Genomic DNA, 115,343 nt, shown 5'->3' on the forward strand with positions numbered 1-115,343 from the left:
GCTCAACTAGTCGTTCGCGATATCCGTGGGTTGCAATTAGGTAAACTAACATTTGACTTTGTTGACGAACAACTTGAAAAAGAAACAGAACAGTAATAAAACTGTCATACTCACCTTAAATCGTGAGTATGACAGTTTTTCTTTTAGGAATACGTCATCTTGCCGATAAATGATATAGAGCGAGAAAAAAAGATAAATATTTTTGAATGGATTCGGAGCTTTGCGTTATACGTGGGAATTGATTGTAGTGAAGGCTTGCGCTTTGTGCTGTCGCTGCGCTTTCGCAAAAGAGCAAAGACTCCTGGGGGCGTCCGATAAGCCGCTTTACTTGCGCTGCTCGCTGCAGGGGCTCGGGCCAACGCGTGAAAGTGAAGCGGCACCGGTGAAGGCGTATCGCAGGATGTGATAGTTTTAGCCCTTGTTCCTCAATTGCTGATGCTTAAGGAGTCGCCCGACCTCCACTACAATCAAGTAATATACCCGTAATACCATTAAATGTAATACGATTCCAAACCTGTTCTTTCTAAAAAAGTATTGTTAGTATAAAAGCATGGGCGGGGAGACTCAGGCTGCAAATGTGCGGAAGAAAGAGTGCTGTGCATTCAAGTACATATTACAAAAAAGGATATATTATGAAGAACGCCAAAACGTTAGGGTGAATCCTTAGCCTATTAAAAAGTAAAATTAACGAATAACTGTTAAGAACCAATAGGGAGTAAATATATGAAAACAATTAAAGAAATTACTATAGCATTGAAAGAAGCGGAGGAATGGCAGGACTGGATGACAGGGGTAGCAACCGATGAACGTGCAGGTGTGCAAAAGGCTTGGCAAAGTTGGCAAAGGTCCCAAGAGAAAAAGCAACAGATACTGCAGGAACATCAAGCGAAAGTTGATTTCGATCGGAGTTACGGAGGAGAGAATACCTTAATTGCAGGGGTAGATGAAGCAGGGCGTGGACCGTTAGCAGGGCCAGTAGTAACAGCAGCTGTTATTTTACCTGCGAACTGTGAGGCTCTAGTCGGATTAAATGATTCAAAGCAATTATCAAAAGATAAACGCAATGCTTATGCTGCTTTAGTAAAAGAGCATGCATTATGTTACTTTATCCATTTCCAATCAACACAACAAATCGATGAATTAAATATTTACGAAGCGACGAAGCAATCGATGAAGACAAGTGTAGAATCGTTATCTATAAAACCTAATTATGTGCTAGTTGATGCTATGACGCTACCAATCTCTATTCCGCAGGATTCAATAATTAAAGGGGATGCGAAAAGCTTAGCTATTGCGGCTGCATCCATATTGGCAAAAACAGCTCGAGATGATTATATGGATCAATTGGACGAGCAATTCCCTATGTATGGTTTTGCTCAGCATGCAGGATATGGAACAAAACAGCATTTAATGGCCCTTGAAAAGTTTGGTCCAACTATTCATCATCGCAAATCATTTGAGCCGATAAAGTCAATGCTTTAACTTATTTCAGCGATGTTTTATGTAGCGAAAGCAAAGCGGCAGCTATAAATGTTTATTGTACAAACATCTGCTGAAATAAGTTAATGTTCTGGCGGGTGTCGTTTTTAAATAAAAGGTACATTCAAGCAGTTAGAAATGATATTTGTAAAAACGTGTATCTGTGAATAAGTTGCTTAGAGCTCCGACTCAGCCCTCTAGGAAAGCGCTTGGTCGGAGCAAAAAACGTTAAAAAAGGACGCCAATTACAAGGAGTAGTTGATGAAAGGAGTACGTATATGACAGCCACATCTTTTAATCCGATTCAAATGCAACAAAGTGCTTTAACCCTAAATAATCAGCCACTTACTTTAAAACAAGGGCAAGTATTTCAAGGAACAATCAAACAATTATATCCAGATCAAATGGCAGAAATACAGGTTGGCCATCAGAAGTTTATTGCTAAACTCGAAGTGCCGCTAAAAGCAGGTGATGCCCACTTCTTCCAAGTAACTGGTACAAGCCCACAAACAGAACTAAAAGTTGTTACGGGCCCTATGGGGCAAACGGCTTCTCAAAGTCAACAAATCAATCAGTTACTTGACTCAATGAATTTACCCAAAACCGCTGAGATGCAGCAACTTCTAGCTCATTTTATGAAAGCGCAGCTACCGATTTCAAAAGAGCAGCTAATGCAGGCAGAAGTGTGGTTAAAGGCATTACCAGAAGGTGTTACGAAGATGGATGCCCTACAAGCCATTCAAAAAATGGTAGAGCTTAAAATGCCGATGACCAATGATGTTTTTCAAGCTCTAATAAGTGGACAAAAAACTACTGGCATGGTTTCCGTAATGGAAAGCTTTACACAGCTTTTAACGAAAGAAATAGCTTTACCAGCAAACCTTAAGCAAACACTAATCCAACAAGTAAATGCTATTGCAAAGCCTTTTGAAGTAGAAACAGGTAGTTTAGTACTTGCCAAATCCATTCAAATATTATCAAATAATGCTACTGCTATGAGTGAAAAGATTCAAGCCATGAATATTTTAAAAGAGGCAGGGATTCTTCCTCAGCAGGCAACCTTGCAAAACTGGTCAAGCTTTAGTGATGTAAAGTCTGTTCAGTCAAATCAGTTTCAACAGGCTGGAGAAGTTATTCAAGCAATTTTAACGACAAAATCTGACAATATCAATCATCTAGTTGACCAGCTTAAATCTTGGACAGCAAATCAAAGCTTGCTAACCAACGAACAACAGCAGTCATTAAATCAACTTATCGATCGATTTAATCAGCTACCAGCAACTAAACAAACGCTAGAGATTTTCGCAAAACAAATGCAAGAACAATTTATAAAAGCGTTTGCAGAAAATTCTTCGGAGCGTTTATTTACACAAGACGCCAATGCTCTCTCGGTAAAGGACCATTTATTATCGCTTTTAAAGCATGAGGCTACTACTCCGCTACAAAATGAAGCATTCATGCGAAATCTTATGAAAAATAGTGTTGAATCCCCGCAAGCAATGATTCAGCAAATCGTGACGCAAGCAGATGCCCATGTACAAAACTCTATGGACAGTAAAGCAATGGAACATGCACTTAAAACAGTATTAAAAAATCTAGGAGTTAGCTATGAAGCGACACTTAGTAATAAGTCAGCAGATTTACAGCAGATTGCACATCAATTAAAACCGCAGCTACATACATTATTGCAGGAAACACATATTTCTCCGCAGCTGAAGGAAGCAGCAGAAATGTTAATGGCACGCATGAACGGCATGCAGCTCGCATCAGGAGAGAATGGCCATCAGCATCAGCTTATTATGCAAGTACCATTAGAATTCTTTGGTAAGAAAATGGATGCAACATTGCAGTGGAATGGGCGCATGAAGGAAGATGGTAAAATTGATGCCAATTATGCACGTATATTATTTTATTTACAAATGGCATCTATGAAAGAAACCGTTATTGATATGCAGGTTCAAAATCGTGTAGTTTCTGTGACAGTATTTAATGAAAATGATATTATTCCGCTTGCAGAACCACTGAAATCAGCGTTGAAAATTGGCCTAGCAGAAAAAGAATATCAACTTTCAGGCGTTTTTATTAAGCAATTTGAAAAAGCCCATCCTGTAAAAACACCTGTAGTAGGACAGCAGGAGGAACATAGTGGGGTGGATTTTCGCGTATGAGTGAAGAAAAATTTACTCGAAAAGAGGCTATCGCTCTCACGTATAAGTTAGGAAGTTTTGATAGTCCAACGGTAGTAGCAAAAGGAAAAGGCAAAATAGCAGAAAATATATTAGCACGCGCAAATGAGCACGATGTCCCTATTTATGAGGATCCTAACCTTGTTCATTTACTTGGACAATTAGATCTCAATGAGTCAATCCCAGAAGAATTGTTTGAAGCTGTCGCTGAGGTTTTTGCATTTATTTATCGATTAGACCAACAATATGCCGAAAAAATAGAAAAAATAGAGAATTCTGATTTTCATAAAACTCTGTTTTAGTACACGAAACAGAAAAAAGTGTCATATTAAAAGATAAAAAATGAATAAGAGACAAGGTATAGACTTTATCAGAATCTTTCGTTAGAATAGATTATGTTAGTAAAACAATTTTATGCAAATGTTTGATGGGAGGATGTATTATGAATATCCATGAATATCAAGGGAAAGAGATTCTTAGAAAATATGGTGTAGCTGTACCAAACGGAAAAGTAGCTTTTTCCCCTGATGAAGCAGTGAAAGTAGCGAAAGAACTTGGCTCTAATGTGACAGTAGTCAAGGCGCAAATTCATGCAGGTGGACGCGGTAAGGCGGGGGGCGTGAAAATCGCCAAAAACCTTGACGAGGTACGTGCATACGCAAAAGAATTACTAGGTAAAATTTTAGTAACTCATCAAACAGGTCCAGAGGGAAAAGAAGTAAAACGCTTATATATTGAAGAGGGTTCTGATATTCAAAAAGAATACTATTTAAGTCTAGTATTAGACCGCGCAACATCCCGTGTAACAATGATGGGGTCTGAAGAGGGTGGCATGGATATTGAAGAAGTAGCAGCATCAAATCCAGAAAAAATCTTCAAAGAAGTTGTGGATCCTGTTGTTGGTTTAACAGGTTTCCAGGCACGTCGCATGGCGTTTAATATGAATATTCCAGCCAACCTAGTAGGGAAAGCTGTTAAATTAATGTTAGGTTTGTATCAAGCATTTATCGACAAAGATGCTTCTATTGTAGAAATTAATCCACTTGTTATAACTGGACAAGGAGAAGTTTTGGCATTAGATGCTAAATTTAATTTCGATGCAAATGCGTTGTATCGTCATAAAGATATTGTCGAATTACGCGATTTTGATGAAGAAGATCCAAAGGAAATCGAAGCATCGAAATACGATCTTAGTTATATTTCTCTAGATGGCAACATTGGCTGTATGGTTAATGGAGCGGGTCTTGCAATGGCTACAATGGACACAATTAGCTATTATGGCGGAAGCCCTGCTAACTTCTTAGATGTAGGTGGCGGTGCAACGGCAGAAAAAGTAACAGAAGCTTTCAAAATTATTCTTTCTGATCCACATGTAAAAGGTATTTTCGTAAACATTTTTGGCGGAATTATGAAATGTAACATTATTGCCGAGGGTGTTGTGACAGCTGCCAAAGAAATTGGCTTAGCTGTGCCATTAGTTGTACGTTTAGAAGGTACGAATGTGGAACTTGGAAAAGAAATATTAAATGCATCTGGTTTAAACATCGTTGCAGCGGATTCAATGGCTGACGGTGCACAAAAAATTGTGGGACTAGTAGGCTAAGGAAGGCAGGGAGAACAATGGCTGTATTTATTGATAAAGATACGAAGGTAATTGTACAAGGGATTACGGGCGAAACAGCGCTTTTCCATACGAAGCAAATGCTTGATTATGGTACTAAAATTGTAGCTGGTGTAACACCAGGTAAAGGTGGTCTGGAAATCGAAGGAGTGCCTGTATTTAATACTGTAGTAGAAGCTGTAGCTGCAACAGGCGCAACAACTTCAGTTATTTATGTACCCGCGCCATTCGCGGCAGATGCTATTTTAGAGGCAGTTGATGCTGAATTAGAATTAACAATCTGTATTACTGAACATATTCCTGTCCTTGATATGGTTAAGGTTAAACGTTATATGGAAGGTAAAAAGACACGTCTAGTTGGTCCAAACTGTCCAGGTGTTATTACGGCAGATGAATGTAAGATTGGTATTATGCCAGGTTATATCCATACGAAAGGGCATGTAGGAGTTGTTTCTCGCTCTGGTACGTTAACATACGAAGCTGTACACCAATTGACACAAGCTGGTATTGGCCAAACTACAGCTGTAGGTATCGGTGGAGACCCTGTCAATGGTACGAACTTTATCGATGTTTTGGAAGCGTTTAACAACGATACGGAAACATATGCAGTTGTAATGATCGGGGAAATTGGGGGTACAGCTGAAGAAGAAGCCGCTGAGTGGATTAAAGCGAATATGACGAAACCTGTCGTTGGCTTTATCGGTGGCCAAACAGCACCTCCAGGAAAACGTATGGGTCACGCTGGTGCTATTATTTCAGGTGGTAAAGGAACAGCAGCAGAGAAAATTAAAGCAATGAATGCTGCTGGTATAGAAGTAGCAGAAACGCCATCTGTCATTGGTGAAACACTTATTAAAGTAATCAAAGAAAAAGGGCTATACGAAAAGTGTAAAACCCATTAAAATGGAAGATGTAGCACGTTGTTGCTACATCTTTTTCTTTATTTAGACACGGCTTTAAAAGATAAAATAGCTACTCCCTACTTACTGTCTATAAAAGCTATGTCATGAAAGATGCGGTCATTTAATTTCTTCTATTAAAAGGAGGTTTTTAAATGATTTTATCAGTCGATACACAGAGATTACTAGCTTTACATTATATATACCCATTGCCACTTCAAAAACTTCAGCAATTATTGTCCCCGGTGGATATACTAAGTTATTTTGAAGGAGCGTCCCCCAACGAGATTGCCAAAGCATTGCAAATATCATCCCAAAGAGCGGTGGAAATATCCAAGAGTTTTCGACAAATAATGACATTTTCGTTTCGGGAAGCTTATGAACGGGCTAATATTTCCCCTATCCCTTTTCATCATCCTTTATACCCGGTGCAATTATTTGAAATATCCAGCCCACCTACTGTATTGTATGTGAAAGGTCGGTATTCTTTATTAACGAAAGAAAAACGAGTAGCCATTATAGGCTCTAGAAAGGCTACAGCTTATACAAAGACTGCTTTGGACCTAATTGTCCCGCCTCTTGTTGAACACGAATATACTGTCGTAAGCGGGCTTGCAAGAGGGGCAGATACGATTGCTCATGAGACAACGATAAAAGTTGGCGGTTCCACAATTGCAGTGCTTGGACATGGGTTTAATTTTATATACCCTAAGGAAAACCAGTCTCTCGCTGAGCATATGGCGGAGCATCAGTTACTTGTCACAGAGTATCCCCCATATATGAAGCCTGAAAAATGGCATTTTCCAATGCGTAACCGAATAATTAGTGGATTGTCCAAAGCTTTAGTTGTAACCGAAGCAGCATTAAGAAGCGGCACACTTATTACAACAGAATATGCTTTAGAGCAAGGAAAAGATGTATTTGTTGTACCGGGTCCAATTAATGCGGAGCAATCAAAAGGCACAAATAAACTACTATTAGAAGGAGCTATTCCGGTGTGCGATGGTCACGAAATCGTTGAAACACTAACTCTCTTTTCTAACAAAAATTGAAAAAAAGTTGCATTATCTTAAAATCTGTTATACATTTTGCAACAGGTAACTTAAAAAATAGCAATAGACCTCTCTAAGGGGGAGAAAATAGATGGCGGATTATTTAGTGATTGTAGAATCACCAGCAAAAGCAAAAACAATTGAACGATATTTAGGGAAAAAATATAAAGTGAAAGCGTCAATCGGGCATGTTCGTGATCTACCACGCAGCCAAATGGGCGTTGGTCCTGAAAATGATTTTGAACCTAAATATATTACTATTCGTGGTAAAGGTCCTGTTTTACAGGAATTAAAGTCTGCGGCTAAAAAAGTGAAGAAAGTATTCCTAGCGGCCGATCCAGACCGCGAGGGAGAAGCGATTGCTTGGCACCTTGCGACTGCGTTAAATATTGATATTAATTCAGATTGTCGTGTTGTTTTTAATGAAATTACAAAGGATGCGATTGTAGAATCCTTTAAAAATCCTCGTCCTATTAACATGGATTTAGTAGATGCACAGCAAACACGCCGTATTTTGGATAGACTTGTTGGGTATAACATTAGTCCGATTCTTTGGAAAAAGGTTAAAAAGGGATTATCAGCAGGACGAGTACAATCTGTAGCACTACGCATGATTATTGATCGTGAAAATGAAATTAAAAATTTCCAACCGGAAGAATATTGGACAATTGAAGGTTCTTTTGAAAAAGGTAAGAAAACGTTCGATGCGCTTTATTATGGTGATGGTAAAGAAAAAATTAAATTAACAAATGAAGAACAAGTAAAAGCTATTTTAAAAAATGTTAAAGGTACAAGTTTTGAAGTTGTCAATGTATCTAAAAAAGAACGTAAACGAAATGCAGCACCTGCCTTTACAACATCTTCTTTACAGCAAGAAGCAGCACGTAAGTTAAATTTCCGTGCTAAGAAAACGATGATGCTTGCCCAACAATTATATGAAGGTATTGATATTGGTAAAAAAGAGGGGACAGTCGGTTTAATTACTTATATGCGTACCGATTCTACACGTATTTCGGACACAGCAAAAACGGAGGCAATTGCCTACATTGAATCCAAGTACGGGAAAGAATTCATCTCCACGGAGTCGAAGCAGACTAAAAAAGCATCTAATGCACAAGATGCCCATGAGGCTATTCGTCCAACTAGCACGATCCGAACTCCAGAGGAATTAAAAGCAGTGCTTAGTCGCGACCAATTGCGCTTATATCGTTTAATTTGGGAGCGCTTTATCGCTAGTCAGATGGCGCCGGCTGTCCTTGATACAGTTGCTGTTGATTTACAAAATGGGGATGTTTTATTCCGTGCAAACGGCTCACAAGTTAAATTTGCTGGCTTTATGAAGTTATATATTGAGGGTACAGATGATCAAACTGAAGAAACAACAAAGCTTCTGCCTGAAATGGAAGTTGGCGATCAAGTAAAATCTCTTGAAATTGAGCCAAAGCAACATTTTACACAGCCACCACCACGCTATTCAGAGGCGCGTCTTGTAAAGACAATGGAAGAGTTAGGTATAGGGCGCCCGTCCACATATGCACCGACCCTCGATACAATACAGCGCCGTGGCTATGTCGTTTTAGATGCAAAACGATTTATGCCAACTGAGCTGGGAGAAATCGTGCACCAACTCGTACTAGAGTTTTTCCCTGATGAAATAAATATCGAATTCACAGCACAAATGGAGCAAGATTTGGATGCTATTGAAGAAGGTAGTCGTCAGTGGAAAGAAATTGTCCGTGAGTTTTATAAGGATTTTGAGGTCCATGTAAAGCATGCAGATGAGGCTATGGAAAAGGTTGTTATAAAAGATGAACCCGCTGGTGAGGATTGTGAGCTTTGTGGATCTCCGATGGTCTTTAAGCTTGGACGATATGGGAAATTTATGGCTTGTTCAAACTTCCCAGATTGCCGCAATACAAAAGCTATTATGAAACCTATTGGCGTAAAATGTCCTTCCTGTGAAACTGGCGAAATTGTCGAACGAAAGAGTAAAACAAAGCGTTTATTCTACGGTTGCAATCAGTACCCTGAGTGTGAATTTGTTTCTTGGGACAAGCCAATTAGTAGACCATGCCCTAAATGTAGTGCATTATTAGTAGAGAAAAAAATTAAAAAAGGTGTGCAAATTCAGTGTACGAAATGTGACTATGAAGAGACACCTACTCAATGATAGAAAGATGGTAAGAACATGACTGAACAAGTAGTAAATGTAATAGGCGCAGGTCTCGCGGGCAGTGAGGCCGCTTGGCAAATTGCTCAACGCGGTGTGAAAGTTAAACTTTATGAAATGCGTCCGGTAAAGCAAACACCAGCTCACCATACTGATAAATTTGCAGAGCTTGTTTGTTCAAACTCATTACGTGCAAATGGCTTAACAAATGCCGTAGGTGTAATTAAAGAGGAAATGCGTATTTTAGATTCTGTTATTATGAAGGCAGCAGATGCATGTTCAGTACCGGCAGGCGGTGCCTTAGCAGTAGATCGTCATGAGTTTGCGGGCTATGTGACAGACTCTGTGAAAAATCATCCTCTTGTCGAAGTAATTCATGAAGAAGTCACTGAAATTCCAGAGGGCATTACTGTGATTGCCACAGGACCGCTAACATCGAAAGATTTAGCTGAAAAAATTCAGGGCTTAACAGGTTTAGATTATTTATATTTCTATGATGCAGCAGCACCAATTATTGAAAAAGACAGCATCGATATGGAAAAGGTTTATTTAAAATCGCGTTACGATAAAGGGGAAGCAGCTTATTTAAACTGTCCTATGACAAAGGAAGAATTTGATCGTTTCCGCCAAGCGTTAATCGAAGCAGAGGTTGTGCCATTAAAAGAATTTGAAAAGGAAATTTACTTTGAAGGCTGTATGCCTATCGAAGTAATGGCTGCTCGTGGGGAGAAAACAATGTTATTTGGACCGATGAAGCCAGTAGGTCTAGAAGATCCAAAAACAGGGAAACGACCTTATGCTGTTGTTCAATTACGTCAAGATGATGCAGCAGGAACTCTTTACAATATCGTTGGCTTCCAAACCCATTTAAAATGGGGACCACAGAAGGAAGTACTGCAATTAATTCCAGGATTAGAGAATGTTGAAATCGTTCGTTATGGAGTTATGCATAGAAATACGTTCATTAATTCACCAAAGGTTCTAGAGAAAACGTATCAGCTTCGCGAGCGAAAAAATATTTTCTTTGCTGGTCAAATGACAGGTGTCGAAGGATATGTTGAATCTGCTGGTAGTGGTTTAATTGCTGGTATTAATGCGGCTCGTTTAGCATTAGGACAAGAACAACTTATCTTCCCATTTGAAACGGCATTAGGAAGTATGGCGCGTTATATAACAGAAGCACAATCGAAAAACTTCCAGCCAATGAACGTTAACTTTGGAATTTTCCCTGAACTACCACCAGGACGTCGTTCAAAACCAGAGCGTGCAGAGATGCATGCTACACGAGCAATAAGCACAATTCGTAATTTTGTGAATTCACAAACAATTTGATTGCAAAAAGCCTCTAAAAGTTGATATACTCTTAGAGGCTTTTTCTTTTTTGTAGGTAAAATGCTAATTTACACGTATTTTATTATTTTGTATGGAGATTTTCTCAAAATATAAACATTTCCACTTGCTATATGATGAAGATAGGTATAGTGTCAATATGTATGTTTTCTACATTAACGATACCCAACATGACAAACTAAAGAGATACACGAAATTGTACATTTTTTAATAGCAAGGTGTAAGTATTTGGGTTCAACACCAAACGTTAGGGATGACGTTGAAACGTATGCTAAATATAGATATTGGATTCCGTTCCGACTGGACGCCCCCGGGAAAGCGACCAGCCCGAACAAAAAACCAATCCCACGTTATGGTAATGAGCCGTCATATACAGAAGGTTTATAATAATTCGTTGGTGGTGAATCTTTTAATGTTAGTTTCGTCCCAAGATGCACTTGAACAGTTTATGCTTTATATTCAAATTGAAAAAAACTTCTCTGTTCATACAGTGCGAGAGTATGAATCGGATCTACTAGATTTTTTAGCGTTTTTGCAGGCGGAGGGCGTAAATGATTTAGCTAGTGTTGAGTATATACATGCACGTCTTTATGTGACGAAGTTGTATGATGAAAAGAGAGCAAGATCATCGGTATCAAGGAAAATCTCCTCAATATGCTCCTTCTATCGCTTCCTAAATAGACAGTACGGATTAGATGATGGGGCATTTCGATCACTTTATCATCCAAAAAAAGAATCACGTTTACCTAGTTTTTTCTACGAAGAAGAGTTGAAGCAGCTATTTGATGCGAATGTTGGCGATGATTTGAAATCATTAAGAAATACAGCTATATTAGAGCTGTTATATGCGACAGGTATTCGTGTAAGTGAGCTTACCTCTATTCAAGTAAAAGATATTGATTTCCATTATTCAATTATTAGGGTAATGGGAAAAGGGCGAAAAGAACGTATCATTCCATTCGGGCAATTTGCGAGTTTAGCTATGCAGGATTACATAGAACAAGCTCGTCCTCGATTGATGAAAAACACAAGTCATCAGCAATTGTTTGTCAACATGCGCGGTGGGGAACTTACTCCTCGAGGTGTACGTCATATTTTAACTGAAATGATTGACAAGGCCTCGCTCCATACGAAAATATATCCACATATGCTTCGCCATACTTTTGCCACACATTTATTGAATAATGGCGCAGATTTACGTACGGTGCAGGAGTTATTGGGTCACGCTCATTTAACTTCTACACAAGTTTACACACATGTAACAAAAGAGCATCTTCGTCAGACATATATGAATGCTCATCCAAGGGCATAATAAGCTAAGGAGGAAGGCAAATGGGACAAATTCATGCGACAACGATATTTGCGGTTCATCATAATGGAGCTTGCGCAATGGCAGGTGATGGTCAAGTAACCCTAGGGAATGCGGTTGTGATGAAAGGTACAGCAAGGAAGGTCAGACGTCTGTTTAATGGGCAGGTACTTGCTGGATTTGCCGGATCGGTTGCCGATGCTTTTACACTTTTTGAAATGTTTGAAGGAAAGTTAAATGAATACAATGGCAACTTACAACGTGCAGCGGTTGAAGTAGCTAAGCAATGGCGCGGTGATAAAATGCTACGTCAATTAGAGGCGATGCTACTTGTAATGGATAAAAGTACGCTTCTTCTAGTTTCAGGTACTGGAGAAGTCATTGAACCGGATGATGGGGTGTTGGCAATTGGTTCTGGGGGTAATTATGCATTATCAGCAGGTCGTGCTTTGAAAAAATATGCGGGTGATACAATGTCTGCTCGCGAAATTGCCGAAGCGGCATTAGAAACCGCTGCTGAAATCTGTGTGTTTACGAATCATAATATTATCGTGGAGGCGCTTAACTAATGACAAAAAATAATTTAACGCCAAGACAAATTACTGAGCATTTGGATCGCTATATCGTTGGACAAAATGAAGCGAAGCGAGCGGTAGCTATTGCGTTACGTAATCGATATCGTCGCTCCTTGTTAAGTGATGAGATGAAGAATGAGGTAATTCCAAAAAATATTTTGATGATTGGACCTACAGGTGTCGGGAAAACAGAAATTGCACGAAGAATTGCAAAGCTAACGAATGCACCTTTTGTGAAGGTAGAAGCAACAAAGTTTACAGAAGTAGGGTACGTTGGACGTGACGTAGAGTCCATGGTACGTGATGTAGTAGAAGCTTCTCATCGTCTTGTAAAAGAAGAAATGATGGAGTCTGTAAAGGACCAAGCAGAGGAATTGGCAAACGAAGCCATCGTTAAGCTATTGGTTCCATCCTTACGAAAAAAACAGTCTATGCAAAACCCATTTGAAATGTTATTTGGTGGGAAAGAACCACAAGCCAATGACGATTCCTCTGAAGAAACTGAAGTACGCTCCAAACGTGCGCAAATCGCTATCGATTTACGTAATGGTAAATTAGAAAATGAATGGGTTACAGTTGAAGTAACGGAACAAAATCCTTCTATTTTCGATGCGTTACAAGGAACGGGCATGGATATGTCAGCTAACAGTGGCATGCAGGATATGTTATCTAATTTGATGCCTAAAAAGCAAAAGAAACGTCGTGTACAAGTAAAAGACGCGCGTCGTATTTTAACAATCGAGGAAGCGAATAAGCTCATAGATGCAGATGAAGTTGCTCAAGAAGCTATTTCAAGAGCTGAACAGTCAGGTATTATTTTTATTGATGAGATTGATAAAATCGCTAGTAAGGATAGTAACTCCTCTGCAAATGTATCACGTGAGGGTGTGCAACGTGATATTCTGCCAATCGTTGAAGGTTCTACTGTAACGACGAAGTACGGTGCTGTAAAAACAGACTTTATGCTGTTCATTGCTGCTGGAGCATTTCATATGTCAAAACCATCAGATCTAATTCCTGAGTTGCAAGGCCGATTCCCGATTCGAGTAGAGCTTGAAAAATTAACGAAACAAGATTTTGTACGTATTTTGAAAGAGCCTGACCAATCACTTATTTTGCAGTACAAGGCTTTGTTAGAAACAGAAGGTGTGGAAATAAACTTTACGGAAGACGCGATTGAACGAATTGCAGAAATTGCAACCGAGGTCAATCAAGCGACCGATAATATTGGAGCTCGACGTTTACACACAATTTTAGAGCGTTTATTGGAAGAATTATCGTTTGAAGCTGCAGAAATTGCGCCTGCAAATATTCCGATTAATGCTGCGTATGTAGATCAAAAACTTGCGGGTATAGTAAAAAACAAAGATTTGTCACAGTTTATATTGTAATATAAGGCTGAATAGTTTCATTCAGTTGTAAAAAACTTTAGAATATTAAGTAAATACTCTTCGGATTATTTATAGGAGGAACATATAATGAATTTATTAGAAAAAACGCGTAAAATTAACTCGATGCTCCAAGCATCTGCTGGTAAGCCAGTAAACTTTAAAGAAATGGCAGATACTTTAGGAGATATTATAGACAGTAATGTTTATATTGTAAGCCGTAAAGGGAAGCTATTAGGCATTTCAATTCATCAACAAATTGAAAACGAACGTATGAAAAAGATGTTCGAAGAGCGTCAATTCCCAGAAGCGTATACACATAGCTTGTTTACAATTTCTGAAACATCTTCAAACTTAGATATTAATGACGAACATACTGCTTTCCCTGTTGAAAACAAAGAGCTATTCCAAAATGCCTTAACAACGATTGTTCCGATTGTTGGTGGTGGTGAGCGTCTAGGTACATTAATTCTTGCTCGTTTATCTTCACAATTCGAGGATGATGATTTAATTTTAGCTGAGTATGGTGCAACAGTAGTTGGTATGGAAATTTTACGTGAAAAATCTGAGGAAATTGAAGAGGAAGCTCGTAGCAAAGCTGTTGTACAAATGGCCATTAATTCTCTTTCATACAGTGAGTTAGAAGCTATTGAACATATCTTTGAAGAGCTTGATGGCCATGAAGGCTTACTTGTTGCTTCAAAAATTGCAGACCGAGTTGGCATTACACGTTCAGTAATCGTAAACGCATTACGTAAACTAGAATCTGCAGGTGTAATCGAATCTCGCTCTCTAGGTATGAAAGGTACTTACATTAAAGTACTAAACGGTAAATTCTTAAACGCATTAGCTGAAATTAAAATGAAATAATAAAACGTTCTTTCGGAACGGTATCAGGCATCTGGAATGATTTCTAGATGCCTTTTAGTTTCCTTTCAACGAATGTTTTTTGTCACGTAAGTGAAACGGCAGTTACAGAAGTCTCCTACCTCTATAGATAGTGAGATAAATGCGGATTTAAATTACAGGGCCCAAATACCCGAACCTGTCGCTATGCTTCCTCTTTTGCGCAAATAAAAAAGTGGCAGTTCTGACGAGCGCTCGGCCGGGACGGAAAGTATCCCCTCGTTTGCAAAAAGATAAAAAAATTTATTAGTAACATGAAGGCATCAGGAATAATTACGTTCCGGATGCCTTTTTGAACTTTTTCGTAATTCGACAAAGATTCGACGGAATTTTCATCCGATTTACAATGCTCTAATTAAGTCGAACTGTGATATAGTACTAAATAGGGGGGAGAAATAATCTATGTTTTAATTCTTTTTCTCATTTTCTATAGGTAAGTTTTCGACCTTTATAGACGTAATTATCATTGCTTTCTCCCTAAATTAGATTTTTTGAGTGCGCATTACTATTTGCATAAATGAAAAAAATAGATGCTCCAATTGATACTTATAGGACAGTCTAGAATAACTATTCTGAATTTTTCGTAATCTAAATGACTTGGACTTGAATAGTAAAAAGGAACTCTAATTTAGACATTGTGTCTACTGATGTTTTGTAAGAAAATGGAAGAAAATCAATCCTAAAACCGTAAACACTGTCGAAGTAGTGTAAAATAACTAGATATGTGTTGTGTTCCATGAAGCCTGTAGTAGCAAGGAGTGCGGAAGTATTGTCCTGGTTATTCGTGAATAAAAATAGGTCTGATTTACTATCAAAAAGGGACAAAAGACAATAGACACTAGGTATCATCTTAATTACAATTGTGTTATTGGATAAAAAAAGAAATACATAAATGAGGTGAATGTTTTGGATTTGTTTGGAGGAACTATTAGTAGCCTGGAAAACGGACTTTCTTATGCAACTTTGAATCATAAAACAATCGCTAATAACATTGCGAATGTCGATACGCCGAACTATAAGGCGAAAAGTGTAAGTTTTAAAGATATGTTGGAGAAAGAACAACAAATGTCCTTGTCGGCATATCGTACTGATAGTAGACATTATGATTTCGAGATTCGACAATCAACACCTGGTGTGAATAATATTAATGGCTTACGTTATCGGAATAACGGTAATGCTGTAGATATGGATGCTGAACAGACGAAGCTAGCAGAAAATCAAATTTACTACAACGCATTAATTGAACGTATGAACGGCAAGTTAAACACATTAAATACTGTTATTAAAGGAGGTAAGTAATAGATGTCTATTTTTCATGGAATGAATACCACTGCCTCAGCTTTAACAGCACAGCGTTTACGAATGGATGTCATTTCTTCAAATATGGCAGGCATGGATACGACGCGAGCTAAACAAGTGAATGGACAGTGGGAGCCATACCGTCGAAAGACTGTGACATTTACAGCGCAAGAGGGACAGTTTTCAAAGTTCTTTAATGCTGCACTTGGTAAAAACGCAAAAAGTGGCGTTGGTAACGGCGTAAAAGTTACACAAATAAAAGAGGATACAGAAACTCCTTTCAAACTTGTGTATGATCCAACTCACCCGGATGCAAATGCAGATGGCTATGTAAATATGCCAAATGTAGATCCATTAAAAGAAATGGTAGATTTAATGTCAGCCACTCGTTCCTACGAAGCAAACGTAACTGTATTGAATGCAAATAAATCCATGCTGACAAAGGCTTTAGAGATTGGAAGATAAATAAGAAGAAAGGAAGATACATAATGACAATTTCGTCCGTTTCACAAATGACACCTACGCAGGTTGTAAATGAAACAAATAAACTTAAAACGACACCTTATGAAGCACAACAGAGCTTTGCGAACTCGTTAAAGGAAGCAATATCCAAAGTAAATGATCAACAAATTACTTCTGACAATCTTACTCAAAAGTTAATTAATGGAGGAGATGTAGAGTTGCACGAAGTGATGATTGCATCTCAAAAAGCGAGCATTACATTAAATGCAACAATTGAAGTTCGCAATAAGGTGATTGAAGCTTACCAAGAAATAATGCGAATGAGTGTCTAACTTTATTTGAACAAGTGATTACAATCACTATTAAGTAAAGAATATATCCCATAATTTATATTTATTTAAATGAATGTTTGATGTAGAGGGTTGATGACTCCTTCAGGATTACGTTACAAATAATACCCTGGAGACAGAAGTGATGAAGTTTAAAAGCATCAAATCTTGTGATAATGCCTTCGTGACCAAATCATGATTGCCAAAAGTGGCTCATCGGACGCTCCTAGGAAAAAGACTAATCGAAACGGAAATCAATCCGTTATGGTGATGATATTGATTGAATGTTATGGGATACCACTGTTTTCGCGAATTATTAGATGGATAGGTTATTCACTATAACCGGAGGATCATAATGAATGAACGATTGACGAAAATAAAAAACGACACCAGCAAATTTTGGACAAGTCGTAGTAAAAAACAAAAAATTGTAATGATCGGTTCTTTAGTAGGGGTTGTAGCACTTGCTATAGGTATTACAATTTTTGCTACAAAAACTACATATGTACCACTTTATAAAGATTTATCGACAAGAGAAATCGGACAAGTGAAAGAAGCGCTAGACGCCAAAGGTGTAAAGTATGAAATTGAACCTGGAGGTACATCGATTTCAGTACCTGAAGACCAAGTAGACTCATTATTAGTGTCGTTGGCATCGGAAGGATATCCACAAACAGGATCGATTGATTACTCTTTTGCAAATAGCTCTGGATTCGGTATGACAGATAATGAGTTTAATCTATTAAAAAAAGCAGCAACTGAAACAGAAATTGCAAAGCTCATTAAAAATCTAGATGGTGTAAAAGATGCGAAGGTAATGATTAACATTCCAGAAGAGGGCGTTTTCTTAAAAGATGTTAAAGAGGAAGCGACGGCATCTATTGTTTTAAATACAGACCCTGGCTATAAATTTACAGAGCAACAAATTGCCACTATGTATAATTTAGTAGCAAAAAGTGTGCCAAATTTAAAAACGGATAATATTGTTATTTCTAACCAATTTTCTGATTACTTTGATCTGAAAGCTGCGACTACTGATGGAGCTTCAACAACGACAGCAGAAGGTCAGTTACAAGCGAAGAAATTAGTTGAGCGTGACCTACAGCGTCAAGTTCAAAATATGCTAGGCACGCTTATGGGACAAGACAAAGTAGTAGTTTCTGTGACAACAGACATTGATTTCAAAAAAGAAAATCGTGAAGAAAAACTAGTTACACCTGTTGACGAAGAGAATATGGCAGGAATAGAAATTAGTGCTCAACGTATTACAGAGCAATATTCTGGAGGTGCTGCAGCTACTGGTACACCTGAAGCAGAAACGACGACAGATAATTTCACAACTTATAACGAAGGTGTAAATGGTAATGGAGAATCTGAACGTACTGAAGAAACAATTAATAGTGAAGTAAATCGTATACGTAAAGATATCCAAGAGGCACCATATAAAATTCAAGATATGGGGATCCAAGTAATTGTTGAACCTCCGACAGGGGCTGACGCGGGAACGTTACCAAATGGGGTTCAAGAGGATATCCAGAAAATTTTAAGTACTATTGTTCGTACAACGATTTCTAAAGATGTAGCAGCTGAACTTACTCAACAGCAAATCGATGAGAAAGTTGCTGTTTCAGTACAACCTTTAAATGGTAAAGCAACAGAAACAGCTAGTGAAAAATCTGTTATTCCATGGTGGGTTTGGGTAATCGGTGGCATATTGCTAGCAGTAATATTATTGCTTGCATTCTTCATTATCCGTTCACGTAAACGTGCGCAGGAAGAAGAAGAACTTAGTATCCTAGATGAACAAGAAGAATTAATGATTGAAGATATTAATGAAGAAATTGAAACGGAAGCTACAATGCGTCGTAAGCAGCTTGAAAAAATGGCAAAAGATAAGCCAGACGATTTTGCGAAGTTACTACGTAGTTGGATTGCGGAAGACTAACTAGGAGGTTAGGCTGTGTCCAAGAAAGATAAGGAATTAACCGGAAAACAAAAGGCCGCTCTCTTGTTAATTTCATTAGGGCCTGAGGTTTCAGCCTCTGTCTATAAACATTTAACAGAAGAAGAAATTGAACGTTTAACTTTAGAGATTTCAAGTGTTAAGAAAGTAGAAGCAAATGTTAAAGAGGAAATTATTGAAGAATTCCACAATATTGCACTTGCGCAAGACTATATTACACAGGGTGGTATTGGTTACGCGAAGACAGTATTGGAAAAAGCACTTGGTGTAGAACAGGCGCAAACAATTATTAATCGCCTAACATCTTCTTTACAAGTGCGTCCATTTGACTTTGCGCGTAGAGCTGATCCAGCACAGATTTTTAACTTTATTCAAAATGAACATCCACAAACAATTGCCCTTATTCTATCTTATTTAGAAGCAGGGCAAGCGGGTGTTATTTTATCTTCATTACCACAGGAAGTACAAGCTGATATTGCTAAACGTATAGCTGTAATGGAGTCAACTTCACCAGAAGTTATTAGTGAAATCGAATCTGTTTTAGAGCGTAAATTATCATCAACTGTTACACAGGATTACACAGAAACGGGTGGCATTGACGCAGTTGTTGAAGTGTTAAATGGTGTAGACCGACAAACAGAAAAAACGATTCTCGATGCACTCGAAATTCAAGATCCAGAGCTTGCTGAAGAAATCAAAAAACGTATGTTTGTATTCGAAGATATTGTTACACTTGACAACCGTTCGATTCAACGTGTTATCCGTGATTGTGAAAATGAAGACTTATTGCTTTCAATGAAAGTTTCAAGCGAAGAAGTAAAAGATATTATTTTCCGCAATATGTCACAACGTATGGCTGAGACATTTAAAGAAGAAATGGAAATTATGGGACCTGTACGTTTGCGTGATGTAGAGGAAGCGCAATCTCGAATTGTTGCTGTCATTCGTCGCTTAGAGGATGCTGGCGAGATTATTATTGCACGTGGTGGAGGAGATGACGTCATTGTCTAGAATCATCCGTTCTGTATACACACAGTCCAATGGCGATCATGTCAAAAAAATTCAAATTCGTGACATGTTTGAGATGCAAGAGGTAGATGAAGGAGAAAATTCACTTCAAAAACAAATGACTATAGAAGAAGTGCTAGAAGAGCGCGAACGTTTATTTGCAGAGGCCAGAGCTATTTTACAGGCTGAACGTGAAGCTTTTGAACAAGAAAAGCAAATGTTCTTTCAGGAAATTGAAGTTTTAAAGCAAGGTTGGGAAGAGGAACGACCTAATCGAGTGCAAGAAGCTTATGATGAAGGATTTGGTCAAGGCTATGAGGATGGAATAAACAAAGCTACTGAAGCGATGGCACAATCTCTCCAAACGGCTAATGAAGTAATCATTCATGCAAGGGAAAATGCTCGGAAATATATTGAAGATCAAGAATCGATTATTTTAGAGCTAGGCTTAACTGCAGCAGAGCGAATTATTGATGCATCTTTAGAGCGAGACAACGAATTGTTCGTTTCAATCGTTCACAGAGGACTTAAAGAAGCGAGAGAAATGAAGGAAATAAAAATTTACGTTTCGCCAACCTACTATGCGTTAATTACTGCTAATCGGGATGAACTAGCTGAAATGTTCCCAACTGACGTACCATTTATGATTTTTGTAAATGAGGAGTTAGAAAATGAAACAGATTGTTATATTGAAACAAATCATGGCCGTATTGTTGTAAGTATTGATGAGCAATTGAATGAACTAAGATTAAAGCTACATGAAATATTAGAAAGTAAGGAATGATCTAGATGAAAACGGCTCAATTAATCGAACAAATTCCTCAAATACCAACCTTTAAAAAATTTGGTAGAGTAACTAGAGTTGTCGGCTTGATGATTGAGTCACAAGGTCCAGATAGTTCCATTGGTGATGTCTGTAAAATTCATGTGGAAACTTCTAAAAATGGCCATCAAATCATCTTAGCAGAGGTTGTAGGCTTCAAAGATGAAATTGTCGTCTTAATGCCTTTTACTTCTCTTCGGGAAATATCAATTGGCTGCCTAGTCGAAGGTACAGGGGCGCCGCTTGAGGTAAAAGTGGGCCCTGAGCTAATCGGTAAGGTACTTGATTCTATGGGGAATCCGATAGATGGAACTGTATTACCGAAAGGATTAATGACAGTTCCGACAGAGCAAGATCCACCCAATCCGCTAACGCGCCCACCTATTAATGAAAGACTTGAAGTAGGTGTTAAAGCAATTGATGGCATGCTAACAGTGGGGAATGGACAACGTGTCGGTATTTTCGCTGGTTCAGGGGTCGGGAAAAGTACATTGCTCGGTATGATTGCGCGAAATACCCAAGCAGATTTAAATGTAATTGCGCTAATTGGGGAACGTGGTCGTGAGGTTCGTGAGTTTATAGAGCGTGATTTAGGGCCAGAGGGTTTAAGTCGATCTATAGTAGTAGCTGCTACCTCTGACCAGCCTGCACTAATGCGAATAAAAGGGGCCTTTACCGCAACAGCGATTGCCGAATATTTTAGAAATCGCGGCTTAAATGTTATGTTGATGATGGACTCTGTGACTCGTGTTGCTATGGCGCAGCGTGAAATCGGTCTTGCGACAGGTGAACCACCAGCTCAAAAAGGATATACACCATCTGTATTTGCCATTCTACCTAAACTATTAGAACGTACAGGTACTAATGAGAAAGGCTCTATTACTGCCTTTTATACAGTGTTAGTAGATGGTGATGATATGAATGAGCCGATAGCAGATACGGTGCGAGGGATTTTAGATGGTCATATAGTCCTGGATCGCAACCTTGCAAATAAAGGTCAATATCCAGCTATTAATGTATTAAAAAGTGTCAGCCGTTTGATGAATCATGTGGCAGAGCCAGAGCACAAAAAGGCTGCAGAACGATTAAGGGAGCTCTATTATACATATGACAAGTCAGAGGATTTAATTAATATCGGCGCCTATAAGACAGGAACATCGAAGGAAATCGATGAAGCTATTTACTATGAACCTCTCATTACCGCCTATTTAAAGCAGGGCTATTTAGATAAGGTGACCCTAGAGGAAAGCAAGAATGAGTTAATTTCATTATCGATCGGTGGTGGAAAATAGGGTGGTAAGCTATATATATCGTTTTGAAAAAGTGTTAACCATTCGAGAGCAAGAAAAAAATGAAACAGAAATTGCCTATAAAGAATCTGTACGTTCTTTTGAAGAAATTGCAACTAAGCTATATGAATTGTTAAAAAAGAAAGAAGATTTAATAGAGTTTCAGCAGGAGCGTTTAGCTGTAGGCTCATCAATAGAAGAAGTTCATCACTATGCACGGTTTATTGATAGCCTCGAAAAAACAATTGTTGATGTACAGCAAAAAGTTGTTCAAGCTCGTGCAAAAATGACTTGGCACGAAGAAAAATTATTAGAAAAAAACTTGGAAGTACGTAAATTTGAAAAAATGCGAGAGAAAGATTTTAAAGTGTTTCAGCAGGAACAGGATCGTATTGAAGGCATTTTTTTAGATGAGATTTCATCGCTGACGTATAACAAGAGAGAAATCAGGTGATTTCATGGCGAAAACAGACAATCGACTTAAAGCAGAATTAGTAGAACAACCGCCTAAACGTAAATCAGGAGGCTTGCGAAAGTTTTTTACGTGGTTTGTAATACCTATCATGTTTGTAGCGGCAGTTCTACTTGTTGTTGCAACCCTTATGAATACGAATGTCTTTGATCTAGGAAAGAAGGCAGTTCAAAGCTTACCATTCGTTCCTTCAGAAGAACAACAAGCAAAAGATGCTGTAGTTAATAATGATTCAAAGGTTGTAAAGTTACAGGCCGAAATACAAGAAAAAGAAGCAGAAATCGTACAGCTTCAAAAAAAGATGGATACGGCAACAACTGAAAAAGAAAAGTTAACGACAGAAAATGAACAGCTGAAATTTGAAATGGAGAAATTAAATAGGGAGCAAAGTGATGTAAAGCGTGATTTTACTGATATTTTAAAAACATTTGATAAAATGTCTCCTAAAGCAGCAGCGCCCGTTCTTATTAAAATGAGCGATACGGAAGCACTTCGTATTTTAACAAACTTAAAACCAGATAAATTAGCTGCGATTTTAGAAAAAATGGATCCACAAAATGCAGCGAAATATACAGAAATGATGGCTAAACAATAAGAAAATCTGAAAGGAGGTGAAAAAAATGGATGTAGCAATGATGCAAATGATGTCTAAGCCTATTTCAACTAAAACAGCAGCTACAAAACCTACAACATCAGTCGATTCCAATATGACTAATGGACCATCGAACAAGTTTGGATCTGTTTTTGGACAGATTATTTCTTCTTCAAATCAAATACAGCAGCCTACACAGTCAGTAGATACAAAAGATACCTCTGATTTGACAGCAGTTTTAAATGCTGAATCTATAGAAGACGTACTAGACTTACTAGAGATTCCACACGACGATGGTTTGTTAATGCTGCAAATTGGTGATGAAGGCAAAGCTGTTGCAATAGATGAAATGTTAAACCTGGATAACCTAATGGATGCATTGGGGATCGATGCTGAGCAGCTTCAAAAATTAGTACAACAGTTGCTAGGCGAAGATAAAGAAGCACAAGATGTTTGGGAGCTTTTAGCACTAGTAGACGCTCAGGCGCCAATGCTTCAAACGCAAATCGTAGCAGCTTTACAAGGTGAAGGACAAGTGACTCTAAAGGAAGCAGCGCCATTACTTCAAGTGTTAAAGTTAACACAATTAATGGGGCAAAAAACGGACTTAACAGCATCACAAGAAAACTTGCTAACTGACATAAAAAGTCTTTTGACAACGATTCAAACACAAGTAGAAACGACTCTATCTGAACAGCAAGTAACAACTAAAACAACAGTGACACTTCCGTTGCAGGGCTTCCAAAAAGTAGTGCAACAAGTTCAGGTTACAAAGCAGACAGATACAAGTGCTAATGAAATGGTGACTTCTAATACAGTCCAAACGAAAGCAGACACGTTCCAAGTGACACTGCCAGCAGCAAAGCCAGCACAGTCTGAGGCATTTTTGAAAGAGATGCAAGCAATCATTAATAGAGCCCAAATCTCTAATGCACAAGGTATTACACGTTTAACATTGAAATTGTATCCAGAAAATCTAGGAACAATACGTATCGAGCTTGTGCAAAATGACGGTGTCCTGACAGCAAGACTACTTGCTTCAACAGCTCAAGGACGTGAATTACTTGATAGTCAGGCACATCAATTAAAGCAAGCCTTTGTACAGCAAAACATTCAAGTTGATCGACTCGATATTGCTCAATCATTGCAAGACGCAGATCGCCAACAACGTGACCAAAGCTTCTTCAACAATTTCTTTAAGCAACAACAGCAAGAAGAGCAAGAGCAAAAAAACGACGATGATGATGAAGGTAAATCATTTAGTGACTATTTAATAAGTGAGGAGGTGTGAGCGTGGCAGATACAACGACTAATACAAAACCGGTAAATACAAAACCGGTAAATACAAACGTAACAGAGGACTTATATTATTCCAACTATAAGAAGCCAACGAAGCAAACGGGTAATAGTGAACTTGGCAAGGATGCGTTCCTACAATTATTAATTACGCAATTACAACACCAAGATCCAACAAATCCAATGGATGACCGAGAGTTTATTTCTCAAATGGCTCAGTTCTCTTCGCTAGAGCAAATGCAAAATATGACAAAAGCGATGGGATCATTACTTGCCTCACAGCAGCAAACACAGCTTATGAATTATACATCATTTGTTGGTAAGGAAGTAAAATGGCATGAGCTAACAGATAAGCTAGATGACAAAGGCAAACCGGTTATTAATGAGGGAACCGGCACAATTAAATCGGTGAAGTTTGTTGAGGGTAATGCAGTGTTTGAACTAGCTGATGGTAAAGAATTAACGCCTGGTAATATTTCAGCTATTTTAGGCGGTTCAAGTGAATCAGAATCTCCACTTGTACAAGCGAGCAAACTAATTGGTAAAAAAGTTACGTATATGGACGGCGAGCAAGAACTACAAGGACGTATCGTTTCTGTAACGAATAAAGATGGCGTCATTCAATATGTCTTAGACAATGACAAAAAATTAACAGCTAAAGAATTTACCGTAATTAGCGAATAAAGGTGGAGAACAATGATGGATAAATTTTCAATACATCGTGTACCATTGCATCCATCTATTCGCCAGACACAACCTAAGCCAATAAACGCACAGCAATCGTTTAAAGCGCATTTGCAAGAAGCTACCAATCAACAAGAGTTAAAAGTGAGCAAGCATGCCCATGAACGTATTATGGAGCGTAAAATAGCGATTTCTGAACAAGAATGGCAGGCTGTATCGGACAAGGTATTTGAAGCGCACTCAAAAGGTGTCAAACAACCATTAGTCTTGATGGATCAAGCAGCTCTAATTGTCAGTGCTAAAAACGCAACTGTCATTACAGCGATGGACCGCACGGAAGCAAAGCAGCAAATATTTACAAATATAGATGGCACGATCGTGCTATAAGGGCTGGACCTTTGAAAGGAAGCCTAGGTGTGCTGATTGATGGAGGCACACAATATAAATGAAGGGAGAACGACATTATGTTACGTTCTATGTATTCAGGTATTTCAGGTCTTAAAAACTTCCAAACAAAACTAGACGTTATTGGTAATAATATTGCTAACGTTAATACAGTTGGTTTTAAAAAGGGGCGTGTTAATTTTAAAGATTTAATGTCTCAAACACAAGCAGGCGCATCAGGGTCTACTGCAACGCGTGGAGGAGTAAACCCACAACAAGTAGGTTTAGGTTCACAACTAGCAGCTATCGATACTATCCACGGTGGCGGATCTTTACAGAGTACAGGGCGTGGACTGGATTTAGCTATTGAAGGCGATGGTTTCTTTATGGTGGCTGATGCGAATGGCGCTCCAGACGAAACTTCTGGCTTTATTGATGAAGATGGATTCAATAACACGTTATTCACACGTAATGGTATTTTCTACATGGACAACAATGGCTACTTAGTAAATGCAGATGGGAAATATTTAGTTGGAGTCACTGCGGGTAAAGATATTGTTACCGAGAAGGATGATAAAGGTATTTTACCGGATGATGCACCAAATGCATCTGGTGATGAAGGTGCTAATTTATTTGATGATGCAGGAGTGTTAACACCTGCTAATGGTACTGTAGGACCTATTCGGATCCCGACAACAGCTAAAGAAGTAAATATCGGACCTGATGGTAAAATTACTTATCAAGATTTAAACGGTGATCTACAGTGGGCTGGACAGCTGGTAATGGCTAAATTCCCGAACGCTGGTGGTCTTGCTAAAGCAGGCGGTAATTACTATCAACAAACTACAAACTCTGGTGTAGCATATGCACAAGTAGCAACTGTAGCAGGTATGGGTAAAGTTGTTGCGGGAGCGGTAGAAATGTCTAACGTCGATCTTTCTGAAGAATTTACTGAAATGATTGTGGCGCAACGTGGTTTCCAAGCCAATACACGTATTATCACAACTTCTGATGAAATTCTTCAAGAGCTTGTGAATTTAAAACGCTAAGTTTTATAAAGTAGATTTTAGTAAGAGATATATACTTCATATAGTCATACAGGTAAAGAAAATACTAGTTAGATTACAAAGTGCTCAAAACTAAAACATAATTTCATATGAGGGAGGGTCGGGCCGGCTCTCGTGCTAGACCCGGCCCTATTTCAATGATTGAATTAACACGTTTAAATGGCAAAGCATTTACATTGAATGCTTTATACATAGAAACGGTCGAATCTTTTCCGGATACGACCATTACATTAACGACTGGAACTAAAATCATTGTTTTACAGAGTGAAGATGAGGTGCGACAAAAGGTAACAGCCTTTTATAAAAATATACAAATACTATCAAACCCGCATCTACGAGGTGAAGAAGATGAAGAATAACAAAATGTTAACGATGATTATCATCGTACTAGTAGCAATCATACTTATCGGGGGTATTTGCTTTGCATTGTTTACCCAATTTAATAAGCCTGCAAAGTCTCTTGAGCCAACTATTGATGAAATCGTAGAAGCTTCTGTTGAAATTCCAGAAATTACTACAAATCTAGCGGATAACAAAGTTGTACGCTTTTCGTTAAAAATTCAAACATCAAGTAAAGATGCTGCTGCTGAATTAACGAAGCGTGATTTCCAAGTGAAAAATATTGTTATTCAAGAGCTTTCCGAGATGGAGCAAAAAGATTTAGAAGGTAAGCAAGGCAAACAAGTTTTCCAAAAATCATTAAAAACAAAAATTAATGAATTGATGCAAGAGGGAGAAGTTCAGGAAGTTTATTTTACCTCCTTCATCACCCAATAATTAAAGAAACTGCTTGAAATGGAGGTGGGCAAATGGCAGGAGATGTGTTATCTCAATCCGAGATAGATGCGCTGCTTTCCGCAATATCAACCGGGGAAATGTCAGCGGACGACATGAAAAAAGAGGACGAGGGGCGCAAGGTTAAAGTGTATGACTTTAAACGAGCACTTCGTTTCTCAAAAGATCAAATCCGAAGTTTGACCCGAATACATGAAAATTTTGCACGATTACTGACAACCTTCTTTTCTGCACAGCTAAGAAGCTATGTGCAGATTACTGTTGCATCAGTAGACCAAATACCATTTGAAGAGTTTGTACGTTCGATTCCGAATATGACACTCATTAATGTGTTTGAAGTGCCACCATTAGATGGTAATATATTGATGGAAATAAACCCGAACATCGCCTACTCGATGTTAGATCGTTTAATGGGCGGTAGTGGGGCGAGTCATAGTAATGTGGATAACTTAACAGAAATTGAAACTAAAATTATGACAAACCTTTTTGAACGTTCATTCGACAATTTACGCGAGGCATGGGAAAATGTTGCGGAAATTGATCCAATCTTAGTGGAACTTGAGGTCAACCCTCAATTTTTACAAATGATTTCACCAAATGAAACAGTTGTCGTTATTTCTTTAAATACGATTATTGGTGAGACAAGCGGTATGATTAATATTTGTATCCCGCATGTTGTATTGGAGCCAATTGTTCCAAATCTTTCTGTTCGTTACTGGATGCAGACTAATACAAAAGAGATGTCTCCAGAGCAAACAAAAATGCTTGAAACACGTGTGAAACAAGCAAAACTACCTGTTTCCGTTGAACTAGGTATTACAGACATTACCATTGAGGATTTCCTCACAATGCAAGTTGGAGATGTTATTCAATTAGAACAAAAAATTGAAGATCCACTACTGTTAAAAGTAGGCACATTACCGAAATTTACAGTTCAACCAGGAAAACAAGGCAAAAAATTAGCAATCCAGATTATCGACCCTTTGAAAGGAGGAGACGAAGATGAGTGATGAAATGCTCTCCCAAGAAGAAATTGAAGCGTTATTAAGGGGCGAAACGTTGGAAGATAAAAACAGCGGCACTGAAGCTTCTACAAATGAGGAAATTAATGATTTAAAAGTAGAGGATTACCTCGATTCGTTTGCCCAAGATGCATTAGGTGAGGTAGGAAATATATCTTTTGGTAGCTCTGCCACTGCACTTTCAGCGTTACTAGGTCAAAAAGTAGATATTACTACCCCAAGTATTTCAATGATTAACCGAAATAAATTAGAAGAGGAATTTCCTCATCCTTATGTAGCCGTACAGGTTGAATATACAATCGGGTTAACAGGTATGAATTTGCTTGTTATTAAGCAATCCGATGCAGCAATTATTGCTGATTTAATGTTAGGTGGAGATGGCTTAAATCCAAAACCAGATTTAGGTGAAATTCAGCTAAGTGCCGTGCAAGAAGCTATGAATCAAATGATGGGTTCTGCGGCTACTTCAATGTCGACAGTATTTAATAAAAAAGTGGATATTTCTCCACCTACTATTGATTTAATGAATATTTCTCAAAACGAAGGACGAGAAAATATTCCTGAAGATGATTTACTCGTAAAAGTATCGTTCAGATTGAAGATTGGTAATTTAATTGATTCGAATCTAATGCAATTATTGCCGCTGAAATTTAGCCAAAACATTGTAAAATCTCTGTTAGGAGAAACAGAATCAATCGGGGAACCTGTAGCTGCAACAATAGCACCTGAAGCGCCAGTAGCTCCTGCGCCTGTACAACAACAAGCGACTATGCAACCACAAGCGCCAGTAGCACCACAGCCTGCGCAGCCAGTATATCAACAGCAGACAGCTCCTGTGCAGCAACCAATGTATCAAGAGCAACAGCAGATTCCTCAAGCAACAAGACCTATGCAACCGGTCAATGTTCAACAAGCACAGTTTGCTAGTTTTGATCCAAATGTTATCTCGCAATCTGAAGCTAGAAATTTAAATATGCTACTTGATATTCCGTTGCAAGTTACTGTAGAGTTAGGACGTACAAAGCGTTCTGTAAAAGAGATATTAGAACTATCTAGTGGTTCGATTATTGAACTAGATAAATTGGCTGGTGAACCAGTTGATATTTTAGTAAATAGCCGTTTAATCGCTAAAGGTGAAGTCGTTGTTATTGATGAAAACTTCGGTGTCCGCATTACAGATGTTTTAAGTCAAGCAGAGCGTTTAAATAATTTAAGATAGTTTCAATTGGAGGAGTTAACCATGTCTAAAAGAATTTTGATTGTTGATGATGCCGCATTCATGCGCATGATGATCAAGGATATTTTATCGAAAAATGGATTTGAAGTTGTTGGAGAGGCTGCTGATGGTTTACAGGCAGTTGAAAAGTACAACGAATTAAAGCCAGATCTAGTAACAATGGATATTACGATGCCAGAAATGGACGGTATTGCAGCTCTTAAAGCAATTAAAGGTTCAGATCCAAATGCAACTGTAATTATGTGTTCGGCAATGGGACAACAAGCAATGGTAATCGATGCAATTCAAGCTGGTGCGAAAGACTTTATTGTGAAACCTTTCCAAGCTGATCGTGTAATTGAAGCGATTCAAAAAGCTCTAGGATGATTGAATGCAAATGTTAAAATCATTTCGTCTAACGATGATTTTCGCATTTCTTGTATCCTTCCTGTTTTTGTACCCTACAACGACTTCTGTATATGCAGAATCTAACACGACTTCTGTGAGCGACTGCATCAAAAACGGAGATTGTGAAGAAGATAGTACTCCAGCCGCTAAGAAAGATTCAGAGTCACAGGCGGCTGGAGATGTATCTACGTGGGAATACATAAAAATGGTGTTGGCGCTTATTTTTGTTGTAGCTTTATTTTATGGATTAATGAAGTTTTTAAATAGAAGAAATTTAAACTTTCAACGTAATCAATTAGTACAAAATTTAGGCGGTTTATCGTTAGGTGCCCAAAAGTCGGTACAACTATTACAAGTAGGTAAAACACTCTATTTAGTTGGGGTCGGTGAGGATGTCCAGCTATTACGTGAAATTACTGATCCGGATGAAGTGGCAACACTTTTAGCGCTATATAATGAACGACAAGAACTTGCAGCAACATCACCGTATATTGCAGAAGTATTATCTAAATTTAAGAAAAAAAATAATGAAAGTTCATCAGTACAGCAAAAACAAAACGCTTTTGGTGAGCTGTTCGAAAAAAAGATTTCCGAAATTAAACAGGAGCGCAGTGAAGAACTGGAGAAATGGAAGCAAAAGGAGAATGATGATAAATGAATGATGTAATCAGTGTTTTTTCCAACAGCGACCCGACAAATGTCTCTAGCGCAGTGAAGCTGCTCTTGATGTTAACAGTTCTTTCACTAGCACCTAGTATTTTAATTTTGATGACATCGTTCACACGAATAGTTATCGTATTATCGTTTGTTCGTACTGCGTTGGCGACACAGCAAATGCCACCGAACCAGGTCATTGTAGGACTTGCCTTGTTTTTAACTTTCTTTATCATGGCCCCAACATTTCAAGAGGTCAATAAAGAGGCATTACAGCCATTATTTTCTGAGGAAATTGGCATTGAAGAGGCGTATGATCGAGCCAGTGTACCGTTTAAAGAGTTTATGAGTAAGTATACAAGGCCAAAGGATCTGAATTTATTTTTAAAGTATAATCAAGCAGAAACACCAGCATCTGTAGAAGAAATTCCACTGACAATGCTAGTACCTGCTTTCGCATTGAGTGAGATTAAAACAGCATTTGAAATTGGCTTTATGATTTTTATTCCATTCCTAGTAATCGACATGATTGTCGCAAGTACGCTAATGTCGATGGGGATGATGATGTTACCACCGGTTATGATTTCATTGCCGTTTAAGATTTTATTATTTGTACTCGTTGACGGTTGGTATCTTGTGATGAAATCATTACTACAAAGTTTTTAGGGGATGATACAGTATGACAGGTGAATTGGTTATTTCCATTGCAGAGCGTGCCATTATGGTTATCCTTCTAACAAGCGGTCCGCTACTATTAGTTGCTTTAATCACTGGTTTAGCGGTAAGTATTTTTCAGGCAACAACATCGATTCAAGAGCAAACTTTAGCATTCGTGCCAAAAATCATCGCTGTATTAGCAGCCATCGTATTTTTCGGTCCTTGGATGTTATCACAAGTGACTAGCTATGCGAGAGACATTTTTGAGAATTTAACGCGTTATATAGGGTGAGTAGATGAATGAATTAATCCCGCATTTTACGGTTTTCTTATTAGTGCTTGTGCGCGTATCGGCATTTTTTGTCACGGTGCCTTTTTTCTCGTACAGAACGATTCCGCCACAAGTTAAAATAACGCTCGCATTAGTTTTAGCTTGGATGATGTATTACACAATTGACGTCGAACCATTTGTATTTAATGGTGATTACATACTTTTAGTGATGAAAGAGGCACTTATTGGACTGTTACTCGGTTTAGTAGGCTATATCATCATGTCGGCAATTCAAATTGCCGGAAGCTTTATAGATTTTCAAATGGGTTTTGCTATTGCCAATATTATTGACCCGCAAACAGGTGCACAAAGTCCATTGATAGGACAGTTTTTTAATACGCTAGCATTACTTTTTCTACTAGCTATAAATGGACATCACATGATTCTCGATGGAATTTATTATAGTTATCAATTTTTACCGATGGATCAAGGATTTCCTAATTTCGCAAATGATCATTATATAGAGTTTATCATCACAAAATTTACAGCTGTTTTTGCGATTGCCTTTCAAATGGCTGCTCCTGTTGTAGCTACTTTATTTTTAGTCGACTTAGCACTAGGAATCACGGCGAAAACTGTACCGCAATTAAATATTTTTGTTGTTGGTTTTCCTATTAAAATTGGGGTTAGTTTTCTAGTGTTATTTACCATGATGGCTGTAATGGTTCAAGTGATACAAAAGCTTATTACAATTATGATTTATGCGATGCGTGATGTAATGGCTATTTTAGGTGGTGGGTAAAATGTTGCTACTACTGGATTTAGATTTACAGTATTTTGCGGGAGAAAAAACGGAAAAGGCGACGCCCAAAAAACGACAAGATGCTCGAAAAAAAGGTCAGGTAATCAAGAGTCAGGATATTTCCAGTGCAATTGTCATGCTCATGGTATTTATCTTTTTATACTTCTTTGCAGGTTCACTGCTAGATGATCTTTTAGCTTTTTTTAAGCAAACTTTTATTCAGAACATACGCGTAGAAACACTAACAATTGATAGTGTGATGCGCTTATTTACAGAAACATTGGCGCAAATGGCTTTTGTTATTGGTCCAATTATGGGAATTGCATTTGTTGGAGCGTTAGCAGGTAACTTTCTACAGTTCGGTTTTCTATTTACATTAGAACCGATGAAGTTTGATTTGAAAAAAATGGACCCGATTAAAGGGCTGAAAAAAATATTTTCTGTTAAAGCCATTATAGAGCTTATAAAGTCAGTATTAAAGATTGGCTTCATCGGTGGCGTTACGACAATTATAGTTTGGACAAATTTACCGAAAGTTTTGGCGTTATCCTTTAAAAGCCCATGGATAACTCTTATTACCGTGGGTAAGCTTGTTGGTATTATGGGGATTGCTGCTTCGCTAGTCTTACTATGTGTATCCCTTTTAGACTGGATGTATCAAAAATTTGATTACGAAAAAAATCTTAAAATGTCTAAGCAAGATATTAAAGATGAATATAAAAATAGTGAGGGGGATCCGCTGATAAAATCGAAAATTAAGCAACGCCAACGCGAAATGGCGATGCGTCGAATGATGTCAGAGATTCCAAACGCCGATGTAGTCATCACTAACCCAACTCACTATGCGATTGCCCTCAAATATGATGAGGAAAGTATGGAAGCCCCACGCATTGTTGCCAAGGGTACAGACTTTATCGCTCAAAAAATTAAAATGATTGCGAAAGAACATGATGTGATTATGGTTGAAAACAGGCCATTAGCACGAGCAATGTACGATCAAGTAGAAATCGGTGATCAAGTACCAGAAGAGTTTTTCAAAGCAATAGCCGAAGTGCTTGCTTATGTTTATCGAATTAAGCGGAAAATTTAAAGCTTTTTGTAGGAGGGACACAAATGAAAGTTCGCGATATAGGGGTTTTAGGTGCGGTTATTTTAATCGTTGCGATGCTCATCATTCCTCTTCCTCCGTGGATGTTAAGTTTCTTAATCGTCATTAATATTACATTAGGATTAATCGTACTGTTAACAGCAATGAGTATGAAGGAAGCGTTAGACTTTTCTATTTTTCCTTCAGTTATTTTATTGTTAACTTTGTTCCGGCTCGGACTGAGCGTTTCTACAACACGTGCCATTTTAGCCAAAGGTGATGCTGGTGCGGTTGTTGAAACGTTTGGTGATTTTGTAGTCGGTGGGAATGTACTAGTTGGTTTAGTTGTATTCTTAATTCTTGTGTTAATTCAGTTTATCGTTATTACAAAAGGAGCGGAGCGTGTAGCTGAAGTAGCAGCACGTTTCACACTGGATGCGATGCCAGGTAAACAAATGAGTATTGATGCTGATTTAAATGCAGGAGTTATTTCTGAAAAGGAAGCACGTGAACGACGCGAAAAAGTAGCGGGTGAAGCGGACTTTTACGGAGCGATGGATGGTGCCACAAAATTCGTAAAAGGGGATGCCATTGCCTCGATGGTCATGGTTATTATCAACTTATTATTTGGTATCATCATCGGTGTTGCGCAAATGGGTCTTCCATTTGCAGATGCAGCGAATCATTTTTCTAAGTTAACAGTTGGGGATGGTATTGTCTCACAAATTCCTGCGCTACTCATCTCTACTGCGACAGGGATTGTCGTAACACGTGCATCTTCTAAGGGAAGTCTTGGTGAAGATATTACAGGGCAGCTTTTTGCTCAAGCGAAACTGCTTTATGTAGCTGGTGGAACAATACTTTTACTTGGATTTTTCACACCTATCCCTCTATGGATAACACTTCCAATTGGTTGTTCGCTAATTGCTGGTGCTTATATGATGGATCATAAGAAACCAGAGGATGAAGAAGAATTACTTGAAATTGAGGAAGAAGTGGCAACAGACGGCATGAAGAGCCCTGAAAACGTTGTGAATTTATTAAATGTGGACCCAATCGAGTTTGAATTCGGCTATGGTTTAATACCTTTAGTAGATGCTGCTCAAGGTGGAGATTTATTAGATCGAGTCATTATGATACGTCGACAGTTAGCATTAGAATTAGGGATTGTCATTCCGGTTGTTCGTATTCGCGATAATATTCAATTACAACCAAATGAATATCGAATTAAAATAAAGGGTAACGAAATGGCACGTGGTGAACTTCTACTTGATCATTATTTAGCAATGAGCCCAGGAGATGATGATTCCATCGAAGGAATTGACACAGTTGAACCGTCATTTGGTTTACCTGCAAAATGGATTACTGAGCAAGTGAAAGAAGATGCCGAAATGTTCGGCTACACAGTTGTTGACCCACCGAGCGTAGTGTCGACCCACTTAACCGAAATGATTCGAGCAAATGCTTATGAATTACTCGGTCGTCAAGAGACGAAGCAGTTAATTGATCATTTACGTGAAACACATCCAATTTTAGTCGAAGAGCTGACGCCTACACCGTTATCGACTGGAGAAATTCAAAAAGTACTAGGTAAACTCCTACGAGAAAATGTTTCAGTGCGAAACTTACCAATTATTTTTGAAACGCTAGCAGACTATGCAAAGTTAACAAGCGATACCGATATATTAACGGAGTATGTACGTCAATCATTGGCACGTCAGATTACTTCTCAATACGTAGGAGACAACCCGTCATTAAAGGTGATAACTGTTTCGGGTAAAGTAGAGAAAATGATTGCTGATAGTATACAACAAACTGATCACGGAAATTACTTAGCGATGGATCCGCAAGATTCTCAAACTGTTTTGGAGATTATTGCTGCAGAAGTAGAACGCGTTTCCTTTATGGAACAATCTGCTATTATCTTATGCTCTCCAGCAGTTCGTATGTATTTACGTCAACTAACGGAGCGTTATTTCCCGCAAATTCCAGTTCTATCATACAATGAACTTGATGCTACAGTTGAAATTCAAAGTGTTGGGGTGGTGAATGTTGAATGAAAATGAAAAAATATTATGCATCTTCCATACCAGAAGCGATGAAGCTTGTACGTGCTGAATTAGGTGAGGACGCTGTCATTTTGAATTCGAAAGTAGTCGTTACAAAAAAGTTTTTTGGAATCATTAAAAAGAAAAGTTTTGAAGTTGTTGCAGGGATTGATTCAATGGAGCCAGGTAATGTGGCTCCAGCACCTGTAGCTTTACCTATAACAACAGCTAAAAAAGAAAATGTAAGGTTACAAGAGATTACGAATGCTGTGCAAGCTAAAACGCACCAAGTACAGCTACAGAATGAGGTGCCCTTGCATGAGGAAGCTGGCATTTCTGAAGATTTGAGGAAGGAAATCGCAGATTTAAAATCTTTAATGCATTCTATGCATAAAAAGACTATCCAAGATCAATATCCCGATGAACTCTTACCCTTCATTGAATACTTAAGACAGCAGGAGCTAAGTGAGGAGCTCATCACAACGATTGGTGATGAGCTTTTTACGCATTTCAGAGAAGCGTCAGAAATCAATTTTTCTCAATGTAAGATGGTTACGAAAAATTTATTGCGTAAAGAGCTAGAGAATCTCCCAGTCGGGGGCTTATCCTATGACAAAAAATATATTAATGTTCTAGGTCCAACAGGTGTCGGAAAGACTACGACAATTGCTAAAATGGCAGCTAGAGCAGTTTTAGAAAAAAAGAAAAAAATAGGATTTATCACGACAGATACTTACCGTATTGCTGCAATTGAGCAATTAAAAACGTATGCTGGACTGTTACAAGCTCCTGTGGAAATTGCCTATAATGCAACAGATTTTGAACAAGCAATCCATCGTTTGTCCCATTTAGATTTAGTGTTTATAGATACAGCTGGTCGCAATTATAAAGAGGTAAAATATGTAGACGATTTACAGCGTCTCATAAAATTTGATGATCAAGCTGAGTCCTTCTTAGTACTTGCTATGACAACGAAAGAAAAGGATATGGCAAATATTGTAGAGCAATTTAAGCAATTACCAATTGAAAAATTCATTTTTACAAAAATTGATGAAACAAATTCTATTGGCACAATGATTAATTTAATGATTAAATATAATAAAGGACTTGCTTACTACACGAATGGTCAAGAAGTACCAGAAGATATTGAGGAAGCTGACCTAGAAGCAGTACTAAATTTATTTTTTCAAGGTGAAGAAAAATGAGAGACCAAGCTGAAACATTACGCTTGAAAATGTTAAAACAGCAAGGCGAATTAGGCAGGGCAATTGCGGTTGTAAGTGGAAAAGGTGGAGTTGGTAAAAGTAACTTCACGATGAATTTTGCCATTACAATGGCCAATAAAGGGAAAAAAGTTATCATCGTTGATATGGATATTGGTATGGGGAATATCAATATTTTAATTGGAAAAAATGCATCCTATAGTTTAAAAGATTACTTAGAAGGAAATAAGTTGCTAGATGAGGTAATATTTGAAGGCCCTTACGATTTAAAGTATATTTCAGGCGGGTCTGGTATGTCGGGCGTCTTAGAATGGTCAGAGATTATGTTTGATCGACTCATTCATGCATTTGAGCAGCTTCAAAAAAGCTTTGATTACATCTTATTTGATATGGGAGCAGGTGCAACGAACTGGTCATTAGATTTACTAACTTCTATAGATGAAATCATTGTTTTATCAACAGCAGAGCCAACTTCTATAACAGATGCCTATTCAATGATGAAATATATTCATACGAGAGATGTAGACAAGCAATTTTATATACTGTGTAATCGAGCTTATAGTAAAGAAGAAGGACTAGAAACTAATGAACGACTGAAGCGTACGATGAAACGTTTTTTGGACAAAGAGGTTACGGTATTAGGCTCATTACCTGAAGATTCTGTTGTGCGTAAGGCTGTGCGTGAGCAAGTGCCTTTTTCACTTGCCTATCCAGACGCGCATATTACAAAGACGCTGCATCTTATAGTGGCACGTTTTATGGAATACCGTGTGGAGGAAGTTCATGCACATGATCAGTCAGCGGGTAATTTCTTAACTAAATTAAGAAGTATTTTTTCGAAAGGGCGTGATTAATTGGACTTTTTACATAAAAGCAAGCTATTAGTTGTTGATGATTCTGCTTTTATGAGAAAGCTAATTAGTGACTTTTTTGTTGGCAACTCGAAGGTTGAAGTAGTTGGAACAGCACGAAATGGGAAAGATGCGATAAAGAAGATTCAATCATTGCAGCCAACAGTTGTGACAATGGATATTGAGATGCCTGAAATGAATGGGCTTGATGCTTTAAAAGAAATTATGACTATATGTCCAGTACCTGTTGTCATGCTCTCAAGTACAACTCAACGAGGAGCGGAAAATGCCTTGTCAGCAATTGAACTTGGTGCAGTAGATTTTGTCGCAAAGCCGAGCGGAACAATTTCGCTTGATTTACATAAAATCCAAACCGAGCTTGTTCACAAAGTTGAACAAGCATCATTGGTACCTATTTCAAAATTAAACAAACCTTCTGGTAGTAAAAGACAACAAGAACATTTATTAATAGCGAGTACTGTTAGACGAGAATCTTTTAATGAAGGCATAGTGGCTCCTCCTGTCAATGTTTTTCCGACAAGGGCAGAATTATCAAAGCCACATGTTGAATGGAATAAAGTAGGGCGGAAAATTGTACTGATTGGGACTTCTACCGGCGGACCTAGAGCATTACAAGAAGTAATAACAAAAATCCCAAAATCAATTCAAGCACCAATTTTAATTGTCCAGCATATGCCAGCAGGATTTACAAAATCTCTTGCAACTCGTTTGGATCAATTGAGTGAGATTACCGTAAAGGAAGCTGAGCAAGGAGATATTCTTCAAAATGGCACGGCGTATATTGCACCTGGTGGGTATCATTTAAAACTTAAAAAAGTAGGTACCTCCTTTGGCATAGTTCTTGATAACAATGAACCACCTAGATCTGGACATCGCCCTTCTGTAGATGTCATGTTTGAAGATGTCAGCCAATTTAATGATTTTGATAAAGTGGCAGTTATTATGACAGGTATGGGCCATGACGGCTCTGATGGACTAAAAGCACTAAAAAGTACTGGAAATGTGATGGCAATCGCTGAGTCAGCTGAAACTTGCATAGTGTATGGTATGCCGAAAGCAGCAGTGGAAACGCAGCTTGTCGATGAAGTAGCAGATGTAGATGATATTGCACAAACAATAATGAAATATTTGCCTTAAAGGGGTGTCCTCTTATGGAAGTCAATCAATATTTAGAGATGTTTATTGAAGAAAGTAAAGACCATTTACAAGCGTGTAGTGAACATTTATTAGAACTAGAAAAAAATCCAGACGATTTGGCGATTGTTGGAGAAATATTCCGCTCTGCGCATACATTAAAAGGTATGTCTGCGACAATGGGCTTTGAAGATTTAGCAGATTTAACCCATAAAATGGAAAATGTGTTGGATGCGATTCGAAATGAGAAAATCCATGTTTCTCCAGAAATTTTGGATGTTGTCTTTGAGTCTGTTGACCATTTAGAAGAGATGGTGATGGACATTGCAAATGGCGGAGATGGAAAACGTGATGTATCTTCAACTGTTGCTCAATTAAAGCGTATTGAATTAGGTGAGGAAGCAATTCCTGAAGTAGTAACTGCTGAAACACCAGCTACAGCTGTAGCAAGTGTGTTAGAGTATGACGGCTTTGAACAAACAGTTATTGCTCAATCTACTGAACAAGGATTCAATGCATTTGAAATTTCAGTGCGATTACGTGAGGACTGTCTTTTAAAAGCAGCACGAGTATTTATGGTGTTTGAGATTTTAGAAAAAGATGGAGATGTTATTAAATCAAATCCATCTGTAGAAAAGCTTGAAGACGGACAGTTTGACCAACAATTTTATGTAGCTTTCGTAACGAAAGAATCTGCTGAAGCTATGCAGAAAAAGATTATGAGTGTTTCAGAAGTTGAAGAAGTGATTGTCGCAACTATTGAGACACCAACTACAGCTGTAGCAAGTGTGTTAGAGTATGACGGCTTTGAACAAACAGTTATCGCACAATCTGCTGAACAAGGTTTCAATGCATTTGAAATTTTAGTGAAATTACGTGAGGACTGTCTTTTGAAAGCAGCACGTGTATTTATGGTGTTTGAAATATTGGAAAAAGATGGCGATGTCATTAAATCAAATCCATCTGTAGATAAGCTTGAAGACGAACAATTCGACCAACAATTTTACGTAGCCTTCGTAACAAAAGAATCTGCTGAAGATATGCGGAAAAAGATTATGAAAGTTTCTGAAGTTGAAGAAGTGATTGTCGCAACGATTGAACAAAAGCAACATAGCGAAAAAGAACAAGCGATTCAAGAAGTAGTGGCAACAGCAACGGTAGAAGTTGAGGCTCAACCTGCTACTGCACCTAAACCAAGTACTGCAAAACCAACACCTGCAAAAGCAGCGGCGCCTGCTAAGGCTGAAAAAAATCATGCGCCTGTTGGTAATAAAACAATTCGTGTAAATATCGAGCGACTTGATATATTAATGAACTTATTTGAAGAGCTTGTTATCGATCGAGGACGACTACAGTCTATTGCAACTGAGGTTAATCATGGAGAGTTAAATGAAACAGTGGAACGTATGAGCCGCGTCATGGGTGACTTACAAACGATTATTTTAACGATGCGTATGGTTCCGGTAGAAACAGTATTTAATCGCTTCCCGAAAATGATTCGTCAGTTATCTCGTGATCTAAACAAGAAAATTAACCTCGAAATTATCGGTGCTGAAACAGAGCTAGATCGTACCGTTATCGATGAAATTGGGGATCCTCTTGTTCATTTAATTCGTAATTCTGTTGACCACGGTATTGAAAATCCGACTGCTCGTCTTGCAAAAGGTAAACCAGAAGAAGGAACAGTCGTCCTGCGTGCTTATCATAGTGGTAACTATGTCTTTATTGAAATTGAAGATGATGGAGCAGGTATTAACCGTGAAAAAGTACTTGCGAAAGCTATTTCTAAAGGTATTGTTACACAAGAACAATCATATTCAATGTCAGATAAGCAAATCAATGAGCTTATTTTGGCTTCTGGTTTCTCAACGGCAGATGTTATTTCTGACGTATCAGGTCGAGGCGTTGGATTAGACGTTGTTAAAACAACAATAGAATCATTGGGTGGAAATATTTCAATTGAATCTACACAAGATGTAGGATCAGTATTCTCGATTCAATTACCACTGACATTATCGATTATTTCTGTCATGCTAGTAGAAATAGAGAAAGAGATTTATGCAATTCCACTTTCATCAATTATCGAAACTTCCATTATCCGTTCATCTGAAATTATGAATGCGCATAATCAAAAAGTAATCGACTTCCGTGGCAAAGTAGTACCACTCGTATTTTTAGAAGAAATTTTTGAGGTACCTCGCAAAGAACCACAGGGTGACGAATTCCATTCAGTGGTCATCGTTCGAAAAGGTGAGAAGCTTGCTGGTTTAGTTGTAGATTCATTCATTGGCCAACAAGAAATTGTTCTGAAATCATTAGGAAACTACTTAACGAATATCTTTGCAATTTCAGGTGCAACAATTTTAGGTAACGGTAAAGTAGCCTTAATTGTGGATTGTAACGCACTTATTAAATAAGGTGAATGAATAAGAGAGGTGTAAACAATGACAAATGCAGTGGAACAAGAAAGTATTAAAGTAATTGTTTTTCAACTAGCTGATAAAGAATATGCGATTCCGGTGTCACATGTACAAGGGATTGAAAAACTAATGCATATTACGCGCGTACCGAAAACGGCGAAATATGTAAAAGGTGTTATTAACCTACGCGGTGTCGTAACACCAATTGTAGACTTACGTGAACGGTTTGAATTACCTATCTCTGAGCACGAAGAAACAACACGTATTATCATTATTTCATTAGAGGATATGGAAGTAGGTTTCGTCGTAGACTCTGCAAATGATGTGTTAGACATCCCTGCTGACTCTATTGAACCACAGCCCGAAGTAGTAGGTTCATTGGAAGAAGAGTTTATTTCAGGTGTGGCTAAAATAGATAAACGATTATTAATTTTATTGCATTTAGAAAAAGTACTAAATCCACTAAAGTAGGGATCGATAATGACATATAATCAAAAGATTACATCGCTACATTTAGATGTATTAAAGGAAATTGGTAATATAGGTGCTGCGCATGCTGCGACAGCACTTTCCAATTTACTTGGTAAAAAAATTGATATGCGGGTACCAAAGGTTGAAATGGTGTCATTTAATGACATGATGGAGCTTGCTGGTGGATCTGAAAATGTCGTAGTTGGCATCTATCTACGCATTGAAGGTGATGCTGAAGGTAGTATGTTCTTTATTCTGCCAATTGAACAAGCAAATCGTTTTATTCGTCGTCTCATATTTGATGAATCATTCGACTTTAAAAAACGACCTGTTTCAGAGTTAGGTTTATCAGCTATGCAGGAGATGGGTAATATTTTATCTGGCTCTTATTTATCGGCGTTATCTGACTTTACAAATTTAAAAATTTATCCAACTGTGCCGGGACTAAGTGTTGACATGTTTGGTGCCATTATTAGTATTGGTTTGATTGAATTATCACACGTTAGCGATAATGTTATCGTCATAAACACATCCATTTTTGAAGACGGTGTAGAGGATCAGGAAACAGTTAGAGGGCATTTCTTTTTATTACCAGATCCAGACTCATTTGATGCTATTTTTAAAGCATTAGGAGTTTCATAAATGATACAAAACAGTAGTAATGGGCAAGTTATAAAAGTTGGAATTGCACAAATGGATGTAGTAAAGTTACCAAATACGATAAGAACATCAGGTCTTGGATCTTGTGTAGGTGTTATTTTATACGATGAATCAAAAAAAATAGCTGGTTTGATTCATGTGATGTTGCCAGATTCGAGTTTAGGTAGACAAGAGTCAATAAATGTGGCCAAATTTGCTGACACAGGCATTGCGGCAATGATTGACTTATTAAAGTTAGAAGGCGTTCAAAAATTCAAGCTAAAGGCAAAAATTGCGGGTGGTGCGCAGATGTTTCAATTTACGTCAGATAAAGATTCCATGCGCATCGGCCCGCGTAATGTTGAAGCTGTAAAGCATGAGCTAAAGCGTCATGGAATTCGTTTAGTTGCCGAAGACACGGGCGGAAATAGTGGTAGAACAATTGAATTTAATCCTGCGACTTCGACATTACAGATTCGAACGGTTAACCAAGGAGTGAGCGAAATATAATGTTTGGTTCTATTTTTTATAACCTATGGGGAGCATTAATTGCCTTTTCTATATATTTTTTTAGTACTTTTCTAAAACCTTATACGCCACTACGTATTATCATAGGGTCATTTGTGGCGGGAATAATTGTATTTTTTATCATGTATATTGTAAGATTTTTAATCGCCTATATTTTATTCACACCAGAGGATGCTGAAGACATCGTTGAAGGTGAGCATGAAGAAAACGAATCCGGCAATCGTGAGGAAGACAATCGAGAAACACCGACGGCCAGCTCTACCGTTGAGTTTCAAGATGAAAACTCAGAAGAAATTGCGCAAGTTGTTCGCACAATGATGAATCGTGAGGATGATCCGCAATTAAATAATGCTTAAAAAATGGGAGTCGCGAGTAGCGGCTCTTTTTATAGTTATTTTAATTCTTTTGTGCATTAGTAAGTTTTGGCTATATCCAAACGAAAAAATGCCTGACACAAAAATGTAAAAAATCTATGATAGAGTCTGAGAAACAAATGAAATTAAAGTCGATTCTTGTTATAATATAGGAAAGAATTACATTGGTTTTTATGTTAGAGGCTGGATAGCTAGTAACGCTTTGTTACCCTCTGTAAATAATTAAAAACAGAAAACAACAAGGTAATATAAGACAGTGGCAAACAGGCGCGTAAATGCGTTTTTCTTAGAGAGGTGGATTACATGACACAACCAATTCTGAACGATGAACAAAAGCTGTGGAACCGCTGGATAAATGAACGTGATCCAGATGCTGGTGATTTACTTATAAAAAAATATATTTCTCTAGTATCTTATCATGTACAACGCATTGGATCGAGCTTACCAAAGAGTGTATCGCGAGACGATTTAACGAGCTTAGGTATGGTAGGTCTTTTTGATGCATTAAATAAATTTGATATTAACAGAGACTTAAAATTTGATACATATGCTTCTTTTAGAGTAAGAGGAGCAATTATTGATGGTTTACGTAAGGAAGATTGGTTGCCGCGTTCTGCACGTGAGAAGGCCAAAAAATTAGATGCACAGATTGAACAGTTAGAACAAAAATATATGCGTCATGTAACACCTGAGGAACTTGCGGAACATATGACTTTACCAGTTGAAGAAGTTTACCAAACTGTACAGGAGCATTTCTTTTCAAATGTTCTTTCCATTAATGAGCAGCAAGATCAAGATGAGACTGATGGAAAGTCGTTTGTTATTCGTGATGATACAACAACGACACCTGAGCAAGCTGTCGTTAAGTCTGAACTGCTTGGGGATTTAGCAGAAAATATCCAAAAGCTCAATGATAAAGAGCAGCTGGTGCTTAGTTTATTTTATACTGAAGAATTAACATTAACAGAAATTGGAGAAATGCTTGGGTTATCAACATCGCGCATTTCACAAATCCACTCAAAGGCGCTATTAAAGCTACGAAAATTATTATCTAATGAAATGATTAATGCATAATAATCCTTATATACATATCGTTGAAGGAGGGAGTCACATGAGTTTAAAGGGTGTCGAACTACAAATAGCTATTCCAAAAACATTTGAAGCAGGGAAAATGGCGGATCAGGCCCAACAACAAACTTTGGCTCAGCAAGCACATGCAAATGACGCGTTAAAAAAAGAAATAGAACGCAAGCAAAAAGTTGTGAATACTTCAGAGGGTATGGATGAAATTAGTGAAGATGAAGAAGCAGGTGGCGAGTATATAAAAGGTACTCGAAAAAAGAAAAATAAGGATAACGAGAAGCGAGAAACGCAAGCGCAGCATCCGTTTAAAGGAAATTTTGTGGATTTTAGTGGATAGGAGCTTACTATGACAATCATACTAATTGCGGTTCTTTTTATTTTACAGCTACTTTCATTTTATTTCCTTATTATATTAAATACGAAGCTAGCAAAATTTAAGGACTTAGAAAAAAAACAGGAGCGCTTAATGCGTGAAATGGATGACACCATTAGTGTTTATTTAGCTGAGATGAAAGATGAAAATGATCGCCTAATTCAAGAGCTACAACGGGTTTCGAAGTCTGAAACTCAAACGAATGCTGTGAAACATGAAGAACAGATTGAGAAACAAAAGGAGCAGGAGCAATCGCCTTCTTTAACAAAGGAAGAAAGCCCAGTAGACGGTTCTACTAAATTAGATAATGAACCGCGCTTCTATGTGCCCAAAAATATTGTAGCCAATGCTTATTCACGTCAGCAGCAAACTGAAGCTAAAACAGAAGCTAAAGTGGTGCATTCTGCCCAGCAGCCAACTAATGCAACTAAAAAGGAAGAAGCGAAGCCATTAACAATAGAACAACAAGCTGTTGAATTAGCGAAACAAGGTAAAACAGCAGAAGAAATTGCCAAGCAGCTGCAAAAAGGGAAAACAGAGATTGAGCTTTTATTGAAATTTCAGCACTAAAACAGTTGCGAATGGGATAAAGCTATGATATAGTTGCAAATGGTGTTATTAATACACACGCATTTTGATGTAGTAAGTGGTGCTCTAAGTATAGGGTAGCTTGTTGCAAGTGATAAATGCGGAGGATAAAAACCAAACATACTAGGAGGAAATTCACATGTCAGTAATTTCTATGAAACAATTACTTGAAGCTGGTGTACATTTCGGTCACCAAACTCGTCGTTGGAACCCAAAAATGAAGAAATATATCTTCGTTGAGCGTAACGGGATCTACATCATCGACTTACAAAAAACTGTTAAAAAATTAGAGGAAGCTTATGACTTCATGCGTCAAGTTGGTCAAGACGGTGGTAAAGTTCTTTTCGTTGGTACGAAAAAACAAGCACAAGAAGCGATCAAAGATGAAGCTGAACGTTCAGGCAACTACTACATCAACCAACGTTGGTTAGGTGGTACTCTTACAAACTTCGGTACTATTCAAAAACGTGTTGCACGTATGAAAGCAATCGAAAAAATGGAAGAAGAAGGAACTTTCGAAGTTCTACCTAAAAAAGAAGTAATCCAACTTAAAAAAGAACACGAACGTCTAATCAAATTCTTAGGCGGTATCCGTGATATGCACGATCTTCCAGACGTAATGTTCGTGGTTGACCCACGCAAAGAACGCATTGCTGTTGCAGAAGCTCGTAAATTAAACATCCCTCTAGTAGGTATTGTTGATACAAACTGTGATCCAGATGAAATCGACTACGTAATCCCTGCTAATGATGATGCTATTCGCGCTGTTAAACTTTTAACTGCTAAAATGGCTGACGCTTTAATCGAGTCAAAACAAGGTGAAGAAGAAGCTCCAGCTGTAGAAGCTGCTGCTGAGTAATTCACGTTTACAAAAAGGTGATAAGTGGCTCAGGACCCTTATCACCTTTTTTAGAACTTATCACTAAAATTTGTACAACCAATTTGAGGAGGAAACACTAAATGGCAAACATTACTGCACAATTAGTAAAAGAATTACGTGAAAAAACTGGCGCTGGAATGATGGATTGTAAAAAAGCGTTAGTACAAACTGATGGCGATATTGATGCTGCAATCGATTTCCTACGTGAAAAAGGTCTTTCTTCAGCTGCTAAAAAAGCTGACCGTATCGCTGCAGAAGGTACTACTTACATTTTAGAACAAGGTAACGAAGCAATCATCCTTGAAGTTAACGCTGAAACAGACTTCGTTGCTAAAAACGATAAATTCCAAGTATTAGTTGCTTCTTTAGCTGAGCAATTACTTGCTGCTAAACCTGCAACAGTTGAAGCTGCATTAGAGCTTACAAATGCTGAAGGTGTGAAAATTGTTGACCAAATTTCAACTGCAGTTGCAACTATCGGTGAAAAAATCACGCTTCGTCGTTTCGAAGTAAAAACAAAAACTGATGCAGATGCATTCGGTTCTTACTTACACATGGGCGGCCGCATCGGTGTATTAGTTACTTTAGAAGGTTCTACAGATGCTTCAGCTGCTAAAGATGTTGCTATGCATATTGCAGCTATTAACCCTACTTATGTTTCTCGCGATGAAGTTTCTGCTGAAGAAGTTGAACGTGAGCGTAAAGTATTAACTGAACAAGCTCTTAACGAAGGTAAACCAGAAAACATCGTAGCTAAAATGGTTGAAGGTCGTCTTGGTAAATACTTCGAAGATGTTTGCTTACTTGACCAAACATTCGTTAAAAACTCAGATCAAAAAGTACGTGACTTCGTTGCTTCAACTGGCGGTTCAGTAAACGGCTTCGTACGTTACGCTGTAGGTGAAGGTATCGAAAAACGTGAAGATAACTTTGCTGAAGAAGTAATGAGCCAAGTTAAAGGTAACTAATTTACTTGCGTTTGATCCTAATCAAATAATATCTAGATTTTCTAGACAAAAAATGGGGAACACAACATAGCGTGTTCCCTATTTTTCCGAAATAAGCGAAAAAAAGATATAATTGGTTCATCCACCAATATTGTGGAACGGAAATCACCACACGTTATGGTGATGAGCCATATAATTTCCTATTCTGCCTTATTCATAACTAGCAATTATTGTTATTTATACTATAATGGAAAAGGGAATAGAGATGTTTTAAATAAAGTCTGACGGAGGTTTACAATGAGTGTGCCACAATATAATCGAGTAGTTATAAAATTAAGTGGTGAAGCGTTAGCTGGGGAAGCGGGCTTCGGTTTATCACCAAAAATTATCAAGTCTGTTGCAGAACAGGTAAAAGAAGTAGTAGATCTTGATGTAGAAGTTGCTGTTGTTGTAGGTGGCGGTAATATATGGCGTGGAAAGATCGGTAGCGAAATGGGAATGGATCGTGCAGCAGCTGATTATATGGGTATGCTAGCAACGGTTATGAACTCTTTAGCGTTACAAGATGCACTGGAGAAATTAGGAATTGAAACACGTGTGCAATCTTCTATCGTAATGACACAAGTAGCCGAGCCATATATTCGCCGTAAAGCAGTTCGTCATCTAGAGAAAAAACGTGTAGTTATTTTTGCAGCAGGTACTGGTAACCCATTCTTCTCTACTGATACTACAGCTGCGTTACGTGCAGCTGAAATCGACGCAGATGCGATTTTAATGGCGAAAAATAATGTAGATGGTGTTTATTCTGCAGATCCAAAAGTAGATGCAACTGCCATTAAATATGATACACTCACATACTTAGACGTTATCCAACAAGGCTTACAAGTAATGGATTCTACAGCTTCTACTTTATGTATGGATAACGATATTCCGTTAATTGTCTTCTCAATTACGGAACCAGGTAATATTAAACGTGCCGTACAAGGCGAAAAAATTGGAACAGTTGTTAGGAGGAATGCATAATGGCTAAACAAGTTTTAGAACAAGCTAAAGAAAAAATGAACAAAACAATTGCTGCTTTTTCACGTGAACTATCTTCAATCCGAGCAGGTCGTGCAAATGCAGCTTTATTAGATCGCATTACGGTTGATTATTATGGTGCACCAACACCGATTAATCAGCTGGGGGGTGTTTCGGTACCAGAAGCACGCTTATTAGTTATTACACCTTACGACAAAACAATTTTAGGTGAAATCGAAAAAGCAATTTTGAAATCAGATATTGGTATTACACCAACAAATGATGGATCTGTTATTCGTTTAATGATTCCTGCTTTAACAGAAGATCGTCGTAAAGATCTTGTGAAGCAAGTGAAAAAAGAAGCAGAGGATGCAAAAATCGCTGTACGTAATGTTCGTCGCGATGCGAATGATGATCTAAAAAAACTTGAAAAAGCTGGCGAAATCACAGAAGATGACCTACGAGGCTACGGTGAAGATATTCAAAAATTAACAGATGAATTCATCGTTAAAGTGGATCAAGTGACGAAAGAAAAAGAAAAAGAAATTCTAGAAGTGTAAGCAACTCGTTTTGCATATCTATGATGGAACTTTTTGATGAGATGAAGGCGTCCTATATATATAAAGGACGTCTTTTCTCTTTACTGTTAGGTGTCTTCATTCAGGCAGGTATATAAATACTTACCGAGACAGAGCATCCTTAATTGTATTAAGGGAAATATCTTTCATCTACTTTTGCTTTCATTTAAGATTAAGAAGAACTATTCTTAACGTGAACTAAAATACATTATTATGAACAAAATAAGGGAAACAATTACGCCTTCAATTGTGGGCGTGATAAAAGTCTTAAATGTCCCTCTACAAAAAAAGTTCATCACCAAAGGTTGATAAGTTGATGTTCGTTTAACTCAACATATGGTGATATCTTAAATGTGTGTAGTTCTAAAATAAGGTAGTTCATACATAGTCAATTTAGAGGGAAAAAAAAGACAAAACGTGCTTTTGTTTGTTATGATAGGTTAGTATACGTCCGATTAGTTGTAGTGGGGGAGTTAGCATGTTTAAAAAGCTATTAGGTAAACAAATAAATATAGATTCACTATCATTGGAGGAACGTGTTGCCCTTGCTAAAAACGAGCCGATTCCTGCCCATGTAGCGATTATTATGGACGGAAATGGACGTTGGGCAAAGAAACGTGCCATGCCACGTGTTGCTGGGCACCATGAAGGTATGAAGACGGTACGAAAGGTAACTAGATTTGCGTCAGATCTTGGTATTAAAGTTTTAACGGTGTACGCATTCTCTACAGAAAATTGGAAGCGACCAAAACCAGAGGTCGATTTCCTAATGCGTTTACCTGTAGAATTTTTAGGCTCCTTTTTACCTGAAATGATGGAACGCAATGTACGTGTTGAGATGATAGGAGATCCATCTTTATTACCTGCACATACGCAAAAAGCGTTGTATGAAGCGATGGAGGAGACGAAGCATAATACAGGTTTAATTTTAAATTTTGCTCTGAATTATGGAAGTCGTTCAGAAATGGTTAACGCTATGAAAACAATGCTTCAGAAGGTGCAGGAAGGTCAACTAACAATGCAAGACATAACAGAGGAATGCTTGACATCTCATTTAATGACGGCTCATTTGCCTGAGCCAGATTTATTAATTCGTACAAGTGGTGAAGTGCGATTAAGCAACTTTATGTTATGGCAGCTCGCCTATACAGAATTTTGGTTTACAGATACATTGTGGCCAGATTTTAGCGAGGAAAACTTACTGGCAGCGGTGGAAAACTACCAGAAACGTAATCGCCGTTACGGTGGGTTGAAGGGAGAAGAAACAACTTGAAACAACGAATTATTACAGCAATAATTGCAGCAGCACTATTTATTCCATTTGTTATTTATGGAAAAGTGCCATTTACAATACTTGTGCTTGCAATGGCTGTTGTCGGCTTTTATGAAATACTAAAAATGAAAGGTATTTCACTTTTTTCAATACCTGGTTTTTTAGGGTTACTAACATTAATACTTCTTGTTATACCAACAGACTGGTCCAATAAGGTAGTAGATGCAATTGGCTATTCCTCCAATTTAATGGTTGTTTATGGTCTAATGATGCTATTACTCATATATGTAGTTCTTGTAAAAAATAAAATTACATTCGATGAAGTTGCATTTATATTATTAGGTACGTTTTATGTCGGGTTAGGCTTCCATTATTTAATCGAAACACGAAGCTATGGTCTAGAGTTTGTCGTATATTGTTTACTTGTAGTTTGGACAACTGACTCAGGTGCATATTTTGTAGGAAGAAAACTAGGCAAAAATAAGCTATGGCCAGAAATTTCACCGAAGAAAACCGTGGAAGGTTTTATTGGGGGAATTGTCATTGCCGTAATCTTTGCTGTTGGGATGCAGGCAATTTATCCGTTTGCGAACGGCTATGTCTCACTTATTTTCATCACAATTTTTGCGTCAATTATTGGTCAAATGGGCGATTTAGTGGAATCGGCTATCAAGCGTCATTTTGACGTAAAGGATTCCGGCAATATTTTACCTGGCCATGGCGGTATTTTAGATCGCTTTGATAGTCTATTATTTGTCGTGCCTTTACTCCATTTTTTACATCTTTTTGGTAACTAGGAACAATAGCGGCTCGTTGGACTCTTCCTGGAAAGAGTCTAGTCGGAACTACAAATCAACTCTACTTATGGTGATGAGCCATAACCATAGCATTGACCGCTAAACAGAGTGGTAATAATCGTGCTATATCATTTTTGCTGAGATAGAAAAAGGGGACAACTCGTCGTGAAAAAAATTAGTTTACTTGGTGCAACTGGTTCAATCGGTTGGCAAACCTATGATATTTTAAAAGAACAACGCGATGCCTTTCATTTAGTAGCGTTTTCTTCAGGAAAAAATATCGAAAAAACTCGTGAAATGATTGAAACTTTAAAGCCTGAGCTTGTATCTGTTCAATTAGAAGAAGATGCCATGATGCTCGCTAAAGAATATCCACAAGTACACTTTACGTTTGGTGCAAAAGGGCTTGTAGAGGTCGCTACACATCCTGATTCGACAGTGCTAGTAAACGCGGTTCTTGGAAGTGTTGGACTAGAATCGACATTAGCTGCAATTCGCATGGGCAAAACAATTGCCATTGCCAATAAAGAAACACTTGTAACCGCTGGCCATTTAGTGATGGCAGAGGCTAAGAAATATAATACAGCAATTTTGCCGGTTGATAGTGAGCATTCTGCGATTTTCCAATCGATGAATGGTGAGAATCCGAAAAATATTGAACGATTAATTATTACGGCTTCTGGTGGTAGCTTCCGTGACAAAACACGCGAGGAATTGAAGCATGTAACGGTTGCAGATGCACTAAATCACCCGAACTGGTCTATGGGTGCGAAAATTACGATAGATTCAGCTACAATGATGAATAAAGGGCTAGAAGTCATTGAAGCACATGTGTTATTTAATATGCCTTATGATAAAATTGATGTACTTTTGCATAGAGAAAGTATTATTCACTCCCTAGTTGAGTATCATGATACTAGTGTCATTGCACAGCTAGGTACGCCGGACATGCGTGTACCTATCCAATATGCATTAAGTTACCCAGATCGTATGCCGCTACATAACGGACAACGACTTAATTTAGCACAAATTGGTCAGCTACATTTTAAAGAAATGGATATGGAGCGTTATCCAGCATTGCGACTAGCATATGAGGCTGGGCGCACAGGCGGTACAATTTTAACAGCGATGAATGCAGCAAATGAAGCTGCAGTTGCGGCATTTTTACAAGGGAAAATAACATTCCTTGAAATTGACGAAACGATTGAGCGTGTAATGCAAGCACATAACAACATATTAGTGCCAGATTTACAAACAATTTTGCATGTGGACAGGGAAACGAGAAAAACAGTGTTAGACATGGTAAAATAAAGAGAGAAAATATCGTTAACTATTCGCTTTTAAAGGTGGGGTTTTATGCAAACAGCTATTGCATTTATTTTAATATTTGGCCTACTTGTATTCTTCCATGAATTTGGTCACTTCTTATTCGCGAAACGAGCAGGAATTATGGTTCGGGAATTTGCAATCGGTATGGGACCAAAAATTTATGGAAAAACACATGGTGAAACAATCTATACGATACGTTTATTGCCGATCGGCGGTTATGTGCGTATGGCTGGCGAGGACATGGATGGCGCCGAATTACAGCCGGGCTATCGAGTAGGGCTTATTGTAGATGAAGATAATGTTGTAAAGAAAATTATCTTTAATCAAAATAATAAGCAATTACCGGATTTGTTATTTTTAGAAGTTGAGCATGCCGATTTAGAAAAGGATTTGTTTGTAGAAGGCTATGATGAAGAGGAAAAATTAGTTCGTTATAATGTTGCAAGAGATTGTATGCTCGTAGAAAACGGAAAAGAAACGTTAATTGCACCATACGATCGTCAATTTAACGCTAAGACAGTCGGTCAACGAGCTATGGCAATCTTTGCAGGCCCGTTATTTAACTTTATATTAGCGTTTATTATTTATATGCTGATTGGATTAATTCATGGTGTACCTACGTATGAGCCAATCATTACAGAAGTAGTAGAAAATGATCCAGCTGCACAAGCAGGAATGCTTGCAGGTGATAAAGTTGTTGGCATTGACGGACAAGTAGTTAAAAAATGGCAAGACTTGGCTGCTATTGTACAAGATCACCCTGGTGAAAATATTACTGTAACAGTTGATCGAAATGGTCAGCAAGTTAACCTAAATATGAAGGTAAAAGAAATAGTACAAAATGGCGATAAATATGGTCAAATAGGGGTTAAGTATGAGAGCCCACGTGAATTTAACCCATTAAAGGCTGTTGTTTATGGCGCACAAGAAACTTATAATATGACTGTTCGAATTTTTGAATTGCTTGGTATGTTAATTACCGGTAAGTTCACGATAGATGCTCTATCAGGACCAGTAGGAATTTATAAAGCGACAGAGCAGGTTGCTCAATATGGATTCATGAATTTAATGAATTGGGCTGCGATGTTAAGTATTAACCTTGGAATTATGAATTTACTACCGCTTCCAGCACTTGATGGTGGTCGTCTATTGTTCTTTGGCTTCGAAGCAGTAAGAGGCAAACCAATAGATCGTCAAAAAGAGGGTCTTGTGCATTTTGTCGGTATCGTACTATTGATGATCTTAATGGTCGTAGTTACATGGAATGATATACAACGATTTTTCTTTTAACTTATGTCAGCAGATGCCAAACATCCGCTTAAATAGAGGAACTCAGTCTAAGAACGCCACGTCACATCGATGCCGCTGTCGCGTAGGAAAAAAACATGTTGCTGCGCTGCGTTAGCACTATGCTTTCGCACAAAAAACATTTGTTGGCCTAAAGCCTCTCAGTGAATGTCACCTAAAATCATTGCATCCATGCGATAACGGCTGACTGACCTGCATCACGGCTAAAGCACAAAGCCAATTCCGGACGCAATTATGCAGAGGCATAATTGAGCTAAATAAATGAAGTTAAGTTAAGTTTTTCAAGTGAAATATAGTTAGAAGATGCCAAGGCAAGTATGCTAAGGTGAAAATGGATTGAAAAAACATAGCTTTGAGCGCAATTTTTTTGAAACATTGCGTTCAAAGCTAAATTTGTTTATGCTAATTAGAGTATAAAACTTATCTATTAAAAAGGTGGAACACTGAATGAAGCAAAGTAAAACATTTATCCCAACGCTACGTGAAGTACCTGCTGATGCAGAGGTAAAATCACATAAGCAATTATTACGTGCAGGGTTTATTCGTCAAAATACAAGTGGGGTATACTCGTATTTACCGCTTGCAAAACGTGTGTTAACAAAAATAGAAAATATTATTCGTGAAGAGATGGAAGCGATCAATTCTATTGAGCTTTTAATGCCTTCATTACAATCTGCGGAACTTTGGCAGGAATCAGGCCGCTGGGAAAAATACGGTCCAGAATTAATGCGTTTAAAGGACCGTCATGATCGTGATTTCGCATTAGGGCCAACTCATGAAGAAGTGATCACAACTTTAGTACGCGATGAAATTAAATCGTATAAAAAATTACCGCTAACACTTTATCAAATTCAAACTAAATTCCGTGATGAAAAACGTCCTCGCTTTGGTTTACTACGAGGCAGAGAGTTTATTATGAAAGATGCATACTCTTTCCATGCATCACGTGAAAGTTTGGATGAAACATATGATGATATGTATCGTGCTTATTCAAATATTTTCTCTCGTCTAGGTTTAAACTATCGTGCAGTTATTGCAGATGCAGGCTCGATTGGTGGGAAAGGTACGCATGAATTTATGGTGCTTTCTGAAATTGGGGAAGATACAATTGCATACTCTGACACGTCTAATTATGCTGCAAACATCGAAATGGCAGAAGTTCTTGTAGACTATCAACCATCAGATGAAGCATTAAAAGAGCTTGAAAAAGTGGCAACACCAGACCAAAAAACAATCGAAGAAGTATCAGCTTTCTTAAATGTTGAGCCTTCAAATGTCATTAAATCATTAGTATTTGATGTTGACGGTGAATTAGTTGTTGTCCTTGCTCGTGGAGATCACGAAATTAATGATATTAAGCTGAAAAATGCGCTTGATGCTGGTTCTGTTGAACTTGCTAGTGAAGCGGCAATCCGTGATTTATTAGGCTGTGGAGTTGGTTCAATCGGTCCTGTTAAATTACCAGTAGACGTCAAAGTAGTGGCTGACAATGCTATCAAATCTATACGTAACGGTGTAGCTGGTGCAAATGAAGATGGTTTCCATTTAGTTAATGTTAATCCAGAGCGTGATTTTGCAGTGAATGAATACTTAGATATTCGTTTTATTCAAGAGGGTGATCCATCTCCAGATGGACAAGGATTGATCAAATTTGCAGAAGGTATCGAGGTTGGTCATATTTTCAAATTAGGAACAACTTACTCTGCAAAAATGAATGGTACATTCTTAGACGAACAAGGTAAATCACAACCGTTTATCATGGGATGCTATGGTATTGGTGTATCACGTATTTTAGCTGCTGTTGCAGAGCATTTCCAAGATGAAAATGGTTTTGTTTGGCCAACACAATTAGCGCCATATGATATCCATGTTGTCCCTGTTAATACAAAGGATGAAACACAGGTTGCCTTAGCTGATGAGCTATATGGCTTATTAAAATCATACCGTTATGATGTGCTATTAGATGATCGTGCTGAGCGCGCTGGGGTTAAATTCGCAGATGCTGACTTAATTGGCTTACCGGTCCGCGTAACAGTAGGTAAAAAAGCAACAGAAGGTATAGTTGAGGTTAAATTCCGTCAAACAGGTGAAACGTTCGAATGGAAAAAAGAAGAGGTCATTGATCGCTTAAATGAATTTTTCCGCAAAAATTAACTCCTTTTAGCTGAAGTCCCTTTTTAGTGGATGTCCAAGCACCCGCTGAAATAGAGGAGCTCAGTCTAAAAAAACGCCACATCCTGTTGCAACGACTGAATGTCCAACTTCGTGATGGCCTAAAGCATGGAATCGGAAAGGAGCTAAGGTTGCTAGCCTAAATTCATCGATGTGATAATGGCTACTGACCTGCATATGCAAACCTAAGTGCCAAGCCGATTCCGAAATAATTGATTTTCCTTTAGATATGCTTGTCCCAAAAAGGATGAAATGGCATTAAATAGATAAAGATTCGCGCCACTTCTCGGGGACAGCGAGCCAAGCATGAATTCATAGATGTTTAGGATTTGTGAGGCTTGACAGTCGCCCGCGGAAAGGGAGCGAATTTTTTCTTTAGTTCGTAAACGTTGGTGAGGAAATAAAACAAGGGGCTTTTAAGATGCCTCTTTCTGAAAGTAGGTGTCAATAGATTGGAACAGCAACAAGAAGCAAGAACGAAGTTTCAAATGCTCTTGCAACAACTAGAGTTAACAGATGATGTGTATATGTCCTTTTTTGAAGAAGGTGAATTATCACGCCTAACTGTACACAAAAAGAACAGGCTATGGAATTTTACCATTAAATTACGAGACGTACTTCCTTTTCCGCTATACCAATTATTTCGTACTCGGTTGACTGAAAAATTTTCAGCTATCGCTCAAATCCACACAACTTTTGATACGATAGAGAAAAATGTTACCGAAGAACTTGTCCAACAATATTGGTTAACAGTAGTAGAACAAATAGATGAGATGGCGCCACCCTTAAAACATTGTCTAGCATCGCAAATGCCTATGTGGAATGGGCAAAAGATCACTTTATCTTGCATGCAAGAAATGGAATTTATGATGCTGAAAACAAAGTATGCAGAAAAGCTTTCCGAAAGCTATAGTCAATTTGGCTTTCCACACATTGTGATAGATTTTATGCTTCAAGATCAAACGGAAGAAATGATCGCGGCACAGGAAGCTTTCATGGAACAGAGGCGTTTAGAGGAAGCAGCTTTAGCCCAACAAGCGATACAAGATTACCAAAAACGTGAGCAGGAGAAGAAAGAAAATCCAGCTATTGCGAACCTTGGTGACCGCCCATTCCAGCTTGGTATGCTAATTAAAGATGATGAAACAATGGAAATTAAACGCATTGTTGAGGAAGAACGCCGTGTTATCATAGAAGGTTTTGTTTTTGATACGGAAATTAGGGAGCTGAAAAGTGGTCGCTCTTTATTACAAATTAAAATCACCGATTATACGGATTCTATCGTAGTAAAAATGTTCTCACGTGATAATGATGATGCAGAACTTATGAAGCATTTGAAAAAAGGCATGTGGGTAAAAGTCCGAGGCTCTGTACAAACTGACACATTCATTCGTGATTTAATCGTTATGGCAAATGATATCAATGAAATCAAAAAAGAAACACGACAGGATACGGCGCCAGATGGAGAAAAACGAGTCGAATTACATTTGCATACACCAATGAGTCAAATGGACGCTGTGACACCAGTTGAAAGACTTGTTGCGCAGGCGGCAAAGTGGGGTCATCCGGCCGTGGCTATTACTGACCATGCTGTTGTGCAATCTTTCCCAGAGGCTTATTCAGCAGGGAAAAAGCATGGTATAAAAGTTATTTATGGCTTGGAGGCTAATTTAGTAGATGACGGTGTACCGATTGCTTATGCACCTGAGAACCGATTATTAGCTGATACTACTTATGTCGTGTTTGACGTAGAGACGACAGGTTTATCTACTGCTTACGATACTATTATTGAGCTAGCTGCAGTTAAAATTCAAGATGGAAATGTTATAGACAAATACGAAAGCTTTGCCAATCCTCATCATCCACTTTCAGCAACGACCATTGAGCTGACAGGTATTACAGATGATATGGTACGGAACGCGCCAGAAGTAGAACAAGTCATTAAGGAGTTCCATGAATTTATCGGAGATAGCATAGTCGTAGCCCATAATGCATCGTTTGATATGGGCTTTTTATACACAGGCTATAAAAAATATGGGCTAGAGGGAACAGTTCATCCAGTTATTGATACGTTGGAGCTTGCGAGAATGCTGTATCCAACGATGAAAAACCATCGTTTAAATACGCTTTGTAAAAAATTCAATATTGAATTAACCCAGCATCACCGAGCTATTTATGATACAGAGGCAACGGGTTATTTACTTTTACAGCTGCTAAAAGATGCAGCCGAAGTAGATATTAAATACCACGACGACTTTAATAAGCATGTTGGTGGTGGAGATGCATATAAAAAGGGACGACCAATGCATTGCACAATATTAGCGGTAGATAATGCTGGATTAAAAAATTTATTTAAAATAGTCAGCCACTCCCATACAAAAACTTTCTATCGTGTACCTCGCGTAACACGAGCGGTTCTAGAGCAATATAGAGAAGGTTTATTAGTCGGATCAGGTTGTAGTAATGGTGAATTATTCGAGACGATGATGAATAAATCCCCAGAGGAAGCAGAGCAAGTTGCAAGATTTTATGATTATATTGAAGTTCAACCAAAAGCAGTGTATGCACCGTTAATTGAGCGCAATGTCATACGTGATGAATGGACACTTGAAGATATTATTCGCAAGCTTGTAAAGCTCGGGAAGAAAATTGATAAACCGGTTGTAGCTACCGGTAATGTCCATTACTTAGATCCGACAGATGGGATGTTTAGACAAATACTAATTGGCTCTCAAGGTGGTGCCAACATCTTAAATAGATCAAAGCTACCTGAAGTTCATTTTAGAACGACTAATGAGATGCTTAAGGAATTTGATTTTTTAGGACCGGATCTTGCGAAGGAAGTCGTTGTCACCAATTCTCAAAAAGTCGCAAATATGATTGGTGATGTTAAGCCGATTAAAGATGATTTATATACACCAAAAATTGAAGGCTCCGATGATGAGGTTACAAATTTAACCTATGAAATGGCACATCTAATATATGGAGAAGAACTACCAGAAATCGTGAAGGCCCGAATTGAAAAGGAATTAAAGTCAATTTTAGGCCATGGTTTCGGCGTAATTTATTTAATTTCAGCGAAGCTTGTGAAAAAATCATTAGCGGATGGCTATTTAGTAGGTTCTCGTGGATCTGTTGGATCTTCGTTAGTAGCGACCTTTATGGAGATTACTGAAGTAAATCCACTTCCACCGCATTATATTTGTCCAAATTGTAAGCATTCCGAGTTTTTTAATGATGGTTCAGTAAGCTCAGGCTTTGACTTACCAAATAAAGATTGTACGGAATGTGGAACACCGTATAAAAAAGATGGACAGGATATCCCATTCGAAACGTTCCTTGGCTTTAAAGGAGATAAGGTACCTGATATCGATTTGAGTGCGACACGTTGTTAACTGAAAAGGTTAACCACCTTAATTGGTAGAACTGCTATTTCAAAGTGTGGAATGAGAGAGTAACGTCTTGAAACACACTCGCTAAAGCTACGACAAGCGTGGACGGTATTGCAAACACCAAAAACGTTTGAAGCTCGTTAAAGTAGGCTGAAGTTCACCCAAACAGTTTGGCTGTGGAAAGAGGGATAGAAATCTCTTGTGAATGATAGGTCTGGCGTCTATAAAATTCCTATGGTTAGAACCGGTAGAATCATCGAGACGAACCCTCGACTGACTTTTCGTAAATATCACGTAGTAGAAATGCTGCGGGGTCCAGTGAGGACTTCTAGGTGTGGATGAGTAAGCGTTAGGTTATGAAAATCCATATTGTGTTACAGGCACAATCTTTGCCTAGCGGAATTTAGAGGGAACCTACGGGAATTATGTACAGATAGAAATAGTGGAACGTGTGAAGCTCCTAACGTAAGAGAAGGTTGCACTTCAATGACGACGGTGTATGGAAAGGCAAATCGCTATAACATACTTTAAAGGAGTGGCAGTAGTGCCGTAGTACCGACGAAGAAATGCTGTTGATGACTGAATAACCAATAAGTCGGAGGGAAAAACATTTCAGAGGGAAGGGCACAAGTCGTTAACGTTGAAACAAAAACCTACAATAAGTCAGATTCGTGTATGACTAAAGAGAACGAAAACTTCGTAAAGGAAGTGATTAGTTGGCTGACTTAATGATTCAAAAGTTAAGATATAACGAATATTTTGGATTACAAGAGACATTTGATAACCTCTTTAAAGAAAGTGAAAAGGGTCGATACTTTACAGATATTTATAAGCTGATTATTTCTGAAAAAAATATTTTACTCGCTTTTCGTAACCTAAAAAGTAATACAGGTAGTAAAACGAAAGGTACAAACGGACACACAATTAAACATTTAAACAAAATGAATGCCGACAAGCTAATAAAGATAATAAGAAAAAGACTTGAAAACTATACACCACACTCGGTTAAAAGGTTGTTTATTCCGAAGCCAAATGGAAAAATGAGACCACTTGGAATACCTACAATTGAAGATAGATTGATTCAGCAAATGTTCCTACAAGTTTTGGAGCCGATTGTAGAAGCTAGGTTTCATCCTCAAAGCTACGGATTTAGACCAAAAAGAAGCACACATGATGCATTAGCGAGATGTTATCATTTGGTTAATCATAGTCATCAACATTTTGTGGTTAATATAGATATAAAAGGATTTTTTGATAACGTTAGTCATAAAAAGCTTATGAGGCAATTATGGACAATTGGTATAAGGGACCAAAAAGTTTTAACAATTATTAAAAAGATGCTAAGAGCTAAAATTACAGGTGAAGGTATTCCGACAAAGGGAACTCCACAAGGCGGTATCTTATCCCCGCTTCTTGCTAATATAGTATTGAACGAATTAGATTGGTGGGTATCGAATCAGTGGGAATCAAAGCCAACGGAAGTACCTTATAAACTGAAACGAAATAAAACAGATGCTCTAAAGAAAACAAGGCTAAATCCTATGTACCTTGTTAGATATGCAGATGATTTTAAAATCTTTACAAACTCTTTTGAAAACGCTCGAAAGATTAAAATAGCTGTTGAAAAATGGCTAAAAGAGCGGCTAAGGCTTGAGGTAAGTAAAGAAAAGAGTAAAATCACAAATCTTCGTAAAAATGGTACAGATTTTTTAGGGATACGATTTAGAGCTGTTCAAAAAGGCAACGCTAAAACAGGGTATATCGTAAATTCTAAAATGGACCCTAAAGCAAAAGAAAAAGTGCAAGGGGTTATAAGGTATCAGTTAGTTAAACTTAGAAAAAGTCCTACTCCAGAAAAAGTGATGAACTTTAATGCTAATATTCTTGGACTGCATAACTATTACAAAATTGCGACCAGGATATCACAAGATTTCAATTCAATAAGACATAAAGTTCATCCGAATATCAAATCATTGTTGTTTAGAAGTATATTCGTGAAAACGAAGGAAACAAACAATGTCATTGATAAATTTTATGGGAGTTACAATTATCAAAGATTTAAAAGTAATGGATTGCTGGTATATCCTATTGAAGCAATTCGACATGATATACGAGGACAAAGAAAGCCTGAATTTACGATTTATAATGAGAAAGACAGGTCCTTAATTCATAAAGATTTAAAACATGTGTCTGTTCGTGAAATTGAGATGTTTCGTAAAGGAATATATAAAGCTAAGAGTGTCTTGTATGAAAATAATCGTTTGAGCAAGTATGTGGCTCAAAAAGGGAGTTGCGGTATAACAGGAGAAAGGCTTACTCCACATCAAGCTGTTTGTCATCATATTAAGCCAACAGCTCACGGTGGAACTGACGACTATGATAACTTGATTATTATCAACGGGAGTTATCACATGCTTGTTCATACAAAGGACCCGCTCGCTAATAAAAATTATGTAAAGATGTTAGCTCGATTCGAAAAGAAAGCAATAATTAAATTAAACGAACTAAGAACGGAAGTAGGAAATCCAAAGCTTAGTTTATAAATTTCAACAAAGTTAACGATGGAACGCCGTATGACGCCGAAAGGGTCATGTACGGTGTGGGACGGGGGAAAAGCTGGAGATCATATCAAATGCTTACCTATCGTCATACTTTTCTGGTGAATATCAACCACAAGCTCATAACTATACGAAGGTACTATTCGGTGAGGATTATGTATATCGTGCTGGAACAATCGGAACAGTTGCGGAAAAAACAGCGTATGGCTATGTAAAGGGCTATGCTAGTGATAACAACTTACATTTCCGTGGTGCAGAGGTAGATCGCTTAGTGCAAGGCTGTACAGGTGTAAAACGTACAACAGGACAACACCCTGGGGGGATTATCGTAGTACCAGATTATATGGATATTTTTGACTTCTCACCAGTGCAATTCCCTGCAGATGCACAGGATGCAGAATGGCGTACGACGCATTTTGATTTCCATTCCATTCACGATAATATTTTAAAGCTTGATATTCTTGGGCACGATGACCCGACTGTAATTCGGATGTTGCAGGATCTATCAGGGATAGACCCAAAAACGATTCCAACAGATGATCCAGTCGTTATGAAAATCTTTAGTACTCCAGAATCTTTAGGTGTAACAGAAAAACAAATCGGCTGTAAGACCGGGACACTCGGTATTCCTGAGTTCGGTACTCGTTTTGTTCGTCAAATGCTTGAAGATACGAAGCCATCAACATTCTCAGAGCTTGTGCAAATTTCAGGACTTTCACACGGAACAGACGTATGGCTTGGTAACGCGCAAGAGTTAATTCAAAACGGTACATGTGTGCTAAAAGAAGTAATTGGCTGTCGTGATGATATTATGGTGTATTTAATTTACCAAGGGCTAGAACCTTCTCTGGCATTTAAAATTATGGAGTCCGTACGTAAAGGGAAAGGTTTATCTGAAGAGTTTGAGGCAGAAATGCTAGCAAATAAAGTACCAGGTTGGTATATCGATTCATGTAAAAAGATAAAATATATGTTCCCGAAAGCCCATGCAGCAGCTTATGTGTTAATGGCTGTTCGTATTGCATGGTTTAAAGTACATTTCCCGATTCTTTATTATGCAGCATATTTTACAGTCCGTGCAGATGATTTTGATTTAATTGCCATGGTACAGGGCTCGCAAATGATTCGTGCAAAAATTGATGAAATCAATATAAAAGGCTTAGATGCTTCAACAAAAGAAAAAAACCTATTAACTGTGATGGAACTAGCACTTGAAATGTGTGAGCGTGGCATGAGCTTCCAGAAGGTAGACTTATATCGTTCGCAAGCTAGTGAATTTATCATTGATGGAAACTCTTTAATTCCACCATTCGATGCTATCCCTGGACTTGGTACAAACGTTGCTAAACAAATTGTGGCAGCACGTGAGGACGGAGAATTTTTATCGAAGGAAGATTTACAACAACGAGGTCGAGTATCCAAGACATTGATTGAATACATGGATCAATTGGGTTGTTTAGAAGGAATGCCTGATGCAAATCAATTATCACTTTTCTAAAATAAGAAGGGTAATCTAAAGGCATCATCAATAACGAATAACTTATAAGCCTTATGCTCAAATTAAGGCTTATAAAGTTGAGGATGACATTTGTTAAATGTATACCATGAATAAGTTGATTGAAGTGAAGGCTGGACGCTCCTAAGAAAGCACCTAGCCACAGAACGGAAATCAACCCCCTCGTTTTGGTGATAAGCCTAATTTAAGCACAAATTTCAATTTCCAGACACAATTAAGCCGAAGCATATTGGTTAGATGAGTTGTCTAGAAAAAGGAAATTTGCATTGTGCTGTAAACTATGCTATCCTTATGGTAATAATTTGTTGATATTTTTCCAGCAAAAGAGTGGGACCTTCCCGCTCTTTTCTGTTGTTATACCGTAGCAAAACAAATTTTTGACTAACAGCAGGTAAGACCGTTAAATTTCACCAAAGCTACTGGTGGAATTTCTGTTTTATTACGCCAGAATTGGATAGATACAGGAGGAAATAATGAGCAAAGTACCATCTTTAATTGAAGAGCTCGCCAAACCGATTGTTGAAGAGTTAAATCTTGAGCTAGTAGATGTCGAGTTCGTGAAAGAAGGACGTAACTGGTTTTTACGTGTTTATGTGGATACACCTCAAGGTGGAATTGACATTGAACAATGTGCTCAAGTTAGTGAACGACTAAGTTTGCTATTGGATGAAAATGATCCAATTACACAAAACTATTATTTAGAAGTTTCTTCACCTGGAGCAGAACGTCCATTAAAAAAAGATACTGATTTTGAAAATGCGATTGGCAAATTTATTTATGTTAAAACCTATGAGCCCATTAAGGACATGAAGGAATTCCAAGGCTACTTAACGTCATACGATGAACATACATTAGTGATGGAAGTACGCATTAAAACGCGTAAAATTACAGTAACAATTGAACAAGAAAAAATCGCATTGGCGCGACTAGCCATCGATTTCTAAGCATAATGCATATTTAGGAGTGAAAACAAAAATGAGTAGTGATTTGTTAGATGCGCTAAATGCGCTAGAAGAACAAAAAGGAATTTCAAGAGATGTGTTAATTGAAGCAATAGAAGCGGCATTAGTTACAGCTTACAAACGCAACTTCAATCAAGCACAAAATGTTCGTGTTGATTTAAATTTAGATAAGGGCTCTATTCGTGTCTTTTCACGCAAAGATGTTGTTGAAGAAGTTGAAGATGACCGTTTACAAATTTCTGAAGAAGATGCTAAGGCTATCAATCCTGCATACCAATTGGAAGATGTTGTTGAGCAGGAAGTAACACCTCGAAACTTTGGTCGTATTGCTGCACAGACAGCGAAACAAGTTGTAACACAACGTGTTCGCGAAGCAGAACGCGGCTTAATTTACGAGCAATATGTGGACCGTGAAGATGATATCGTGACTGGTGTAGTTGAGCGTCTAGATGCTCGTAATATTTACGTAGGTCTTGGAAAAGTAGAGGCTGCATTACCACAAAACGAACAAATTCAAGGTGAAACATACCATCCACACGATCGCATCAAAGTTTATATTACAAAGGTTGAACGTACAACGCGCGGACCACAAGTTATTGTTTCACGTACACATCCTGGTTTATTACGCCGCTTATTTGAAATGGAAGTACCCGAAATTTATGAAGGTATTGTAGAAATTAAATCTATTGCTCGTGAAGCAGGAGATCGTTCTAAAATTTCTGTTTATGCACATAACGAAGAGGTAGATCCAGTAGGTTCATGTGTAGGAGCAAAAGGCGCTCGTGTGCAAACAATTGTAAATGAATTAAACGGCGAAAAAATCGATATCGTTGAATGGTCAGAAGACCCAGTTGTATTTGTAGCAAATGCGCTTAGCCCATCTAAAGTTTTAGATGTTCAAGTCAATGAAGAAGAAAAATCTACTACTGTTGTTGTGCCAGACTATCAACTATCACTAGCTATTGGTAAACGTGGTCAAAATGCTCGTTTAGCAGCTAAGCTAACTGGCTGGAAAATTGATATTAAGAGTGAGACAGATGCTCGTGAGCTAGGCATTTATCCATCTGCAACAAGCACTTTCATACCTGCTGAGGATGAAGAAAGTGATTTTGATGATGTGACAGTTGACTTATATCAAGACGACGAAGAATAAGTAAGAAAGACCGTGTGACTAGTTAGCTGCCATTATTCAGTGGGCGTTGGGCTGCGTCGACTGAATAATGGCAGAGCCTACATTGGAATATATTTTGGTTAAAATGTAGTGCATAGCTAGTCCACCTCTTACGACAAGCTTCAGAGAGGAAAGGTGATTCTTATGGCTATTAATAAAAAAGTACCTCTTCGAAAATGCGTAGCAACCGGAGAAATGCTACCAAAGAAAGAAATGATCCGTGTCGTTCGTTCGAAAGAGGGCGAGGTAAGTGTGGATATCTCCGGAAAAAAACCCGGACGTGGTGCCTATGTCTCTAAATCGGAAAAAGCGATTGAAATCGCCCGTAAGAAAAATGTTTTAGGACACCAACTTGATGTAAAAATTCCTGAAGAAATCTACGATGAGCTTATTTTGTTGATTCGTAGGGAGTCTATTATATGATTAATAATCAAGCGGTGTATAATTTGCTTGGGATAGCAGCAAGAGCCCGTAAAGTGACTTCAGGAGAAGAGTTAGTAGTAAAGGAAGTCCGCAATGGTAATGCTAAGCTAGTACTGCTTGCAAACGATGCTTCTAAAAACTCTAGCAAAAAAATTCAAGATAAATGCACGTATTACAACGTTGAGTATCATGTAATTGGTGATCGTTATGATCTAGGACATGCTACAGGTAAGGAGGCCCGAGTGGCTTTAGCTATTACCGATAAAGGTTTTGCAAGCAAATTGTCTAGTCTACTCAACGAAAAATAATCGGGGGTGAGCAGATGACCAAAATCAGAGTTCATGAATATGCGAAACAAGTGAATAAAACGAGTAAAGAGGTTATTGAAGCACTAAATAATTTAAATGTTAGCGTAACAAACCATATGTCAATGTTAGAAAAAGACGTAGTGTCAAAGTTAAACCAAACATTTAAAACGAAAACAGACGCGAAGCAACCTACTCAAAATGTTTCGCAAAAATCACAGCAATCGGTGAAAAAGCAAGATGGGCAAAAGCAGCAATCTGCTACTTCCAAGCCTAAGGCCAATAATCAGCAACAAACGCATCAAAACTCAAATTCGTCTAACGAAAAATCTAAGAATACAAAAGGTAGTCAAAATCGAAATATGACAAATAATAATAATAATAACAATAATAATAATCGTAGAGGTGGCGGAGGTTATAACCAACGTCCAAAACCAGGAATTCATGGCGGGAAACGTCGCCATCCAAAAACACATCAGCCAAGTCAACCAGTGAAACAAAAGGAATTACCAGAAAAAATTACGTTTGTTGAATCACTTTCTGTAGCGGAATTAGCTAAAAAATTACACCGTGAGCCATCAGAAATTATTAAAAAATTATTTATGCTTGGTGTAATGGCAACAATTAACCAAGAATTAGATAAGGATGCAATTGAATTAATTTGCGCAGACTATGGTGTAGAAGTTGAAGAAGAAATTCGTGTAGATATTACGGATTTAGAAACACACTTCGAACAAACAGAAGAAGTAAACGAGGCGGACTTATCAGAACGTCCTCCTGTAGTAACAATTATGGGTCACGTTGACCATGGTAAAACTACATTGTTAGACTCTATTCGCAATACTAAGGTTACAGCTGGTGAGGCTGGAGGTATTACTCAGCATATCGGTGCTTATCAAGTAACTGAAGGCGACAAAAAGATTTCGTTCCTAGATACACCAGGACACGCTGCTTTTACAACGATGCGTGCGCGCGGTGCTAAAGTAACGGACTTAACGATTTTAGTAGTAGCTGCGGATGATGGCGTAATGCCACAAACTGTAGAAGCGATTAACCACGCAAAAGCGGCGGAAGTACCAATTATTGTTGCAGTCAATAAAATGGATAAACCTTCAGCAAATCCAGACCGTGTAATGCAAGAGTTAACAGAGCATGGCCTAGTTCCTGAAGCTTGGGGTGGAGAAACAATTTTCGTACCAATCTCTGCATTAAAAGGTGAGGGTATCGACACATTACTTGAAATGATTTTACTTGTCGCTGAAGTGGGAGAATTAAAAGCAAACCCTAATCGTCTAGCGCTTGGTACAGTAATTGAAGCACAGCTAGATAAAGGTCGAGGTTCTGTTGCAACACTTTTAGTACAAGATGGAACATTAAAAGTTGGGGATCCAATTGTTGTCGGCCATACTTTTGGGCGAGTACGTGCTATGGTAAACGATAAAGGACGTCGTGTGAAAGAAGCTGGACCATCAACGCCAGTAGAAATCACAGGTTTAAATGAAGTACCACAAGCTGGCGACCGTTTCGTTGTCTTTGAAGACGAAAAAACAGCACGCCAAGTTGGTGAAACTCGTGCAATGTCAGCGATTCAAGCACAACGCTCAGAAAAACAACGTGTAACGCTTGATAATCTATTCGAACAAATGAGTCAAGGTGAAATGAAAGAGCTTAACTTAATTGTAAAAGCTGACGTTCAAGGTACTGTAGAAGCGATGGCTGCATCATTAATGAAAATTGATGTAGAAGGCGTAAACGTGAAAATTATTCACACTGGCGCTGGGGCGATTACAGAATCAGATATTTCTCTTGCAGCAGCTTCAAATGCAATTGTTATTGGCTTCAATGTTCGTCCAGATATCAATGCAAAACGAGCAGCAGAAGAAGAAGGCGTAGATATTCGTCTACACCGCATTATCTATAAAGTGATCGAGGAAATTGAACAAGCAATGAAAGGTATGCTTGATCCAGAATTCGTAGAAAAAATTATTGGTCAAGCAGAAGTTCGCCAAACAATTAAAGTATCAAAAGTTGGTACAATTGCTGGTTCATACGTAACAGAAGGTAAAGTAACTCGTGATTCTGGCGTACGTGTAATCCGCGACAATGTAGTAATTTTTGAAGGTGAATTAGATACACTTAAACGTTTCAAAGATGAAGTAAAAGAAGTTGCCAAAGGTTACGAATGTGGTATTACTATTACAAACTTCAACGATATTAAAGAAGGCGACATTATTGAAGCCTATATTATGGAAGAAGTTAAACGCGTTTAATGATTGTTTATGCAGAGGTTGAATTTATGATTCAAACTGCCCATTCGTTGAAGGAAAAACGTGCTGTCTTACAGCGTATGCTTACCCGCACAAAGCAAAAATTTAATGTATCCATTGCGGAAGTTGACCATCAAAATGTATGGCAGCGCACGAAATTAGCGCTTGTTGCTGTTTCTTCTTCAAAAGAAGCAGCCGAGCGTGAAATAAATCACGCGCTTCACTACTTACAGTCAAATCCGGCTTGGGAACAGTTAAATGTGTGGCGAGACTATTTATAAGTAACATTAGAAGTTGTGTTGTATGATTTAGCCATACCTTGTATGTAACTATATGTGCAAGTGAAGACATAACTTTCTGTACATCGAAATTGAGGTGACAAACTATGTCTCTACGCTCAAACCGTGTCGCTGAGCAAATGAAAAAAGAACTCGGTGATATTATTGGACGTAAAATAAAAGATCCGCGTGTTGGTTTCGTTACTGTTACTGGTGTTGAAGTGACAGGTGATTTACAACAAGCGACAATTTATATTACAACTCTAGGCAATGAACGTGAAAAAGAGGAAACCTTAAAAGCTTTATTAAAGGCTTCTGGTTTCATTCGTTCAGAAATCGGGTCACGAATCCGTTTACGTCGTACACCAGAACTAATCTTTGAATTCGATTCATCGATTGAATATGGTAACCGTATTGATTCATTGCTACGTGGTTTACACGAAGAATAAGCTTAACTTAAAAAAGTCTGCCGATGCATGTTCATGCAGGCAGACTTTTTTGGCCTTCGTGCAGAGCTTACCTATATGTTTTGGCGACCGCACGCCAGTTTTTTTCGGTAGGTGTCAGGCATCCACTTCTATCTTAAAAGTGGATTTATCCTCAAAAGTCATGGATGACAATTGTCTATGTAAAGAAGTTGATTGGAGTGAGACTGGCGACTCCTTGGGGATTAGCAATAAACGAAGGCTAAAAGCATCACATCCTGTGATAACACCTTCGTGACCCACATCGTGTTGGCCCGAGACCCTGCAGCGAAGCGGATGTTTCCTGTGCGAAAGCGAAGTGTCAGCTACAAAGCGCCCAGTCGGAACGGAAATCAACCACACGTTTTGATGATGATCCTAAAAGTGATGAAAATCTAACGAAGATCAAAATTGCTAAAAATGAATTGATTTTAGGAGGAAATTTATGAACGGTATTTTACCGCTTTGGAAAGAACGTGGCATGACAAGTCATGATTGCGTTTTTAAATTACGAAAAATTTTACGTACTAAAAAAGTTGGCCATACAGGCACACTTGATCCAGGTGTTGAGGGAGTTCTTCCCATTTGTATTGGTCAAGCAACACGCATCGCAGAATACTTAACTGATGCAGGGAAAACCTATGAAGCTGTTATTTCAATTGGCCGTACAACGACAACGGAGGATGCAGAAGGAGAAACGGTTGAGCAAGATAGTACGGCTAAAAAGTTCACACGTACTCAATTGCAAGAGGTTTTAGCATCGCTAACAGGTGTTATTCAACAAACGCCACCGATGTTTTCAGCTGTCAAAGTAAATGGTAAACGTCTCTATGAATATGCTCGAAAAGGCGAAATTGTCGAAAGACCTACACGTCAAGTTACCATTTATGCATTAGAACTACTAGATGATGTAGAAATATATGAAGGGCAAGAAATTACATTTCCAGTACGTATAGCGTGTAGTAAAGGGACGTATATTCGAACACTAGCTGTGCAAATCGGAGCGGCACTTGGCTATCCAGCACACATGAAAGAGCTCGTACGCACAGCCTCAGGTACATTTACGCAAGAGAATTGCTTTACGTTGGCACAAGTTGCTGAACTGATGGAAGGTGAACAAATTGATACATGCATTTTACCAGTTGAGTATGCATTAACAGATTATCCATATATGGAGATCACTTCCGCAAACGAAAAAGAAATTTTCAATGGACAAGTGCTTCCCGCAGATGCATTATTAAAGATACATGATAAAATTGTTTTTGGAATCAGTGGGAAAGCAATTGCGGTCTATCATGCCCATCCTACAAAGGAAGGGTTTATGAAGCCACATAAGATGTTTCCGACGATAGAGTAGGAGGATTTTTTAGTATGGAGGTCATTCATTTAAAATACCCACACCAACTACAGCAACGAGAAAGCATGCAGCCATATTCATTGGCACTTGGTTTTTTTGATGGTGTACATAGAGGGCATCAGGCAGTTATTAAGGCAGCGAAAGAAGAAGGAGACAAGCGTCAAATTCCAACGGCTGTTATGACATTCGATCCACATCCTTCTTTAGTGCTTGGCGGGCGTAACGAAAAAGTATTTTATATAACGTTATTACAGCAAAAATTGCAGCTTTTTGAAGAACAGGGTGTTGATACAGTATTTGTTGTGCATTTCACATCTGATTTTGCAAAGCTTTCACCTGATGCATTTATTGATACATTTATTCGTGGGTTGAACATTCAACATGTTACAGCAGGCTTTGATTATTCTTTTGGCGCATTTGGGAAAGGTACAATGGAAGAAATGCGTGCATTGAGTAATGGAGATTACGGCGTAACGGTTGTTGAAAAGAAAACTGATGATATTGAAAAAATTAGCTCTACACGTATCCGTAAGCTTTTGCAAGAGGGAGATATGGAGGAAGCGAGATTACTCCTAGGACGTCCATTTGAAGTTACGGGTATCGTTGTACATGGTGATAAGCGAGGACGCACAATAGGTTTCCCAACTGCAAATGTCCAAGCGTTAGAGGGAACTTATATTCCAGCAAGCGGTGTATATGCGGTTCGAGTACTTGTACAAAATAACTGGTATGATGGTGTATGTAATGTAGGCTATAAACCAACATTTAAAGATCCGAACGACAAACAATTATCCATCGAAGTCCATATATTAAACTTCGAAAAAAATATTTACGGTGAAGAAGTGCATGTCGCTTGGTATAAACGTATAAGAAGTGAACGAAAATTCGATGGCATTGAAGCGTTAAAAGCGCAAATCGAAAAAGATAAACAGCAAGCAATTCAATATTTTACACTTATTACCGAAAATTAAAACATACGTCATGACTTATGTTGAGTGTAATGGCTCATCGGACGCTCCCAGCCGGAACGAAAATTAACTACACACGTTATAGTGTTGAGCCATTTTTATCGAGTTAATACAATTTAAATGTGCTTTAACATTTGAATGGACTTATGTTAACGCTTGCTTGACCTATTGATTTATGGTAACATTCATAAGTGCATAATATGCTTATCCTTAGCTCGGTATATCGATGACTCCAACGTGTACTGTGCTAATGGGGATTAACAATTATTTAGGAGGTCCATACAAAATGGCTATTTCAAAACAACGTAAAAACGAAATTATTGCTGAGTTCCGTACTCACGAAAGTGACACTGGTTCTCCAGAAGTACAAGTTGCAGTGTTAACAGAGGAAATTAACGCTCTAAACGCTCACTTACGTACACACAAAAAAGATTTCCACTCTGAGCGTGGTCTTCTTAAAATGGTAGGTCGTCGTCGTCACTTATTAAAATATCTACGTGAAACTGACGTACAACGTTACCGTGAACTAATCACTCGTTTAGGCTTACGTCGCTAATTGTCAATCGAAAAGCGGGATTAATCCCGCTTTTTCTTTATGTTTATAAACATTAAGAACAAGGTAAACTTTACGTTACGAAGTTACAGGAGACTCCCATTCTCGGAAGGTGGGAAAGGAATGTGAATGTGGCCCTTATTAGTGGGTGTTCAAACGCCTACTAAATGAAGATAAAGCCTAGCACGGATTGTAAAAGGAATCCTGCCAGTACGATTCAAAATCCGGGCGCAATGACGTTAGGCGAAAGTGATTATGTTAAAAAAAGCATGTATGATATGAACTTCAAGCAAAAAAACACTGTTTCAATCAAATACAGAAATAAATCCTAAATAAATTGGCAATAACTGAATTTAAATGTATTATTATTTCATGAAATATTTAGCATAGAACAAGCATTTTTGGTACACTTACTATTAGTACATACAGACGCAGTAAGTGTTTTTATAATAGAGAGGGGTTCATTGAATGAACGAAAAGAAAGTCTATTCCTATGAATGGGCTGGCCGTCCACTTGTAATCGAAGTTGGACAGTTAGCAAAACAAGCAAATGGGGCCGTATTAGTACGCTATGGTGATACATCTGTACTTTCAACTGCAACAATGTCAAAATCACCGAAACCACTTGATTTCTTCCCATTAACAGTAAACTACGAAGAACGTTTATACGCAGCGGGTAAAATTCCTGGTGGCTTTATTAAACGTGAAGGACGTCCATCTGAAAAAGCAATATTAGCAAGCCGTTTGATTGACCGTCCAATTCGTCCAATGTTCCCAGACGGTTTCCGTAATGAAGTACAAGTTATTTCAATGGTTATGTCTAACGATCCGGATTGCACGTCTGAAATGGCTGCAATGGTTGGTTCATCATTAGCGTTAGCTATCTCGGATATTCCATTCGACGGGCCAATTGCAGGTGTACAAGTTGGATATATTGACGGTAAATTTATTGTGAACCCGACAGTGGAACAAGCTAATCAATCGACGATCCATCTATCTGTAGCAGGTAACAAGGATGCTATCAACATGGTTGAAGCAGGTGCACTAGAAGTACCGGAAGAAGTAATGCTAGAAGCCATTATGTTCGGTCATGAAGAAATCAAAAAAATTATTGCTTTCCAAGAGCAAATTGTTGCAGAAGTAGGGAAAGAAAAATTACCGGTAACATTATTTGAAATTGATGAAGCGATTCAAGCAGATATAAAAGCAGCTTGTGAGACTGACATGCATGATGCAATTCAAACTGCAGAAAAACATGCACGTGATGAGGCGATTCAAGCAGTAAAAGACCGTGTTATTGCTTCTTATGAAGAGCAAGAAGCGGATGAAGTAACAATGAAGCAAGTATACACAATTCTAGATAAAATGGTTAAAGACGAAGTGCGTCGCCAGATTACAGAAGATAAAGTTCGTCCAGATGGTCGTAAGTTAGACGAAATCCGTCCACTTTCTTCTGAAACTCAGCTTTTACAACGTACTCACGGTTCAGCATTATTTACGCGTGGTCAAACACAAGCTCTTTCTATTTGTACGTTAGGTGCACTAGGTGACGTACAAATTATCGACGGCTTAGGTGTGGAAGAATCAAAACGCTTTATGCATCACTATAACTTCCCACAATTTTCTGTAGGGGAAACAGGTCCAATTCGTGGGCCAGGTCGTCGTGAAATCGGTCATGGTGCACTAGGAGAGCGTGCTCTTGATGCGGTTATTCCAGATGAATCTGTATTCCCATATACAATCCGTTGTGTATCGGAAGTACTTGAGTCAAACGGTTCTACATCTCAAGCTTCTATCTGTGCTTCAACGTTAGCGATGATGGATGCTGGTGTGCCATTAAAAGCACCTGTAGCAGGTATTGCAATGGGTCTTATTAAAAAAGGCGAACATTACTCTATTTTAACTGATATTCAAGGTATGGAAGATCACCTTGGAGATATGGACTTTAAAGTTGCTGGTACAGCTAAAGGTGTAACAGCACTTCAAATGGACATTAAAATTGATGGTTTATCACGCAATATTTTAGAAGAAGCATTAACACAGGCTAAAATTGGCCGTATGCATATTTTAGAATCAATGCTGGCTACTCTTGCAGAACCACGTGAAAAATTATCTGCATTTGCACCGAAAATTGTCATCGTGAAAATCAATCCTGATAAAATTCGCGATGTCATCGGACCTGGTGGTAAACAAATTAACAAAATTATTGAAGAAACTGGCGTAAAAATTGATACTGAGCAAGATGGTACAATTTACATCTCTTCTGCAGATGAAGAAATGAACGCTCGTGCAAAACAAATTATCGAAGACATCGTACGTGAAGCAAAAGTTGGCGAGTATTACTTATCAACAGTGAAACGTATTGAAAAATTCGGTGCGTTCTGTGAAATATTCCCAGGAAAAGATGGTTTACTTCACATTTCTGAAATTCAAGAGGAACGTACAAAACAAGTTGAAGATGTATTAAAACTTGGCGATCAATTACTTGTAAAAGTTATTGAAATTGACAAGCAAGGTCGTGTGAATTTATCTCGTAAAGTTGTGATCCAAGAGGAAAAAGAACGCGCTGAGCAAGATAAATAATAAATTGTAGAAAAGGCTGCGTATAATGCGCAGCCTTTTTTAAATCAAGTATAAGGAATTTGGTTCTATAACGGATAATTTTGGGGAAGCTTGGTTCATCACTAAAGTCGTGGATGACTTTTGGTAAAACGTATACTATGTAAATAAGTTGATTGAAGTGGCTCATCGGACTTAAAGCTATGCTCTGTGCGAAAGCGAAGCGTCAGCAACAAATGTTTTCTGTAGCGAAAGCGAAGCGTCAGCACCAATGTTTTTTGTAGCGAAAGCGAAGCGTCAGCTACAAAGCGCCCAGTCGGAACGGAAATCAACAACACGTTTTGGTGATGACCCCACATTATGCCTTTGATGTAGAACCAGAGATAAATTGGGGGAGATTTTTTGGTACAAGTACATACATGTCAGAATGGTGTGCGTATTGTGTCTGAGCAAATCGATCATGTAAGATCTGTTGCGCTAGGCATTTTTGTTAATGCAGGATCTCGTTTTGAGCTACCTGAGGAAAATGGTATTACACATTTTATAGAACATATGCTTTTTAAAGGGACAAAAACTCGAACGGCTCGCCAAATTGCTGAAGAATTTGATCGAATTGGTGGAGAATTAAATGCCTTTACATCCAAGGAAAACACGTGTTATTATGCAAAGGTTTTAGACCATCATGCTGAGCTTGCAGTTACAATTTTAGCAGATATGTTCTTTAATTCTACGTTTGCAACGGAAGAATTAGAGAAGGAAAGACAAGTGGTACTAGAGGAAATATTAATGAGTGAAGACGCAGCTGATGACGATGTTCATGAAAAGCTATGGGGAGTCATGTATCCAGACGACGCACTCGGTCGTCCAATTCTCGGAACTGCGGCTACTTTAAAAACATTTACAGCAAATATGATCCGTAATTACATAGCTAAACATTATGGTCCAAAATCAGTTGTTATTTCAATAGCAGGAAATATTTCTGCGAAGCTCATGCAAACAATTGAAGATTTATTTGGCCAATATCAGCCATCCCCACTTGCGGTTGAACCTGTGCTTTCGAATCCTCATTTTTATCCAGGAGAGGTTTCTAAAACTCGCGATACAGAGCAAGCGCATTTGGCTATTTCTTATCCAGCAATTGGTGTAAAGGATCCAGATATGTATAGCTTTATTGCACTTAATAATATTATTGGTGGTAATATGAGCTCTCGTTTGTTCCAAGAAGTACGCGAAGAACGTGGTTTAGCTTATTCAATATTTTCTTACCAATCTTGTTATGCGGATGTTGGAGCATTTACGATTTATGGTAGTACAAGTCGTCAACAATTATCACAGCTTCAACATACAATTGATGCGACATTACTTGATATCGTAGTAGGTGGCGTGACAGAGGAAGAACTTATGAATGCGAAGGAACAGCTAAAGGGTAGTTTTGTACTCGGTCTAGAGGGGACAGGTGCTCGTATGAACCGCAACGGTACAAGTGAGTTAGTACATCGTAAACATCGTTCAGTAGATGAAGTATTAGCGTCAATCGATGCTGTCTCAATGGAATCGATCGATCGCTTAATCGCTAAAATTTTGAAAGCTGAGCCAGCTATATCAAATATCGGTCCCAAAGATTAAAACAAGGTTGCCGTTAATAGGCAACCTTTTCTCGATTGTGTTGCTTTAAAATACCTCTCTTGCTAAATATAACGTATGGCTTTGACGAAAAATAAAATTACTAATGAGTAAACTTATAAGTGTAGGAATTAACATAATGATCAAATTTTCGGCTATTTGAGATAAATAGTAATGAATAGGGAAATTAATTGTGAAAATAAGGAATATAGCTATTATCATTCTAAAATAACGCATCCTCTTTTCTAGATGATGGATATAAAACTGGCTGGAGATGAGTAAAGAAGCACTGCTAATATAGGCGAAGTACATGGCAAAATGCTCCGGAAAATTATTATCAGCTGCTGTTTGTGAAAAATAAGCAGGTGCTATTACAACAAAAAGTAGCATCACGATACCGTGACAATATAGAAAATCAGCTTGTAGCTGTGTTTTTCTTGTCAAAGGTAGACTATTCACAAACAATTCCCAATTTACTTTTTGATCGTCTTTATAGATTCCTTCCACAATGGAAGCAGAAAAAACTGCCGCAAATATTACTATTGCGGGATTATCTAAAAAAGGTATTTCCATATAACTTATGATCGTACAAATAAGAACTGCAAATAGAATGGACCATTTTTGGATCATTATTCTTTGTAAAAGTAAAGCCTGCATTAACCCTTTCCCTCCTAGAATTCTTTTTGTTGATAAATTGCGGTTGAAATGAGAGAGGACAACCATAAGATTAAAAGTCCAGCAAAAGGAGCAACAAACATATACGGTTTTAAGTTGGATAAAATGACTGTCATATCTGGAAAATACTCTTTTAAAAGACCAAATAAGAAACCAGGTATGAAGCAAAGAGCAATAAGAACCATTCTTCCCTTTATCGAACCGAATTTAATGTAGATCGGTAATAAAAGTGCTAGCATACAAAAGGCTAATGTCACAAGAAGAATAAATGTTGGAAAAAACGCTGCTGATGCCCAGTTATTCGTAAAACGATGAATAATAAAGACAATTGGTAGTGCGAGTATAAGCCCAAAAAGCATAAGGAGGATACTAAGTATATATTTACTAAGTACTATGTCCCCTTTTGAAATGGGTAAAGTATTTGCATATTTATCCCAACTGCTTTGTTCATCGTAGGTAAGAGCAGTTATAGTTTGAAAGGTCACGATAAATATAATTATTGTAAAGAGCATTAACCCTTGTTGCATAAAAATTGATATAAATAGGAAGAAAATTAACACGAAAGCCTGTGTTTTTAGTTGACGTTGAATCGTCATTAAATCTTTTAAGATAAGACCTGCCATGCTCAAACACTACCTTTCACATAAAATAGCATGATATCTTCTATAGATGGCTTTTCAAGGGAGAATACCTCATTTACTTCATTTTTTAGAACTAAAGCTTCTGTTCCAAAGGTTCCATTACGTTTTCTTATAATGGCATGCTCTGGTATTACACTTACTTCTTCATGATCGCCTTTAAATATGCCGTACTCATAGATAAGTACATCTTTACTTTCGCTAAATAAAATCTCCCCATTATGAATGAATGTAATGTAGTCAGCTATTTTTTCTAAATCACTTGTTATATGAGAAGAAAATAGGATGCTATGGGTTTCATCCTGCATAAACGTTAAAAACAAATCGAGAATTTCATCACGAATAATTGGATCTAGCCCACTCGTAGGTTCATCTAAAATTAATAGCTTTGGATGATGCGACATGGCTAATGCAATGGACAGCTTCATCCTCATTCCTCGAGATAATTCTTTTACCTTCTTGCTCACTGGAATTTTAAATTGTGCTAATCGTTCGAAATAATAGCTTGAATCCCATGTTTTAAATACTTTTTTCATAAATTTGTCGAGCTGCGTCGCATTGAGCGTTTCAGGCACATGTAAATCGTCAAAAACCACACCGATGTCGTTTTTTATCGATAATTCATGTTCGACAACATCCTTGCCAAATAGCAAAATTTCGCCATGTTCTTTTTTGAGTAAGTTAAGTATGCATTTAATTGTAGTAGACTTCCCAGCACCGTTTTCTCCTACAAAACCCATGACAGTGCCTTGAGGTACTGAAAAACTTACATCATTAAGAGCAAACCCTTCAAAGCTTTTCTGTAAATCATAAACTTCAATAGCATTCATTTAGTTGTCCTCCTCCAAAATTAATGAAAGTAACTCCTGTAATTCCTCTTTTGTTAGCCCTGCAGTTTTGGCCGTTTTCACTGCCAGTTGCATATGCTTTTCAACTTGACGTAATAATTCCTCGCGCAGAAAATCCTGATTTCGTTCTGTAACAAAACTTCCTTTACCAGCTACTGTTTCAATAAATCCATCTCGCTCTAAATCAGCATAAGCTCGCTTCGTTGTCATAACGCTAATTTTTAAATCCTTTGCAAGTGCACGAATAGATGGTAGTGCGTCACCTGCTTGTAATTTATTGGCTAGTATCGCTTCCTTAAGCTGTATGGTTATTTGCTCATAGATGGGTTTATCACTGGCATTGCTTAAATGAATATGCACAAATTTCTCACCTCGCACAACTGTATATACACACTATACACAGTTTGGTGAATAAATGCAATATTTTCATACTTTGGGTAAGGGTCACGAATTGCAAAAACTCGGCATATATTGGGGTAACGGTTCAAGGAGGGAGATGAGGCATGCTACTATCAGAGATGGTGGATAAAGAGTTAATTCAAATTGAGGGTGGCGTACATTTTGGTATATTGGCACATACAGAATGTCTATTAGATGTGCAAACAGGAAAAATTCATGGTTTTGAGATTGTTAAAGATAAATTGCCATTCCAAAAAAAGAAAGTAAAAGTTAGTGAAATGATACCTTGGCATGAAATTATACTAATTGGAGAAGATCGAATTTTATTTAACAAAACAACGACGGTACAGTCAGAATTTTTACAGTGAGGTGAGCTTTTGGAAAATGAAAAATGGCTTGTTATCGGTGAGGATCAAAGATTAAAGGAATTAGCTACTATGCTAAGAAGCCCATCGAGAACGGTATTTTATAAAAGAACATCAGTTTGGAATGAAGAGTTAAATAAGCTTGTATTAGAATTCCAACCAAATAGAATTGTTCTTCCCATCCTGCCACTAAAAATTGAAGTGGAACAGCTTTATGGGATATCCCAAGTTAAGTTTTATACAGGGCGTTTGACTATGCATTGGAAGCAATTGCTTGAGAAAAATGAAACAAATTGTTATTTACAACAAGAATCTTTTATTTGGCAAAACGCAAGATTAACAGCCGAAGGGTTTATCGCCACGTTTTACGGACTCGAGCAAAAATGCATTTACGGACAAAACTTTACGATCGCAGGTTTTGGACGCACAGCTAAAATGCTTGCCTCTTTACTTGTCAAGATGGGCGCTAATGTCCATATAGTTGCGCGTTCAGTTGTACAAGTGAGTGAAGCAAAGGCATATGGTTATAAAGCTACGAATTTAGACGACCGCAAATGGTCAGTTAATGATGGGATTTTTATCAATACGATTCCAGCTAAATGGATTACAGAATCATTCCTAGATCATGTCCCAGCTGTCCTATATGATTTGGCTTCAGAGCCTGGCTGTTTAGATATAGACACTGAGCAATTACAAACGTACGTACTATTGCCATCATTACCTGGGAAATACTTTGCACATGATGCAGCTACAATATTGTGCAAGGCAATAGAGGAGGAAGAAAATTGCTAACGGGTAAACGAATTGGTTTAGGTATTACAGCCTCTCACTGTACGTATGAGGATGTAGTACCTAAAATTCAAAACTTTATAGATGCAGGAGCAACAGTTATTCCAATAATTACGCATTCTGTGTTACATGCGGCTACGCGTTTTGGTACCGGAGAGGAGTGGATTGCAAAAATAGAGGAATTGACTGGTGAAAAGGTAATATCCTCTATTAAAGAGGCAGAACCATTCGGACCATCCAATCCATTGGATGCGATGGTTATAGCGCCGATGACTGGCAATAGTATTAGTAAATTTGCTAATGCAGCAACAGATAGTCCAGTATTGATGGCTGCTAAGGCAACATTGCGAAACGGTTCTCCTGTAGTCCTAGGCATCTCAACAAATGATGCGCTTGGCTTAAATGGTATGAATATTATGAGGCTGCTAAATGCTAAAAACATTTACTTTATTCCATTCGGGCAGGACTCCCCGCATTCCAAGCCAAATTCCTTGATTGCTGATTTTGATCAAATGGTCGCCACTGTACATGAAGCGATTACGGAGAAAAAACAATTACAACCACTGTTTATACAATATTTCAAATAATTCACGAATTACACACAATTTTCAGTATTTTTGTGATACAATAGCACACATTATGGAACATGTATTCAAGGAGAGATGACAGATGACAAAGCAGTTAGTAGTTGCGGTTGTTGGAGCAACAGGGGCAGTAGGCACAAAAATGATGGAACAGCTAATTAAACGGAACTTTCCAATCGGAGATATAAAATTTTTAGCTTCTGCACGTTCAGCAGGGAAACCAATCGAATTTAATGGTAAGACATATACAATTGAAGAAGCGACACCTGAAGCTTTTGAAGGCGTCAATGTCGCTTTATTCTCAGCTGGTGGTTCTGTCTCAGCGGTACTGGCGCCAGAAGCGGCAAAACGTGGTGCCGTAGTAATCGATAATACGAGCCATTTCCGCATGGATCCAGAGGTACCACTAGTTGTGCCTGAAGTAAATCGTGGCGATCTTGCTAAGCATAAAGGGATTATTGCGAATCCAAACTGCTCTACAATTCAAATGATGGCTGCACTTGAACCTATTCGTAATGCATTTGGCTTAACTAAAATTATTGTATCAACATACCAAGCCGTTTCAGGTGCAGGTATTTCTGCTATTCAAGAATTAAAGGCACAAAGTGAAAATTGGGATGCAGGTAAGGATGTAGAAGCAAATATTTTACCTTCTGGTAGCGACAAACGTCATTATCCAATCGCTCGTAATGTCATTCCACAAATTGATAAATTTACAGACAATGGCTTTACATACGAAGAAATGAAAATGATTAATGAAACGAAGAAAATCATGCATGCACCAGAACTAAAAGTAGCAGCAACTTGTGTTCGCGTGCCAGTCGTTTCAGGACACTCTGAATCTGTTTATATTGAAGTAGAAAAAGAAGCAACGGTACAGGAGGTTTTTGAAGTATTACGCAGTGCACCAGGAGTAGTATTACAAGATGATATCGCAACACAAACTTACCCAATGCCTATCTATGCAGAAGGGGAAGATGCTACTTATGTAGGTCGTATCCGTCAAGACTTAGACAATAAAAAAGGATTCCACCTATGGATTGTTTCTGACAATCTTTTAAAAGGCGCTGCATTAAACTCTATTCAAATTGCAGAAGCAATGCTGGAGGATAACTTACTATAAGAGGGGTGTAAGGATGAATTTAGGTCGAATTGGAACGGCGATGATTACGCCGTTCAAAGAAGATGGCACGATTAATTATCCAGAACTAGAACGTATTATTAATTATTTGATTGATAATGGTACAGATTGTATTGTCGCATGTGGCACAACCTCTGAAAATCCAACTATGTCCACAGAAGAAAAAATTGAAGTTGTACGCTTTACAGTAGAAAAAGTAGCAGGCCGTGTACCTGTAATTGCAGGTACAGGGGATAACGAGACTGCTTACTCTATTGCAATGACGCACAAGGCTGAAGAAAATGGTGCAGATGGTATTATGCTTGTAGCACCGTATTATAATAAGCCAAATCAACGCGGTATTTTTGCCCATTTTGAGACAATTGCAAAAGAAACAAGTTTACCTGTCATGCTTTATAACGTGCCAGGACGTACAGGCGTCAATATTGCCTATGAAACTTCCGTTGCTTTAAGTAAAATCCCTAATATTTCTTGGATTAAAGAAGCGAGTGGCAATTTAGATCAAATGGGCGATATTATTGAGAATGTTGATTCAGATGATGATTTCTTCGTTTATAGTGGGGATGATGGTTTAACACTTCCACTACTAGCAATAGGCGGAGCTGGAATTATTTCTGTTGCTGCTCATGTTGTCGGAAATGATATGCAATTAATGATTAAAGCGTTTGAAGAAGGAAATCACGAGCTAGCAGCCAAAATTCACCGAGCATTATTACCACTTGTACGTGCGTTGTTCGCACAGCCAAACCCATCGCCTATAAAATACGCGATGACAAAATTAGGCTTTGATACACTTAATGTTCGTCTGCCAATGATGGAAATGACAGATGAGGAAAAAGCAAACTTTGACCGCATTTGGGATACGTATCAAGAAAAAGCGAAAAGCTTTAGAAAAATAAGTACCTTTAGTTAAATCCTCAGACCGTAAACAAACGTGAGATTTTTTAGTTTGTTTGCGGTCTTTTTCTTTTTGTTAAAAATATAAAGATCATTGCTCGAAGGGATGCCCCCTCATGGTAGATAGTATCCGCTCAAGCGCTGGAACAACCATACAGAGAAAAGGCTTACAATCCGCGATATACCCATTGCCACAAGATTACGTCGCTAAATAAAAGGCAAAAATTAAACCTTTCACAATGCTACATACTTATCAAGCTTTCCATCTATTAGTAATAAAATTAGCAAAAAATTTCTGTTTCCTTCATGAAAGTTGAATTTTTAATTTGTGCAAAAGCTTTGCAAACCGTATAATAAATCTTAAGTGGTTGCTGTTCGGGATATTTTTTAGGAGGAAATAAATTGACAAAAAAGAAAAATGAATTAATTCGCATCATCCCACTTGGTGGCGTCGGCGAAATTGGGAAAGCAATGTACGTAGTAGAAATTGACGAAGAGCTATTTGTAGTGGATAGCGGCTTAATGTTCCCTGAAGACGAAATGCTGGGCATTGATATCGTGATTCCGGATATTACGTATTTAGAAGAAAATAAAGATCGTGTGAAAGGGATTTTCTTAACACATGGTCATGAAGATGCAATTGGCTCGATTGCCTATGTATTACAAAAAGTGAAAGCGCCAGTGTACGGATCAAAATTAACAATTGCACTTGCCAAGGAACATTTAAAGGAGTTGCCTGCACCACATCAGGTGAAATTCTTTGAGGTGACGAACCGTAGTCGTATGAATTTTAACTCAACGTATGTGACATTCTTCCATACAACACATAGTATTCCCGATTCGTTAGGGGTAGTGTTCCATACATCTGAAGGAGCAATTGTTCATACAGGGGAGTTTAAATTCGATCAATCAGCGACAGGCAAATTTAAGCCTGATTTAGCAAAAATGGCTCAGTTAGGAGAAGAAGGCGTATTTATTCTATTATCTGAGTCGAGTGAAGCTGAGCGACCAGGTTATACGACATCTGAGATTGTCATTGAAGAGCAATTATCAAAAACATTCCATTCAGCACCAGGTCGTATTTTAGTTGCTGTTTATGCATCGAATTTTATTCGTATTCAACAAGTAATTACACAAGCTCAAAAGTCTTTCCGTAAAGTAGTCATCGTAGGAAAACCTTTAGAGAAAGCTGTAGATTTAGGTGTACAGCTAGGTTACTTAACGGCTGAGGAAGATACAATCATCCCTATTTCTGAAATGCAAAAATATCAAGATGATGAGATTATTATTATTGCGACAGGTAATAAAGGGGAGCCACTTGATGCATTAGAGAAAATCGTCCGTAAACATCACCGAGACATTAAAATAAAGCAAGATGATACCGTATTAATTACTTTTACACCATCTCCAAGTATGGAAGTGCAGATGGCTAATACGATGAACTCTATTGCAAAAGCAGGCGCTGAAATTTTAACATCTAGCAAAAATGTACATGTGTCGGGTCACGGTAGCCAAGAGGATTTAAAATTAATGCTAAATTTAATGCAACCGAAGTACTTTATCCCTGTGCAAGGTGAGTACCGTATGCTTATTGCTCACTCTAAGCTTGCTCAACAACTAGGTATGCAAAAATCACAAATTTTTATCGCCGATAAAGGGGATATTGTAGAATATAAAAATGGTAAAATGCGAATGAGTGGTCGTGTACAAGCTGGTAATGTATTAATAGACGGTATTGGTGTTGGGGATGTAGGCAACATCGTACTTCGCGATCGTAAGTTATTATCGCAGGATGGTATTTTCATTGTTGTTGTAACGTTAAACCGTGCTCAAAAGAAAATTGCATCTGGTCCAGAAATTTTATCGCGTGGTTTCGTATATGTACGCGAATCAGAAGAATTGATGGTAGAAGCTTCTGAGATTGCGAAAACTGTTATTGAAAAATACGTTGGTAAAGATACATTTGAATGGACAAACATTAAACAAGAAATTCGAGATACACTAAATACGTATTTATTCCAAAAAACGAAGCGCCGCCCAATGATTATCCCAATCATTATGGAATATTAAAATGAAAGATCATCGTTGAATGAAAAAGGATTTTCTAACCGAATGTAAACGGTGGAAAATCCTTTTTTTGGCTCGAACCTAATGGTGAGAATATATTTGTTAAAACGTATGTCATTTTTCTTCATTGAGTAGAAGGCTCCCACCTCTGAGCCTGCATCGGTAAAAATGCCATGTCCTGTGGCATTACCGAAATGACCAACATCGTGTCGGTCCTCGTGCAGGCCTGCGCACAATGCAAAATTGTTTATTTGTAGCGAAAGCGAAGCGACAGGCCATTACTACGCCAAGGTAAAATTGGTCAGAGGGTGGATTTCCGTTCCGGCTGAAGTCTTTAGGAAAGCCCAGCCGGAACAAAGATTAACGACACGTTATGGTGCTGAGTCTATTTTTTGAAATAAACAAGTTCTACATGATATTATTCGCTACATATATAGAATGGATTACAAAAGAAGGTGAAATAGATGGCCACTAGAAAAAAAAGAAAAGTCACGAAAAGTAAAACGTCTACAGAAAAAAAAGAAATGCATCCACTTATGTATGAAATTTTAGGACTTATCTTCATTGCATTAGCGGTTATTATGATGTTTGAATATGGCATGATTGGACGTGTTCTCCAAACAATCGCAATGTTTCTTTTAGGAAATTTACATTTTGCTGTGCCATTTATGTTGATATTTGTTGCGTTATTACTAATGATTGGGCGGAAAAAAGTGAGCATTTATGATCGTCTCATATTAGGGATGCTCCTTATTGTTATGAGTTTAACAATTTTTAGTCACGGTATTCTTTTTGAACAATTATCAAAATCTGGTGGTTTATTATCAGACTCTGTGTTGCGAGAATCTTGGCGAATATTAATTAATTCAGAGGGTATTATCCATCGAAGTAACGCACTTGGCGGAGGTATGATTGGTGCACTGTTATTCAGCGCTCTACATGTATTATTTGAGGCAACAGGTGCAAAGGTCGTTGCATGGGTTATTTTCTTTATCGGCTTAATTTTAGTAACAGGAAAGGCGCTTGTTCCATATTTAGCAGAAAAAATGCCTGACCTTTTTGGGAAATGGCAAAAGAAACATCGTGAAAAGAAAAAAAATATGCCAAAGAAATCTAAAAATCGCCGTTCAAAAGTAGAAAGCAAGGATGAAATCGCAGCTGTCGAACAGGAGCCAGAGGTACAAGAGGAAGAGGAAGATTCTTATGAACCAATCATCTCTGCCTTTACGCAAAATGTATCTCATGAACGGGAAGAATATGCAACAGCTGAAAATGAAGATATTGAACATGGAGATATGGTTGATGATGTCCATATCGAAGGGGCAGATACTGTAGAAAATGCAGATTATCAACTACCGTCTTATAATCTATTACAATTACCACCACAGCATGACCAAAGTGGCGAATATTCTGTTATTCAGGCCAATGCGAAAAAGCTTGAGCAAACGTTGCAAAGCTTTGGTGTAAAAGCAAAAGTAACGCAGGTTCATTTAGGCCCAGCTGTCACGAAATATGAAATATTACCAGATATAGGTGTGAAAGTAAGTAAAATTGTAAACTTACAGGATGATCTTGCCTTAGCACTTGCTGCAAAGGATATTCGTATGGAAGCACCTATTCCAGGGAAGTCTGCAATCGGCATTGAAGTACCAAATAGTGAGGTAGCAATTGTTACATTGCGAGAAGTGTTAGAGTCTAAAGATGGTGCAAAGCCAGAAGCATTATTACAAGTCGCATTAGGTCGTGATATTACCGGACAAGCAGTACTCGCCGAGCTCAATAAAATGCCACATTTACTTGTTGCAGGTTCGACGGGTAGTGGGAAAAGTGTGTGTATAAATGGTATTGTCGTATCAATCCTAATGCGGACAAAACCACATGAAGTTAAGCTCATGATGATAGACCCGAAAATGGTGGAGTTAAATGTTTATAATGGAATTCCTCATCTACTGGCACCAGTTGTTACGGATGCTCGTAAAGCGTCTCAGGCGCTAAAGAAAGTTGTAGCTGAAATGGAGCGCCGCTATGATCTATTTTCGCATACAGGTACTCGTAATATCGAAGGCTACAATGGTCATGTACAAAAAGTTAATGAGCAAACGGATGAAAAACATCCGAAATTACCTTATATTGTGGTAATTGTGGACGAGTTAGCAGACTTAATGATGGTTGCCTCAAGTGATGTAGAAGATTCTATTACACGTTTAGCACAAATGGCACGTGCAGCAGGGATTCATTTAATAATTGCAACCCAACGACCAAGTGTTGATGTATTGACAGGTGTGATTAAAGCAAATATTCCTTCGCGTATTGCCTTTGCGGTTTCATCAGCAATCGATTCTAGAACGATTTTAGATATGGGTGGAGCGGAACGTTTACTTGGTCGAGGCGATATGCTGTTTTTACCTGCCGGTGCATCTAAACCGAAACGTGTGCAAGGTGCCTTTTTATCAGATCAAGAAGTTGAGTCAGTTGTTACCTTTGTTATAGAACAGCAAAAAGCACAGTATCAGGAGGAAATGATTCCGACCGAAGAAGAGACAATTTTAGAGGAAACCGACGACTTATTTGATGAGGCAGTACAGTTAGTTGTGAGTATGCAGACGGCCTCTGTTTCGATGTTGCAACGCCGCTTCCGTATCGGCTATTCGAGAGCTGCTCGTATTGTCGATCAAATGGAACAACGCGGTATTGTCGGGCCTTCAGAGGGTAGTAAACCTCGACAAGTGCTCATTAATCAATACGATAATTAGTTCAAAATAACGACAAAAAAATGAATAATGTTGAATATATTAAGTAGGCCCAAATTCATTTCAAAATTCGGAAGCAATTACGCTAAGGTGTAATTGCTTTCAGTCTATAAAAATGTTATATTTATGAACGATTAGTAGGAATGTTGTACATCAGATGTCTGATCTCTGATATTGGTGGTGATATATGTGACTATTAAAGCAGATCATCGTCATCTCTATCTTCAAGTAATTGATCGTTTAAAGTCTGACATTGAAACAGGCATTTTTAAAGAAAATGAAAAACTGCCTTCAGAGTTTGAATTATCGAAATCACTAGGAGTCAGTCGAGCAACGCTTAGAGAAGCGCTACGACTGTTGGAAGAGGAAAATGTTATTGTGCGTCGACATGGGGTGGGTACATTTGTAAACCCTAAGCCTTTGTTTACATCAGGTATCGAGCATTTATCGAGCATTTCTTCTATGATCGAGGCAGCAGGTATGGAACCCGGTTCCCGCTTTTTAAAGGCGACGGAAAGTATACCTTCTGAGGAAGATTTAAAACGCTTCCAATGTGATGGCGAAGATAAAATACTCACAATTGAACGTGTCAGAACAGCGGACGGCGAGCCGGTAGTATACTGCATAGACAGATTACCAGCAAGTTTCCTGCCAACTGACTTTGTTGAAAAAAAAGAAGTTTCACTTTTCTCTGCACTTGAACAATCTGGTAAAATTCATGTTGCCTATGCCGTTACATATATTGATCCAATCGGGTATCATGAGCAAGCTTCACCGATTTTAAATTGCGGGCGTGAAACAGCTCTTTTAGTATTAAAGCAGTTGCATTACGATGATCATGATCAAGTAGTGCTGTATTCAAAAAATTATTTCCGAGCTGATAAATTCAGCTTCCATGTAGTTCGTAAACGGGTGTAGAACATTTCTAGATATTTTCCTGCTAATTACAATACCTTTGGGGGGTTAACAGAATGAAGAAACGTAAATTTGGCTTAGTATTATCATCAGTTTTAGCTGCAAGTGCAATTTTAGGTGCATGTGGTACGAAAGACGAAGAAAAACCTGCAAAAGACAATGGAAATGCATCATCAGGCGAAAGCAACAAAGAAGAAGCATTCTCAGTAGCAATGGTTACTGACGTAGGTGGCGTTGATGATAAATCATTCAACCAATCTGCTTGGGAAGGTGTTCAAGCTTACGGTAAAGAAAATAACTTGAAAAAAGGTAATGGTGGCTACGATTACTTACAATCAAAATCTGACGCTGACTATGAATCAAATTTAAACGCATTATTACGTCGTGACTTTAATTTAGTATTTGGTATTGGTTATTTGATGGAAGATGCTATGACTGCAATAGCTGAAGAAAATCCAGATAAAAAATTCGCAATCGTTGATGCTTCCGTAAAAGCAGACAACGTAGCATCTATTATGTTCAAAGAGCAAGAAGGTGCTTTCTTAGCTGGTGTAGCAGCTGCGAAAATGTCTAAAACAGGGAAAATCGGCTTCGTTGGCGGAGGAGATATTCCTGTTATTAATCGCTTTGAAGCTGGATTCGTTGAAGGGGCTAAAACAGTAAATCCGGATATCGATATTCAAAGAAAATATACTGGCGCATTTGATAAAGCTGATCTTGGTAAAATGACAGCTAATAGCATGTATTCTTCAGGCGTAGATATTATCTTCCACGCTGCTGGTGCAACTGGTAACGGTGTATTCTCTGAGGCAAAGGAACGTAAGAAAAAAGATCCTAAGGCAAATGTATGGGTAATTGGTGTAGATGCTGACCAATACGAAGAAGGTAAAGTAGATGATAAAACAAACGTTACATTAACATCTATGTTAAAAGGTGTTAACGCAGCAGTTATAGATATTTCAAATAAAGCGAAAAATGGTGAGTTCCCTGGTGGCAAAACGCTTACTTATGGCTTAGCTGAAGACGGCGTGAAACTTGCAGATTCTCGTGGTGCAATCCCAGCAGATGTTCAAACTGTCATTGATGAATATAAAGAAAAAATTGCTAAAGGTGAAATTAAAGTTCCAGAAAAAGCGAAAAAATAATTCATCTTTTGATCATCATAAGGGACTTTTAACAAGACCCTTATGATGATTTTTCAATCTATCGTTATATTTTGACTATTCGCAATACTCTATTGGATGCTATTTGTTTACCATAGAGGTAGTAATTTTTCTATGAGTTTATCAAAAGAATAGTAATGATGGTATCAAGTTAATAGAAGAAAGGTTTCTAACGATGACCTTTCCTGTATTAATTTATCTTCATTCAGAAGAATATCTACCTCTATTAGTGGGACATACATCGTGAATTTTTGTTAATAGGGTACATAATACCACTGAGCGAAGATGGAACCTCCGGCTGAGGTCATTGCTGTCGATGTGAAAAAACGTTGAACTAACAGTGACTATAGCTAGTATTAAGTTTGTCTCAAACAAATCTAAATAACGGTTTCAAAAACTGGACGTATTGTTTATGTGTGCGAAAGCGAAAGTGTTAACAAAGCGTCAGTAATGTTTTATGTAGCGAAAGCAGAGTGACAGCTACAAAATGTTTTCTGTGGCGACTGCCACAATTACGCCAAGGCGAAATTGATAAAAGTGCCTATTAAGGGAGTGACGAAATTGGAATACGTGATTGAGATGCTAGGAATCCGAAAAGAATTCGGTAATTTCGTAGCGAATAATAACATCACCCTCCAACTGAAAAAAGGCGAAATTCATGCATTACTAGGTGAAAATGGTGCAGGTAAATCGACTTTAATGAACGTCCTTTTTGGTTTGTATCAACCAGAGGGTGGCGAAATTCGTGTTCGTGGGAAAGCTGTTAAAATTACAAATCCAAATGTGGCCAATGATCTAGGGATTGGTATGGTGCATCAGCACTTTATGTTGGTTGAAAATTTTACAGTAACAGAGAATATTATTTTAGGCTCTGAACCTGTAAAAATGGGTGTTATTAACATTAAAGATGCGGCAAAGAAAGTACAGGCACTTTCTGAGAAATATGGTTTAGATGTTGATCCATATGCCAAAATCGAGGATATTACTGTAGGGATGCAACAGCGTGTTGAAATTTTAAAAACACTATACCGCGGTGCAGAAATTTTAATCTTTGACGAACCTACGGCATCTTTAACACCACAGGAAATTACAGAGCTCATTCAAATAATGCGCCGCTTAATTGCAGAGGGCAAATCCATTATTTTAATTACTCATAAGCTAAAAGAAATTATGGAAGTTTCTGACCGTGTGACGATTATCCGAAAAGGGGAAGGGATTGGGACAGTTATAACTGCTGAAACAAATCCTAACCAATTAGCTGAAATGATGGTTGGACGCCAAGTTGAATTTAAAACAGAAAAAACAGAAGCAAAACCAACTGATGAAGTACTTACAATCGAAAACCTGGTTGTTACAGACTATCGTAATATCGATAAAGTAAAAGGTTTGAACTTAAACGTACGTAAAGGTGAAATTGTTGGTATTGCGGGTATCGATGGTAACGGACAATCTGAGTTAATCGAGGCTATAACGGGTTTACGTAAAATTAAAAGTGGTAACGTTAGATTAAATGGCAAAGATATAACAAATATGAAGCCTCGTAAAATTACGGAGGAAGGCGTTGGGCATATCCCACAAGATCGCCATAAGCATGGTTTAGTGTTAGATTTCCCAATAGGTCATAATATCGCACTACAAACATATTATCAATCTCCAATCGCTAAGGGCTTTGTCATGGACTACAAGAAAGTGTCTGAAAAAGCACGCCAAATCATTGAAGAATATGATGTGCGTACAGGTAATGGTGAAATGACGCCAGCACGTGCCCTTTCAGGCGGTAACCAGCAAAAAGCGATTATAGGTCGTGAAATTGATCGTAATCCAGATTTATTGATTGCTGCTTTACCAACACGTGGTCTTGACGTAGGGGCAATTGAATTTATTCACGCTCGCCTTATTGAGCAACGTGACAAAGGAAAAGCCGTACTGTTAATTTCATTTGAATTAGATGAGGTTATGAATGTTTCGGATCGTATTGCTGTTATTTATGACGGTCAAATTGTGGATGAGTTAAATCCAAAAGAAACGACTGAACAAGAGCTGGGCCTATTAATGGCAGGACAAAGTAATAAAAATAACATGAATGATGCGAAGGAGGGGCACGACTAATGTCAAATCGTGTCATTAATATACTCGTTCCTATCATCTCTATCATTATCGGTTTAATTGTTGGAGCTATCGTAATGGTAGTTAGCGGTTATGACCCAGTACAAGGTTATAGCGCCCTTTGGACAGGTATTTTTGGAGATTCATATTCAATTGGGAACACAATTCGTCAAATAACACCGTACATATTGGCGGGTCTTGCGGTAGCATTTGCCTTCCGCACAGGTTTATTTAACATCGGTGTAGAAGGTCAGTTAATTTTAGGTTGGTTAGCAGCAGCTTGGGTAGGATATGCGTTTGATCTACCTAAAGTCATTCACTTACCATTAGCATTACTTGCAGCCGCAGCTGCAGGTGCATTTTGGGCCTTTATTGCAGGTTTCTTAAAAGCGAAATTTAAAGTTCACGAAGTTATTGCGACAATTATGTTAAACTACACTGCGCTTTATATTGCAAATGCAGTTATTAAAAACTTGTCTGACGGTGGCTTTAAAACAGAACGCGTTCATGTATCAGCTTCATTACGTTCTCCGTTTTTAAGAGAGCTTACAGACAATTCAAGTCTTCACTATGGCATCATTGTTGCACTATTAATGGTAATGGTTATGTGGTTCATTTTAGAAAAAACAACACGCGGTTATGAGCTAAAAGCGGTAGGCTTTAACAAGCATGCGGCAGACTATGCTGGTATGAGCGTCAATAAAAACATTATTTTAGCTATGACAATTTCAGGTATGTTCGCTGGTCTTGCTGGTGCTATGGAGGCACTAGGTACTTTCGGAAACGCCTCTATTAAACCAGGCTTTACAGGTATAGGTTTCGATGGGATCGCCGTGGCCTTACTTGGTGCTAACACGCCACTTGGGGTTGTATTCGGGGCTTCATTATTCGGCTCACTGAAATACGGAGCGCTAAATATGCCGAATGCTGCAGGTATTCCAGAGGAAATCGTGTCTATTATTATCGCGTTAATTATTTTCTTCGTGGCATCAGGCTATATTATTCGAGTAGCATTACAAAAGTTGAGTAAGAAAAAGGAGGGACAATAACATGGGCTTTTTAGAAATGTTATATTTCATCATCCCTTCGGCGATTCTTTATGCAACACCGTTAATTTTTACGGCAATCGGTGGTGTATTCTCTGAACGTTCTGGTGTAGTAAACATCGGATTAGAAGGTTTAATGATTGTTGGTGCATTTGTTGGTATTTATGTCAATTTAGAATATGCTTCAACATTCGGTTCAGCAACAATTTGGATGGCAATGCTGGCGGCTTTCATTATTGGGGGAATTTTTTCACTTCTTCATGCAGTTGCGTCTATTTCCTTCCGTGCCGATCAAACCGTATCGGGGGTTGCTATCAACTTATTAGGTTTAGCAGTATCCGTATTCTTGGTGAAAATGATTTATGATAAAGGTCAAACAGATATGATTGACCAAACCTATGCAATAAATCGTTTCGCTATCCCTTATTTAGAGGACATACCGTTCTTTGGTCCATTATTATTCCAAAATGTCTACAGTACATCGATATTAGCTTTTGCTGTAGCTATTGGGGCATGGTTTATTATTTATAAAACACCATTTGGCTTACGTTTACGCGCTGTTGGTGAACATCCAATGGCTGCAGATACGATGGGTGTAAAAGTAAATAGAATGCGTTACATTGCTGTTGTCATCTCTGGGGCATTAGGTGGTCTTGGTGGTGCAGTATACGCGCAATCGATTGCAGGCAATTTCTCGCATGCAACAATTGCTGGTCAAGGCTTTATGGCTATTGCTGCAATGATTTTTGGGAAATGGCATCCAATCGGTGCATTAGGTGCAGCTTTATTCTTTGGAGTAGCACAAACATTAAGTGTTGCAGGAAGTGGAATGCCTTACATTCAAGATATTCCTGCTGTTTACTTACAAATTTTACCATATGTCTTAACGATTTTTGCATTAGCAGGATTTATCGGTAAAGCAAATGCACCAAAAGCTAGTGGTCAACCTTATATTAAAGGGAAACGCTAATAACAAACGATGAAAGACTGGGCGAAAATGCTCAGTCTTTTTCCTTGTACATATTTCAAGTGTTTGGGAAAATAATGGTTGGTGGTTGATCTTTATTTACTTGCATGTACAGGTTCCTCAACAACCAAATGTAATTTCACACATTTCATATACATACTTTGGATTCTTTTTGCAATTATAGACAATAGACATGTATAGTATGTGTAGTACTTTGTTATATTAAGAAAGATAAGGAGGGTTCTATATATGTTTAAAACAATACCTTTTGCAAAAGGTGTCAATTTGCATATCCGACAAACGACCCAATTTAAAACCGTAAATTTTTCAATTAAATGGAGAAAAGCATTAACGGCGACAAATGCGTCTGAACGTACAGTATTAACAAATGTTTTGCAACACAGTAATGCGAAATATCAGACAACAGCTGCATTCCGAAGTTTCCTGGATGACTTGTATGGCACAGTGTTATATTTCGACACTTCTAAACGTGGTAATGAACATACAGTATTGATGAATGTAGAAGCTGTTAATGATCATTATTTGGCAAATACTAGTGTTTTAAATGAGGTACTCGATTTATTGCATACAGCAATATTTGAACCGAATTTAGAAAATGGTATATTTAAGGAATCAATTGTGGAACGTGAAAAGAAAACAGTCATTCAGCGTATTGAGTCCATTTTTGACGATAAGTCTCGTTATGCGCAGCAACGCATTCAACAAATTTTACGTCCAAATGAACCGGCCTCTATTTCTGCGAATGGAACTATCGAGGATATTCAAAAAATTACCCCTACATCATTGTTTGAAGCATATCAATCCATGCTTGCTAACGATAAAATAGACATTTATGTCGCGGGTGATATTAATGAAGAAGAAATCGTAGCGAAGCTCAAAGAAGCGCTACCATTTAATGATCGTACACCTGAAGAAATTCCTGCTGTACTTCCACAACAGCATCCACAAAATGATTATGTACGTGAACAACAAGAAATGAAGCAAGGAAAGATGCATATTGGCTTTAGTACACCAGTACGATTTGGTGACGCTGATTTTGCCAAAATGCAAATCTTTAACGGGGTATTTGGTGGCTACCCTCACGCCAAATTATTTATGAATGTTCGTGAAAAGGAAAGTTTAGCCTACTATGCGTCTAGCTCATATGCATCACATTATGGCTTAGTCTTTGTTGTATCTGGGATTGAACCAAAGAATGAGGAAAAAGCGTTATCACTAATTAAGGAACAACTTGCTGTTATGCAAGCGGGCGATATTACAGATTTAGAAATAGAGCAAACAAAGGCCATGCTAACGAATCAGCTAAAAGAAGCATTGGATTCTGCTCGAGGACAAATAGAAATTTTTGACCAATATAAAGATTTACCCGAAGAGTTCTCTGTTGAGACCTGGGCAAATAAATGGCAAGCTGTGACAAAGCCAGATATAGTTGAAATGGCGAAGCAAGTACAGCTAGAAGCGGTCTATTTCTTAAGTGGGAAGGAGCAAGCCGCTCAATGAAAACAATTGAATTCAAACAATTAGATGAAACATTGTATTATGAAAAACTAGAAAATGGCTTAGATGTCTATATATTACCGAAAAAAGGTTTTTCTAAAACTTTTGTAACGTTCACCACAAAATATGGTTCTGTTGACCGTACTTTTGTGCCAATTGGTGGAACTGAAAGCATTACAGTACCAGATGGCATTGCCCATTTCTTAGAGCATAAAATGTTTGAAAAAGAAGATGGAGATGTCTTCCAAAAATTTAGTGAATTCGGCGCTTCAGCCAATGCGTTTACATCATTTACACGTACTGCGTATTTATTTTCTTCAACTAACAATATTTATAACAGCACAGAAACATTATTAAATTTTGTTCAAGAGCCCTACTTTACAGAAGCAACTGTTAATAAGGAAAAGGGCATAATTGGTCAGGAAATTACGATGTACGACGATCAGCCGGATTGGCGCTTATATTTTGGCACAATCGAAAATATGTATCATAATCATCCAGTAAAAATTGATATCGCTGGTACAATTGAGTCAATTGATGGTATTACTGCGGACCATTTATATACGTGCTACAATACATTTTATCACCCGTCCAATATGTTATTGTTTGTCATTGGTGCAGTAGATCCTAATGAAATGATGACGTTTATTCGTGACAATCAAGACAAAAAAGAATTCCCTGAACCAACACCAATTCAACGCTTTTTTGATCAAGAGCCGACAGAAGTTGCTATTAAAGAACGTGAGTTGCGTATGGATGTACAAAAACCTAAAGTCTATATTGGCTTAAAAGCAAAAGAAACAAATCTTTCTGGGCGTGACATGTTAAAACATGAGCTGTCTGTTCAAATTGCACTTGAACTTATTTTTGGACGTACATCTAAATTTTATGAGAGCGTTTATGATAACGGATTAATTGATGAAACATATGCATTTGATTTCACGTTAGAAAAAGGCTTTGGATTTGCAATGATTGGCTCAGATTCTACAGACCCTGTTGCATTAGAGAAAGCTATTAAGGAAGAATTAGCAAAGTATGATGGGGATGCCCATTTTGAAAGTACCGATTTAGAACGAGTAAAACGTAAAAAAATAGGTTTCTTCCTACGTGCACTGAACTCTATTGAATTTATCGCCAACCAATTTACACGTTATTCGTTTAATGATATGAATTTGTTCGACGTTGTGCCTGTACTAGAAGAACTAACGATTGAAGATTTGAAAAAAGCGTTTTCTTCAGTTCAAGGTGAATCTCAACAAACTGTCTTTAAAATTTTACCTACTGAGAAGGGCGTACAGTGAAAAAGTTTGCGCTCGTTTTAGGGGCATCGGGTGAGATTGGCCGTGCTATTTGTCGAAGTCTGGCAGAAGACGGTTGGTCCATCTACATACACTTTTCAAACAATGAAAAAGCAGCACAGGCTCTATACTGCTCCCTTTCAGAAAGTTTCCCTGCACAGGAGTTTATGCTTGTACAGGGAGATTTTTTGAAAGCGTCCGGGGCACAATTGCTAGCATCTCAAATTTTTAATGTGCAAGCGATTGTCTTTGCAAATGGTCAAGCACATTATTCGCTACTGGAAGATACTACGGTGGAGGATATGGAGGCATTATGGCGTGTCCATGTACAAAATCCAATGCGTCTTACGGCATTGCTGTCATCAAAGCTACGCGCTCATGATGTCAGCTATGTGCTTTTTATTGGTTCAATTTGGGGAGAGGCTGGATCAGCTGGTGAAGCACTTTATGCCACTGTGAAAGGCGCCCAACATGCTTTTGTGAAGTCATATGCGAAAGAAGCCGCACTGTCGCATATTCGTGTTAATGCCATTGCACCTGGTTTTATTAATACCTCGATGAACAGTCATTTAAGCGAAGAGGAGCTTGACTATATTTTAGAGGATATTCCACTAGGTATAACTGGGCAAACAACGGATGTTGCTGAAATGGTACGTTTTTATCTTTCTGGAAAAGCAGATTATGTAACGGGGCAAGTTATTAGATTAAACGGTGGCTGGTACATATAATGCTCTTTTTTGCACATACTACATGTGTAAAGGAGGAGGAACATATGACTATTTTAGAAAACTGGCAAAAATGGACATCGTTTTTAGGTCAAAATGTTATGCGAGCAGAATCAAGCGGTATGCCATCGCAAATGATTCAACAAGCTGCTGTACAAATTGGAGAATATTTGGCGACAAATGTCGATCCTAAAAACGAACAAGAGCGAGTGCTGTCGGATTTATGGGGCGTTGCCTCTGAAGAGGAAAAACACGCACTGGCGAATTGTGTCGTTAAACTTGTACAAAATAAACATGTACAGTAAAAAAAGAGGAGAGCGATCTCCTCTTTTTTCTATATATAAAAGCAATTTTTACATAGAAAAGGGAACGTATGTAAGCCTATTTCGTACGTTCAAAAAAAAAATAGTAAGTTTTTAAAAATAACCCCATAATTCCATGTATTCTAACTTTCCATTACATAAAAAATCAGCTATGATGGAACTTATAAAGGATTTTTTACGTTAACTAATAGGAAGGGAACGAGTGTGTTTGAGCGATTGGTACTTTGAATATGAAATTCAGGTGAATCGCCCTGGATTATTAGGAGATATTGCTTCACTTTTAGGGATGCTTCGTGTCAATATTATTTCAATAAATGGTGTCGATGAGGATCGACGTGGTATGTTAGTGCATACAGACAACGATGAGACAATTGAGCGTTTTCGTACAATTGTTTCGACAATGGAACATATTAACGTTACCAAATTTCGACAACCTAAGCTCCGTGATCGTTTAGCCATTAGGCACGGTCATTATATTCCTCGAGATGCAGATGAAAAAAATACCTTCCGCTTCGTACGAGATGAACTTGGTATTTTAGTTGACTTTATGGCTGAACTTTTTAAAAAAGACGGGCATAAGCTTATTGGGATACGTGGAATGCCTCGTGTTGGAAAGACTGAATCAATTGTAGCAGCAAGTGTATGTGCCAATAAAAAATGGATTTTTTTATCGTCTACAATGATTAAGCAGACTGTTCGCAATAAACTTGCTGGTGATGAATTCAGTAACAATAATATTTTTATATTAGATGGCATTGTGACACGTCAATCATCTGATGAGCGACATTTGCAACTAGTGCGTGAAATGATGAGTATGCCTTCCATTAAGGTCATAGAGCATCCAGACATGTTTGTTCAGCATTCAGAATATAAGATAGAGGATTTTGATTATATCATTGAATTGCGTCATCACCCAGATGAAGAAATTACGTATGAAATAATGGAAAAAAGCCAAATGATGTCCGAATCTAATTCATTTGGTGGATTTAATTTTTAATTTGAAATTAAAGTAGGTGTTATTAGTGGCAGAATTAGGGACTCGACTGAAAGAGGCGAGACTGTCTAAAGGCTACAGCTTAGACGATTTACAAGAAATAACGAAAATTCAAAAGCGTTACTTAATAGGTATTGAAGAAGGAAATTATTCGATTATGCCTGGTTCGTTTTATGTACGAGCTTTTATTAAACAATATGCTGACGCTGTTGGTTTGGATGCAGAGGAGCTTTTAGAAACTTATAAAAGCGAGCTACCAGGTACTCCAAACAATCAAGTAAGTCAATCGATGACGAGTAGTCCAAGTAGAAGAAAAGTTTCGAAAGGTCCTTCTACTAAAATGATGGAAGCAATGCCGAAAATAACCGTTGGTTTATTTATCATTGTCATTATTGTGGTAATTTGGGTGCTAATGCAGTCTAAAAATAAAGCAGTGCCAGATGGTGCTGTAGACGATACGCCATCAGAAATAGAATATGATACAAAAGTAAAACCAATAGATACAGAAAAAGATAAAGAGCATAAAAAAGCTCAAACAAATAACAAAGAAGACTCAGCAGATTCAAAAGATTCAACACAGGAAACACCTGATGAAAAGCAAACTGAAGAGGTTAAGCAATCGATTTCAGCTGGGACTATTGAAGCGGATGGTGCAACAACTTCTTATACGTTAACAGGTACGGATGCATTTAAAATACGTATTGAAGTATCAGGTCCTACATTTATCGGTATTCGTAACCAACAGCAACAAGAATTACTATCAGATACTCGTGTATATAATGCAGGAGAAGTAGTAGAATTCGACGCAACATCTCAAAATTACGCCCGTATTCGCTTAGGTAATTCAGCGCAAGCTAAAGTATACATTAATGACGAGCCTTTAACGTATGCACAGCAAATTGTAACGCAAAACATCGTCATCAATTTCAATAAAGAATAGTAGTCATCTAGTGATGACTACTTTCTTTCATCATGAAAGGTGTTAGAAAAATGAACATTCCAAATAAAATTACCATCTCTCGAATTTTACTTATTCCGTTCTTTGTCATTGTTATGATGTTTGATTTTGGCTGGGGAACAATGTCACTATTCGGTGCGACGATGCCTGTTCATCATTTTGTAGGTGCACTTATTTTTATTATTGCTTCAACGACTGATTGGGTGGATGGTTATTATGCACGTAAATACAATCTTGTGACAACATTTGGGAAATTTTTAGACCCACTTGCTGACAAGTTGCTAGTTTCAGCGGCTTTTATTTTAATGGTAGAGCTTGGTATGGCGTCTGCATGGATAATAATCATTATTATTAGTCGTGAGTTTGCAGTTACTGGCCTGCGTTTAATATTGGCTGGTGAAGGAGAAGTTGTTGCGGCCAACCAGCTTGGCAAAATTAAAACATGGGCTCAAATTGTGGCCATCGGTGCAGCACTTTTACACAATACAATTTTTACACTTATCGGTCTTCCATTCGATAAAATTATGCTATATATTGCATTGTTCTTTACGCTATGGTCTGGATGGGATTATTTCTATCTAAATCGACGTGCCTTACTTGAGTCTAAATAAGAGAGGTCTTGAGGGTCATGAATGCTGAAATTCTTGCAGTTGGCTCAGAGTTATTGCTTGGTCAAATTTCGAACACAAATGCAAGATTTATTTCTAGTCAGTTGTCCGAGTTGGGAATAAATGTGTATTATCACACTGTTGTTGGAGATAATGCACAACGTTTGGAAGAAGCTATTTCCATTGCAGAGACTCGTGCTGATTTAATCATTTTCTCGGGTGGGCTTGGGCCTACAAAGGATGATTTAACAAAGGAAACGATTGCGCGTCATCTTGACGTTTCTCTAGAATTTGATGATATCGCACTGGCTAGTATTGAGCAGTTTTTTGCACAACGAGGACGTCCAATGACGGATAATAATCGTAAGCAGGCTTTAATACTAGCGGGTAGTGAGGTACTTGCAAACCATCACGGTATGGCACCTGGCATGATATTAACTAAGGATGAACGTACGTATATTTTACTGCCGGGGCCACCTAAAGAGCTTGAGCCAATGTTCCAGTTTGAAGCAAAGCCAAAGCTTGGTGCGATGTTAAACGCTGGAGGGGTAATTACATCGCATGTTATGCGTTTTTATGGAATTGGAGAGGCGGAGCTTGAGGTTCGTGTCCAACATATTTTAGATGCGCAAACAAATCCAACTGTTGCTCCACTTGCTTCTGACGGCGAGGTTACATTGCGTGTAACTGCTAAAGCAGAAACGGAGCAAGAAGCGCAGCATCTTATTGCCGCAAAGGTAACAGAGATTCAAGCGCTTGTTGGGAACTATCAATACGGTATAGATGACGATTCTCTTGCCTCTAAAACAGTAGAAATGTTACTAGACAATCAGTTAACAATTTCTGCAGCAGAAAGTTTAACAGCAGGATTATTTCAGTCAGAACTTGCTGAAATACCAGGTGTAGGGGATGCCCTTGTTGGTGGCGTTGTTACGTATACGGAAGAGGCTAAAATTAAGCAACTCGGTATTTCAAAGGAATTTTTAACTACACATGGGATTGTAAGCAGTGAATGTGCGGCGGCTATGGCTAGTGCTGTACGTAAAAAGTTTGATACGGATATTGGTATTGGATTAACAGGTGCGGCGGGTCCTACAGCCCATGATCATCAACCAGCGGGGACGGTTTGGATTGGTATTGCCATTGGTGATGAAAAACCAATAACGTATTTACTTCATTTATCAGGTATGCGGAATACAAATCGACTGCGCGCGGCGAAATTTACTTGTCATTATTTAATGCAACTTTTGGAAGAAAGAGGCTTTAAAAAACGTTAATCAATTTGCCTTGGCATAATATAGGTTCATCACCAAAAGTTGCGGATAATTTTTGTTAAAACGTCTATTATGAAAATAAGTTGATTGGAGTGGAGGCTGGGCGCCCCCAGGAAGCTGTGCGAAAGCGAAGCGGCAGCAACAAATGTTTTCTGTAGCAAAAGCGAAGCGGCAGCTACAAAGCGCCCAGCCGGAACGGAAATCAACCACACGTTTTGGTGATGGTCCATAATATAGTTGAAAATAGAAATTTGGGTAATGGAAAGTTACCCAAATTTTTATTTTGAAGAAAAAACGAATAAATGTTCGCTTTTTTCTTGCGTCTTCTCTTAAAAACAAGTATAGTAGAGATAGAGAAAAACAGTGAACAGTTTTCAAAGGAGGAAAATGAATGAGTGATCGTAAAGCTGCCTTAGAACAGGCGTTAAAACAAATTGAAAAGAATTTTGGTAAAGGTTCTATCATGAAACTTGGCGAAAAGACCGATTTAGAAATCGCTACATCTTCAAGTGGTTCGCTAGCACTTGATGCTGCATTAGGTGTTGGTGGATATCCACGTGGACGTATTATTGAAGTATATGGCCCGGAATCATCAGGTAAAACAACAGTTGCTCTTCATGCCATTGCAGAAGTGCAGGCAAATGGTGGACAAGCAGCATTTATTGATGCTGAGCATGCACTAGATCCAATTTACGCACAAAAATTGGGCGTCAATATTGATGAACTTCTATTATCTCAACCAGATACAGGAGAACAGGCGCTTGAAATCGCAGAAGCATTAGTGCGTAGTGGTGCTATCGATATCATCGTTATTGACTCCGTAGCAGCATTAGTTCCGAAAGCAGAAATCGAAGGAGATATGGGTGATTCGCATGTTGGTTTACAAGCCCGTTTAATGTCTCAGGCCTTACGTAAGCTTTCAGGTGCTATCAATAAATCAAAAACGATTGCTATTTTCATTAACCAAGTGCGTGAAAAAATTGGTGTTATGTTCGGAAACCCAGAAACAACACCTGGTGGACGTGCGCTTAAATTCTACAGCTCAGTACGTTTAGAGGTTCGTCGTGCGGAAGCTATTAAACAAGGCAATGACATTATGGGTAACCGTACAAAAATTAAAATTGTGAAAAACAAAGTAGCACCACCATTCCGTACAGCTGAAGTTGATATTATGTACGGTGAAGGGATTTCAAAAGAGGGCGAAACAGTTGATTTAGGTGTTGAACTAGACATCGTTCAAAAAAGCGGTTCTTGGTATGCTTACGGTGATGAGCGCCTAGGTCAAGGTCGTGAAAATGCTAAACAATATTTAAAAGAAAATCCAGCAGTACTAGACGACATCGCAAATAAAATCCGTGCTTCTTACGGAATTGCATCTTCATCATACACAATTGCTGCGCATGATGAAGAGGAAGATATGGATGAGGAATTAAAGCTTCTTCTTGAAGATGAATAATATACATGCATTGTTCCCACTCTTTATAGTGAGAGCAATGCATTTTTTTATTTACACATACTGGAGAATAACGGTTTTGTTGTTAGGTAATCCATATATTCTTCGAAAGTTGTGAATGACATTTTTGAAAAATAATTCCTATGTACTACTTCTACGGCATTCATGATAAAAGATAAAATAAGCGTTAGTGTAAAAAGTATTAGGTAATTAATTCTCCTAATGGATATGACTTACTTTTTTTCTTACGAGGGCGAACAGATGCCCTACTATCCTTGACAGAGCTTAAGGCTAGCTATACAATTAAAAATGTATAATTTCTGAATTATGACTTTAAATAGGCAGTACATTCTGACTTCATTAATAATGGCTTTTGAAGATCTATTAAATGAAGATGAAAACTTTGGCAGATGTCTATGATTATGCCAAGGCAAAATTGATGTATGCGCCGACTGAAACTGTAATACCCAAATAGCAAGAGGAGGTGTTCATATGGATGGAATTACTATCATCTCCGCTTTGCTTGGACTCATCGTTGGTGCCGCTGTTAGCTATATCTACATGAAAAAAGTGAATGACTCAAAAATCACTGGTGCTAAACATGTCGCTGAAACAATCGTTGAAGAAGGAAAACGAGAAGCGGAGGCATTGAAGAAAGAAGCACTACTTGAAGCCAAAGATGAAACTCACAAATTTCGTACTGAAGCAGAAAATGACATTCGTGAACGTCGTTCAGAACTTCAGAAACAAGAGAACCGTTTATTGCAAAGAGAAGAGAATCTTGATCGCAAAGATGATGCTCTAAATAAGAGAGAAGCAGGTTTAGAGCGTAAAGAACAAGCTCTAAGCGAAAGACAACAGCATATTGAACAGATGGAAAGCAAAGTGGACGAGCTCGTTGCCTCGCAAAAATCAGAGCTAGAGCGAATTTCTGCTTTAACTAGAGATGAAGCAAAAGCTATTATCTTAGGAGAAGTAGAAAAAGAGCTAACAACTGATATTGCTGTGATGACGAAGGAAGCTGAGACACGTGCGAAGGAAGAATCAGATAAAAAAGCACGTGAAATTTTATCACTGGCATTGCAACGTTTTGCAGCCGATCATGTTGCTGAAACAACAGTATCTGTCGTGAACTTGCCAAATGATGAAATGAAAGGTCGTATTATTGGTCGTGAAGGTCGTAACATCCGAACTTTGGAAACGTTAACAGGTATAGATTTAATAATTGATGATACTCCAGAGGCGGTTATTTTATCAGGCTTTGATCCGATTCGTCGTGAAACGGCTCGACTTGCACTTGAAAAACTTGTACAGGATGGCCGCATTCACCCTGCTCGAATTGAGGAAATGGTGGAAAAATCTCGTCGTGAAGTGGATGAACAAATCCGCGAAACAGGTGAGCAGACAACATTTGAAATTGGCATTCATAATTTACATCCAGATTTAATGAAGATTTTAGGCCGCATGAAATATCGTACAAGTTATGGACAAAACGTCCTAAAACATTCCATTGAGGTCGCATATTTAGCAGGCTTACTCGCTGCTGAACTTGGTGAGGATGTAGCATTAGCTCGCCGCGCAGGCTTATTACATGATATTGGTAAGGCAATTGACCATGAAGTTGAAGGTAGCCATGTCGAAATCGGTGTGGAATTGGCCACAAAATACAAGGAACATCCGGTCGTTATAAACAGTATTGCTTCCCACCATGGTGATACAGAAGCAACATCTGTCATCGCGGTATTAGTGGCTGCAGCTGATGCACTATCAGCAGCTCGTCCAGGTGCTCGAAGTGAGACGCTTGAAAACTATATCCGCAGACTTGAAAAGTTAGAGGAAATTTCTGAAAGCTATGATGGCGTAGAAAAATCCTTTGCGATTCAGGCTGGTCGTGAAATCCGTATAATTGTACAACCTGAAAAAATTGATGACTTAGCTTCACATCGCTTAGCGAGAGATATCCGTAAGCGAATTGAAGAAGAACTTGATTATCCAGGTCATATTAAAGTAACGGTTATTCGTGAAACACGTGCCGTGGAATATGCGAAATAAAATCATTAATAGATTTTAGAATAGAATTTTCGAGTCGATATGCTAGGTAGGTATTTGCACCACATAATTACAGGAAAACTGTCGCGAATTGCGGGCTCGAAATATTTTAAAACTTTAGCAATAATAAGTTATTTTCGTGAAAAGATAGGCAACTACTTGTTCGGTTTCGAACAAAGAGTTGCCTATTTTTATTGGCTCTTTAAATTATCCAATAACCAGTTCTTTAATAGTCTTCATAATATTTATAGATTTAGCATAATAAAGTATTGGACCTTTTTCTAATTAGGAAGGAGGATATTGATGGTTGATATGCATAGTCATATTTTATGGAACGTGGATGATGGGCCAAAAACGATGGCGGATACTATGCGATTGTTTGAACAAGCGGTAAAAGAAGGAGTTAAAAAAATAATAGCCACTCCCCATTGCTATCACCCACAATATCATGCAAATTATAGCACAGTGAGAAATCAAATCCACTTATTACAATCTGAACTCATAAAAAAAAATATTCCTCTAACACTTTTTACCGGGCATGAAGTACGATTATCAGAAAAAATCATTCCACTTTATAAAACAAATCAAATCCACACATTAGCATGCTCTAGTTATATGTTGTTAGAATTACCATCCTATACTGTACCTGCTTATACAATAAAAATTATTCGTGCATTACTGTCTGAAGGAATTACCCCGATTATTGCGCATCCAGAACGAAATAAAGCCATTGTTGAAAGACCTGTTTACTTAGAACGATTAATTTGCGAAGGAGCAAAAGCACAAATAACTGCTGGTAGCTTAGCTGGTTATTTTGGTCGCACAATACAAAAGCGCTCACTTGAGCTAGTAAGGGCTAATTTAGTTCATACGTATGGATCGGATGTTCACAATCTATCATCTCGACCATTTTTTTTTGATGCAGGGCTTTGTTATTTAGAAAAGAAAAAAGAGTTAGATGCCATTGATGTATTGCTAGAAAATAATGTTAGGATAATTAAAAACCAGCCTTTTGTTATACAAGAACCTTGTAAAATCGAAGTGAAGAAATGGTGGAAGATTTTTTAGGATTAAGCAAAGGACTGGTACTTATCTTGAGAAATATAAGGGAAAAATACGGAAAGCTTTAATGTCAGTATTGAAATGATTGACGGTAAATAAAGATTACTATGTTCAGATTGGTGCTGTCGACACCATTTGGAGCTAGGAATCCATGCGACAACTGTAAACTTCTCTGTAGATTTACATGCCATTGGAATTATTGAATGAACAGAAGGTGTCATATTGAGTATAGTAGAAGATCGTTACAGGCAATGGATTGAGGAAGCTGTTCCTTTTTATTTAAAAGAAGAACTATTAGCCATTGTAAATGATGCAACACAAATTGAAGATCGATTTTACCAATACCTACAATTTGGTACAGCAGGTATGCGTGGTGTGTTAGGGGCAGGTACAAATCGAATGAATATCTATACAATTCGCAGAGCTTCATACGGCCTAGCGAAGTATATCACAGAAAACGGGGAAATAGCCAAACAGCGTGGTGTTGTCATTGCCTATGATACAAGGCATTTCTCAAAGGATTTTGCTATTGAAACAGCTCAAGTTCTGGGGGCATTTGGGGTGAAAGTATTCGTATTTCGCGATGCACGCCCAACACCTGAATTATCTTTTGCGGTAAGGTATTTAAATGCTTTTGCAGGTGTGGTCATTACCGCTAGCCACAATCCAAAACAATATAATGGTTTTAAAGTTTATGGGGAGGACGGGGCGCAACTGACGCCATCTGCCATTCAAACTATCGTTGAAAAATTCGATGATATCCAAAATATTTTTGACATTCCAACAACATCATGGCACACATTAGAGCAGCATCGAACTGTAGAATGGCTGTTACTTAATATTGACCAAGCATATCAAGAAAAATTACTCGGTTTAAAACAACGTACCAATATCGACTTCACGATACCAATTGTATACTCACCTCTTCATGGTGCAGGGCTAATATCGGTACAACAAGGTTTACAAGCATTTGGTTTTACGAATGTCCATATTGTAGAACAGCAATCTGTACAAGATGGAGATTTTCCAACGGTTCCTTATCCAAATCCAGAGGAAGCAGCAGCCTTTACGTATGCAATACAAAAAGGGTATGAAACAGGTGCACAAATACTATTAGCAACCGACCCGGATGCCGATCGATTAGGTGTGGCAGTAATAACAGAGGGTGGTTATCAATTATTAACAGGTAATCAGCTAGGTGCACTTATCTTACAGTATTTGCTTGAAGCGAAAAAAGAAAAAAATGAGCTACCTGAAAACGGCGTATTACTCAAAACGATTGTTACCTCTGAACTTGGTGCAGTAATTGCTCAACAATACGGAGTTGAAACTGTGAACACACTGACAGGTTTTAAATATATTGCAGAAAAGATTGCTGAGTATGACCAATCAAAGGAAAAAACATATCTATTTGGTTATGAAGAAAGTTATGGCTATTTGGTCCAAAGCTTTGTGCGAGATAAAGATGCGGTCCAAGTTGCATTGGTAGTAGCCGAGATGGCGGCTTACTACACAACAAAACAACAAACGTTACTAGATGTTTTAGACAGTTTATTTAATCAATATGGCTATTATGAAGAAGTATTACAGTCCACAACATTTGAAGGCATTACAGGTCAGAAGGAAATGCAAGTGTTATTACAATACTTTAGAGAAAATAGAATATATGAAATTGCTGATCACAAGGTACTTGTAGTAGAAGATTACTTAACTAACCAAGCCATTTATCTAGATGGCTCCATTACAAAACTTAATTTACCGAAAGAAAATGTCTTGAAGTTCATATTAGAAGATCAATCATGGATAGCGATTCGCCCTTCAGGAACAGAGCCAAAATGTAAGTTTTACTTTGGTACAGTAGCTAAAACAAAGGAACAAGCACAACAAAAGCTAAAACAATTACAAGTATGCTTTATGACAAACAAGTAAAGAAAGTCAAAAAAGCAATCATCCCAGCAGCGGGTATTCGTTTTTGGTTTGATTCACTATCTGTACTTTTAACAAAAGAATATTTAGATCCAAAGATATTAATATGCCTTTGTTTATAGGGCAAGATGAACCTAAAAGGAGAAATGGCGGATGAATATTCTTATTAGCTGTCCCGGAAGAAGAGTAGAAATGTTAGAAGTATTTAATCGTGAGTTTGCGAAATTTAATATGGGGATAATAGCTACTGGAAATTCAAATATACTACCAGCCCTATATTCGGTGGAAAATTCCTATATAGTACCATCACTAGAAGCTGATAATTATGTTGAAGAACTTTTGGAAATTTGTAGAGAGAATGATGTTAAAGCAATTCTAACTATGTTAGATAAAGATATAATGGTTCTCTCTAAAAATATTGATAAATTTATAGAAATTGGGGTTATCCCATTCTTACCTAATCGATGTGCTGCCGAGATTTGTGATAACAAGTATTTAACGTATGAATTTTTGGCAACAAATGGGATTCGTTGTGCAAAGACATACAATGATTTAGAAACTTTTGAAGATGATTATAGGAAAAATATAATCTCGTTCCCTGTAATCGTCAAACCAAATAGCGCTGATGGTAGTAGAGGAGTTATTGCATGCACTAATATGAAAGAAATAGAAAAGAGTTTTCAGAGTGGGCATAAAAATATAATACAGGAGTTTTTAAATGGTACTGAGTATGATATAGATGCATATATTGATATTTATTCACAAAAAATGGTATCGATATTTGCAAAGGAAAAACTCTCAATGACTATAGGTGGTGCTGATAAAGTCATTTCTTATAAGGATCAAAAATTATTTGACCTTATTGAAGAATTAGTTAATAAACTCAATATGACTGGTCCAATTGATGTAGATGTGTTCAAGGTTAATGGGGAATATTATATAGGGGAAATCAATCCTAGATTTGGTGCGAACTATATATGCGCTTACGGGTGCGGTGTAAACTTCCTTGAATTATTAATAAACAATATAAATGGTAAAACGAATGTAAAGGATATTGGCAACTACAGTGATGGTATTTTAATGATGAAATATGAAAGGATTATGTTTAAAGCACCAAACCAAATAATAGGTGTTTAGAATTTACAGAGTGGGAGCACATATTTTTTCGCGTAAACTTATCCATGCTTATGTCCTTTATTTTGGATTTGGATGATTTACTACCATCCAACCATTATAAAGGCTTTTTTATGTCTAGATATTATTGCCGAAAATTCGTTCCCGGAAACGCGTTGAATTATTTTAATGCGAGGCTACAGGAATAAAGTATAAACTTAATTCGTATAGTAGGATAAAAATCAAATATACCTTCCTGTTCATTAATCGCTATAAAGCGGAATTGATTAAATTTATAGATTGAGAAAAAAACAGTTAGTTCTACAATCAGGGGGAGAAAATCAGGTGGGAAAGATCATGGTCAGTATCCACTGTCTCGCGTATAATCACGAACAATATATAGCGGATGCGATGGATAGTTTTTTAAAGCAAAAAACAAATTTCAAATTTGAAATATTAATACATGATGATGCCTCGACAGATAGAACTGCAGACATTATTAGAGAATATGAAAAGAAATATCCTAATTTGATAAAGCCTATCTATCAAACAGAAAATCAGTATTCTAAAGGTGTTTCAGTAGATCAAGCTAACACCACCCGAGCAAAGGGGAAATATATTGCAATTTGTGAGGGGGATGATTATTGGTTAGACCCTTATAAATTGCAAAAACAATTCGATTATATGGAGAAGCATCCTGAATGTAGCCTATGTGTTCATGGTGGAAATGTAGTAAATGCTTCGGATAAGAAATGTGTATCAATTAACCGTTTAAATAAAGGAGATAAGGAATTTTCAGTTGAAGAAGTAATTGAAGGAGGAGGAGGTCTTTTTTTAACAAATTCCATGTTTTATCCACTAAAGTTTAGAAAAGAGAGACCAGACTTTCTTATAAATGCTCCTGTTGGCGATTACCCTTTAGTTATTTACTTATCATTGCTAGGTACGGTGTACTATATGGATGAGTTGATGTCTTCGTATCGAGTAGGAGATAGCACTTCTTGGACAGGCAGAACCTTTTCTGATATAGAAACAAAGAAGCAGCATTATCTTGAGATAGAAGATATGTTGAATGAAATAAATCTATATACGAACAATAAATTTAAAGATGCTATTAATAGGAGAAAGAAAAGTACGCTGTTTTCCCTTTTACTTGAAGAGGGGAGATTGAAAGAAGCAAAAACAGGAGAATATAGAGAGCTCTATTTAAATTTAGGATTAAAGAAAAAAGCAATATTATTTATAGATCAATATAGTCCAAGTATTTCAAAGCTTCTTAGATTTGTTAAAAGGAGGATCATTAATGGACGATGATTTAACAAAATCTAAAGTCCTTTCTTCTCTATTATGGAAGCTTTTAGAACGTGGAGGGACGCAAGGAATTCAATTTATTGTGTTGATTGTATTAGCCCGTCTGCTTCTTCCAGAGGACTTTGGGTTACTCGTCCTTGTTACCATTTTCATAACAATAGCTGGTGTGATTGTGCAGAGTGGATTTAACATAGCATTGATACAAAAGAAAAAGGTGGATGAAGCGGATTATTCATCTGTATTTTATTTAAACTTATTTGTTGCCATTATTCTGTATGTCGTACTCTTTTTTACAGCCCCTGTCATAGCCTCATTTTTTGCAGAACCTCAACTACTATCTGTCTTAAGAATTCTTTCCTTAACATTATTTTTCGGCGCGTTTAATTCAATTCAACAAGCAGTTATTGCACGTAATATGCAGTTTAAAAAACTGTTCTTTAGTAGTATGGGAGCCGTCATTATATCTGGTGTTGTTGGTATGACAATGGCCTATACAGGATATGGTGTTTGGGCTTTAGTTGGACATCAAATGACAAACCAACTTATAGTAACGATCATATTATGGTTTACCGTAAATTGGCGACCGAAGCTTACCTTTTCAATGGAGCGGCTCGGAAGTTTATTTGTGTTTGGATGGAAATTATTAGCTTCATCATTGATTGAAACCCTTAATTCGAACATTCGAAATCTACTAATTGGTAAAATGTTTAGCCCTGCATTATTAGGCTTTTATAATCGGGGTGAACAATTTCCTAGCGTCATTATTAACAACATTAATGGCTCCATACAATCCGTAATGTTTCCTACTTTATCCTTCCATCAAGAAAATACAGAAAGGGTAAAGGTTATGGTACGTCGTTCCATTATTATGAGCTCATTTGTCATTTTTCCGATGATGTTCGGACTAGTAGCTATTGCTGAGCCTTTAGTAAAAATTTTGTTAACAGAAAAATGGCTGCCTTCCGTGCCATTCTTACAAATTTTTTGTATTAGTTATGCATTATGGCCTATACATACTGCGAATTTACAAGCAATCAACGCCTTGGGACGTAGTGATATTTTTTTAAAACTAGAAATTGTGAAAACTATATTAGGATTGATTATTTTAGCTGTCAGTATCCCATTTGGTGTTCATATGATGGCTTTAGGAGTGCTCGGAGTTGGAATTTTATCGACTTTTATTAACGCATATCCAAATTTACAATTACTAAACTATAGCATTCTAGAACAGTGGAGAGATATAAAACCATCTTTGCTGACATCTTTAGTGATGGGGGCTATTGTTTTTCCAATCCACTTGATTGGGTTGACTGACAGTGTGACGCTCATTATTCAAATAATTGTAGGGGTCGTATTATATATAGGGTTAGCAAAAGTATTTAATTTTGATGCGTTTAATTATTTACTATCGATTATAAAAGGTCTGTTTAGAAGGAATACAACTACTAAAATTGTTGTAAATGAGGAGGCCACAGAATGAAAAAAATATTAATGCTTGGTGGTGCACATTCTCAAATTCCAGCAATAAAAAAAGCAAGAGAAATGGGTCACTATGTTATTACTTGTGATTATTTAAAAGAAAATCCAGGGCATCAATATGCGCATGAATACTATAATGTCAGTACGACAGATAAGGAAGGCGTCTTATCATTAGCAAAAGCGTTAAACATTGATGGCATAGTTAGTTATGCGTCTGAACCTGCAGCACCTACTGCAGCTTATGTTGCTGAAAGACTTGGGCTACCGTCACATCCTTATGAATCTGTAGAGATATTGTCAAATAAGGATTTGTTTCGGGAGTTTCAGAAAAATAATAATTTTAACGTGCCAAGGGCAAAGGGCTATCGGGCAGTGGAAGAAGCTAAAGCTGATTTTCATCATTTTAACATGCCTGTAATGATAAAACCTGTTGATTCTTCAGGCAGTAGAGGAGTTTCGAAAATAGATTCCATTGACACTTTGCAGGAAAAAATAGAGTACGCGTTAAGTTTTTCGAAAGTGAAACGTTTTATTGTGGAAGAGTATATAGAAAAGCATGGTTATCATGTTGGAGGGGATGGTTTTTCTGTAAATGGAAAACTTGTTTTTCGTAGTTTTACGAATGAGCATTTTCCGACAATAGCATCACCGAATCCATTTGTTCCAATTGGTTCAAGCTGGCCATGCCAAATGTCTGAGCATATTCAGCAAAAAATTCATAAAGAGATTCAAAGAGCCTTGACTTTACTCAATATGAAATCAGGTTCCTATAATTTTGACATTCGAGTGGACGAACAAGAAAATGTTTATCTTATTGAGATAGCAGCTCGGAATGGTGGCGATTGGATTCCGCAAGTAACAAAATATGCAACTGGTATAGATTTGATCGAATATACCATTAAGACGGCTTTAGGTGAGGATTGTAGTGATTTGACTATGGTTGAGCCACAAGGATATTGGTCGGTGTACGTATTGAATAGTGAAACTAGCGGAGTTTTTATAAATGTGGAAATGGATGATGAAATAGTAAATGGTATTGTTGAATATGAATTACTAGTTAAATCAAAAAATCATATTAAAGCATTTTCAGGATCTAATGAAAAATTGGGCACTATGATACTAAAATTTCCTTCAGAAGGTGACATGTTAGAGAAAATGGAACATATCACAAACTTCGTGAAGGTAAATGTTGAGCATTCATTTGTGAAAATAAATAGCATCAAGAAGGTGAATATATGAAGCCTATTCAAGTAACACAGACATCAATGCCTAGTTTTATAGAGTTCTCTGAAGAAATTAGAGATTTTTGGGATAGCCGCTGGTTGACCAATATGGGTGTAAAGCATAATGCTTTAGAAGCTGAATTGAAACGATATTTGAATACAAAAAATATTACGCTATTTTCTAACGGGCACCTAGCATTAGAATACGCGATTGAAGCTTTTCAATTAACTGGCGAAGTCATCACCACACCTTTTACATTTGCATCGACAACGCATGCAATCGTAAGAAAAGGTTTAACACCAGTTTTTGCTGACATTAATCTTAATGATTACACGTTAGAAACAAATAATATTGAAAGGTTAATAACAGATAAAACATCCGCTATTCTAGCCGTTCATGTGTACGGAAATATATGTAATATAAAAGAGATTGAAAGAATAGCTACTAAATATAATCTGAAGGTCATATATGATGCTGCTCATGCCTTTGGGGTCAAAGTAGCTGGTGAAAGTGTTGCAAACTTTGGTGATGCTTCCATGTTTAGTTTCCATGCAACTAAAGTTTTTCACACTATTGAGGGTGGAGCGTTAACTATTAGAGATTCTAACATAAAAGACTTATTAAATATTTATAAAAATTTTGGTATTACTGGACCTGAAACAATTGAGTATATAGGTGGTAATGCTAAGATGAATGAATTTCAGGCAGCTATGGGTTTGTGTAATCTCCGAAATATAGATGTGGAAATAGGGAAGCGAAAGAAAGTATTTGAGAGATATATTGAACATCTCAGTGGTATCAAAGGTATTAAATTATTGCCCCCTCCAAAAGATGTGTCGAGTAATTATGCATACCTCCCTGTAGTATTTGATGGATTTCAACTTTCGCGAGATGAAGTGTATGAAAAATTAATGAAACATAATATCTATTCCCGAAAGTATTTTTATCCTTTAACGAATAGCTTTGAATGCTTCAAAGATAAGTTCAATGCTGAAGATACACCTGTGGCAACATATATTGCAGAAAGAGTTTTAACATTACCATTGTATGGGGATCTCATGCTAGAAGATGTAGATAAAATTTGTCTACTTTTGAAAGAATAGTGTACACGTCATTTATCAAACAAAAGAATTTGCAAGTCATAGATTATATAGAAGCAGGGCTTGTTAATTTAAAGTGAACAAAATCTTTACTTCGTTCCTTAAATTTCCAGAATTTAATAACGTAAGAAGGGACACTTAGAATGAGGATAGCCTTAATGCAACCTTATTTTTTTCCGTATTTAGGATATTTCCAACTGATACATTCGGTAGATGAATTTGTCATTTTTGATAATGCTCAATATACGAGAAGAAGTTGGATAAATAGGAACCGACTCTTGAGTGAGCATGGAAAAAGTATATATTTTAATGTTCCAGTATGGAAAGCTCCTAGAGAAACTAAAATTAAAGACATTATCATAAATAGTAATATGCATTGGCAAGAAAAGATTCTTAATCAATTAATATTTTATAAAAACGCGCCGTATTTTATGAATGTTATGGAATTCGTAACGGATTGTTTCACAAATAGTAACAGCAATTTAAGTCAATTCATTACTTTTACTCTAAGAAAGACATGCGCATTATTAGGTATTGAAACGAGTATTACTGTTCTGTCGGAAAAATTTCCTACTATTATAGAGGCTAATGCAGCAGATGAATGGGGAATTAAAGTATCTAAGGCTTTAAATGCGACTACCTATATTAATGCGATTGGTGGCAAGGATTTTTACAAACAACAAAAATATACAGACAATGATTTGGAAATTCAATTTATTCAACCAATACTAACACCGTACAAGCAATACTCAAATGATTTTATGCCTGGTCTTGCAATAATTGATGTCATGATGTTTAACGATATTAGTAAAATTAAAGAAATGTTAGATATTTATGAATTAGTTAGATGATAGAAACGAAAGATAAAGTTATTAATGAAATAGGGAGCAGAAAGAGGCGAAATTAGGTGAAAGGTATTATTTTAGCTGGGGGTTCAGGGACTCGACTTTATCCATTAACAAAATCGATGTCAAAGCAAATGTTACCGGTTTACGATAAACCGATGATTTATTACCCACTTTCTGTCTTAATGCTTGCGGGTATTAGACATATATTAATAATATCAACACCTCGAGATCTAGAGGGATTTAAAGAGCTATTAGGTGATGGACGTCATTTAGGAATGCATTTCGAATATGCTGTCCAAGAATATCCCAATGGTCTTGCCGAAGCTTTTATTATTGGAGAAAAATTTATTGATCATTCCCCTGTAGTATTAGTATTAGGGGACAATATTTTTTATGGCTCAAATTTGAGTAATCGACTAAAAGAAGCCGCTACTTTAACTAGAGGTAGTATTGTATTCGGCTGTTATGTCAAAGATCCGCGTGCATATGGTGTAGTGGAAATAGATAAGCAAATGAATGCTATTTCAATAGAAGAAAAACCGGAAAGACCGAAATCCTCATATGCAGTGCCAGGTTTATACTTTTTTGATCATAAAGTCATTGAGATTGCTAAAAATGTAAAGCCATCCGTGCGTGGAGAAGTAGAAATCACCTCTATTCTTGAAGAATATTTACGAATGGGCGAATTAAAGGTCAAAATAGCTGGACGTGGCTTAACTTGGCTAGATACAGGAACACATGAGTCTTTACTTGAAGCTTCTA

At 37.8% G+C, this 115,343-nt stretch carries 105 protein-coding genes and 2 pseudogenes (2 of these 107 cut by a window edge); 103 read left to right on the forward strand and 4 right to left on the reverse strand.

Annotated elements, in window-relative coordinates:
• The 72 genes and pseudogenes from ylqF to PVA17_RS00620 form a co-directional block, all read left to right on the forward strand.
• Positions 1 to 96, forward strand: the final stretch of a protein-coding gene (gene ylqF / locus PVA17_RS00265; protein ID WP_132357458.1) for a ribosome biogenesis GTPase YlqF. It extends 777 nt beyond the left edge of the window; only the last 96 of its 873 coding nucleotides appear in the window; its start codon lies off the left edge, out of view; the stop codon is at positions 94 to 96.
• Positions 97 to 723: 627 nt separating this feature from the next.
• Positions 724 to 1,482 carry a ribonuclease HII gene (locus tag PVA17_RS00270; protein ID WP_132357457.1) on the forward strand — a complete coding sequence of 253 codons (759 nt, stop codon included), beginning with the start codon at positions 724 to 726 and terminating at the stop codon, positions 1,480 to 1,482.
• Positions 1,483 to 1,757: 275 nt separating this feature from the next.
• Complete coding sequence (locus PVA17_RS00275; protein WP_274066593.1) at positions 1,758 to 3,647, forward strand: hypothetical protein; 1,890 nt, start codon at positions 1,758 to 1,760, stop codon at positions 3,645 to 3,647.
• Complete coding sequence (locus tag PVA17_RS00280) at positions 3,644 to 3,967, forward strand: EscU/YscU/HrcU family type III secretion system export apparatus switch protein (protein WP_274066594.1); 324 nt, start codon at positions 3,644 to 3,646, stop codon at positions 3,965 to 3,967. The genes PVA17_RS00275 and PVA17_RS00280 overlap by 4 nt, the downstream gene beginning before the upstream one ends.
• Before the next feature lie 140 nt (positions 3,968 to 4,107).
• Positions 4,108 to 5,268, forward strand: coding sequence for an ADP-forming succinate--CoA ligase subunit beta (gene sucC, locus PVA17_RS00285; protein WP_132357454.1), 1,161 nt, complete (start codon positions 4,108 to 4,110; stop codon positions 5,266 to 5,268).
• 17 nt (positions 5,269 to 5,285) lie between these two features.
• Positions 5,286 to 6,188 (forward strand): succinate--CoA ligase subunit alpha, encoded by a 903-nt coding sequence (gene sucD, locus PVA17_RS00290; protein ID WP_132357453.1) that lies wholly within the window; start codon positions 5,286 to 5,288, stop codon positions 6,186 to 6,188.
• 152 nt (positions 6,189 to 6,340) lie between these two features.
• Positions 6,341 to 7,237: a DNA-processing protein DprA gene (gene dprA, locus PVA17_RS00295; RefSeq protein WP_274066595.1), complete on the forward strand. Its 897-nt coding sequence runs from the start codon at positions 6,341 to 6,343 to the stop codon at positions 7,235 to 7,237.
• Positions 7,238 to 7,328: 91 nt separating this feature from the next.
• Positions 7,329 to 9,407 carry a type I DNA topoisomerase gene (topA, locus tag PVA17_RS00300; RefSeq protein WP_274066596.1) on the forward strand — a complete coding sequence of 693 codons (2,079 nt, stop codon included), beginning with the start codon at positions 7,329 to 7,331 and terminating at the stop codon, positions 9,405 to 9,407.
• Between the two features lie 18 nt (positions 9,408 to 9,425).
• Positions 9,426 to 10,739: an FADH(2)-oxidizing methylenetetrahydrofolate--tRNA-(uracil(54)-C(5))-methyltransferase TrmFO gene (gene trmFO, locus PVA17_RS00305; protein ID WP_132357450.1), complete on the forward strand. Its 1,314-nt coding sequence runs from the start codon at positions 9,426 to 9,428 to the stop codon at positions 10,737 to 10,739.
• Positions 10,740 to 11,169: 430 nt separating this feature from the next.
• The gene (gene xerC / locus PVA17_RS00310) at positions 11,170 to 12,069 is read left to right on the forward strand and encodes a tyrosine recombinase XerC (RefSeq protein WP_274066597.1); all 900 of its coding nucleotides are present in this window, start codon (positions 11,170 to 11,172) and stop codon (positions 12,067 to 12,069) included.
• Between the two features lie 20 nt (positions 12,070 to 12,089).
• Entirely contained in the window at positions 12,090 to 12,635 is a 546-nt protein-coding gene (gene hslV, locus PVA17_RS00315) for an ATP-dependent protease subunit HslV (protein WP_132357448.1), read from the forward strand.
• Positions 12,635 to 14,032: an ATP-dependent protease ATPase subunit HslU gene (gene hslU / locus PVA17_RS00320; protein ID WP_132357447.1), complete on the forward strand. Its 1,398-nt coding sequence runs from the start codon at positions 12,635 to 12,637 to the stop codon at positions 14,030 to 14,032. The genes hslV and hslU overlap by 1 nt, the downstream gene beginning before the upstream one ends.
• Before the next feature lie 87 nt (positions 14,033 to 14,119).
• Positions 14,120 to 14,899, forward strand: coding sequence for a GTP-sensing pleiotropic transcriptional regulator CodY (codY, locus tag PVA17_RS00325; protein WP_132357446.1), 780 nt, complete (start codon positions 14,120 to 14,122; stop codon positions 14,897 to 14,899).
• 942 nt (positions 14,900 to 15,841) lie between these two features.
• The gene (flgB, locus tag PVA17_RS00330) at positions 15,842 to 16,234 is read left to right on the forward strand and encodes a flagellar basal body rod protein FlgB (protein WP_132357445.1); all 393 of its coding nucleotides are present in this window, start codon (positions 15,842 to 15,844) and stop codon (positions 16,232 to 16,234) included.
• 3 nt (positions 16,235 to 16,237) lie between these two features.
• Positions 16,238 to 16,699, forward strand: coding sequence for a flagellar basal body rod protein FlgC (flgC, locus tag PVA17_RS00335; RefSeq protein WP_132357444.1), 462 nt, complete (start codon positions 16,238 to 16,240; stop codon positions 16,697 to 16,699).
• A gap of 23 nt (positions 16,700 to 16,722) precedes the next feature.
• Positions 16,723 to 17,028 (forward strand): flagellar hook-basal body complex protein FliE, encoded by a 306-nt coding sequence (gene fliE / locus PVA17_RS00340; RefSeq protein WP_132357443.1) that lies wholly within the window; start codon positions 16,723 to 16,725, stop codon positions 17,026 to 17,028.
• A 352-nt stretch (positions 17,029 to 17,380) separates the two neighbouring features.
• Positions 17,381 to 18,970 (forward strand): flagellar basal-body MS-ring/collar protein FliF, encoded by a 1,590-nt coding sequence (fliF, locus tag PVA17_RS00345; RefSeq protein WP_274066598.1) that lies wholly within the window; start codon positions 17,381 to 17,383, stop codon positions 18,968 to 18,970.
• Between the two features lie 15 nt (positions 18,971 to 18,985).
• Complete coding sequence (gene fliG, locus PVA17_RS00350; RefSeq protein ID WP_053594207.1) at positions 18,986 to 19,999, forward strand: flagellar motor switch protein FliG; 1,014 nt, start codon at positions 18,986 to 18,988, stop codon at positions 19,997 to 19,999.
• Positions 19,992 to 20,780: a flagellar assembly protein FliH gene (fliH, locus tag PVA17_RS00355; protein WP_274066599.1), complete on the forward strand. Its 789-nt coding sequence runs from the start codon at positions 19,992 to 19,994 to the stop codon at positions 20,778 to 20,780. The genes fliG and fliH overlap by 8 nt, the downstream gene beginning before the upstream one ends.
• 5 nt (positions 20,781 to 20,785) lie before the next feature.
• Entirely contained in the window at positions 20,786 to 22,111 is a 1,326-nt protein-coding gene (fliI, locus tag PVA17_RS00360; protein ID WP_132357440.1) for a flagellar protein export ATPase FliI, read from the forward strand.
• A 1-nt stretch (position 22,112) separates the two neighbouring features.
• Positions 22,113 to 22,562 carry a flagellar export protein FliJ gene (gene fliJ / locus PVA17_RS00365; RefSeq protein ID WP_132357439.1) on the forward strand — a complete coding sequence of 150 codons (450 nt, stop codon included), beginning with the start codon at positions 22,113 to 22,115 and terminating at the stop codon, positions 22,560 to 22,562.
• 4 nt (positions 22,563 to 22,566) lie between these two features.
• Positions 22,567 to 23,175, forward strand: a complete 609-nt coding sequence (locus PVA17_RS00370) for a MotE family protein (RefSeq protein ID WP_132357438.1) — start codon at positions 22,567 to 22,569, stop codon at positions 23,173 to 23,175.
• A gap of 25 nt (positions 23,176 to 23,200) precedes the next feature.
• Positions 23,201 to 24,463 (forward strand): flagellar hook-length control protein FliK, encoded by a 1,263-nt coding sequence (locus PVA17_RS00375; RefSeq protein WP_274066600.1) that lies wholly within the window; start codon positions 23,201 to 23,203, stop codon positions 24,461 to 24,463.
• Between the two features lie 2 nt (positions 24,464 to 24,465).
• Positions 24,466 to 25,152, forward strand: a complete 687-nt coding sequence (gene flgD / locus PVA17_RS00380; protein ID WP_274066601.1) for a flagellar hook assembly protein FlgD — start codon at positions 24,466 to 24,468, stop codon at positions 25,150 to 25,152.
• Positions 25,153 to 25,167: 15 nt separating this feature from the next.
• A complete protein-coding gene (locus tag PVA17_RS00385) occupies positions 25,168 to 25,539 on the forward strand; it encodes a TIGR02530 family flagellar biosynthesis protein (protein ID WP_132357878.1) in 372 nt (123 codons plus the stop codon).
• 77 nt (positions 25,540 to 25,616) lie between these two features.
• Positions 25,617 to 26,585, forward strand: a complete 969-nt coding sequence (gene flgG / locus PVA17_RS00390; RefSeq protein ID WP_274066602.1) for a flagellar basal body rod protein FlgG — start codon at positions 25,617 to 25,619, stop codon at positions 26,583 to 26,585.
• A 155-nt stretch (positions 26,586 to 26,740) separates the two neighbouring features.
• The gene (locus tag PVA17_RS00395) at positions 26,741 to 26,962 is read left to right on the forward strand and encodes a flagellar FlbD family protein (RefSeq protein ID WP_049668748.1); all 222 of its coding nucleotides are present in this window, start codon (positions 26,741 to 26,743) and stop codon (positions 26,960 to 26,962) included.
• Positions 26,952 to 27,380, forward strand: coding sequence for a flagellar basal body-associated protein FliL (fliL, locus tag PVA17_RS00400; RefSeq protein ID WP_132357434.1), 429 nt, complete (start codon positions 26,952 to 26,954; stop codon positions 27,378 to 27,380). The genes PVA17_RS00395 and fliL overlap by 11 nt, the downstream gene beginning before the upstream one ends.
• Positions 27,381 to 27,412: 32 nt before the next feature.
• A complete protein-coding gene (gene fliM, locus PVA17_RS00405; RefSeq protein ID WP_132357433.1) occupies positions 27,413 to 28,408 on the forward strand; it encodes a flagellar motor switch protein FliM in 996 nt (331 codons plus the stop codon).
• Positions 28,401 to 29,639 (forward strand): flagellar motor switch phosphatase FliY, encoded by a 1,239-nt coding sequence (gene fliY, locus PVA17_RS00410; protein ID WP_132357432.1) that lies wholly within the window; start codon positions 28,401 to 28,403, stop codon positions 29,637 to 29,639. Before fliM ends, fliY begins: the two co-directional genes overlap by 8 nt.
• Positions 29,640 to 29,660: 21 nt before the next feature.
• Complete coding sequence (locus tag PVA17_RS00415; RefSeq protein WP_049668450.1) at positions 29,661 to 30,023, forward strand: response regulator; 363 nt, start codon at positions 29,661 to 29,663, stop codon at positions 30,021 to 30,023.
• Between the two features lie 10 nt (positions 30,024 to 30,033).
• Positions 30,034 to 30,702 carry a flagellar biosynthetic protein FliO gene (locus tag PVA17_RS00420; RefSeq protein ID WP_248718163.1) on the forward strand — a complete coding sequence of 223 codons (669 nt, stop codon included), beginning with the start codon at positions 30,034 to 30,036 and terminating at the stop codon, positions 30,700 to 30,702.
• Positions 30,699 to 31,364 carry a flagellar type III secretion system pore protein FliP gene (gene fliP / locus PVA17_RS00425; protein ID WP_132357430.1) on the forward strand — a complete coding sequence of 222 codons (666 nt, stop codon included), beginning with the start codon at positions 30,699 to 30,701 and terminating at the stop codon, positions 31,362 to 31,364. The genes PVA17_RS00420 and fliP overlap by 4 nt, the downstream gene beginning before the upstream one ends.
• 13 nt (positions 31,365 to 31,377) lie before the next feature.
• Positions 31,378 to 31,647 (forward strand): flagellar biosynthesis protein FliQ, encoded by a 270-nt coding sequence (gene fliQ, locus PVA17_RS00430; protein WP_132357429.1) that lies wholly within the window; start codon positions 31,378 to 31,380, stop codon positions 31,645 to 31,647.
• A gap of 4 nt (positions 31,648 to 31,651) precedes the next feature.
• Positions 31,652 to 32,428, forward strand: a complete 777-nt coding sequence (gene fliR, locus PVA17_RS00435) for a flagellar biosynthetic protein FliR (RefSeq protein ID WP_132357428.1) — start codon at positions 31,652 to 31,654, stop codon at positions 32,426 to 32,428.
• 1 nt (position 32,429) lies between these two features.
• Complete coding sequence (gene flhB / locus PVA17_RS00440) at positions 32,430 to 33,518, forward strand: flagellar biosynthesis protein FlhB (protein WP_132357427.1); 1,089 nt, start codon at positions 32,430 to 32,432, stop codon at positions 33,516 to 33,518.
• A gap of 23 nt (positions 33,519 to 33,541) precedes the next feature.
• On the forward strand, positions 33,542 to 35,575 hold the full coding sequence (gene flhA, locus PVA17_RS00445) for a flagellar biosynthesis protein FlhA (protein WP_248718164.1): 2,034 nt from the start codon (positions 33,542 to 33,544) through the stop codon (positions 35,573 to 35,575).
• The gene (gene flhF, locus PVA17_RS00450) at positions 35,572 to 36,768 is read left to right on the forward strand and encodes a flagellar biosynthesis GTPase FlhF (protein ID WP_274066603.1); all 1,197 of its coding nucleotides are present in this window, start codon (positions 35,572 to 35,574) and stop codon (positions 36,766 to 36,768) included. Before flhA ends, flhF begins: the two co-directional genes overlap by 4 nt.
• Positions 36,765 to 37,640, forward strand: a complete 876-nt coding sequence (locus tag PVA17_RS00455; protein ID WP_274066604.1) for a MinD/ParA family protein — start codon at positions 36,765 to 36,767, stop codon at positions 37,638 to 37,640. The genes flhF and PVA17_RS00455 overlap by 4 nt, the downstream gene beginning before the upstream one ends.
• Positions 37,641 to 38,795, forward strand: a complete 1,155-nt coding sequence (locus tag PVA17_RS00460; protein WP_274066605.1) for a protein-glutamate methylesterase/protein-glutamine glutaminase — start codon at positions 37,641 to 37,643, stop codon at positions 38,793 to 38,795.
• A 14-nt stretch (positions 38,796 to 38,809) separates the two neighbouring features.
• Entirely contained in the window at positions 38,810 to 41,209 is a 2,400-nt protein-coding gene (locus tag PVA17_RS00465) for a chemotaxis protein CheW (protein WP_274066606.1), read from the forward strand.
• A gap of 27 nt (positions 41,210 to 41,236) precedes the next feature.
• A complete protein-coding gene (locus PVA17_RS00470) occupies positions 41,237 to 41,683 on the forward strand; it encodes a chemotaxis protein CheW (RefSeq protein WP_132357422.1) in 447 nt (148 codons plus the stop codon).
• 9 nt (positions 41,684 to 41,692) lie between these two features.
• Complete coding sequence (locus PVA17_RS00475; protein WP_132357421.1) at positions 41,693 to 42,325, forward strand: chemotaxis protein CheC; 633 nt, start codon at positions 41,693 to 41,695, stop codon at positions 42,323 to 42,325.
• Positions 42,326 to 42,832 (forward strand): chemotaxis protein CheD, encoded by a 507-nt coding sequence (locus PVA17_RS00480; RefSeq protein ID WP_132357420.1) that lies wholly within the window; start codon positions 42,326 to 42,328, stop codon positions 42,830 to 42,832. It abuts the gene before it with no gap.
• Positions 42,832 to 43,206, forward strand: coding sequence for a hypothetical protein (locus tag PVA17_RS00485; protein ID WP_132357419.1), 375 nt, complete (start codon positions 42,832 to 42,834; stop codon positions 43,204 to 43,206). Before PVA17_RS00480 ends, PVA17_RS00485 begins: the two co-directional genes overlap by 1 nt.
• A gap of 321 nt (positions 43,207 to 43,527) precedes the next feature.
• Positions 43,528 to 44,298, forward strand: a complete 771-nt coding sequence (locus tag PVA17_RS00490; protein WP_132357418.1) for a FliA/WhiG family RNA polymerase sigma factor — start codon at positions 43,528 to 43,530, stop codon at positions 44,296 to 44,298.
• 37 nt (positions 44,299 to 44,335) lie between these two features.
• Positions 44,336 to 44,644 carry an RNA polymerase subunit sigma gene (locus PVA17_RS00495; protein WP_132357417.1) on the forward strand — a complete coding sequence of 103 codons (309 nt, stop codon included), beginning with the start codon at positions 44,336 to 44,338 and terminating at the stop codon, positions 44,642 to 44,644.
• 9 nt (positions 44,645 to 44,653) lie between these two features.
• Positions 44,654 to 45,250 carry a hypothetical protein gene (locus PVA17_RS00500; RefSeq protein WP_132357416.1) on the forward strand — a complete coding sequence of 199 codons (597 nt, stop codon included), beginning with the start codon at positions 44,654 to 44,656 and terminating at the stop codon, positions 45,248 to 45,250.
• A gap of 157 nt (positions 45,251 to 45,407) precedes the next feature.
• Positions 45,408 to 46,127: a 30S ribosomal protein S2 gene (gene rpsB / locus PVA17_RS00505; RefSeq protein WP_132357415.1), complete on the forward strand. Its 720-nt coding sequence runs from the start codon at positions 45,408 to 45,410 to the stop codon at positions 46,125 to 46,127.
• Positions 46,128 to 46,228: 101 nt separating this feature from the next.
• Positions 46,229 to 47,116 carry a translation elongation factor Ts gene (gene tsf / locus PVA17_RS00510; protein WP_132357414.1) on the forward strand — a complete coding sequence of 296 codons (888 nt, stop codon included), beginning with the start codon at positions 46,229 to 46,231 and terminating at the stop codon, positions 47,114 to 47,116.
• Positions 47,117 to 47,392: 276 nt separating this feature from the next.
• The gene (gene pyrH, locus PVA17_RS00515) at positions 47,393 to 48,118 is read left to right on the forward strand and encodes a UMP kinase (RefSeq protein WP_132357413.1); all 726 of its coding nucleotides are present in this window, start codon (positions 47,393 to 47,395) and stop codon (positions 48,116 to 48,118) included.
• Positions 48,118 to 48,675 carry a ribosome recycling factor gene (frr, locus tag PVA17_RS00520; RefSeq protein WP_132357412.1) on the forward strand — a complete coding sequence of 186 codons (558 nt, stop codon included), beginning with the start codon at positions 48,118 to 48,120 and terminating at the stop codon, positions 48,673 to 48,675. Before pyrH ends, frr begins: the two co-directional genes overlap by 1 nt.
• 496 nt (positions 48,676 to 49,171) lie before the next feature.
• On the forward strand, positions 49,172 to 49,966 hold the full coding sequence (locus PVA17_RS00525; RefSeq protein ID WP_132357411.1) for an undecaprenyl pyrophosphate synthase: 795 nt from the start codon (positions 49,172 to 49,174) through the stop codon (positions 49,964 to 49,966).
• Positions 49,963 to 50,763, forward strand: coding sequence for a phosphatidate cytidylyltransferase (locus PVA17_RS00530; RefSeq protein WP_132357410.1), 801 nt, complete (start codon positions 49,963 to 49,965; stop codon positions 50,761 to 50,763). Before PVA17_RS00525 ends, PVA17_RS00530 begins: the two co-directional genes overlap by 4 nt.
• 165 nt (positions 50,764 to 50,928) lie before the next feature.
• Complete coding sequence (gene dxr, locus PVA17_RS00535; protein WP_132357409.1) at positions 50,929 to 52,074, forward strand: 1-deoxy-D-xylulose-5-phosphate reductoisomerase; 1,146 nt, start codon at positions 50,929 to 50,931, stop codon at positions 52,072 to 52,074.
• Positions 52,075 to 52,119: 45 nt separating this feature from the next.
• Positions 52,120 to 53,382: an RIP metalloprotease RseP gene (gene rseP, locus PVA17_RS00540; RefSeq protein ID WP_132357408.1), complete on the forward strand. Its 1,263-nt coding sequence runs from the start codon at positions 52,120 to 52,122 to the stop codon at positions 53,380 to 53,382.
• A gap of 465 nt (positions 53,383 to 53,847) precedes the next feature.
• The gene (locus PVA17_RS00545) at positions 53,848 to 55,554 is read left to right on the forward strand and encodes a proline--tRNA ligase (protein ID WP_132357407.1); all 1,707 of its coding nucleotides are present in this window, start codon (positions 53,848 to 53,850) and stop codon (positions 55,552 to 55,554) included.
• Between the two features lie 470 nt (positions 55,555 to 56,024).
• A pseudogene (locus tag PVA17_RS00550) lies at positions 56,025 to 58,952 on the forward strand (PolC-type DNA polymerase III); the annotation flags it as partial.
• Positions 58,953 to 59,680: 728 nt separating this feature from the next.
• The gene (gene ltrA / locus PVA17_RS00555; protein ID WP_274066607.1) at positions 59,681 to 61,507 is read left to right on the forward strand and encodes a group II intron reverse transcriptase/maturase; all 1,827 of its coding nucleotides are present in this window, start codon (positions 59,681 to 59,683) and stop codon (positions 61,505 to 61,507) included.
• 109 nt (positions 61,508 to 61,616) lie between these two features.
• A pseudogene (locus tag PVA17_RS00560) lies at positions 61,617 to 63,020 on the forward strand (PolC-type DNA polymerase III); the annotation flags it as partial.
• A gap of 491 nt (positions 63,021 to 63,511) precedes the next feature.
• Positions 63,512 to 63,982, forward strand: coding sequence for a ribosome maturation factor RimP (gene rimP, locus PVA17_RS00565; protein WP_132357403.1), 471 nt, complete (start codon positions 63,512 to 63,514; stop codon positions 63,980 to 63,982).
• A gap of 31 nt (positions 63,983 to 64,013) precedes the next feature.
• Positions 64,014 to 65,153 (forward strand): transcription termination factor NusA, encoded by a 1,140-nt coding sequence (gene nusA, locus PVA17_RS00570; RefSeq protein ID WP_132357402.1) that lies wholly within the window; start codon positions 64,014 to 64,016, stop codon positions 65,151 to 65,153.
• 162 nt (positions 65,154 to 65,315) lie between these two features.
• Entirely contained in the window at positions 65,316 to 65,594 is a 279-nt protein-coding gene (gene rnpM, locus PVA17_RS00575; RefSeq protein ID WP_053594244.1) for an RNase P modulator RnpM, read from the forward strand.
• Positions 65,591 to 65,902, forward strand: a complete 312-nt coding sequence (locus PVA17_RS00580; RefSeq protein WP_371873301.1) for a YlxQ family RNA-binding protein — start codon at positions 65,591 to 65,593, stop codon at positions 65,900 to 65,902. The genes rnpM and PVA17_RS00580 overlap by 4 nt, the downstream gene beginning before the upstream one ends.
• 14 nt (positions 65,903 to 65,916) lie before the next feature.
• Positions 65,917 to 68,169: a translation initiation factor IF-2 gene (gene infB, locus PVA17_RS00585; RefSeq protein ID WP_132357401.1), complete on the forward strand. Its 2,253-nt coding sequence runs from the start codon at positions 65,917 to 65,919 to the stop codon at positions 68,167 to 68,169.
• Positions 68,169 to 68,447 carry a DUF503 domain-containing protein gene (locus PVA17_RS00590; RefSeq protein ID WP_132357400.1) on the forward strand — a complete coding sequence of 93 codons (279 nt, stop codon included), beginning with the start codon at positions 68,169 to 68,171 and terminating at the stop codon, positions 68,445 to 68,447. Before infB ends, PVA17_RS00590 begins: the two co-directional genes overlap by 1 nt.
• Before the next feature lie 104 nt (positions 68,448 to 68,551).
• Positions 68,552 to 68,893, forward strand: a complete 342-nt coding sequence (gene rbfA / locus PVA17_RS00595; RefSeq protein ID WP_100543905.1) for a 30S ribosome-binding factor RbfA — start codon at positions 68,552 to 68,554, stop codon at positions 68,891 to 68,893.
• A 460-nt stretch (positions 68,894 to 69,353) separates the two neighbouring features.
• Positions 69,354 to 70,265, forward strand: a complete 912-nt coding sequence (gene truB, locus PVA17_RS00600; RefSeq protein ID WP_132357399.1) for a tRNA pseudouridine(55) synthase TruB — start codon at positions 69,354 to 69,356, stop codon at positions 70,263 to 70,265.
• 14 nt (positions 70,266 to 70,279) lie between these two features.
• Complete coding sequence (gene ribF / locus PVA17_RS00605; RefSeq protein WP_132357398.1) at positions 70,280 to 71,236, forward strand: riboflavin biosynthesis protein RibF; 957 nt, start codon at positions 70,280 to 70,282, stop codon at positions 71,234 to 71,236.
• 283 nt (positions 71,237 to 71,519) lie between these two features.
• The gene (gene rpsO / locus PVA17_RS00610; protein ID WP_068983113.1) at positions 71,520 to 71,789 is read left to right on the forward strand and encodes a 30S ribosomal protein S15; all 270 of its coding nucleotides are present in this window, start codon (positions 71,520 to 71,522) and stop codon (positions 71,787 to 71,789) included.
• Positions 71,790 to 72,254: 465 nt separating this feature from the next.
• Positions 72,255 to 74,369 carry a polyribonucleotide nucleotidyltransferase gene (gene pnp, locus PVA17_RS00615; protein ID WP_132357397.1) on the forward strand — a complete coding sequence of 705 codons (2,115 nt, stop codon included), beginning with the start codon at positions 72,255 to 72,257 and terminating at the stop codon, positions 74,367 to 74,369.
• Between the two features lie 378 nt (positions 74,370 to 74,747).
• Entirely contained in the window at positions 74,748 to 75,971 is a 1,224-nt protein-coding gene (locus tag PVA17_RS00620; RefSeq protein WP_274066608.1) for a M16 family metallopeptidase, read from the forward strand.
• A gap of 45 nt (positions 75,972 to 76,016) precedes the next feature.
• Here the strand turns inward: PVA17_RS00620 and PVA17_RS00625 are convergent, their stop codons facing one another.
• The 4 genes from PVA17_RS00625 to PVA17_RS00640 are packed head-to-tail and all read right to left on the reverse strand — an operon-like array spanning position 76,017 to position 78,489.
• A complete protein-coding gene (locus PVA17_RS00625) occupies positions 76,017 to 76,625 on the reverse strand; it encodes an ABC-2 transporter permease (RefSeq protein ID WP_274066609.1) in 609 nt (202 codons plus the stop codon).
• A gap of 14 nt (positions 76,626 to 76,639) precedes the next feature.
• Complete coding sequence (locus tag PVA17_RS00630; protein ID WP_274066610.1) at positions 76,640 to 77,266, reverse strand: ABC-2 transporter permease; 627 nt, start codon at positions 77,264 to 77,266, stop codon at positions 76,640 to 76,642.
• A 2-nt stretch (positions 77,267 to 77,268) separates the two neighbouring features.
• Positions 77,269 to 78,111 carry an ABC transporter ATP-binding protein gene (locus PVA17_RS00635; protein ID WP_274066611.1) on the reverse strand — a complete coding sequence of 281 codons (843 nt, stop codon included), beginning with the start codon at positions 78,109 to 78,111 and terminating at the stop codon, positions 77,269 to 77,271.
• Positions 78,112 to 78,489 carry a GntR family transcriptional regulator gene (locus PVA17_RS00640; protein WP_132357392.1) on the reverse strand — a complete coding sequence of 126 codons (378 nt, stop codon included), beginning with the start codon at positions 78,487 to 78,489 and terminating at the stop codon, positions 78,112 to 78,114.
• 143 nt (positions 78,490 to 78,632) lie between these two features.
• On the opposite strand from PVA17_RS00640, the gene PVA17_RS00645 reads away from it, so the two are divergent.
• The 31 genes from PVA17_RS00645 to rfbA form a co-directional block, all read left to right on the forward strand.
• Positions 78,633 to 78,896: a YlmC/YmxH family sporulation protein gene (locus PVA17_RS00645; RefSeq protein ID WP_132357391.1), complete on the forward strand. Its 264-nt coding sequence runs from the start codon at positions 78,633 to 78,635 to the stop codon at positions 78,894 to 78,896.
• Between the two features lie 9 nt (positions 78,897 to 78,905).
• Positions 78,906 to 79,685: a dipicolinate synthase gene (locus PVA17_RS00650; protein ID WP_132357390.1), complete on the forward strand. Its 780-nt coding sequence runs from the start codon at positions 78,906 to 78,908 to the stop codon at positions 79,683 to 79,685.
• A complete protein-coding gene (locus tag PVA17_RS00655; RefSeq protein ID WP_132357389.1) occupies positions 79,679 to 80,269 on the forward strand; it encodes a dipicolinate synthase subunit B in 591 nt (196 codons plus the stop codon). The genes PVA17_RS00650 and PVA17_RS00655 overlap by 7 nt, the downstream gene beginning before the upstream one ends.
• Before the next feature lie 82 nt (positions 80,270 to 80,351).
• Positions 80,352 to 81,389 carry an aspartate-semialdehyde dehydrogenase gene (locus PVA17_RS00660; protein WP_132357388.1) on the forward strand — a complete coding sequence of 346 codons (1,038 nt, stop codon included), beginning with the start codon at positions 80,352 to 80,354 and terminating at the stop codon, positions 81,387 to 81,389.
• Between the two features lie 13 nt (positions 81,390 to 81,402).
• Entirely contained in the window at positions 81,403 to 82,320 is a 918-nt protein-coding gene (dapA, locus tag PVA17_RS00665) for a 4-hydroxy-tetrahydrodipicolinate synthase (RefSeq protein WP_132357387.1), read from the forward strand.
• A 386-nt stretch (positions 82,321 to 82,706) separates the two neighbouring features.
• Complete coding sequence (locus PVA17_RS00670; RefSeq protein ID WP_132357386.1) at positions 82,707 to 84,374, forward strand: ribonuclease J; 1,668 nt, start codon at positions 82,707 to 82,709, stop codon at positions 84,372 to 84,374.
• A 461-nt stretch (positions 84,375 to 84,835) separates the two neighbouring features.
• Positions 84,836 to 87,124 carry an FtsK/SpoIIIE family DNA translocase gene (locus PVA17_RS00675; protein ID WP_274066612.1) on the forward strand — a complete coding sequence of 763 codons (2,289 nt, stop codon included), beginning with the start codon at positions 84,836 to 84,838 and terminating at the stop codon, positions 87,122 to 87,124.
• A 186-nt stretch (positions 87,125 to 87,310) separates the two neighbouring features.
• Entirely contained in the window at positions 87,311 to 88,039 is a 729-nt protein-coding gene (locus PVA17_RS00680; RefSeq protein ID WP_132357384.1) for a GntR family transcriptional regulator, read from the forward strand.
• A 53-nt stretch (positions 88,040 to 88,092) separates the two neighbouring features.
• Positions 88,093 to 89,181 carry a BMP family lipoprotein gene (locus tag PVA17_RS00685; protein ID WP_274066613.1) on the forward strand — a complete coding sequence of 363 codons (1,089 nt, stop codon included), beginning with the start codon at positions 88,093 to 88,095 and terminating at the stop codon, positions 89,179 to 89,181.
• 579 nt (positions 89,182 to 89,760) lie between these two features.
• Complete coding sequence (locus PVA17_RS00690) at positions 89,761 to 91,308, forward strand: ABC transporter ATP-binding protein (RefSeq protein WP_274066614.1); 1,548 nt, start codon at positions 89,761 to 89,763, stop codon at positions 91,306 to 91,308.
• On the forward strand, positions 91,308 to 92,354 hold the full coding sequence (locus PVA17_RS00695) for an ABC transporter permease (protein WP_274066615.1): 1,047 nt from the start codon (positions 91,308 to 91,310) through the stop codon (positions 92,352 to 92,354). Before PVA17_RS00690 ends, PVA17_RS00695 begins: the two co-directional genes overlap by 1 nt.
• A 1-nt stretch (position 92,355) precedes the next feature.
• A complete protein-coding gene (locus tag PVA17_RS00700; RefSeq protein ID WP_274066616.1) occupies positions 92,356 to 93,321 on the forward strand; it encodes an ABC transporter permease in 966 nt (321 codons plus the stop codon).
• 246 nt (positions 93,322 to 93,567) lie between these two features.
• The gene (gene yfmF / locus PVA17_RS00705; RefSeq protein WP_132357379.1) at positions 93,568 to 94,839 is read left to right on the forward strand and encodes an EF-P 5-aminopentanol modification-associated protein YfmF; all 1,272 of its coding nucleotides are present in this window, start codon (positions 93,568 to 93,570) and stop codon (positions 94,837 to 94,839) included.
• Positions 94,836 to 96,137, forward strand: coding sequence for an EF-P 5-aminopentanol modification-associated protein YfmH (gene yfmH, locus PVA17_RS00710; RefSeq protein WP_274066617.1), 1,302 nt, complete (start codon positions 94,836 to 94,838; stop codon positions 96,135 to 96,137). The genes yfmF and yfmH overlap by 4 nt, the downstream gene beginning before the upstream one ends.
• On the forward strand, positions 96,134 to 96,862 hold the full coding sequence (gene ymfI, locus PVA17_RS00715; protein WP_132357377.1) for an elongation factor P 5-aminopentanone reductase: 729 nt from the start codon (positions 96,134 to 96,136) through the stop codon (positions 96,860 to 96,862). Before yfmH ends, ymfI begins: the two co-directional genes overlap by 4 nt.
• 44 nt (positions 96,863 to 96,906) lie before the next feature.
• Positions 96,907 to 97,164 (forward strand): DUF3243 domain-containing protein, encoded by a 258-nt coding sequence (locus PVA17_RS00720; protein ID WP_132357376.1) that lies wholly within the window; start codon positions 96,907 to 96,909, stop codon positions 97,162 to 97,164.
• 226 nt (positions 97,165 to 97,390) lie between these two features.
• On the forward strand, positions 97,391 to 98,179 hold the full coding sequence (locus tag PVA17_RS00725) for a DUF3388 domain-containing protein (protein ID WP_132357874.1): 789 nt from the start codon (positions 97,391 to 97,393) through the stop codon (positions 98,177 to 98,179).
• Positions 98,180 to 98,195: 16 nt separating this feature from the next.
• Positions 98,196 to 99,116 (forward strand): helix-turn-helix domain-containing protein, encoded by a 921-nt coding sequence (locus PVA17_RS00730; protein WP_274066618.1) that lies wholly within the window; start codon positions 98,196 to 98,198, stop codon positions 99,114 to 99,116.
• Between the two features lie 50 nt (positions 99,117 to 99,166).
• Positions 99,167 to 99,745 carry a CDP-diacylglycerol--glycerol-3-phosphate 3-phosphatidyltransferase gene (gene pgsA / locus PVA17_RS00735; RefSeq protein WP_274066619.1) on the forward strand — a complete coding sequence of 193 codons (579 nt, stop codon included), beginning with the start codon at positions 99,167 to 99,169 and terminating at the stop codon, positions 99,743 to 99,745.
• Between the two features lie 17 nt (positions 99,746 to 99,762).
• Positions 99,763 to 101,019, forward strand: a complete 1,257-nt coding sequence (locus PVA17_RS00740) for a competence/damage-inducible protein A (protein WP_274066620.1) — start codon at positions 99,763 to 99,765, stop codon at positions 101,017 to 101,019.
• A gap of 388 nt (positions 101,020 to 101,407) precedes the next feature.
• Positions 101,408 to 102,472, forward strand: coding sequence for a recombinase RecA (gene recA / locus PVA17_RS00745; protein ID WP_132357372.1), 1,065 nt, complete (start codon positions 101,408 to 101,410; stop codon positions 102,470 to 102,472).
• A gap of 489 nt (positions 102,473 to 102,961) precedes the next feature.
• Positions 102,962 to 104,521 carry a ribonuclease Y gene (gene rny, locus PVA17_RS00750; protein WP_132357371.1) on the forward strand — a complete coding sequence of 520 codons (1,560 nt, stop codon included), beginning with the start codon at positions 102,962 to 102,964 and terminating at the stop codon, positions 104,519 to 104,521.
• 300 nt (positions 104,522 to 104,821) lie between these two features.
• Positions 104,822 to 105,586 carry a tyrosine-protein phosphatase gene (locus PVA17_RS00755; protein ID WP_132357370.1) on the forward strand — a complete coding sequence of 255 codons (765 nt, stop codon included), beginning with the start codon at positions 104,822 to 104,824 and terminating at the stop codon, positions 105,584 to 105,586.
• A 216-nt stretch (positions 105,587 to 105,802) separates the two neighbouring features.
• On the forward strand, positions 105,803 to 107,509 hold the full coding sequence (locus PVA17_RS00760; RefSeq protein ID WP_274066621.1) for a phospho-sugar mutase: 1,707 nt from the start codon (positions 105,803 to 105,805) through the stop codon (positions 107,507 to 107,509).
• A 150-nt stretch (positions 107,510 to 107,659) separates the two neighbouring features.
• Positions 107,660 to 108,643: an ATP-grasp domain-containing protein gene (locus PVA17_RS00765; RefSeq protein WP_274066622.1), complete on the forward strand. Its 984-nt coding sequence runs from the start codon at positions 107,660 to 107,662 to the stop codon at positions 108,641 to 108,643.
• Positions 108,644 to 108,976: 333 nt separating this feature from the next.
• Complete coding sequence (locus PVA17_RS00770) at positions 108,977 to 109,933, forward strand: glycosyltransferase family 2 protein (RefSeq protein ID WP_274066631.1); 957 nt, start codon at positions 108,977 to 108,979, stop codon at positions 109,931 to 109,933.
• A complete protein-coding gene (locus PVA17_RS00775; protein ID WP_274066623.1) occupies positions 109,923 to 111,410 on the forward strand; it encodes a lipopolysaccharide biosynthesis protein in 1,488 nt (495 codons plus the stop codon). Before PVA17_RS00770 ends, PVA17_RS00775 begins: the two co-directional genes overlap by 11 nt.
• Complete coding sequence (locus PVA17_RS00780) at positions 111,407 to 112,648, forward strand: ATP-grasp domain-containing protein (RefSeq protein ID WP_274066624.1); 1,242 nt, start codon at positions 111,407 to 111,409, stop codon at positions 112,646 to 112,648. The genes PVA17_RS00775 and PVA17_RS00780 overlap by 4 nt, the downstream gene beginning before the upstream one ends.
• Complete coding sequence (locus PVA17_RS00785; RefSeq protein ID WP_274066625.1) at positions 112,645 to 113,736, forward strand: DegT/DnrJ/EryC1/StrS family aminotransferase; 1,092 nt, start codon at positions 112,645 to 112,647, stop codon at positions 113,734 to 113,736. Before PVA17_RS00780 ends, PVA17_RS00785 begins: the two co-directional genes overlap by 4 nt.
• A 155-nt stretch (positions 113,737 to 113,891) precedes the next feature.
• Positions 113,892 to 114,584, forward strand: a complete 693-nt coding sequence (locus PVA17_RS00790) for a WbqC family protein (protein ID WP_274066626.1) — start codon at positions 113,892 to 113,894, stop codon at positions 114,582 to 114,584.
• 56 nt (positions 114,585 to 114,640) lie between these two features.
• A protein-coding gene (gene rfbA, locus PVA17_RS00795) for a glucose-1-phosphate thymidylyltransferase RfbA (RefSeq protein ID WP_274066627.1) crosses the window boundary here: on the forward strand, positions 114,641 to 115,343 show its 5' portion. Its footprint extends 191 nt past the window's final position; only the first 703 of its 894 coding nucleotides appear in the window; its start codon is at positions 114,641 to 114,643; its stop codon lies beyond the right edge, outside the window.

The organism is Lysinibacillus sp. CNPSo 3705, assembly GCF_028674935.1.
GTDB lineage: Bacteria > Bacillota > Bacilli > Bacillales_A > Planococcaceae > Lysinibacillus.

Coding starts and splice junctions, on each gene's coding strand:
- PVA17_RS00700 (WP_274066616.1), top strand. CDS start 92,356: ATGGGCTTTTTAGAAATGTTATATTTCATCATCCCTTCGGCGATTCTT.
- flhA (WP_248718164.1), top strand. CDS start 33,542: ATGAAAGTTCGCGATATAGGGGTTTTAGGTGCGGTTATTTTAATCGTT.
- fliQ (WP_132357429.1), top strand. CDS start 31,378: ATGACAGGTGAATTGGTTATTTCCATTGCAGAGCGTGCCATTATGGTT.
- PVA17_RS00645 (WP_132357391.1), top strand. CDS start 78,633: ATGCTACTATCAGAGATGGTGGATAAAGAGTTAATTCAAATTGAGGGT.
- PVA17_RS00495 (WP_132357417.1), top strand. CDS start 44,336: ATGAGTTTAAAGGGTGTCGAACTACAAATAGCTATTCCAAAAACATTT.
- PVA17_RS00415 (WP_049668450.1), top strand. CDS start 29,661: ATGTCTAAAAGAATTTTGATTGTTGATGATGCCGCATTCATGCGCATG.
- hslU (WP_132357447.1), top strand. CDS start 12,635: ATGACAAAAAATAATTTAACGCCAAGACAAATTACTGAGCATTTGGAT.
- PVA17_RS00270 (WP_132357457.1), top strand. CDS start 724: ATGAAAACAATTAAAGAAATTACTATAGCATTGAAAGAAGCGGAGGAA.
- ribF (WP_132357398.1), top strand. CDS start 70,280: ATGGAGGTCATTCATTTAAAATACCCACACCAACTACAGCAACGAGAA.
- PVA17_RS00685 (WP_274066613.1), top strand. CDS start 88,093: ATGAAGAAACGTAAATTTGGCTTAGTATTATCATCAGTTTTAGCTGCA.
- PVA17_RS00485 (WP_132357419.1), top strand. CDS start 42,832: ATGTTTGGTTCTATTTTTTATAACCTATGGGGAGCATTAATTGCCTTT.
- PVA17_RS00545 (WP_132357407.1), top strand. CDS start 53,848: ATGAAGCAAAGTAAAACATTTATCCCAACGCTACGTGAAGTACCTGCT.
- rnpM (WP_053594244.1), top strand. CDS start 65,316: ATGGCTATTAATAAAAAAGTACCTCTTCGAAAATGCGTAGCAACCGGA.
- rseP (WP_132357408.1), top strand. CDS start 52,120: ATGCAAACAGCTATTGCATTTATTTTAATATTTGGCCTACTTGTATTC.
- PVA17_RS00395 (WP_049668748.1), top strand. CDS start 26,741: ATGATTGAATTAACACGTTTAAATGGCAAAGCATTTACATTGAATGCT.
- PVA17_RS00420 (WP_248718163.1), top strand. CDS start 30,034: ATGTTAAAATCATTTCGTCTAACGATGATTTTCGCATTTCTTGTATCC.
- PVA17_RS00385 (WP_132357878.1), top strand. CDS start 25,168: ATGGATAAATTTTCAATACATCGTGTACCATTGCATCCATCTATTCGC.
- PVA17_RS00755 (WP_132357370.1), top strand. CDS start 104,822: ATGGTTGATATGCATAGTCATATTTTATGGAACGTGGATGATGGGCCA.
- PVA17_RS00630 (WP_274066610.1), bottom strand. CDS start 77,266: ATGGCAGGTCTTATCTTAAAAGATTTAATGACGATTCAACGTCAACTA.
- fliI (WP_132357440.1), top strand. CDS start 20,786: ATGAAAACGGCTCAATTAATCGAACAAATTCCTCAAATACCAACCTTT.
- PVA17_RS00500 (WP_132357416.1), top strand. CDS start 44,654: ATGACAATCATACTAATTGCGGTTCTTTTTATTTTACAGCTACTTTCA.
- PVA17_RS00675 (WP_274066612.1), top strand. CDS start 84,836: ATGGCCACTAGAAAAAAAAGAAAAGTCACGAAAAGTAAAACGTCTACA.
- pnp (WP_132357397.1), top strand. CDS start 72,255: ATGAACGAAAAGAAAGTCTATTCCTATGAATGGGCTGGCCGTCCACTT.
- PVA17_RS00475 (WP_132357421.1), top strand. CDS start 41,693: ATGACATATAATCAAAAGATTACATCGCTACATTTAGATGTATTAAAG.
- fliF (WP_274066598.1), top strand. CDS start 17,381: ATGAATGAACGATTGACGAAAATAAAAAACGACACCAGCAAATTTTGG.
- PVA17_RS00280 (WP_274066594.1), top strand. CDS start 3,644: ATGAGTGAAGAAAAATTTACTCGAAAAGAGGCTATCGCTCTCACGTAT.
- pgsA (WP_274066619.1), top strand. CDS start 99,167: ATGAACATTCCAAATAAAATTACCATCTCTCGAATTTTACTTATTCCG.
- sucD (WP_132357453.1), top strand. CDS start 5,286: ATGGCTGTATTTATTGATAAAGATACGAAGGTAATTGTACAAGGGATT.
- PVA17_RS00455 (WP_274066604.1), top strand. CDS start 36,765: ATGAGAGACCAAGCTGAAACATTACGCTTGAAAATGTTAAAACAGCAA.
- PVA17_RS00480 (WP_132357420.1), top strand. CDS start 42,326: ATGATACAAAACAGTAGTAATGGGCAAGTTATAAAAGTTGGAATTGCA.
- PVA17_RS00375 (WP_274066600.1), top strand. CDS start 23,201: ATGGATGTAGCAATGATGCAAATGATGTCTAAGCCTATTTCAACTAAA.
- PVA17_RS00470 (WP_132357422.1), top strand. CDS start 41,237: ATGACAAATGCAGTGGAACAAGAAAGTATTAAAGTAATTGTTTTTCAA.
- PVA17_RS00720 (WP_132357376.1), top strand. CDS start 96,907: ATGACTATTTTAGAAAACTGGCAAAAATGGACATCGTTTTTAGGTCAA.
- PVA17_RS00775 (WP_274066623.1), top strand. CDS start 109,923: ATGGACGATGATTTAACAAAATCTAAAGTCCTTTCTTCTCTATTATGG.
- fliY (WP_132357432.1), top strand. CDS start 28,401: ATGAGTGATGAAATGCTCTCCCAAGAAGAAATTGAAGCGTTATTAAGG.
- PVA17_RS00465 (WP_274066606.1), top strand. CDS start 38,810: ATGGAAGTCAATCAATATTTAGAGATGTTTATTGAAGAAAGTAAAGAC.
- PVA17_RS00580 (WP_371873301.1), top strand. CDS start 65,591: ATGATTAATAATCAAGCGGTGTATAATTTGCTTGGGATAGCAGCAAGA.
- PVA17_RS00770 (WP_274066631.1), top strand. CDS start 108,977: ATGGTCAGTATCCACTGTCTCGCGTATAATCACGAACAATATATAGCG.
- fliR (WP_132357428.1), top strand. CDS start 31,652: ATGAATGAATTAATCCCGCATTTTACGGTTTTCTTATTAGTGCTTGTG.
- rimP (WP_132357403.1), top strand. CDS start 63,512: ATGAGCAAAGTACCATCTTTAATTGAAGAGCTCGCCAAACCGATTGTT.
- codY (WP_132357446.1), top strand. CDS start 14,120: ATGAATTTATTAGAAAAAACGCGTAAAATTAACTCGATGCTCCAAGCA.
- PVA17_RS00790 (WP_274066626.1), top strand. CDS start 113,892: ATGCAACCTTATTTTTTTCCGTATTTAGGATATTTCCAACTGATACAT.
- PVA17_RS00740 (WP_274066620.1), top strand. CDS start 99,763: ATGAATGCTGAAATTCTTGCAGTTGGCTCAGAGTTATTGCTTGGTCAA.
- flhF (WP_274066603.1), top strand. CDS start 35,572: ATGAAAATGAAAAAATATTATGCATCTTCCATACCAGAAGCGATGAAG.
- PVA17_RS00370 (WP_132357438.1), top strand. CDS start 22,567: ATGGCGAAAACAGACAATCGACTTAAAGCAGAATTAGTAGAACAACCG.
- topA (WP_274066596.1), top strand. CDS start 7,329: ATGGCGGATTATTTAGTGATTGTAGAATCACCAGCAAAAGCAAAAACA.
- PVA17_RS00765 (WP_274066622.1), top strand. CDS start 107,660: ATGAATATTCTTATTAGCTGTCCCGGAAGAAGAGTAGAAATGTTAGAA.
- flhB (WP_132357427.1), top strand. CDS start 32,430: ATGTTGCTACTACTGGATTTAGATTTACAGTATTTTGCGGGAGAAAAA.
- fliL (WP_132357434.1), top strand. CDS start 26,952: ATGAAGAATAACAAAATGTTAACGATGATTATCATCGTACTAGTAGCA.
- rny (WP_132357371.1), top strand. CDS start 102,962: ATGGATGGAATTACTATCATCTCCGCTTTGCTTGGACTCATCGTTGGT.
- yfmH (WP_274066617.1), top strand. CDS start 94,836: ATGAAAACAATTGAATTCAAACAATTAGATGAAACATTGTATTATGAA.
- truB (WP_132357399.1), top strand. CDS start 69,354: ATGAACGGTATTTTACCGCTTTGGAAAGAACGTGGCATGACAAGTCAT.
- rbfA (WP_100543905.1), top strand. CDS start 68,552: ATGTCTCTACGCTCAAACCGTGTCGCTGAGCAAATGAAAAAAGAACTC.
- fliP (WP_132357430.1), top strand. CDS start 30,699: ATGAATGATGTAATCAGTGTTTTTTCCAACAGCGACCCGACAAATGTC.
- xerC (WP_274066597.1), top strand. CDS start 11,170: ATGTTAGTTTCGTCCCAAGATGCACTTGAACAGTTTATGCTTTATATT.
- rpsB (WP_132357415.1), top strand. CDS start 45,408: ATGTCAGTAATTTCTATGAAACAATTACTTGAAGCTGGTGTACATTTC.
- recA (WP_132357372.1), top strand. CDS start 101,408: ATGAGTGATCGTAAAGCTGCCTTAGAACAGGCGTTAAAACAAATTGAA.
- rpsO (WP_068983113.1), top strand. CDS start 71,520: ATGGCTATTTCAAAACAACGTAAAAACGAAATTATTGCTGAGTTCCGT.
- infB (WP_132357401.1), top strand. CDS start 65,917: ATGACCAAAATCAGAGTTCATGAATATGCGAAACAAGTGAATAAAACG.
- trmFO (WP_132357450.1), top strand. CDS start 9,426: ATGACTGAACAAGTAGTAAATGTAATAGGCGCAGGTCTCGCGGGCAGT.
- nusA (WP_132357402.1), top strand. CDS start 64,014: ATGAGTAGTGATTTGTTAGATGCGCTAAATGCGCTAGAAGAACAAAAA.
- PVA17_RS00490 (WP_132357418.1), top strand. CDS start 43,528: ATGACACAACCAATTCTGAACGATGAACAAAAGCTGTGGAACCGCTGG.
- PVA17_RS00785 (WP_274066625.1), top strand. CDS start 112,645: ATGAAGCCTATTCAAGTAACACAGACATCAATGCCTAGTTTTATAGAG.
- sucC (WP_132357454.1), top strand. CDS start 4,108: ATGAATATCCATGAATATCAAGGGAAAGAGATTCTTAGAAAATATGGT.
- flgG (WP_274066602.1), top strand. CDS start 25,617: ATGTTACGTTCTATGTATTCAGGTATTTCAGGTCTTAAAAACTTCCAA.
- dprA (WP_274066595.1), top strand. CDS start 6,341: ATGATTTTATCAGTCGATACACAGAGATTACTAGCTTTACATTATATA.
- PVA17_RS00590 (WP_132357400.1), top strand. CDS start 68,169: ATGATTGTTTATGCAGAGGTTGAATTTATGATTCAAACTGCCCATTCG.
- fliM (WP_132357433.1), top strand. CDS start 27,413: ATGGCAGGAGATGTGTTATCTCAATCCGAGATAGATGCGCTGCTTTCC.
- pyrH (WP_132357413.1), top strand. CDS start 47,393: ATGAGTGTGCCACAATATAATCGAGTAGTTATAAAATTAAGTGGTGAA.
- flgC (WP_132357444.1), top strand. CDS start 16,238: ATGTCTATTTTTCATGGAATGAATACCACTGCCTCAGCTTTAACAGCA.
- frr (WP_132357412.1), top strand. CDS start 48,118: ATGGCTAAACAAGTTTTAGAACAAGCTAAAGAAAAAATGAACAAAACA.
- PVA17_RS00695 (WP_274066615.1), top strand. CDS start 91,308: ATGTCAAATCGTGTCATTAATATACTCGTTCCTATCATCTCTATCATT.
- fliE (WP_132357443.1), top strand. CDS start 16,723: ATGACAATTTCGTCCGTTTCACAAATGACACCTACGCAGGTTGTAAAT.
- yfmF (WP_132357379.1), top strand. CDS start 93,568: ATGTTTAAAACAATACCTTTTGCAAAAGGTGTCAATTTGCATATCCGA.
- PVA17_RS00525 (WP_132357411.1), top strand. CDS start 49,172: ATGTTTAAAAAGCTATTAGGTAAACAAATAAATATAGATTCACTATCA.
- PVA17_RS00275 (WP_274066593.1), top strand. CDS start 1,758: ATGACAGCCACATCTTTTAATCCGATTCAAATGCAACAAAGTGCTTTA.
- hslV (WP_132357448.1), top strand. CDS start 12,090: ATGGGACAAATTCATGCGACAACGATATTTGCGGTTCATCATAATGGA.
- PVA17_RS00625 (WP_274066609.1), bottom strand. CDS start 76,625: ATGCAGGCTTTACTTTTACAAAGAATAATGATCCAAAAATGGTCCATT.
- PVA17_RS00635 (WP_274066611.1), bottom strand. CDS start 78,111: ATGAATGCTATTGAAGTTTATGATTTACAGAAAAGCTTTGAAGGGTTT.
- tsf (WP_132357414.1), top strand. CDS start 46,229: ATGGCAAACATTACTGCACAATTAGTAAAAGAATTACGTGAAAAAACT.
- PVA17_RS00780 (WP_274066624.1), top strand. CDS start 111,407: ATGAAAAAAATATTAATGCTTGGTGGTGCACATTCTCAAATTCCAGCA.
- dapA (WP_132357387.1), top strand. CDS start 81,403: ATGAATTTAGGTCGAATTGGAACGGCGATGATTACGCCGTTCAAAGAA.
- PVA17_RS00660 (WP_132357388.1), top strand. CDS start 80,352: ATGACAAAGCAGTTAGTAGTTGCGGTTGTTGGAGCAACAGGGGCAGTA.